We start from the raw sequence: 114,756 nt of genomic DNA, 5'->3' as shown, positions 1-114,756 counted from the left end.
GTGGCAATTAGAATATATAAAGGTCGGATTAGCGCAGTTGGCTAGAGCGTCCCGACACGGGTCTGGAAGGTCATCGGTTCGAATCCGTTATCCTCCACCAGATAAAAAAGTCTTTCACTGAAAGATCCCGACAGTTGTCGGAAATGTTATAGTGGCAAACAGACTATATAAAGGTCGGATTAGCCCAGTTGGCTAGAGCGTCCCGACACGGGTCGGGGAGGTCATCGGTTCGAATCCGTTATCTTCCACCAGATAAAAAAGTCTTAGACTGAAAGGTCGCGACAGTTGTCGGAAATGTTATAGTGGCAAACAGACTATATAACGGTCGGATTAGCCCAGTTGGCTAGAGCGTCCCGACACGGGTCGGGAAGGTCATTGGTTCGAATCTGTTATACTCCACTTTTTATAATTTTTTAGGAAAAAAGACATGTACACCGTCTACATCCTTTATTCGCCTAAAATCGACCGATTCTACATCGGATCCGCAGAGGATATGTCTAACCGACTCTCTCACCACAACTGCGGTGCAACACCCTTTACAAAAAGAGGGGCTCCCGAATGGAAAATCGTATATCTGGAACCCGCTGATTCAAAATCGGAAGCCAGAAAACGGGAACTTCAGATAAAAAGAATGAAATCCCGGAAATACTTGCTAAAACTCATTGATCAAAGTCAAATCCAGTAATAAATCCATCGGCCCTGGCGAATAAAACGGGATGAGTGATCCGTCTCTTTTTTTGACATTTGCCCCTATTCCCCCAACTTAAAATTCGCTAAACGCTTGACCAACTCTACCCGTTGGTACCAATCGTTAAACACAAACTCCAAATCCTCAAATACCTGCATACCAAAATCAAACGCACTAAAGTGCTGCATTACTTCCCAAAAAGCTGCCGGAGCCACTACCTCCTGCTGAAAGCGGACCACGGTACAATGCGCAGTCACTAGTTTATAGCGCTTGTCCAAAGACCGTTCCAAATTACTGCCCCCAAAAGCCACCCGCAGGTTGTTTCGTAGTTTTTCCAACTCGTTGTTTTGGGGATATCCCCGAATCATCAAACAGGAAGGCGACATAAACACGCCTGTAAATTGGATTGGAATGCTCCCCACTCCCGCGATGGCATCTTGGATGAGACTCCGATATGCATCCAAGTCTAATCCATCACAGGAAAACCCAGAATAGCAGGAAACAATCGGCATGACTGTCACATGAAAGTCTGACCGACTGTAGTAATAATGACCTGGTAATACGTCCTGAATAGCCGAGGTAAACCCGCCGAAAGAATTCGCTAGTGCCTCATCCGGCCTAAATAGGAGCGTCAAGCCCCTCCTGTCATCGTGAGGATCATTGATCTGTGTATCGAAATCGAAACCCGCAAGCTCGACCGCCCTCCTTGCCTCAAGGTTTAGCATATCATAATGCGCGCGCAGGTCCATTGTTTCAATTTCTGGCAGCAAATTTTCGAAAAACCAAAAAAAGCAGCTCTGTAAGTTCCTCTGACTGCAGTTCCCAGCCTAGCTGTGGCATATACGTACTGTTCAAGAGCTCAATAGCCTCGAAAAAACTGTCTGCTGCATCCAAGTCTGAAAGCGCTTTGTTCAAAGTCTCTGGATTCCCCAGAAACAGTTTACGGGTGAACATAAACCGTTGATTGATGCCAATATCTTCTGCCAAACTACGTACAGTCCCTTTAATCAGTCCGTACGACTCCCGCTCAAACCGGGCCCAGGCAAGTGCCGGGTCTATCTGCCCAGAACCAGCGGCACCAATGGCGGGCAGCTCCTCTTCATAGGATGGCTCGGGACTATCTTGGCTTTCAGAGCCAACTTTCAGTGCGGGCAATGGTTTGTAAGTATCCGTTACCTCGGCTGCGGGTAATTCCCCTAGCCCCAGTAATGCATCGATGTCCAATTCCAACACTTCCTGCAAAGGCTTAAGCAGGTCTACCGGATCCGCTAGGTCCGATGTATGATTGGCCAGAATCTCGTCGAATGCCATGGACAAGCTTTCGGGCAGACTGAATCGCTCGGTAGCCTCGACCAGTTCCATCCAAGGGACCGCGTGCCATTTGATGTACTTTTTGTTTTCCTTAAAATAGGTTTGCAATTTCCTACCCGCGCTGTATGCAAGTTCAATCTCCAAAAACGCCTTGGGATCCACTGCCAGAACAATCGTATCTTCTACAGCCTGGCGCAGCAAGGGCATAAAGTTAGACCGAGACACCCGGATAGCCTGGGAAAGGGTATTCATAAATGACTCCAGTGCTTCCTGCACCGCCTCGTCACCATAATCGAAAAAGGGATTCTTTTTCATCTTCTCCAGTTCCGACTGCCAAGCCACAAAAAGTGACTTAATTACCATCAGGTTAAGCTGTTTGCAAGGTGTAAGGGCAACGATCTCGGAGCCACCAATAAACTCCTTGGTGGCAAAAAACCCGGAACAAATCCGCTCGGTAAATTGCTGTGAATATTCTTTTAAGTAACTTTGGTCTAGTGATTGTGCCATGCTAATTCTACTTCAATATTTTTATCAGACATACTCATGCCTAAACAGCATCATTTGAATAACGACAAGCGTGCATATTTGAGGTAAAGTTATTGAATTTAATGACACAAAAACCAGCAAAAAATGATTAAGGGATAATACCATACCCATGTTTATAGAACCCTCTCCCGGAAAATCCAACCAACCAGAACGCAAAGGACAGATAGAGATCATTTGTGGTTCGATGTTTTCGGGCAAGACAGAGGAACTTATCCGAAGGCTAAACAGAGCACTCATCGCACGGCAACGGGTAGAGATTTTCAAACCCGTGATCGATCAGCGCTATCATGCAGTGGATGTGGTTTCCCACAATGCCAACGCCATTCGGTCCACCCCGGTCCATTTTGCAGATGACATCATGCTCCTTGCTGGAAACTGCGATGTAGTGGGCATCGACGAAGTGCAGTTTTTTGATGCGCAGATTGTCCCCGTAGCTGTAAAATTGGCTCGGGCGGGAAAACGTGTCATCCTGGCAGGACTGGATATGGACTTTGAGGGTAATCCTTTTGACCCCATGCCTCAACTGATGGCGGTGGCGGAATTTGTGACGAAGGTCCACGCCATCTGTATGAAGTGCGGCGAATTGGCTGCGTTCAGCTACCGGCTGACCACAGACAAGGAAAAGGTAGTTCTCGGTGAAAAGCAAAGTTATGAGGCAAGGTGTAGGAAATGTTTTTTTGAGGGTAAAAGATAGGCTACTCATTGCCTTCCTGATGGTCTCTTTGACTGCAATGCCAGCATGGGGCCAAGAAAACATTGCGGTGGGTACCTGGAGAACTCACGGAAATTATAGCCAAATCAGCCAACTTGTCGGAGCGGATGGTACCGTCTTTGCCCTTGGAGAAAGTAGCCTGTTCTTTGTCTCTAAGGCTACGCCAAACCCGAGCCCGCTTGGGAAAGCTGAAGGCTTGTATGCGCAATCCTTTCGCCGCATGGCCTACGATCCCCAATCTAAAACGTTGGTATTGGCCTATGCGGACGGCACATTGGAACTGATCAACGAAACACGTATTCAACGGATCAATGACCTAAAAAACAACCCGTTAATCCTCCAAAAACAGATTAACCGCCTCTTCCTAAAAGGGGATACAGCTTGGATTGCCGGTGATTTTGGGGTGGCCTCCATTTCTATTCAAGAGGGCTTTATTCGACAGGCCTTCTTTAACTTGGGCCCCTCAGGCTCGTCACTGCCGATCTTGGATATCGTCGTATTGGATCAGGAAATCTATATTCTTACAGAAAACGGCCTATACTACGGAAGCCTAGATGCGAACCTAAATGATTTCAGCCTTTGGCAACGCGTACCACTCCCAGGTTTACCAAGTATGGAGGAATTGCACGTGAGCGGCGGCATATGCTATCTAGTGGGCGCAGACCGGCAGCTGTATGAACTTAGCAACCAAGTAGCAGAATGGGTAGTGGGCACCTCTGAAATTACGGGGACCAAGCCTACTCCAGAAGGTCTCATTTTTCACATGGGTGGCCTGTTTTACAGACTCCACATAGATGGCAGTTTACAGCCTACCGGATTTGGCACGGAAGATCCATTCACCGATTACTTGCTCTTTGACGATGCGCTATACCTGGCCATTCCCGGGGAAGGCCTGGTAAAAATGCCCGAAACCAGCCGCTTAACCCCTTCCGGAATCCGGGGAAATCGGCCAACATTCTATTCAGCGGGAGGCCAAACCGTCGCCTTTGAGCGGTCGACTAATTTCCTAGACGTATTTGCTACAGGAAGCTGGCATCCCGTTGAGACTACGGAAACCCTGACAAGCCTGGCACATATAGTGGGAACTTGGTACGTTGGAACCCAACAAGGGCTTTACCAATGGACTGGGGAGACCCTGCGACCAGTCACCGATCCATTACTACCTCCGAATCAGCCCATCGAAGCATTGGCTTCGGATCGGAGGGGAAATCTCTATGCATTCGTACAGGGCCCCCAATCCAACCTAACCGTACTTGATCCAGATGGGCAGGCAATTGCGCTGCAAATTTCGGGCCTACAAGCACCTAAAAAAATCCTTGTAGACGGAAACGACAATCTTTGGATACTGGAGGATAGCAGACCGGGTAGAAATCTCCGAGTAGTACATCTACAAAATGGTCTGGACCGAACACTTGGAAATACACAGGACCAAGGAGGGCTTCCCTCCAATACGGTACAGGACATCTTTTTGGACAATGCAGATAATCTATGGGTGGCCACTACACAGGGACTTGGGTACTTTTTCAATGCCAGTTTGGTCACTCAAAACACCGCATTAAACGCCGTTCTCCCCATTTTCCAGAACCGGCAGGTTTTGGCCAATACGTCGGTCACCCAGGTCCTGACTGCTCCAGACCGAAGCATTTGGGCGGGTACTTCAAACCAGGGAATCTGGCAGTTTTCGCAAAATTTCACCGAGCTGCTGCAGCATTTCACTCCTGAAAACAGTCTCTTGCCGGACCTAGGAATTCGTTCGATGGCGCTAAACGAAGCTTCCGGTGAACTCTTTGTCGGGACAGACCGCGGTGCTGTTTCCTATAGATCAGGAGCCATTTTGGCATCCGAACGGCTGGAAAATTTAAAAATCTATCCAAATCCGGTGCGTGCGAACTTTGGCGGCGTGTTAAGCATCGAGGGCTTGACGGACTTTGCCACATTAAAAATCTCTCATAGTTCAGGAAGAGTAGTCGCTTCCATGCAGGTAGCCGGAGGCAAGGTAACGTGGAATCTACGCCGCAGCGACGGCACGCGGATAAGTCCCGGTATCTACCTTGTCTATGTACTTGATGAAGCTGGCAATGAGCGTTTGGCCGGTAAATTTCTTGTGATGTAATGCTAAAAAAAACCAAGGGAATCGTTATCGGATATTTGAAGTACCGAGACTCCTCCATTATTGTGCAGGTATTCACCCGCGAACTGGGGCTAAAATCCTATGTAGTCAATAGTGTCAGAAGCGCAAAGGCAAAATCGAAAATGGCCTTGTATCAGCCCTTGACCTTGCTAGACTTGGTGGTGTATGACAAGGAGAACCGCAATATCCACCGGATCTCAGAGGCACGCCTGGATCACACCTTTACCCGTCTGCCATTTGAGTTTCACCGTTCGGGAATCGCGCTGTTCATAGTCGAAACCTTGAACCGATCTATCGCAGAGCACTATCAAAACGAAGCCTTATTTGACTTTCTATATGAACTAATCTGTCACCTAGACAGAGAACAGGCCAATCTAGGGATTTTTCCACTAGCCTTTTTGGTACAACTGACAAGCTATTTGGGATTCGAACCGGAAGACGCCGAGCAGTTTTACGAACAACTTCCCATTAACCGGGCCGGAAGCAACCACCAGGCCAAAAGCGAATTACTAACCATGCTGATCAACCAGGGTTTACATGGGGAGAAATCCTTTCCCAGCTCCTTAAAACGGGAGTTGATGGACGACCTGCTGGTATTCTACCAGATCCACCTAGAGAACTTTGGTGAAGTCAAATCCTTGCCTGTGCTGCGAAGTCTTATGTAATATGGCTACTTTACCGATATACGCCGGGACACCGAAGAAAATGCATTTAAGAGTTCTTTTCCGTCTTTTCTCAACAAATGTAAGCGGATCACGTGATCACCTTTAGGGAGGTTTTTCAGTTCCAGCGTTTCCTGCTTTTGCGTTTGATATTCAAACCCGTCTAGGGTAACCCTCACTTCCAATCCATCAGCTACCATATCTCCCCACACGACCAAAAAATCTACGATCAGGCTTTCTCCCTGTACTATGGATGCTCCGTCGCGCGGCAGATTGACCACTAAATAGGGTTCATCCGCAGCAGGAAACGACCGGGAGTCTCCCACCATGAAGTCTCTATCCACGTAGTTACCAAAATCCTTTAGCATCAAGCCCTTTTCATCGGTCAGATAGGCCACTGCCCGGTAGGTTCCCTGGCTAAGGCTCTTCGAAAACACCGCATGGGGAATCTCCTCCGGATTAGAGCCATTGATCGCAAGCATGATGGGACGTTGGGATCCGAAGGGGTGGTTTTTGATGTTAAATTCAAACCCGACTTTTCCTTCGTTGAATTTCTCGTTGCCCAAGGGGCGGTACATCTCCAGCATGGCGTCCGGAAAAGAGGCCGTGGGCATGGGATCGGCCACAATCGGTACCAATTGTACTGTTTCAGGCTCGGCAATTCCTTCTTCAGTACGTTGCTCTTCGGATACCCGACCAGAGCAGGCGGCCATTCCATACGATAGTACCAATAGGCACAGAAAAAGTTTTCGGTTCATTGTATTCATCGGTATATTGGCGTAAAGGTATTTAAAATTAGGGTAAAAAAATTTACCTTGCAGGACAAAAAGTAAAACCCCATGAGTGAAATTTTATACCAAGAAGTACCCTCTTTGGATCTAGCTGACTTCACCTCTGGTGACCGTGCGAAGAAAACCGAATTTGTGAAACGCTTGGGAGACGCCTACCAAAACATTGGCTTCGTAGCCATCAAAAACCATGGCTTGAGTGACGAGTTACAGGATAAACTCTATCAAGTGATCCAGCGGTTCTTCGCATTGGAAGATGGTAAAAAATCAGCCTATGAGCACCCCGAAATTGGCTACCAACGAGGCTATACCGGCAAAGGAAAAGAACACGCCAAAGGTCGAAACACAGGAGACCTGAAGGAATTTTATCATGTGGGACAGGATCTACATGCGATTCCGGATGAGGACCCCGTGAAACAGGAATACCCTTCCAACGTGTGGCCATCGGAAATCCCTGAATTTGAGCAGATAGCCATCGACGTGTTTAAAGCCATCGAAGAAGCCGGTAAAAACATGCTTCGGGCCATTGCACTACATCTTGCATTGCCAGAGGATTACTTTGAGGAAAAAGTGCGCTTCGGGAATTCCATTTTGAGATGTATCCATTATTTTCCTATCACCAATCCGGAAGAGGTGCCGGAAGATGCGGTGAGGGCTGCGGAACACGGTGACATCAACTTGATCACGCTGTTGATGGGAGCTAGTGCGGACGGACTGGAAGTACTGAGGAGAGACGGCAAATGGATCCCCATCACGGCACTTCCTGAACAACTGGTAGTAAACGTGGGTGACATGCTGGAGCGGCTAACCAACAAGAAACTCAAGTCTACCATCCACCGGGTCGTAAACCCTCCAAGGGATAAGATGAATACAAGCCGATACTCCATTCCTTTTTTTATGCATCCAAGGTCAGAAATGGACCTTACCTGCCTGGAGGGCTGTGTGGATTCGGAAAACCCAAAAGCCTTTACAGACATGACTGCTGGTCAGTTCCTGGAGGAAAGGCTCCGCGAACTTGGGTTGAAAAAATAATCGACGATGCATACCTGGTCCGACGAACGATAGCGATATGGAAATCAAAAGAGTCCGATATTATATCTTCCTAAAGGATGTATTGGTACTCTCCCTAACGGCGTTTGGCGGTCCTCAGGTATTCCTAGCCATGGTGATAGACACCATGGTACACCGAAGAAGGTACATCACCGAAAAGGACCTGCTGGAATTAAACGCACTTTGCCAAGTTCTCCCTGGACCTACCTCCACGCAGACCATTTCGGCTATCGGTTACCGTATCGGTGGACCGGCATTGGCCTACCTTTCTCTGACCGTATGGGTGCTCCCTGCAACCATACTAATGACCGGCACGGCTTTTTTGATCGAACACCTGCAGGAAAATACACCCGGCTCGTTAAATTTCGCCAAATTTATCCAGCCAATGGCCATTGGGTACATCATTTATGCCGCCCAAGTGACCATCCGGAAAATGATCCACACGGTGGAGGCAGCCATCCTGATGATGATTGCTGCTTTCGTGGCCTTCTTTTACAATTCACCCTTTATATTTCCAGTCATGTTGTTCATTGGGGGACTGATCACCACCCACAATTACAAACGGCAACCGGTAATCGAAGAAGACTCTAAAATTCAAATCGAGTGGAGCAATTTTCTGCTTTGGGGAGGGGTTTTGGTAGTCGCTGCGGTTCTGGGGCATTATACGAGGTTCTTGCCGGTCCGTCTATTCGAAAACTTCTACCGTAACGGAAGCCTGATCTTTGGAGGTGGGCAGGTATTGGTGCCGTATCTCTTTACCGAATTTGTAGAGTTCAAGCAATACCTCAGCTCCGAGGAGTTCCTGACTGGCTATGCCATCTCCCAAAGCATCCCGGGCCCCACCTTTAGCATCAGTTCCTATATTGGCGCACTTTCCATGAGGGAGTGGGGGCTGATGGGATTTGCGATGGGTGGCCTGATCGCTGCTGCCGGTATCTTTCTGCCTGGAACGTTCCTAATCTTCTTTGTGATCCGGTTTTGGGATGCCCTCAAAAAATACCGCCCTGTCCGTGCGGCGTTGGAAGGTATCAACGCCGTCAGCTGCGGCATGCTGATGGCCGCTGCCTACCTACTGTTCGAACCCTTGGAAAACAACTTTTTCAACATTGCCGCCATTATCGGCACCTATGCGCTCCTGCAATTCAGCAAAGTACCCTCGCCACTCATCATTGTTATCGGTGTTGTCGCAGGCATCGTGTACAACTGGGCCATTCAGTGAATGTTTTCCTCAGGTATCTAACCGCTGAAGATAAACCCCCAACAGGTAGCTCCCAATGACCACAATGCCTGATATCCATGAAACCCCCGGTACGATTAACCAACCAAACAAGTAGGACAGATACACCAATGCAGCGATCAGCCCCACCAACGCCACGATTACACGTATTTGCTTAATTTGCATCATCCTTGCTACTAGTGAAGTCCGCAAATATAACCCCATCCGATTAAATCAAGCAGTATTTAATCGAATTCATCCTGTGGCACGCGCATGAAAATCCAAAACCATTTTGTAATTTCATGCCAAAGAAACATAAACCTAAAAAATATGAGAAAACACAGTTTGATCCTTCTTGGCCTATTCTTGTTATTTCTGGGGAGCGCTCCCCACTTGGCTGTAGCCCAGTTGCAGGCACCTGCCGCAAGTCCTGCGGCACACGTATCTCAAAATGTGGGATTTACCAAAATCAGTATGGACTACTCCTCTCCTGCTGTTAAAGGAAGAACGATTTTTGGAGGACTTCAAAAATACGGCGAAACCTGGAGAGCCGGTGCAAATGCCCCCACAACCATCGAATTTAGCACTGCGGTGAACATCGGTGGCAAAAATATCCCTGCCGGTAAGTATACGGTTTTCATCACTCCACAGGCTACCGGCGATTGGACCATCCATATCAATGGGAAAGGCAATGCCATCTATGCCTATATGGAAAATGACAAGATCAATGAAGACGCCTTGGCCAAAGACGATATTGTAGCAGTAAAAACTACGCCCGTTCGCACCTCCGAAACCCAAGAGAGACTTATTTACACCATTTCTGCCGAAGACAACCAAATGGCAAAAATCACCATGTCATGGGAAAAGGTTCAGCTGTCGTTCAAGGTAGACACGCAAGTCAACCAAAAAATGGAAGGTTTCAAAGGGATTCTTGCCCCCTAATTCAACAGGAAACCACTCAGGCACCTTGCCTATCCAATCAACGTAAAAAAAATCCCGGTAGATACAAACTACCGGGATTTCTTTTGATGCGCCTCCGACCATCTTGGATCAGGGACAATATGATTTGTTCAATTCAACGGGTTATGACTTTTTCTCGCCTCCTTTATTGCGCTCGCCTCCCTGATCGGTGTCTGATTTGGCGATAGAATCCCGCATACTGGTATCCGATTTCACATTTTCCATGCGATAGTAATCCATGATGCCCAAGTTGCCGGATTTGAAAGCCTCGGAGATTGCCTTTGGAATCTCGGCCTCGGCCTCGGTCACCTTGGCACGCATTTCCACATTTTTAGCCCGCATTTCCTGCTCCAATGCGACCGCCATCGCCCGTCTTTCTTCTGCCCTTGCCTCGGCCACTTTCAAGTCCGCGGAAGCTTGGTCTATTTGCAGTTTTGCGCCAATGTTGGTTCCCACGTCAATGTCTGCTATATCGATGGACAGAATCTCAAAAGCAGTACCTGCATCCAAGCCCCTTTCCAATACCAGCTTAGAAATATTATCGGGGTTTTCCAACACGTGCTTGTGGTTCTTTGCTGAACCTATAGACGTCACAATACCTTCACCTACACGCGCCAGGATTGTCTCCTCACCGGCACCACCTACCAACTGAGCGATATTTGCACGGACCGTCACCCGTGCCTTAGCAATGAGCTGTATCCCATCAGCGGCAACTGCCGCTACATTGGGGGTATTGATTACCTTGGGGTTTACCGAAATTTGAACGGCTTCAAACACGTCTCTTCCAGCTAGATCAATCGCCGTGGCCTGTTTGAAGGAAAGGCTAATGTTTGCCTTATCCGCCGAAATCAGCGCACGAATGACGTTTGGTACGTTTCCACCCGCTAGGTAATGGGTCTCAAGGTCGTTGGTGGTAAGGTTCAAACCCGCTTTGGTCGCCGTAATCAGTGAATTGACAACTACGCTGGGAGGCACCTTTCGGATACGCATACCGACAAGTTCGAGCAAACCTACCTTCACATTGGAAAATATGGCGGTGATCCATAAGTTTACGGGAACGAAATACAGGAAAATAAACAGTACGATGAGCCCCGCAAAAACGGACAGCAGAATAAAAGTCGAATTCGATAAATCCATAGCTTATTGTTTTATAATTATTTTATTGTTTTCCAATCTATATATGTAAACCGGAGTATTGGTCGCTAAAAAACCGCCTTCAGATTTCACTTCATAAATTTTATCTCCAAACTCTGCCTTTCCAAACGGTTTGCAGTCCGACTTTGTTCGACCTTCTTGGCCCACCTGAAGCCCCACAAAGCGATCATCAAAGGTCCTACTCGTATTCGTATCCTTTAGTGAAAAGCGGCTCCACATTCCTGACTTAAATCCAAAGATCAGGAGGCCCCCGTTGATCACGGCTGTTCCCGCAAATACGAGGGATGCCGAACTGGCTTCTAGTTCCTTGTAGGCATAGAAAACACCAACCGCAGTAAACACTAGCCCCAAAAGACCAATCAGCGTGGTGCCTGGTATGAAAATAATTTCTGCCAGAAGCAATATCGCTCCAAAAACAACCAAACTGATAATGATTAGTGCCGTCATAATGCCCCGTCCTATTCCAGGTTGAAAATAGGGCTTTTATTTGGCATTAGAAAGCATGCTCTGGTAAATCCTTAATCCATGCCTATGTGCCCTGAATTTCCAAACAAGCACTTCGCAAAAAAATAGCCCAGCATTCCAGCCGGGCCACCAATTTCTATCACCAAATTCCCCACTAATAGGACTTCGCAAACAATACCCTTCCCTTGGAGGGTTTCTTTGAGTAAATACACCATCCCTCTTCGGGCTGTTGGTCGAGCGGGATGCAGCGAATGGTCGCCTTGGTAAGCTCTTTGATCTTTTCCTCGGTCTCGGCTGTCCCATCCCAATGCGCCGATACGAATCCGCCTTTTCCTTCCAAAACTTCGATGAACTCCTCCCAAGTATCCGCAAGGGAGGTTTTCTCACTCCTAAAGGCAAAGGCCTTTTGATAAATTGACTGCTGAATCTCCTCCAGAAGGGCCTCCACTTTGGCCACAATGTCTACTTCGCTTAAGTTCACCGATTCCTTAGAAAGGGTGTCCCTACGAGCTAACTCCAAGGTATTGTTTTGCAGATCTCTGGGGCCTATACCCATTCGTAGCGGCACGCCCTTAAGTTCATATTCCGCAAACTTCCATCCAGGCTTATACGTGTCCCGGTTGTCATACTTGACCGAAATACCCCGTGCCCAAAGGCCCTGCATGATTTCGGTGGCTTTGACAGAAATTGCCGCCAACTCCTCCTGGCTTTTGAAAATCGGTACGATCACCACCTGAATAGGTGCGAGCTTAGGCGGTAGTACCAACCCTTGGTCATCCGAGTGGGCCATGATAAGTGCTCCCATCAAGCGAGTGCTTACTCCCCAAGAGGTGCCCCATACATGTTCCAGACCACCATCCCGTGTGGCAAACTTCACATCAAATGCTTTGGCAAAATTCTGCCCCAAAAAATGGGAAGTTCCTGCCTGCAAAGCTTTCCCGTCCTGCATCATGGCCTCTATACAATATGTATCCACCGCTCCGGCAAATTTCTCACTCTCGGATTTCTTTCCTTTGACTACGGGCATTGCCATGAAGTTTTCTGCAAAGTCTGCGTAAACCCCCAGCATTCGCTCGGTTTCCTGAATCGCTTCTTCCCTTGTTTCGTGAGCAGTATGGCCTTCCTGCCAGAGAAATTCCGCAGTACGGAGAAACAGCCGTGTCCGCATTTCCCAGCGAACCACATTTGCCCATTGATTTACGAGCAGTGGGAGGTCCCTATAGGATTGTATCCAATTCTTATAGGTACTCCAAATGACTGTTTCCGAAGTAGGTCTGACAATGAGCTCTTCTTCCAGTTTGGCATCAGGGTCCACCACCACGCCTTTACCGCTTTCATCGCCTTTCAGACGGTAGTGGGTTACTACTGCGCACTCCTTGGCAAAGCCTTCTACGTGGCTAGCTTCCTTGGAAAGAAACGACTTCGGAATAAACAATGGAAAATAGGCATTGGTATGTCCCGTCATTTTAAACATTCTGTCCAGCTCGGCCTGCATTTTTTCCCAAATAGAATATCCATAAGGTTTGATGACCATACAGCCCCGCACGGCAGAATTTTCAGCTAGATCAGCGCGTTTCACTAATTCATTGTACCACAGCGAATAGTCTTCGCTCCTTTTTGGCAATCCTTTGCTCATTTTTATTTTTGTTGTATTTAAAAAAACTCGTTATATTCGAAGTTAGAATTTCGGCAAAGATAATTTAAAAAATGATAACCCTCCTGCTATCCTGTCGTATATAGAAAAGAGAGTAATAAATTACATTCCTATGAACAACTTAAATCCAATCCGGTACGCTAGCGTTGTTGCCCTAATGGGCTTGGCTTCCTGTAGCACAGGCCAGCTAGCCATGCAAGGGGAAACGGACAACCTGTATTTCATGGCTTCTGATGCAAAGATAGCCACAGAATATGCGGTCAGAAACAATACAGCGGACAACTTCAGAAGTTTGGAACAAGCCCCAAGCGCAGATTTGCAATTGGAAAACTTTTCCAGCCGCAACGTAAATCCAGAATACATAGCCAAATACCAACGGTCCACTCAGCCGGAAGAGGAAGGGTCTGTGTATTTTGACGACTCTCAAACACAAAGCATGGCCCCTCAGGCAGGTAACATAGATGCTTACGATAATTTCCGTGGAGGATCTACTAATATTACCAACAATTTCTTCGGAGGTCCGCGATTTGGAATGGGCATGGGCATGGGTATGGGAATGTGGCCAATGGGTGGCATGGGAATGTGGCCGATGGGTGGATTCTACGATCCGTTTTGGGGCCCCGGATTTGGTGGCATGGGCATGTTCGATCCATTCTGGGGACCTGGATTTGGTTTCCGACCTGGGTTTAATGTAGGATTTGGAATGGGATTCGGAAATCCTTGGATGAGGACTAGCCTTGCCTTCGGTAACCCTTGGATGATGCGTCCTGGTTTCGGATTTTACGATCCTTGGATGATGGGCGGAATGTACCGACCAGGGTTCTTCAACCCGATCATTGTGATGCCTGGCGGCGAAGCTGGAGGAAGGCAGATTGTGAGAGGCGCAAGGCCTTCTATGGGTTCTTCTCTGGCAAATGCTACTCCTAGAAGTAGAGCGGCCGCACAACCGGGATCAACCAGAGCAAATGCAAGAAGGGAAGCAATCGGTGCAGGACCTAATGCGCGCCAAGCAACTTCTACTGCCGACAGAAATAGCTTTAGTCGATCTCAAAATGACTACTACAGAAACCCATCGGCTTCAGCAACACCTGCAAGAAGGAATGTAAGCTCACCGGTAGTGACCAGACCAACATCTTCTACAGCTACCCGAGGAGGTACTTACGCAGCTCCAAATGCGAGAGCTAACACGAATGCTCCAAGGACCGCTGCGCCGAGTAACTTTAACAATAGAAACGTAAACACTGGTAATACTAGATCCGGGTATACACCACCTACAAGGTCTACATCACCATCTTATAACAGGTCTGCTGCGCCAAGCAACAGAAGCACATCTTCGCCTAGCTATAATAGCCGAAGCACTGCACCAACATACAACAACCAACGCTCCACAGCACCGAGCCGAAGCACGTATTCCTCACCAGCACCATCACGGTCCACATTCAGTGCGCCTAGCGGTGGAGGCGGAGGAGTCTCCAGAGGCGGCGGTGGTAGCGTCGGAGGAGGAAGAAGAGGGAATTAATTCCCTCTTTTTTTTTCTGATTATTTTTAGAAGGAACAAGCAAATCAACCCCTTCCTTTTTCTCAGGCATATTATTTGCCTGAAAACTTCTATCTAGAAACGCTTAACTAATTCTATCAAATCGAGCCTATATAAGGCAGACGGGTATGACGCAAGCGAAACACGGGAGAATGATTAACCAACACGCCAAATTGTCCGGAATTTCCTCCCCTAATTCCTATTGCGTTGGGATAGGGGAAGACTTTACTTGGCTATTTGGCCACTTACATATAATTTATAGCATATGAACGTGATAAAAAACTTAGGGCCCTTTTTTGCGATGGTTTTTTTGCTGCCATCATGGGCTTCAGCCCAAAGCGGGTATGTAGAAGACGCGCTACGATATAGTTTACACAATGCAACAGGTACGGCACGAATAAGTGCCTTGGGCGGAACTCAAAACTCACTGGGAGGAGATATCAGTAATATTCATGGAAACCCGGCGGGATTGGGGTTCTTCCAACGGTCAGAGTTTAACATGTCCTTAGGATATATGGACTGGAATACTAATTCAACCTTTGAAGGGCAATCCTTAAACCAAAACTCCACCAACTTCATGATCCCGAACATTGGAGTCGTCTTTAGTAGGGCAAAAGCACCCTTGGAAGCCGGCGATTGGCGTGGTGGTTCATTTGGATTTAGCTACAACCGTCAATCTAACTTCAGAACGAATTACGGCTATTCGTCAAACAGGCTGGACCAAGAGTCAATTCTAGATTACTATTTGGATGTCTACAACGAAAGTGGCGTTCCAGGAGGTGTGGGAGGGCTATTTTTCGAGGCCTTTCTCATCAACCCAATTGGAAATAACCAATTCGATTTTTCGCCAAACGCTACTACCAGTCTAACCAAATCAGACTTTGTCGAAAGCGAAGGTAACCTGAATCACATTAGCCTAGCGTACGGAGGTAACTACAAAAACAAACTCTTCTTAGGCGCAAACTTGGGTATTCTTTCTGTGAACTATCGAAGGGTTCAAACCTATAACGAAGATTTTCTCGACGCGTCAAATAGAAGTACCTTATTCAGTTCCCTACAGGAAAACCTGTATCAGGAAGGATCCGGTATTAATTTGGGATTAGGCATAATCTACAAACCTATTGATCAGCTAAACCTAGGATTGAGTTTTCAATCCCCTACATGGAGCAACATCAACGAAGAATATGGAGCAGATATTTTCGCAGACTTCAATCCGCCTTATATCGATCCTGAATTCGGAAGCATTGCCGAATCGGACGCTGAGACTGAGCTGTTTATTAGTAACTATGGGCTTCGCACACCACTCCGGCTTGGGTCAGGGATCACCTATTTCTTCGGTAAGAAGGGATTTCTTACTGCTGACGTGGATTATGTTGATTATAGCACGGCCAATCTTCGCTCAAACGCCTTCAATACCGGAGAAGACAACCGGCAAATACGCCAACTTTACGGACAAACTATCAATTATAGACTCGGCGGAGAAGCTAGACTAGATGTGCTCCGGATTAGGGTTGGTTACGCTTATTACGGTGATCCCTTCCAAAACCCAGGCGGAACAGACCGAAGTATGACACAACTCTCCGGGGGACTCGGTGTACGTATGCCGAAATACAGTATTGACCTAGGGGTGGTTAGCAGTCATTTCAACAGTTATCACACCTCTTACCCAGGATCTCCCCTGTCTACCATTGATAATCAACGGCTGATGGGTACCCTATCTCTTGGATTCAATTTTTAGAAATCCCAACCATTCAGACACTAACTGCTCAGCGGATATATCTTGTCCGCTGAGTTTTATTTTTGCCTCTTCATAGAATGGACTGCGGAGGGCATGCATTTGTTGTAATTTTTGGTTGATTTGTTCCACGGTTAAACCCGCAAAAAGAGGTCGCTTACTTACCTGACCACCTACCAAGCGAGCCAACAGCGCACTCATCGGAACCTCCAGATAGATAGAAACGGCCTGATCGTTAATTAGGGACATGTTGTCATTAAAACAGGGGGCTCCTCCACCTGTAGACAGCACAAAAGAATCCGTTCTTCCCAAAAGTTCCGACAGCACCTTTGTTTCCACTTCTCGAAAGTAGTCTTCTCCTCCAGTTGAAAAAATCTCCGGGATCTTACGGCCTTCCTTTGATTCAATCTCATGGTCAAGATCAAAAAAGCTACACTGCAACAAGCGGGCGACCCGCCTTCCCAAGGTGGACTTCCCACTTCCCGGCATCCCAACCAATACCAATTTCCGGCCTGACATCATCTTAAAAGGAGCCTGACAACCTCTTCGATTTCCGGCGTATTATTGTGGTGATACTTGGCAACTACTGTTCCCTCATCCAATAACACCAAACCGGGATTCGCCCGGATAATGGTCTTGACAACGGTAGCATCTGCCAGGTAGTATCCGATATTCCAACTCTTCTCGCGCAGTAGTCGCTGAATCTCCTCCTCAGACGATGCGCAAACAAACTTTACCTCCAGTCCAACCCTACCAGCATCGTGAATCAATGCTGAAATTTCGTCTAAATTGGCTGATGACATCTTCTGCAAGTTACTGACTAAAATAAGTAATTTCTGTCCCTGCAAAATATCCTCCGTGAAATCTCCTTCCTCATTCCAGACAGCGAAATCCGTAATCTTTGGTAATGCCTCGGGATTCTTTAGGTTCATCTCAAGAAATTCGTAACCATCGTCGGCCGGGTACTGATCAAAGGTGACAATTTCCTCTCCCTTTTTCATTACATAGGCATATTCCAACTGGCCGGAAGGCTGCATAGCTTGAGGAATATTCACTCCGACCTTAAAGGCTCTAAAGTCTATAAAGGGTAGGTTTCGAATAGCCGTCACCGATAGCACCAATCCAGCCAAAAGAGACGCTAAAACCGATACCATCCCCCAAGTAGCGGTGTTTGCTACCAGATCCTTGCGGTTCAAAAATAACACGCCAATTAAAACCAGCAGAAAGATGTCTTTGTAAAAGGACTCCCAAGGTGTAAGCTTAATCGCATCTCCAAAACATCCGCAATCTGTCACCTTATTAAAGTAGGCAGAATAGAAAGTAAGAAATGTAAAGAAAACGATCATCACTAACAGCAGGTATACGGCAATCTTAATCCTCCAACCCACCAGAATCATCACCCCCAACACCACCTCGGCTACGACCAGAAAAACAGCTAGGGGCAATGCGATACCCTTCAATACTTCAAAAAACGGCGCAATGTCGTAAGAAAAAACATCGAAATATTCCTCTAATTTGATGGCCGTTCCAACGGGATCATTGATCTTTATCAATCCGGAGAATATGAACAGACCTCCCACGATGGCCCGGACTATTCCTAATACTAGCTGCTTAATCATCTTCCTCCTTAAGTTTGATCATACAAAACACCGAATAATTGATGATGTCTTGATAATTGGCCTGTATTCCTTCGGACACCAAGGTTAGTCCTTGATTGTCCTCGATTTGTTTAATTCGATACAGTTTCATCAGAATGATGTCCGTTATAGAAGAAACTCTCATCATCCGCCATGCCTCTCCGTAGTCGTGATTTTTGTTCTCCAGCAACTTCCGCGTTTCCTCCACCCAGTAGTCATACTTTGGCTCCAAGGCTGAATAGGGAATCTCCAAAGGATCTTTCTCTTCCAGTTCGGACTGAATAAGTGCGATCAAACAGTAATTGATGATACCGATAAACTCGTCCCGCACGGGATCGTTAACCATTTGAGTGCCTTTTTCTTGAATAGAACGGATTCGCTGCGCCTTGATAAATACCTGATCCGTGATGGAAGGAAGTCTTAAGATCCTCCAAGCTGTCCCATAATCGATCGTCTTGTTCTTAAAAAGTTCTTTACAAAGTTCAATTACTTCTTTATATTCGCTCAGGGTTTGCGTATTCAAAGCATTAATCAGTTAATGGTAGGACAACATCGATTTAAAACTAAGACCGAAGATACTTTATTTCCCCTAAAAAAAACACTTCAAATCAAAGGAAAGCTATATAGTTTGGATGAACCTTGGGTGATGGGAATCATCAATACCACGCCCGATTCTTTTTACAAAGGAAGCAGGGTATCCACAAACGAGGACAGGGTATTGGAAAAAGCCTTCCAAATGGTGGAGGAAGGTGCTAGGATTCTAGATATCGGTGGGTACAGCACCCGTCCAAATGCGGCGCATATTTCCGAGCAGGAAGAACTAAATCGCGTGATTTCCGTTATTGGTAGTATCCGAAAGGTGCTCCCTGAAGTTTTGATTTCCATCGATACTTTTAGGCATAAAGTAGCTAAAGAGGCTGTGTCGGCGGGTGCTGATCTGGTAAATGATATCTCTGGAGGGCAGCTTGACGAAGAGATGATCCCTACCGTTGGTTATCTGGGCGTGCCATACATCTGCATGCATATGAGGGGTAATCCTCACACTATGCAGCGACTTACCGAATACGAACACTTGGAGAGGGAGGTCATGGACTATTTTTCCAACAAGTTGGCGGAATGTAAAAAAGCTGGCATAAAAGATGTTATATTAGACTTAGGGTTTGGATTCGCTAAAACGACCGCACAAAATTACCGTCTTGCGCGTTCGCTGGATTATTTCCGCACAATCCCAGCACTGATGCTGGCGGGAGTTTCCAGAAAATCCATGGTGTATAAACTTTTGGAGTGTACTCCCGAGCAAGCGCTAAATGGTACAACGGCTTTAAACATGGCTTTGTTGATGGGTGGCGCTCAAATATTGCGCGTACATGATGTAAAAGAGGCAACAGAAACAATCACGATATATAAACAGCTTTACACTTGATCCTCCTATTTAAAATTGGCTTTTTAGACATCTCTATTGTCAACCTTATAGACATTGCGTTGGTCAGTGTTCTCATATATCAGGTATATAAGCTGATGCGCGGATCTGTGGCCATTAAGATATTTTTAGGATTTCTTTCTATTTACCTCCTGTATTTGGTAGTGAGTGCTGCTAAAATGGAACTTTTGACAATTATTCTGGGACAGTTTATGGGAGTAGGTGTGTTGGCTGCCATCATACTATTTCAACAGGAAATCCGTAAGTTTCTCCTTATTGTCGGTAAATCATCCATTTTTTCCAATGAAAACGTGCTTCAAGAGCTTTTTTTCTGGCGAAAGCGGGAAAGCGGTGCTTTCAACGTCACACCGATCATCGAAGCTTGCAAAGCTCTGTCGGGCAGCAGTACTGGCGCGCTCATCGTACTTTCAAGCAATTCGGAGCTAAAATTTTATGCTGAAAGCGGCGACCTGATAGATGCTATTGTATCCAAACGACTATTGATTTCCATTTTCAACAAGTTCAGCCCACTGCACGATGGCGGTGTCATCATTTATAATGGACGTGTCAAGGCCGCTCGTTGTATTCTGCCGGTGACCGAACGGGATGTTCCCGCCCAATTTGGGCTTCGCCACCGCGCAGCGATTGGGATGTCGGAAGCCACAGACACATTGGTCCTTGTAGTATCGGAAGAGACGGGTCAGGTATCCCTCGCTAAAAGCGGAAAAATCCTACACAACCTCTCCTTTCAGGAGGTCCGTGAGATGATCAATTCGTACCTGACGGGTGAAAATATTGAGGAAAAATTTATTGAAGTCACCGCTTTTGAAAGAATGCGAACCAAAAAGAAAATCACCGAATTATAGGTGATTTTCTTTTTTTGGCTTTATGAAATGACACCAAGTTCTTTACCAACCTCCGTAAATGCCTGTATAGCTTTGTCCAGATGAGCTGTATCGTGGGCGGCAGAAATCTGTACCCTAATACGTGCCTGTCCTTTTGGTACAACGGGATAATAAAACCCGATAACATAAATCCCCCTTTCCAACAAACGCTCCGCCATTTGCTGTGAAAGGGTGGCGTCATAGAGCATAATCGGTACAATGGGGTGGATACCTGGCTTGATATCGAAACCAGCCTCGGTCATTTTCTCCCGAAAGTACAGCGTGTTCTTTTCCAGCTTATCCCGTAATTCTGTAGAAGATGCCAACAGGTCAAACACCGCAATCGAAGCCCCAACAATGGCAGGCGCTAGTGTATTGGAAAACAGGTATGGACGGGAACGCTGCCTTAAGAGCTCAACGATCTCTTTTCTGCCAGAGGTAAACCCGCCGGATGCTCCCCCGAGGGCCTTACCGAGTGTACCGGTGATGATGTCCATCTTACCCATTACCCCCTTTAGCTCGTGTACCCCTCTACCGGTTTTACCTACAAACCCGCTGGAATGACATTCATCTGACATCACCAAGGCACCGTATTTCTCCCCCAACTCCACGATTCGGTCCAGCTGTGCAATGGTACCATCCATCGAAAAAACCCCGTCTGTCACGATGACTTTTTGCTTTGCTCCCTTTGCTTCGGCCGCTTGAAGCTGTCGCTCCAAATCCTCCATATCGTTGTGCTCGTAGCGAAACCGCATGGCTTTGCAGAGCCTGACGCCATCAATGATGGAAGCATGGTTCAATGCATCTGATATTATCGCATCCTCCGGACCTAACAGTGGCTCAAAAACGCCACCGTTGGCATCAAAAGCCGCAGCATATAAAATGGTATCCTCAGTACCCAAAAATTCAGATATCTTCCGTTCCAATTCTTTGTGGATATCCTGTGTCCCACAGATAAAACGTACCGAGGACAATCCGAACCCGTGGGAATCGATGGCTCGTTTTGCGGCATCTACTACCTCTGGATGACTGGAAAGACCCAGGTAATTATTCGCACAAAAATTAAGGACCATCTTGCCGCCCTCTACGGTAATTTCTGCACCCTGTGGTGATTCAATCACCCGTTCACGCTTATATAACCCTGCCTTCCGAATGCCGTCCAGCTCTTGAACCAAGACAGGTTTGATGTTTTCATACATGGCGAATTTTGTTTAGATTAACGGTAACTAATATCTTTGAACCAATACTTTTAGTACATTTGTCTGGCGCAAAAACCAAAGATACTAATTAAAGCCACACCAAACAGACTACTAAACCATATAAAAAAGTGTTTTTATGACCAAAATCCTTATTACTGGCGCGGGAGGACAATTAGGCTCGGAATTGACAGAGACTTTGGTCAATAGGTACGGAACCGAATCCGTTGTAGCCACAGATATCAATGAAGAGTCCAGATCACTTTTTTCAGAGATTGCCTTTGATACACTGGACGTAACGGACCATCGGGCATTGAAGGTCCTCACCGAAAAACACCAAATCACCCAAATTTACCACTTGGCCGCCATTCTTTCTGCTACCGGGGAAAAAAAACCGCGACTCGCTTGGCAGGTCAATATGGACAGCTTGTTATCCATTCTCGAATTGGCCAAAGAAAAAAAACTCGATAAGGTTTACTGGCCTTCATCCATTGCAGTATTTGGACCAAACTCACCCAGAACCCATACACCCCAACATTGCATCCAAGAACCCTTGACCGTGTACGGAATTTCCAAACAAGCGGGTGAGCGCTGGTGTAACTACTACTTTCAAAAACACGGAGTAGACGTTAGAAGCCTCCGATACCCGGGCCTGGTCGGCTACAAATCACTGCCTGGGGGAGGTACTACGGACTATGCCGTCGATATCTACCACCATGCCGTTAGGAAGACACCTTTTACCTGCTTTCTAAAAAAAGATACGGTGCTGCCAATGATGTACATGCCCGATGCCATCCGGGCTACAGTAGAACTAATGGAGGCCCCAAGGGAAGCAGTAAAAATCAGGTCCAGCTACAACATTTCCTCCCTGAGTTTTACGCCGGAAGAAATATTTCGTAGTATATTGGTACATTATCCCCAGTTTGAGATCAGCTATAGCCCTGATTTTAGGCAGGAAATTGCGGATGGATGGCCTCAAAGTATTGATGACTCCGAGGCAATAGGCGATTGGGGATGGAAGCCCGAGTATGATCTTGAACGAATGACCCAAGATATGTTAGCAAATCTACCCCATCTGTACTGACATGAATGCTAAACTCTATGCCTTGCTTTTCCTTGTGGCGGTGCTCGCCTGTGATAGCCCCACCGAGGAAACAGTCTACGAAGACGACAATCCCAAGACTAGCGACGAAGAAATTATCCTACACAAAGAAACCTCCTATTGGTTGGGGTACGAAGGAGTAATCCCCTGTGCAGACTGTCAGGGAATTCGGATGGAACTGAAACTGGAAAATAATCCAGACAAAACCGAGCAGGCATATGAACTCACAGAAACCTACTTGGAAACCCAGGATGGCGACCGGGTCTTTCATCAATCCGGACAAATAGAAATCAGCTACGGTATCGATGGCGAACCGAATGTATTTGTGATCAATCTCCTGGACGAAAACCTTCGACCAAACTACCGATTCATCCAAGATTCGGAAGGAAAGCTTCACTTACTGGATCAAAACGGTCAACGAATCCAGTCAGACCTGAACTATACCCTCGAAAAAAAATAAACCCACTATGCAACGAAGGACATTTATCAAATACGCCGGTACCCTGACGTCGGTGCTGGGACTCGGCCCTGGGCACTTGTTTGGAACGCAAGCTGAGCGAAAATTCAAAATCAGCCTCAATCCAGGAGCTATCGGCGTCAGCTGTACCCAAAAGGAACTGATAGATTGTGCCCGCAGGCATCAGTTTGAAGCCATCTCCCCCTTACCGGATCAGTTGATGTCCATGTCCTCTGGCGAACTCAATGAATTTAGGGCGCAAATGGAAGGCAACAAACTTACTTGGGACGCAGCCGGTCTGCCAGTAGACTTCAGAAAGGATCTAGAAACCTTTCGAGAGGGGCTGTCCAAATTACCAGAGGTTGCCAAAACCTGCCAATCTGCCGGTGTAACACGGATGAGCACTTGGATTATGCCATCCCACAACGAACTTACCTATACCGAAAATTTCAATCAACACCGCGATCGGCTAAGGCAAGTTGCAGATATATTGCAGGATCACGGCATACGCTTTGGGCTGGAATATGTGGGTACCAAACGGTTGAAAACCATCAATCGATATCCCTTTGCTGGAACCATGAAAGAAATGCTGGAACTGATTGCCGCAATCAACGTTCCAGGGATGGGATTGCAGCTCGATGCCTACCATTGGTACACTTCCACAGAGACCGTAGCCGACTTGTTGGCCTTAAAAAACGAGCAGGTCATTACCTGCGACCTAAACGATGCCAAGGCCGGAAGGACCATTGAGGAGCAGGTAGACGGTGAACGCGAGTTGCCGGGTGATAGTGGTCTGATTGATCTAAAGGGCTTCATGCAGGCGCTGGTCAAAATCGGTTACGACGGGGCGGTGCGCGCAGAACCCTTCAACGCCAAACTCAATGCCATGGAAAATGAAGAGGCTTTAGCCACAACCTCCAGGGCTATGTGGAGAACGGTTCGGCTCATTGACGCAGTATAAAAAAACAGGACCGGTGGTGGGTAAACACCGGTCCGTCTTCAGGCTATTTCTTCGCTAAGATAGCCTCCTCGTCAAATCCTGCAACGACATCTCCGTCCTCAAACACAATGATAGGCCGCTTGATCATGCTGCTCTTTTCGTTTAACAACGGGAGAGCGGTTGCTTGCTGCATGGTTTGTTCCTTCTCCTCATCCGACAATTTCTTATAGGTGGTTCCGCGGCGGTTAACCAGCTCTTCGAGCGGTGTTTTCGATAAAAATCCGGCTAACAAGTCCACGTCCGGAGCCTTCTTCTTATAGTCGATAAATTCATAATCCATCCCGTTTTCTTCAAAAAACTGGAAGGTCTTTTTCATGGTGTTACAATTCTTTATTCCGAATATTTTTGTCGCCATAGTGATATTTTAACTTCTCTTAACAGGTTAATTTCTGATTCTTGGAATAATTTTTGCAAATTCAACTTATCTAATAAAAGTTAAACATAAATCTATTCTAAAGATGTCTTATTCAAAATTAGTAAATGTTTTTTCATTCTCCATGATAATGACCTTAGTTGTGGCATTTTCGGCGTCTGCCCAGCAGCTACCCAATCCCCAGCAAGCGCCATTGAAGGAGGATTTCTCAGATGCTGAAATTGAAAAGTTTGTTGCGATAAATATGGAAATGATCCCGGTACAGCAAGCCGCAGAAGCAAAAATGGTTGCGGCTATAGAAGAACATGGACTGGAAATGCAGCGTTTTCAGCAACTATTCCAAGCACAACAGCAGGGTAATATAACGGATGTATCGGAGGACCCACAGGAAATTGCCAAATTCAACGAAGCAGGTCAGCAAATCATGAAAGTTCAGGAGGAAACCAACCTGGAAATTCAGGAAATGATCGTCCAATCGGAAATGGAGCTACAAACCTTTCAGGAAATTTCGATGGCTTACCAGCAAAGCCCAAAAATAAAGGAAAAAGTAGATCGGATCATTGAGAAGATGGAATAAAAAAAGAGGCGGTGTTTCCGCCTCTTTTTTTATTCCAATTCTTTCAGTACCGACTCGTTTGCACTTAGAATTCGGTCTAGGTGTTCGGACCGTAAAGCCGTAGACAAAAACAGACTTTCAAATTGGGAAGGTGCCAGGTAAATTCCTTTCTGCAGCATACCCTGAAAGTACTTCCCAAACATTCCTGTATCACACGTTTTGGCAGACTCAAAGTCGACGACGTCGTGTTCGGTAAAGAACAGGGTGTACATACTGCCGACGTGATTCGTCGTAAACGGCAAACCAAGCGATTTTAACGTGGCTTGAATACCCGTAACCAAAGTGGCACCAATTGTGTCCAATGCTGCATAAACCTCAGGATGAGTATTGAGATGCTCCAGCATTGTTAATCCGGCAGCCATGGCTATTGGGTTTCCCGATAGGGTACCTGCCTGATATACAGGTCCTTCAGGAGAAACAAATTCCATGATTTCTTTTTTCCCGCCATAGGCGCCCACGGGCATACCGCCTCCAATGATCTTTCCGAGTGTACACATGTCGGGAGTGACGCCGAAACGCTCCTGAGCCCCACCCTTGGAAAGTCGAAATCCCGTCATTACTTCGTCAAAGATTAACACGATCCCCTCCTCATCACAGATTTTTCTTAACCCCTCCAAAAACCCTGGATTGGGCAAGACACACCCCATATTGCCGGCCACCGGTTCCAATATGATCGCTGCTACCTCGTCTCTGTTTGCTTCGATAAGGCGATGCACAGCCTCCAAATCATTATAAGGCGCCAATAATGTATCCTTTGCGGTACCCTTTGTCACCCCCGGAGAATCGGGATTACCCATCGTCATGGCCCCTGACCCCGCAGCTATAAGAAAGGAATCACCATGCCCGTGGTAGTTTCCTTCAAATTTGATAAACTTATCCCTGCCGGTATACCCTCGGGCTACCCGTATGGCAGACATGGTGGCTTCTGTGCCACTATTAACCATCCTTATTTTATCCACGCAGGGAACCATCTCGGTGATTAACTCAGCTATACGTACCTCCCTTTCAGTAGGTGCTCCAAAGGACGTTCCATCTTCCATGGCCTTGATGACTGCCTCGCGTATCTGCGGGTGATTGTGACCCAAAATCATCGGGCCCCAACTGTTGATCAACTCGATATACGTATTGCCATCCTCGTCGATAAGGTAAGGACCCTCTGCTTTACGGATAAATAAGGGATTTCCCCCCACTGCTTTAAATGCCCTCACGGGAGAATTGACTCCGCCAGGTATAAACTTCTTTGCCTCGTTAAATAGGGCGGTACTCTTCTTACTTTCCATCCTGATTTTATTCTATTACGATCTCACCAGACTCCAATCTCAACATGGGAACATACGCGTTGTGGGAAGTACGCGAAAAGTCAAACCCAAACGTAATTTTTCCAGGCACATACCCACTGGACGCAAGATTTGCCTTAAATTCAAACCCCCTCTGCGTATTCAACACATTGGTTAGCCAACCGACCAGTTCATATCCCAAATAGGTATTCAAACCCGGATAGGCCTTGTATTTTTCAAAAAAACGATTCCTGAACGCATCTGTGTCCGGTGAACTTAAATTAACCGTATTGTTTCCGATAAAATGGAAGTCCTGCGACTCCATCATCTCGTAACTGGCAAAATTAAAATACAGCCAGCTATCCATGACAATCACGGGAACACTGGCACTTTGGGACTCCACCAAGGAAAAGGTAGGAGCGGCAATATTGGGATCATCCGAAAAAATCACCAGTACATCAGCACCTCCCTGAAATACCCTATCCAAATAATCCCGCATATCCCGTCCGGTTACCCGCTGACTATGAACAAGCTGAATCCCTGAGGAACGCACAGCCTCCGTAAAACGGCGAGCTAACAACTCATCCCGGTTGGTGCCCGCGTATGCCATCGCTACCCGTTTACCTTGAAACCTCGACAGGTAGCCGACCAAATTCTTAGCAATAGCCTCTGCCGAAGGCCTAAACAGAAAAGCTTCATTTACTTCCCTAAGCGACTCCTCGATATTGGACAGGGGATTGATAAAAGGGATCCCCAATCTGGAGGCTACCTCTCCCATCACTTGTACTTCTTCCGGATAGATGGGTCCAATGATTACATCTGCTTGCTCAAAGAACGGATCTGCCAAAATGCCGAGTAATCGGTCTGTATTTCTTTCGGTATCAAATGATTTAACGGTAATATTGTGTCCGGCCTCTCGCGCTTCCTCCACGGCAAACATAATCCCCCTATAAAGCTCAAACACAAAGTTATTTCCACCTAGGCTTCTTACTCCCGATCCCCCGTTATAGTTAAAAGGCAGGACAATGGCTATGTCAAGGGTTTGGTTCACAACACGCTGAATAGTAGCTTGATTATCTTCCTCTTGGTCGGGATGATTCACAGAACGAATACGCTGAAGGACTTCGTTTTCCTGGGTCGAGAGCGAGGGCTGCGCTAAAAGCTTTTCCCGAAGCGCAAACACCAACCCAAGATTTTCCTCATAGGCAGGAATCTGTAACATCAATACACTGGTAGGCACTTCCTTCAAATAGGAGTAAGAGGCACGAAATGCCTCCTGTTTCACTTCCTGATCTGAAATCTTCGAGATGGCAGCAAGTGCATCGGTAAACTTGTTCTGTCGAAAATGACTAAGTGCCGTGAGGTAGTAAGCATTGTCAATGTCCGCAAAGGAACCTGTATCCAGCAATGGGGCCAACGTGGTCTTTGCCAGTTCGTACTGACGATTTTCAAACGCTGCTTTTGCAAAGTGGTACCGGGCATAATAGGCTAGATTACCGTATTGCTGCACATCCATCACCTGCCGTAATTTGTCCATCGCCCCTTGGTAGTCGCCAGACTGTAACAGCAATCTCCCTTCCCGATACTCATCCGGAAGCTGTTGCGAAAACAACGAAAATGAGAGAGAAATGGCTAGTATGGGAATAACAAAAAAGGTCTTCATCGATAACATGCTAATGATTCGTAAGATGATTCCAGGCACTGACCGTCGTGCTGGACAATGCGAATTTACGTGATTTTGAGGCAAGAATATAAAAAAAAGCCTGATATCTTCATCAGGCTCCTAGTTGCTATTCCCACTCAATAGTCGCCGGTGGCTTGGAACTGATGTCGTACACCACACGGTTTACTCCTTTAACTTTATTGATGATATCGTTGGAAACTTTGCCCAAGAAATCGTAAGGTAAATGCACCCAATCGGCAGTCATCCCATCTACGGAGGATACAGCTCTTAACGCTACCACACGTTCGTAGGTGCGTTCATCTCCCATTACTCCAACCGATTGAATGGGCAGCAAAATGGCTCCGGCCTGCCACACTTCGTCATACAATCCATGGTCGCGTAGGCCCTGAATAAAAATGGCGTCTACTTCCTGTAATGTCAGCACCTTTTCTGGAGTGATATCTCCCAAGATTCGAATGGCCAATCCGGGCCCCGGGAACGGATGCCTTCCGATGATATTTTCCGGAATCTCCAGTGCGCGGCCCACCTCCCGGACACCGTCTTTAAATAACGTCTTGAGGGGTTCTACCACCTTCAACTTCATAAAATCCGGAAGGCCACCTACGTTGTGGTGGCTTTTGATCGTAGCCGAGGGCCCATTCACTGAGACAGATTCGATTACGTCCGGGTAGATGGTTCCTTGGCCCAGCCACTTGACTCCCGAAATCTTGGAGGCCTCCTCGTCAAAAACCTCAATAAACGTTCTACCAATGGCCTTTCGCTTCCCCTCGGGGTCAGAAATACCCGCCAGCGCATCGTAAAACTTCTGCTTTGCATCCACCCCGATCACATTGAGTCCAAGGCCTTTGTAGGATTCCAGTACTTCCTCAAATTCAGCCTTGCGGAGCAATCCATTGTCTACAAAAACACAGGTGAGATTCTCCCCTATCGCACGGTGTATCAGCGTAGCTGCCACAGAAGAATCCACACCACCAGACAGACCCATAACTACCTTGTCAGCGCCTATGGTTTCCTTTAATTCGGCAATGGTGATATCAATAAATACATCGGAAGTCCAGTCCTGGCTACAATCACAAATCTGAACCACAAAGTTTCTGAGTAGATTCTTTCCTTCTAAGGAATGTGTCACTTCGGGATGGAACTGTATACCATAGGTCTCCTCGCCTTCCACCTTGTAAGCAGCTATACGTACAGAAGGCGTGCTTGCAATAATATCAAAACCAGCAGGCAGCTCCTTGATAGTGTCTCCATGAGACATCCAAACCTGAGACCCATGCGTCATCTCTTTAAATAACGCGGCGTGCATATCCAAGTGACTGAGGTTTGCCCTCCCATATTCTCGGATTTCAGAGGGGGCCACGTTACCACCATATTTCTGGGCCATCAGCTGAGCGCCATAGCAAACTCCTAGCAGGGGTAACTTCCCCCTAAAAATATCCAAATCCAAATCCGGAGAACCTTCGTCTCTAACCGAACAAGGACTTCCTGACAGGATTACCCCTTTGATATCGTCGGTGATGGCGGGTATCTTATTGTATGGGTGAATTTCGCAATATACGTTCAACTCCCGGACCCTTCTAGCAATTAACTGGGTGTATTGAGAGCCAAAATCAAGAATGAGTATCTGTTCTGCCATGCGCAAAGGTAATCAGCCCATGCCAATTACTAAAAAAAATCGCCAACTTTCCTTTTTGCGCAGGTTTTTCGCTCTTCTTAAAAAATTCTGAAATTCCAATTCCTACACCCTATTGATCCATTGGTTCCGTCGCCTCTCCGACAAAGTGGGTCGCTAGCACCGAAGCATTTATCCCCTGTTCACATAAGTATCTCGCATACGAATCGGTAAACCCATGGGTGAGTAGCACTTCTTCGGCACCGGTTGCAGCTATAGCCTCGTTTAGCCCCCGCCAATCGGCATGGTCTGAAAGAACAAACCCCGCATCTGCTGCCCGCCGCCTTTTCGCTCCGCGTATATTCATCCACCCGGATCCAATGCCTGTACGAAAAGGTGCAAATCTCTTTAGCCAAGGGGTACCTAACGCGGAGGGTGGAGCTATGATCAACGCCTTTCGATACGCATCCTTAGGTGTTGAATCCGACACCTTCTCCACCACAGGAAGATCTAAACCATCTGCCCGCAATGCCTCGTTCGTGTTCCAGATGGCCCCATGCACCCAGGTGGGGCCTATGGAAGTATCCAGGTGGCGAATGATCCGCTGCGCCTTGCCCAGAGCATAGGCAAACAGTACCGAGCACCGTCCGTTGGCGGCATTCTCTGCCCACCACCCGTTGATTTTAGCAAAAACTGCTTGCTGATCTTCCCATTGGTAAATCGGAAGTCCAAACGTACATTCTGAAACAAAGCTATGACACCCCACTGGCTCAAACGCTTCAGACAATCCATCTTCAGCTAATTTATAGTCGCCACTCACCACTTCTACCCGACCCTTATATTCCAAACGAATCTGAGAGGATCCTGGAATATGCCCGGCTGGATGGAAGGAAACCCTCACTCCCTGTACAGAGATAACTTGCCCATAAGAAACCGTATCCAAGGAGATGTCTTTTCCCAGTCGGAGGTTCATCACCGATTTCGACTGTTCATGGGCAAGATAATGACTCATGCCCCAGCGGGAATGATCCGAATGAGCGTGGGTAATAACGGCCCGCTTCACAGGCTTCCAAGGATCTATGAAAAAATTTCCCAGTTCACAGAAAAGTCCGCTGTCGGTATTCTTAAGTAACTCCACCTTACATCTCGGTAACGGGAAGCCCCGGTTTTGCATAGTTCAAACGGGCAAGCCGGCTACCTACATGGTACTCATCGAGCCCGGATACGGACACCGTCCCTAACTCCGATAAGCTAATAAATCCATCTTGTCCAACAGCACTTTCCTGGACAAATACATGCTCTACGGATCCTACAACCAGCTCCGTACCGTTGCATTTCAGGGTTTGAATCTCCTGTAGCTCACAGGCAATCTTCAGAGGGCTACGCTTCACAAAAGGCGCAGGGAAACCCTCCAAATACTCCTCCTCTAAACCCACTGCCTGAAACTCAGAGCCCTCCCAGCGAGCACTGCAATGGTGGGCCTCCTTGTAAAACGAGGCCGTAACATGGTTTAAGGTAAAATAGGAAGTCTTTTGAATATTTTCTAACGTGTGTCTTTCGACAGTATGAGGGCGAAACAATATACCAATCAGTGGTGGACTCGCCCCTACGTGAATGATTTGAGAAAAAGGCGCCAGGTTAGATACTCCGACATCACTGATGGTGCCAATGAGGTTAAGACTTTTATAGCCCGTAAGGGAATTTACGAAGTCCCTGCGGAAGGACTTTTCCGCTGCCAATATAGCTGATTTGCTGAAGTGTTTCATTAAGATAATATTGCCTCCTCGATCGAATCACAGTATTTGATATCGAGCTTATCGATGATGTTCCCAGGGTTATTCTCCATTATCTGCAACTTGGCAATCATAACCATCTTTTCAAACCATTTTTCCGATGGAAGGATTTTCCTATGGACCTTTAGCCCAAAACCATACATTTCTTTTTTCCAGACAAGAAAGTACCACTCCATACTCGGTTGATGAAACGCTCGAAGGGCTCTTTTGTCAAAAATAAATTTGTTGTAGGTTCCACTCTTGACTATTTCAGAAATCTTCTCAAACGTTCGCTTAAAGTCCTCTATCGGAACATAGTCCGTCAACAACTCACAAATGATAATTCCGTCATCGTCATTGGTCAACACTTTGGCGTATCTTTCTTCAAAGGCCAGGTCGAAGGTTTCCATTATTGACTTATTTAACGTTTCTTTCATCTGGATTATACGTTTTGGGATTCGGGAAAGATTCAGGTAAGCCTAAATAATGACTTTCAGATTCCATTAGTGAAAGGTGCTTTTAGGATTTTTACGATGCTTTTCGACTTCTTCTTTCAGCTTGTCCAGATCTACCTCTAACCGCGTAGCATAGTCGATGGTCGTCTTCATAAGCTCCTGTTGGGCAAAAATCTGTTCCTTAAGCCGGCATAACTCACGGTTCATTTCCACGAGTTTCTCCTCATACGCTTTGCGTAATTTCTCCTTTTCCAACTGAGCCTTCTTAAGCTCAGCCCTGAATATCAAATATGCTTCTGGGGGAGTTCTCATACTCAAATTTCGTTAAATGAAACTGGGTTGGTCCATTTCATCGCCATATCTCCGATCGAATAAAGGTAAGCTACCTAGCTCCTAACGAATAGTAGACATGCCACCATCTACCTTCAATACCTGTCCGGTAACCCAACCCGATCGGTCGGATAGCAGATAAAACGCCGCTTCTGCTGAATCCGATGCGTGACCATACCTACCTAACGGATGACGCTTGCTCGCAGCTTCCTTTTTTTCGGGACTGCCCAACAATTGGCTGGCAAGCGGGGTATCGGTAAGCGAAGGGGCCACTGCATTTACGCGGATACCACTGGCAGCCCACTCGGCCGCCAAGCTACGCATCAAACCTTCCACGGCACCCTTTGCACTGGCAATGGAGGCGTGAAAACCTAGCCCAGTCTGTACTGCAACTGTGCTGAATAGTACTACTGAAGAACTCTTTGCAAGTTTTAGATTTTTAAAACAAGCCTGTAATACCTTGACAGCACCTAAAACATTGATCTCATAATCCTTCAAAAAATCCTCAGGACTAAGCCGATGGAAGGGCTTCAGTGTAATACTCCCCGGACAGTATGCCACACCGTGAATCACTTCGGGGATACCCGTTAAGTCAACTTCGGATTCGGTAACATCCAGCTTATTGGAACCAGTTTCGTTTCTGGAAAAAACGAATACATTTGCCGACGCCTCTCGTAACAACGCGACTAACTCCCCGCCGATCCCACTATTTCCCCCAATAACTAGAATATTTTTACCTTCCATCGTATCTATTGACTTTCATTAATAGTAATGAATCTGGCTTCAAATTGTTTGAAAATCGACCACAAAAAAACCGAAGCATCACTTCGGTTTCAAGCCCATACAACCCGTCATAGACTATCTGGAACGGGTGGTTTACAGCTGTATACGCTACATTATTTCTCCATGGAAAGGTATTTCAGAAATTCCTCCCTGCGTTTTTCATCTTGCTTGAATACCCCGCTGTAAAATGACGTAATCGTAGAACTGTTCACGTCCTTTACTCCTCTCGAAGAGACACACATGTGATATGCATCCAATACTACAGCCACATCTTCGGTACCCAATGCCTCTCGCAGCTCGTTACCGATCTGAACGGTCAAGCGCTCCTGCACCTGAGGTCGCTTGGAAAAATATTGAACAATTCGATTTATCTTAGACAGCCCGATCACCTTGCCGCTTGAAACATAGGCAACGTGTGCCTTGCCGTATATAGGCACAAAATGGTGCTCACAATGTGAGTAGAAAGTAATATCCTTCTCTACCAACATTTCGCTGTAGTTGTACTTGTTTTCAAAAAGCTTGGCTACCGGCTTATTTTTGGGATTCAACCCACTAAACACCTCTTGGACAAACATTTTCGCCACCCGCTTAGGAGTGCCCTTCAGGCTGTCATCTGTAAGATCTAATCCCAGGACATGCATGATCTCCTTAAAATGCTTTTCGATAAGCTCCATCTTGAGATCGTCGTCCATTTCAAACGCATCCTCCCGCAGGGGTGTCTCGTGGGAGGTGGCGGCGTGGGAATCTCCCAGTTCCTCGATGGCGTTCACCAAATCAATGTCCTTTGTATTCAACAAAATTCCTTTCTGTCTCATAAAGTCGAATCGTTAACTCAAATTTTGTGTCAATTTTTTCCCTTAGAATATTCCAAATAACCACAGCAATGTTTTCCGCAGTTGGGTTAAGATGCTTGAATTCATCGGTATCTACATTTAAATTTTTGTGATCAAACCTGTCCAGCACGTAAGTCTTTATCAGGTCCTTTAATAATTTCATATCGTATACATACCCTGTGCCAGGATCAATCGGACCCGTCAACTCTACAATTAGGTCATAATTATGTCCGTGATAATTCGGTAGATTACACTTTCCGAAGACCTCTTGGTTCACAGTGTCAGACCAAGACGGGTTATGGAGTCTGTGGGCTGCATTGAAATGTTCTTTTCTAAATACGGATGCTCTCATGCGCTTATGGAACAGTATTTATGATTTTTTTGTTTAAAATCCGTAATCCATTGTTCTATTTCTCCAACCAATAATTTGACGATCAATGGCTTATATTCCCTGTTGCTTTTAGGCCTTTCAATTGCCTTTAACTTGTCAGGAAATAGTATATACAACCATTATCTCTGTTCAACTAGTTCCATTCGGATTTTGTAGTAATCCGGAATAGATTTATTATTTTACACTCGAAATATTGTTCACCTGTGCAAACAGATTTCTGCCATATATGATTTCACTTCACTACTATCTTTGGCCAGTATTGTGGCTATTAAATTTTGGTTCATTAAATACTTTGACAGAAATCCCTGTCAAAGTACCCTCCCCCACCCATTCCACCTATGATATATTGCTGAATGCTGGCGCAGACGTCCCCTCAGAAGATGTGTTTGAGCTGGCCATGCAAGGCTGGAATAAACTACAGGACACCTTATCCTCCAATGTGCTTACCATCATCGACTTCACCCTACCCTCTACCGAAAAGCGCCTTTGGATCGTTGACCCGGTTCAGGGGGAGATATTGCTCCATTCTGTGGTAGCCCATGGCAGAAATTCGGGCGACTTAATGGCTGACAGATTCTCCAACCGACCGGAATCCTACCAAAGCAGCTTGGGATTTTACCGTACTGCCGAAACATACCAAGGCAAACACGGTTATTCGCTTCGCTTGGACGGCCTCGAGGAAGGATTCAACGATCAGGCACGCAACAGGGCCATTGTTATTCACGGCGCGGACTACGCCTCTGAAGAATTTGCCAAACAGGTGGGAAGACTCGGGAGAAGTCTGGGATGCCCGGCACTGCCAACCGAGCTAACAGACAGAGCCATAGACCTGATTAAGGACGGTTCACTACTCTTTATTTACGGAAGGGATCCGAACTACTTGAAATCCTCCCCCCTAATCCATCAGCATCGCTTGACTGCAAGCCTCTAATCAGCGTAAAAACTTGGTTTGTAATGGGGTACCTGTTGGATCAGACCTGCCCGGATTAGCAAATCCTGCATTTGTAGGCTCTATTCCTTTCCTTTCTACTCCATCAAAAGTTAGGCTCCGCTTTTCAGAACAATTGATTGGTTGAGCGCTCTATATAGCGCTTCATCCCGGTCATATAGGTCATGTCTAATTTTCGGATTTCCCAAGCTGTCTGTCCAGAAGGTTAGGTATAGGATTACTACCGGAATTTGGCGCTTAAGCATCACGGTTTGTTCTTTCCCTCCAAACATAGATGACCGAATTCGGTCGTCTGACCACAGAGGCTGATCGGCTAATAGGAGTCGCGCCAATTCCAAAGGCTTTTCAATGCGGATACATCCCGAACTGAGCGCCCGGTCATCTCTGCCAAACAGCTCACGGGAAGGGGTGTCGTGGATATAGACGTTGTGTTTATTGGGAAACATGAATTTCACCCAGCCCAGTGAATTGCTCGGTCCAGGGTCCTGTCGTACCATGTAGGGAAAATTATTGGCTGTTATCTTGCTCCAATCAATCGAATGTGGATCCACCTCCTGACCTGAATAGGTCAGAATGCGCATGTTTTTACTTTTCAAATAACCTACATTCTTTTTAACCGCTGGAAGTACGTCGTTTCTAAGGATCGTCGGCGGTACCGTCCACGTAGGACTAAATACCAAATAGGTCATCGGCGCATTAAAAACAGGGGTTTTTCGATACGCCTTACCGACGATCGCATTACTGTGCAGCAGGGTGTCTCTATCGCGAATATAGTCCATGGAAAAGTTGGCGATATTTACCAAAATCACCTCATTCAGTGTGGTGTCTGGAAGCCAACGCAAACGCTCTAGGTTAACCGAAACCTGCTTGATTAGATCCTCCGGGCGCTTGTTCAGTGCCCGCAAGGTGGCATTTCCAATGACACCATCGGGATTTAACCCCAATTGCTGCTGGTACTTTTCTACACGTTGTACGAGCAACGTATCGTACCACTCTGGATCATCCATTGGAATGGATGTGGTGCCCTCCCAGAAGTCCAGACGCTCCCGTACTTTGGTGACGATGCGGTGCTCCTCGTAAGGTTTTATCGATTTAATTACCGCTAGTTGTTCCCACGAACTAGGGGAATGTTTGGCTTTCTCGTAGAACTCCATCATACTGGAGCGCATACGCTTATACATAGGGAACGCCGGATACAGTGCCTCCAAACTCTTCCGAACTTCACACCCTTCCACGGCTCGTTTGAGCTTAGTAAGAACTTGCTTTTTGGGCTCCTTTTTTTTAAGTTCCCAGCCAAAATCACTGTGACTCGCATCGACTTTTCCGAGGTAAATATGCGAGCCCAGCTCTAAAAATGCGTCGGATAAAATCACGTCAAACCTGGCCTGTTCCATGGGAGTAACGGCGATCCCTGTCCTCCCGGCCTGCTCCATCTTTTCAAAGAACTCGTTTATAGATGCCAATTGATACTCCTCCGGCTTCAGCCCGTCGTACTTGCTTTGCTGAATGAGGTACCGGATTTCATACGCATTGCATGTCAATCGATCATCTGAAATCCAAGCTTCTCGAAAGCCTCTGTCGGAATAAAACTCAAGTGCCTGATCTAGATTAGACAATCTCATACCAGCCAATCCCGCCGATGAGTCATCTTGGAGTACCTCAAACAAATGCCGTATTTCAAAGGAAACACCTGTATCTATCCCGGAGGTCTGTGCGGTCAGGGGCGGTGAAATGACAAATAACATCAAAGCTACCTGCGAAACAAAAAAATTAAATCCTCCCTTTATACACGTATACAAACCGTCCATTTTGTCTATTTTAACCTAAAGTTGATCATCTCCGTACTTCTTCCCAATCTCCCAAGCATCCAGTAACATACGTAAAAAAGACTCCATGTGATGCAAAGGAATTAAATTAGGACCGTCACTCAGTGCCTTCTCGGGATTTGGGTGAGTTTCGATGAAGAACCCATCCACACCGGCTGCCGCGGCTGCCCTTGCCAGATACGGGGCGAACTGCCTTTGTCCTCCACTACTTCCTCCTTGCCCGCCAGGCTGCTGCACGCTATGCGTCACGTCAAAAACGACCGGGGCAAATTGCCGCATGATCGGCAGTGCGCGCATATCCACTACCAGGTTATGATACCCTAGTGAAAAACCCCGCTCGGTCAAACAAACATTCTCATTGCCCACTCCCCGTACTTTCTTCACTGCATATTGCATGTCTTCTGGAGCCATAAACTGCCCCCTTTTTATTTTTACCGCCTTCCCCGTATTGGCCGCAGCCACCAACAAGTCTGTTTGGCGGCACAAATAGGCAGGTATTTGAAGCACATCCACGACCTCCGCAACAGGCGCCGCCTGATAACTTTCGTGGATATCGGTTACCAAAGGAATGGCTAGTCTGCTACCCACTTCTGACAAAACCCCCAGCGCTTTTTCCATCCCTACACTGCGAAAGGAATCCGCAGACGTGCGGTTGGCCTTATCAAAGGAAGCCTTAAAAACGTACAAAAAGCCAAGCCGATCGGCAAGTTCCTTTACGGTGTGTCCTATTTCCATACATATTTCCAGGCTTTCTATTGCACAGGGTCCAGCAAACAATACTGGCTTGTCTCCTCCGAGTACAATTCCCTCCCTAATTTTCATGGTTGCCCCACTCTTATTCATTCCCGTATCATTGATTATACATGGTTCTTCTACTCAGGTTACATGAGCTACTCTAACCTACCCCTCGGCGATCGGCGTCTACGCGATCCGTCTCCACCCCCGTCGGCGAAAAGATCACATACCTAGTCGGTTGATTGAGGAAACTGACCGTGTTTTCTAGGCTATATCCAGCCGATGCAACGCTTCAGACAAGGTGCCCTGGACATGCAGAATAGTATCTGCCAACTCCCGAAACGCCCCCTTGCCGCCTCCCAAGGTACACACAAAATCAACCCGGTCAAGCACATAGGGAAGCGCATCCTTAGGCGCCGCGGAAAAACCTACCTTTCCCAAGACGTCCAGGTCAATGATATCGTCTCCAATATAGGCACATTGTTCCAGGGTTAGATTACGCTCAACGAGTACCCGATTGATGAGTTCTAGCTTATTCTTGACGCCATGGTAATGAAAATCCAGGTTCATCTGCTCGCAACGTCTCTTGACCACTGCCACGTCCCTACCGGTCACCGCTCCTACGGCTAGGCCAAATTTCTTCAGAAATGGGATGATCTGCCCATCTTTTACTTGAAAACGCTTGTATTCTACGCCGGCATCATCCAAAATAATACCCCCATCCGTCAGCACCCCGTCCACATCCGTGATGAGCAATTTAACCGCCTTAATTTTTGCGCGCAGCGTTTCGGATAGGGCTTGGGGCTTGTACATCTTACCGTTTTCTTTTCCATTGGATCGAATACAGGTCCAACCTTCGCTGTTCGAGGTTCCTGACACTGCCTGCCTTTCGGAGCTTGGTAAGCAAGTCTAGGTCAACATCCGCTACAATGGTAGTCTCCGTGTTCAAAGAGGCCTCTGCGATAGTTGCATCGTGGGGAAAGGAGAAATCGGAAGGTGAATAAATCGCCGCCTGCGAATGCTGAATATCCATATTTTCCACCTTTGGAAGATTGCCCACCGAACCGGTGATCGCCACATAACATTCGTTTTCGATTGCTCTGGCTTTCGCACAGGTGCTTACCCGCAGGTACGCATTTTTTGTATCGGTCCAAAATGGCACAAAAAGGATATCCATTTCCTTTTCTGCCAAAATCCTACCTAGCTCGGGAAACTCCACATCGTAGCATATAAGAATACCAATGCGACCGGCATCCGTATCAAATACCCGTATGCCATTTCCCCCTTGAAGACCCCAATAGGCTTGTTCATCGGGTGTAATGTGCAGCTTATATTGCTTCTCCATGGTTCCATCTCTTCGGCATAGGTAACTGACATTGCGCAATTTTTTACCGTCATATTCCGGCATGCTGCCCGCGATTATGTTCACATTATACGAAAGCGCAAGGTCCCTCATTCGGTCCAAAATCTCTTCTGTGTACTCCGCTAAATTCCGAATGGCTTCCGATGCCTCCATGTTGTTAAACCCTGCTAGCAAGGGTGCATTGAAGAATTCCGGAAAAAGGCAAAAATCGGATTTGTAGTTGGATATGGTATCCACAAAAAACTCCACTTGTTGCATCAGGTCATCTACATTGGCAAACCTCCGCATTTTCCACTGCACCAAACCTAACCGTACAATGGTCTTTTTGTTACCAATTAGCTTCTCTTCCTTTTCATAGTAGATATTTATCCATTCCAACAGCGTAGCGTAGGCCCTGGAATCCGTATCCTCCGGCAGATACTTCGTGATCACTTTTCTGACGTGAAATTCATTGGCAAGCTGAAAGGACAGCACAGGATCGAATATCTCCTTGTTTTTTACCAACTCGATGTATTTTCGGGGCGTCATCTGATCTGCGTACTTGCTGAATCCGGGAATTCGTCCTCCAGCAATGATCGAGCGCAGGTTGAGGTTTTCACACAGCTCCTTCCTGGCATCGTATAGCCTACGCCCTAACCTTAGGCCACGATACTCCTTGTCTACAAATACGTCTGTACCGTATAGGGTATCCCCGTTCTCATCGTGTGTATCGAACTTTCCAAAACCGGTAATTTGATCGTAGGTATGGTTATCTCCGTACTTGGAATAATCTACTATCAAGCTCATAGCCACTGCAACCACGGTCCCGTTATCCTCCAGACAGATTTGCCCTTCCGGAAAAGCCTTTACCTGATTTTGAAACTCCTCCTTGGTCCAAGCCATGGATTGGTTCTTGTATATACTGACCATGATCTTTCGTATATCCTCATAGTCAGAAAGCCGTACATTGCGTAACTTTAATCTATGCTCTATTTCTTCTTTTTGCTTGCTCATCGTACAAAAATACTCAATTTAAACTCATTACAATCGCCCCTAAGGCAACACCATAATTGTACCAAACCAAATCGTGGCGTAAAGACCCGTATAAAATATTCAACGTATGCGTTCTATTCTCTGAGGAAAACCCGCCTACAGACTATTCCAATAGGTCAGAAAGCCCAAACATCGTGTAAACATCCTGAATCCCCTTTTCGTTATCGGACAGTACCACCAGCGTATCTCCCGATTCGATCACGGTAGATCCGCTGGGTGTGATGAATTTATCACCCCGTTGGATCATCGCAATAATAGCCGATTTGGGGAAATTCAGGTCTACAATTCGCTGCCCAACCTTACCTGTACCCTCTTCTATCTTGATCTCCTTCATGATGGTGCGCGGATATTCCTCCATAAAGGCATCCGTGGGTTTTTTGGGTTTTGCCTTTTCAGGCAATGCCACATGAAGCCAGCCGGCCACTGCTGATAATGTAGTTCCCTGAAGCAAAATCGACGTCAGGGAAATAAAGAAGACAATGTTGAAAATCACATCGGCCTTTTCAATTCCAGCAAGTAACGGATACGTGGCAAACACAATGGGTACAGCTCCACGAAGCCCTACCCATGAGATATACAGCCTTCTACGTATCTTCATTTTGAAGAAAACCAAGCTGATGAGTACACCGATAGGTCTGGCCACAAATATGAGAAAGCCAGAAATCAGCAAACCTATTCCGATAAAAGGCACCACTTCGGAGGGAAAAACCAACAATCCCAGTGTAAGGAAGAGAACGATCTGCATTAGCCAGGCCAACCCATCAAACATCTTCATGATGGCCTTTTTGTGGATCAGGTCTTGATTACCTAGGTACACCGCACAGATATAAATCGCTAGGAAACCGTTTCCTCCTACAAAGTCAGTGGCAGAAAACGTTCCAAACATCAACCCAATCACCAATACTGGATACAATCCCTCAAAATCTAACCGGATTCGGTTGATTGCCAATCTGCTGACAATGCCAAACAGATATCCCAAAACCCCTCCCAAAACCATCTGGGTGAGGAATAGCGGCAAAATGGACCACAGCTCCTGATCCTGATTGACTACAAGGCCTAAAAAAGCGATGGTAAGTACATAAGCCATGGGATCGTTACTACCACTTTCCAACTCCAGAGTAGGCCGCAAATTGGTTTTCAATGCCAGGTTTTTAGCTCGTAGGATGGAAAAAACCGCCGCCGCATCGGTAGAGGAAACGATCGCTCCAAGAAGGAGCCCTTCGTATAGCGTGAAGTCCGTAACTAGCCAAACGAACACACCCAGCAGCACCGCTGTTAGTAACACCCCCAAGGTAGAAAGTGAAAACCCCTGCCAAAAAACCGGCTTTACGGTCTGCCAGTTGGTATCAAGCCCCCCGGAAAAAAGAATAAAATTTAGCGACACAACCCCAATAAATTGAGCGATTTTTGGGTCATCGAAGTGAATTCCGCCAAAGCCGTCTGAACCAGCCAACATCCCAATGGCCAAAAACAAAACCAAGGTAGGCACACCGAACTTATACGATGTCTTACCTGCAACAATGCTCAGAATCAACAAGGCGGATCCTATCAATAAAATATTCTCAATGGTTAAGTTCATCCGGCGCCTGGCATTTTTACAACTCCAAGGCACAAATATACAAAACCTTACCCAGCAAATATAAGCTGAAAGGCCAATACCTCCACCGGGTCGCACCTAACTGAACCGCCACCTTCCATGCCTAATTCTAAGTCCGGCTTTGGATTTTGCCAATTCGTCACTATTTTACTGGAAAATTAATCATATCCCCCGCGTCAAAATGGACGAACTATACCAAGACATAAAAGATGGAAATGTAGGAAGCTTTTTGGAACACCTAGAACAATTTCTTCAGATTAGCCTTATCGGAGTGGGTGAGTCCAAGCTCACCATCGGGTTGTTAATTTGGTTGATTATCTCCATTACCGCAGTTTTGATCCTCTCTGAATTGGTCCGAAAATTTACGGTAAATAAGGTGTTGGCCCGATATCCGTTAGATCTAGGAACCCGGAAAGCAATAGGCACGATCGTTAAATACGTTTTAATTATTATTGGTTTTTTCACCATACTTCAAAATTCAAACGTAGACCTCAGCGCATTAGGCATCTTAGCAGGAGCCATCGGTGTAGGTATTGGTTTTGGCCTCCAAAACATCACGAATAACTTCATCAGTGGCCTGATCATACTGTTCGAGCGACCGATTAAAGAAGGTGACCGCATAGAAGTAAATGGAATCAATGGAGACGTAATAAAGATCTCTGCCCGCTCCACCATGGTTGTCACAAACGACAACATTACCATCATCGTGCCCAATAGCCAGTTTATAGATAGCGCGGTAATCAACTGGTCGCACAACGACCGAAATATTCGATTTCATATTCCTGTGGGTGTTGCCTACAAAGAAGATCCCGAAAAAGTCCGACGTATACTGTTGGAAGCCGCTTCTGAAAATGCAGGAGTCTTAAAAGCACCGCCCTCCGACGTACTATTTCAGGGATATGGGGACAGCAGCATAGATTTCGATCTCCGAGTCTGGACCTCAGAATATATCAACAAGCCTCAGGTGTTAAAAAGCCAGCTTTATTACGATATCTTCAAGAAATTTAGGGAAGCAAACATTGAAATACCCTTTCCCCAGCATGACTTGCATATCCGCTCTGGATTTAAAAAAAACGATGAAACAGACCATTAAACCAGCACCTTACCTTATATTTATCGCAAAATTACAGAAAAATGAAGCGGAAGGTTTTTTGGGGATTTTTTTTAGGAATATTTTTCTATGTTACTGGCCAAGATGTTTATGGTCAAGCAATCTATAGATTTCGGTTCGAAGAGCCTTGGTCATTTGCTGTACACGCTGGACCCACCCAATATTTTGGTGATTTGTATTCGCTATGGAAGTATTACGAAGGCATACAGCCAGATTACAATGTAGCTCTTTCCGGAAGGTATACCTTCGGCACAAACCTAAAAGCCCGTGTAGACCTGACCTACTATCAGATCTCTGGAGAAGACACCAAAGCAGACCCCAGAAGCGGAAGAATACCCCGTGATTTAAATTTCCGAGCCAGAAATTACGAAGCCGCGTTTCTGTTTGAGTACTATTACAAGCCCGTAAAGGTATATAACATCACGCGCGAGTTCATTAACCCCTATATCTTCGCAGGTGTTGGCGTATCCACCAACGACCCCTATGCGAATTATCGGGGCAATTGGATTCCATTAAGACCCCTCAGAACCGAAAACGAAGCTTACCCTGGAGTGGTCATGGTTTTCCCTATGGGCTTAGGGCTAAAGTATAAGGTCAACGTTTACATGGATTTCTTCATCGAGGGGAACTACCGGTTCACCCTCACCGACCACCTGGATGATATCAGTTCCTTTAACATGTCCGGGTTTTACGAAGAATTGATCGCGGATTATGTATCTGGGGAAAACCCAGATCGCCTTCGATTATCAGTAAGACAAGCGCGGTATTTGTTGGAAAATGGGGAACCCAATGTGAACTTAATCCAATCCAGCCGAGGCGCACCGCGTAGAGGAAGCGGAGATCCCAGACTAAATGAACCAAATGCCCGATACGATGGTTATTTTTCGCTGAACTTTGGCGTTGAAATTTATTTTGCCCAAGACATATGGGACAACTGGATCTTTAGGCATCGTGGACGTGGCTGGAGGTTCTGGTAATTTGCTGATCTGTCTATTCCTCATGTACTCATCCCACCCATATACATTGTCATTTTAGAAATGAATACCGATTATTTTTTTTAATTTTGAAACCATTTTCCAAATACACTTACCAATATCAAACATGGCAGACTACAATTTTCGAGAAGTAGAACAAAAATGGCAAGCCTACTGGGAGTCATCCAAGCAGTTTGAAGCCAAGGTAGATGCTACTAAACCGAAGTTCTATTCCTTGGACATGTTCCCGTATCCCTCTGGCGCGGGGTTGCATGTCGGCCATCCCCTAGGATACATTGCCTCAGATATTGTTACCCGGTTTAAAAGGCTCAAAGGTTTCAATGTTCTTCATCCCATGGGTTATGACTCCTTCGGGCTTCCCGCAGAACAGTACGCCATCCAAACAGGACAGCACCCAGCCATAACTACCGAAGAAAATATCAACAGGTATACAGAACAGTTGAAACGTATTGGCTTTGCTTTTGATTGGAGCAAAGAAGTCCGCACCTCCGATCCTGCGTACTACAAGTGGACTCAATGGATCTTTATGCAACTCTTCGGCAGTTATTACGATCTTCAGGCGGATAAAGCACTTCCCATTGATTCATTAATACAGACATTTCAACAAACCGGCAATATGTCGGTGCAGGCGGTTTGCGACGAAGATACCGAGGAGTTTTCCGCTGCCGATTGGGAAGCCTACAGTGAAAGTAAAAAACAGGAAGTCCTCCTAAAATACCGGCTGACGTTCTTGGCCGAAACGACCGTCAACTGGTGTCCGGCATTGGGTACTGTGCTTTCCAACGACGAGGTGAAAGACGGCTTTTCGGAACGTGGCGGACACCCCGTAGAGCGGAAAAAAATGATGCAGTGGAGCATGCGAATCACTGCCTACGCAGATAGACTTCTTCGCGAACTTGAAATGGTTGATTGGCCGGAGCCAGTAAAGGAAATGCAGCGAAATTGGATAGGGAAATCTACTGGCGCAGAAATGGTTTTTCAGGTTGAAGGTCATGACCTTCAGATCAAGGTATTTACTACCCGCATAGATACCATCTATGGCGTAACCTACCTTGCCTTAGCTCCAGAGCATGAATACGTGAAACTGCTGACTACCGATTCCGAGAAGGAAACGGTGGAATCCTATGTGGAATCCGCCAAGAACCGGTCCGAGAGAGACCGGATGAGCGACGTAAAAACAATTTCCGGCGCATTTACCGGAAGCTACGCCATCAACCCGTTCAACGGTGAACGCATTCAAATCTGGATTGCAGACTATGTGCTGGCGGGATACGGCACCGGTGCGGTCATGGCGGTACCGGCGCACGATGAGAGAGACTACAACTTTGCGCGTCATTTTGACCTGGAAATTCGCCAGGTTATCGAAGGCAGCATGGAAAATGGAAGCTTTCCCGGCAAGGGAGGCATCATCATGAACTCCGATTTCCTCAATGGCCTGGAAATGCAGGATGCTATGAATAAGGCGATAGCATTTTTGGAGGAAAAGAAGATTGGTAAAGGCAAGATTCAATACCGGATGCGGGATGCCATTTTTACCCGGCAACGTTACTGGGGTGAACCGCTTCCTGTTTATTTTAAGGAGGGTTTGCCTTATTTGATTGCCGAAAAAGACCTACCGCTCATTTTGCCGGATGTGGATAAGTTTCTACCAACGGAGGATGGCGCTCCCCCATTAGGCAGGGCCAAGGATTGGACCTATCGCGTTGATGGTCAAGAATATCCCTTAGAATTGAGCACGATGCCGGGTTGGGCAGGATCCAGCTGGTACTTCTTCCGGTACATGGACCCCGCTAACGAACGCGTATTTGTCGGTGAGGATGCCGAAAAATACTGGGGTGCTGTGGATCTTTACATTGGTGGTGCGGAGCACGCGACTGGCCACTTGTTATATTCTAGGTTCTGGACGAAGTTTCTATACGATCGCGGTTTAGTTAGCATTAAGGAGCCTTTTCGCAAAATGATCAACCAAGGCATGATTCAGGGTAGGTCAAATTTTGTGTTTAGAAAGAAGGGAACCAACACCTTTGTAAGTGCCGGACTGCGACATGAGCACGATACGGTTCCCATGCACGTGGATGTCAACATCGTCTACAACGATCAATTGGACTTGGACGCTTTTAAAAATTGGAGACCTGACCTAGCGGATGCCACATTCATTTTGGAGGAGGGTAAGTATCACTGCACCGCAGAAGTTGAAAAGATGTCCAAGTCAAAATACAATGTAGTGAACCCCGACGACGTCATCGAACGATATGGCGCCGACACGCTGCGACTCTATGAGATGTTTTTGGGACCGTTGGAGCAATTCAAACCTTGGAACACAAACGGCATCGACGGAGTATACAAGTTTCTGCGTAAACTGTGGAAGCTATATTTTGACAATAACGGAAAACTATCCGTCACAGACAAAGCTCCCAGTAAGCAAGAATCAAAAGCACTTCACAAGGCCATCAAGAAAGTAGAGGAAGATATAGACCGTTATTCTTTCAATACCTCGGTGTCCACCTTTATGATTTGTGTGAACGAGCTATCCGCCCTGAAGTGCAATAAAAGGGCTATCTTGGAGCCACTATTGGTGATTCTTTCTCCCTATGCGCCACACATTGCCGAAGAACTCTGGCAGCAACTGGGGCATGGGACTTCCATCATCTACGCAAGCTATCCGGAGGCCAACGAAGAGTTTCTGGCAGAAGACACCCACGAGTACCCGGTTTCCATCAATGGGAAAATGAGGGTAAAAATCACCTTACCCCTCGACCTTTCGAAAGACGAGATCGAAAAACAAGCACTTGCTAGCGACGCATTGCAGAAATGGCTGGAAGGCAAAGTTCCGAAAAAAGTAATCGTTGTCCCCGGCAAAATCGTTAACATTGTAGTGTAATACCAAAAGGCTTGGATCCAACTCCAAGCCTTTTTTTAACCCTCATTACCATGGCAAACCGCTGGTTCATTGCATTTGCAGCACTCCTTACCAGTATCGTATTGGCGTATGCCCACCTGAAAGTGTACTTTGAATTTATTCAGGGTAAAGAACAACCCATTCCTGAGGGAATCATGCAGTTTCATGGAACCGAGCCGGTTCTTTCCCCCATGGCTACTTTGGCTTTTGGTTTGGTGTTTGCTATGTTGGCGGTAGGTGCTGCCTATTTCAGCCTCCTATCCAAGCATCGAGAGGTGTTTTTTGTTTTGGTTATTTGCTTGTTGATGATTTGGGTTCGCTTATTGGCTGGAGCAGTGTAGGGTCAACGAATTACTTTGAACACTTCACTTTTCCCTCCATATTGCACCTCAACAAAAAACAGCCCCTTGGGCATCTTGGAAAGAGAATTGCTTAAGTCAATTAGTCCAATTTCGCCCTCCAGTAGCAACAGGATTCCCGAGGAAGGAGAATAGACTTTAATCTTGGCTTTTCGATCGTCACCAAGCTGCCCTCCTCTATATAGCAGGTAAAGATTTGTTCCATTCACTGGATTGGGATAAAGATCCCAAGTTTCAGTTCCTATCTTCGAGGACACCTGCACCATTCGGATTTCACTGATATAAACAGGCTTGGTACCATCTACCGATACTACTTTGATTCGATAGTAATACCTGCCGTCCCTAGCATGCTGCGCGCTATCTACAAACTGATAAGATCCGTCAACACTTCCCCCCGAATTTGACGCTATGTGCCCAACTACGGAAAAATCGTGTATTCCCCCAAAAGAACGCTCTATTTGATACGTATACTCCCGGTTGCCATCCAACACGTTCCAGCCCATAGTGACCCCACCCGCGGATTCGTCATAGTTCAATTTCACGAAATCTATTGACAGGGGCAATGCTACAAAGGCTGGTAGCTGAAACTCGTAGACAAATGTACACTCGTATTCATCGGTTACTGTAACGGTATAGACACCGTCCTTTAGCCCATAAATTGCCGGTTCATCTGCAAAAAAATCATCCGGTCCGGACCATGCGTAGCTGAAGCTGCCAATGTTCTCCAGTACTAATTCAATCCCTCCATCCGGATTCTCTTCATTTGTCGAATTTATCACATTGGTAGATTCTGATATAATCAAGGCCTCCGGAATGGGTAGATCAACATAATATGTGTTCGTGGTACCATTCGCATCCTGTAAAGTCAGTTGTGCGGTGCCCCGTTGAAAAAAATCTACTATTGGATTTGGTTGGTTGGAGGTTACGATGCTAGCATTTGTAAAAGTCCAGCTATAAATAAATGGCTCTCTTCCGCCATTTGCCGTACTTACAAAACGTACGCTCGTTGCACCATCTAGGGGGCAATCATATTCATATTCAAACTGAACTGCTAAAGGCGCATCCACGACAATGGCTGATTGGAACTGGCACTGGGCGCTTGGATAATTGTTACATTCATAAGACGTCGATCTATCCGAACCACTTGTTGTCCAAGCCATCATTGGATTTAATAGACTTACCTCAACACCACAGGTCCAAGTCAAAGGAAAGCTAGCTAATGTGATAAACCTTGACACATCAGTCGCTACAGGAATAGGCCCAAAAAAATAATTTAGAAAAGAAGTCTGATCCCCGACCTTCAAGTCTGCAAACAGGCGAGCATTATTCACATTGCTATTAGTGCTCGTACGGTATTTAAATGTGATGTAGGTCACTTGCTCAACGCCCGGTTCACAAGTCAAGAGAGAGTTCGTGATTGGTGTGCCATTGATATCACTTAAAAATACCGCTTCAATGGTGTAGTTGCTAGATGAACAACTCCTATTTTCGCAGGATCTCAAATCACGCAAATGAGGTTGATTTTGACTAAAAGCTTCCTCTTTTATCGCAAACAGTAAAATTACAAACAACAATATTTTGACTGTACGATACATTTTTATCGGAATAAAATTTTATTCTAGGTGATATTGAATTTTATTTCTCGAATATTATAACAAATATAGAAATATTATTCTGAAACCAACCAATACACCTATAAACGTAGGCACCATCAACCTGTACCTCCTCGGTAAAACTGAAGACCTGTTATTACCGGAGAATCCCATTCTACAGCCCGATTTTTATTCTCTATCAAATCCCCTTACCTTTACAGCCGAAAAAAAAAATCAAAATGAAAATAGCAGAAAATACCGTGGTAGGCTTGACCTACGAACTAAAAGTCACCAACGAAGCAGAGGATTCCATCCCTTTCTCCGTAGAAGTGCGGGACCAAGAAGACCCTTTTTATTTTGTGTTTGGAAACAGTGGGCTTCCGGAGAAATTCGAACGGCTATTGGAAGACAAAGCAGAAGGCAATACATTCAATTTTACCTTATCGATCGAAGAGGCTTATGGATATGCAGACGAAGAGTTGATCCTTGCTGTACCAAAGGCGCAATTTACTGGTGAAAAAGGGTTTCAACCGGATATGCTGGAAGAAGGCAACTTCCTGCCGCTGATCGACGAAGACGGCTACCCCATGCAGGCAAAAATCATCAAAGACATGGGCGAGGAATTGCTGTTGGACTTCAACCATCCCTTAGTTGGAATGAACCTACACTTTGACGGAGAAGTCTACCGGGTGCGGGAAGCGACCGAAGAGGAAGCTCAAAATGGTTTCGTGGAGTAAACGAATTGAAAGCTATTTTGGCAAGGACATAACATCCTCTCCGCTAAATTTTAAATATACCTGATCTCCCTCGCGAAAACCCCTCCCGTTGTCAAAAACTGTCCAGTCCAGCGCAACATCCTCCAACGAAACGGTTAATTGATTGAAAAAAGGTAAAAAACGGCAGCTCTTAACCCTGCCCTTGATCCCTTCAGACGCCTGCGAGAAGTGAATGGCCATAGGCCTCAAAAAAAGGTCCTGACTTCCCGGAAGGGGGTTCAAGGGGCTGAAAAGCTCTGCTACATACCGGCTTTGGGGTTGTTTTAACAATTCTTCCGCTGCTCCGTACTGCACCAAGGTACCTGTATGCAACACGCCAACCTGCGAGGTGAGCATTAAGGCATCGTTGAGGTCGTGCGTAACCCAAATCCCAGTGATCTGCAACTCATTCAATGCATCCCTGACTTCCTCCAACAACTGCCGTTTTTGCAGCGGGTCCAAATGACTAAAAGGCTCGTCGAATAGCAATACCTCCGGTTCTACGCTCAATGCTTTGGCAATCGCCACCTTTTGTTGCTGTCCACCGGAGAGTTCTCTAGGCAAACGCTTGCGCATACTGCCAAGCGAAAATGCTTCCAAAAGGTATTCGGTGCGATCCTGAGCATACGACTTGTCATACAGGAGCAAGGGGCGTCGGATGTTTTCCTCCACCGTGGAGTGAGGATAAAGGTTGAATTGCTGATGAACGAGCTGTATCTGATCGTATCCGGCTACAAGTTTTTGCGAAGGATTCAAGATGGCCATATCTCCTAAAAACACCTCCCCGGTGTCTTGTGTTTCAAGCCCCGCAGCTACGCGAAGAAGGGTACTTTTACCGGATCCGCTTTCACCGATCAATCCCAACAATTGCCCCTTGGGTAACTCCAACGTGAGTCCATTTAGCGCCAACGTATCGCCATCAAAACGTTTGCTGATATTTCTTAGACGTAAAAAACTCATTTTGCTAGTGTGGCCTGAATTTTCTTCGGCAAACTACCGAATACCAACCCGTAGGAATGATCCACCCAAGTAAAAATATCGCTATCCTTTACAGTGCCATCAAAAGGCACCGTGTTCCAGTGTTTTTTGTTCATGTGGTACCCGGGCGAAACAGAAGGGTGCTCCGCCCTGATTTCTTCTGCCTGTTCGGGTAAACATTTGAGATTCACGCTTTGAAACTGCTCGATGTCAATGATCGCGAAAATCTTCCCCCCGACCCTAAAACACAGGGTGTCCTCATCAAAGGGGGTATCCTCCGTGGCACCTGGTTTTGCCAGGCAATAGCTACGAAACGCTTGAATGTCCACTTTCCCGGTGTTTTAGGCCAATCGCTTTACAATCCACACAATCAGCGCCGCCAGAAACATCAATATGGATATTTTGTTGATGCCGTGCATCATACGCAAATTGAAGTTTGGCCGGCTATCCGGGTCGGATTTCTTGAAGACACGAAAAAAATAATTCCCCACATCTCCTAACTGGAAAAACTCTTTTACTCGCTTGTTTGCCATATCGTTTCTGTTCTTGATGTATTTAGGAATCCACAGACTCAGGTTCTATCCATTGTCCGTCTTTCCGAATAATTTCTATCAGCTCATCCACTGCCTTTTTGGATGGAACCGACCGCTTCACTACTTCTTTGCCTTTGTACAGGGTGATTTTCCCCTTACCCGAGCCCACATAGCCATAGTCTGCATCTGCCATCTCTCCGGGACCATTTACAATGCAACCCATTATCCCTATTTTCACGCCCTTAAGGTGGTCTGTACGCTTTCGTATCATCGCAGTAGTTTCCTGCAAATCAAAAAGCGTACGCCCACAGGAGGGGCAGCTAATGTATTCTGTTTTGGACATGCGGGTCCTTGCGGCTTGTAGCACACCAAAGCTGATGGTATTATGCAGCTTCACTTGGTTTAGTCCAGATTCCCTATCCGACCATATCGAATGGTCCAATCCCATGAGTATTCCGTCACCCAGACCGTCAATCAGCAAACCTCCCACATCGGTAGCAGGGAATAGCATTTGTTGGTCTTGGTCTACGGCGCCGTAAGCCACTTTGACCACCACCGGCACAGATACCCCTTGCTGCATGAGAAGCACAAATGCTCTCCTCAAAGCTGCCATCTGATGTAGATTGTCCGTGCTCAATACCACTACCACCTCGCGGCAATCTTTCAAGTAAGGGATTGCCTTTTCTACCTGATTGTCCTGCAGCCAAAGAAAATTGAGTGTATCGTGCCGTCGGCTGGCGCCTACATACTCTTCCCATGTAAACGCCGGAAATTTATTCACCTTATCTTCCTGTTTTTCCCAAACTTCAACATCCTGAACTTCTTTGAGTCCGTTTGGCAGCATAAAGGATATGGGGTTTTTGCCCGTATACACATAGTCAGCCCCTTGATCGTTCATTTTCCACTTGTCCAGCTCGGGGAGGTAAAAATGACCCACTTGCTTCAGTTCCTTTGCGGTGATCGAAGGAATCCTGGAAAGATCTGTAATGACACGGGGCACGTTACCCCCGCCAAAATTTGCGACTTCGACGGTCTCCCGACGATTATGGACAAAGGGATCTATGGGATAATCCGCAATCGGCCCAATAGGGGCATGGGACTGCCTTTCCTCGTATCGAGCGATTAAGGTTTTTACTACCGGCGCCTCAAACTCTGGATCCTCGGTCAGGGAAACCCGAACCGTATCTCCGAGACCATCCTCAAGAAGGGTCCCAATACCTACGGCAGACTTAATCCGTCCATCCTCGGCTTCGCCAGCCTCCGTAACGCCCAAGTGAAGCGGGTACGGTTTAAACCCTCCTTCATCTAACTTCTGTACCAACAGCCGATAAGCCTGTACCATCACCTGCGTGTTGGAGGATTTCATCGAGATAACGATATCGTGGTAATTTTCATCCTCGCATATCCGTAAAAATTCCAATGCAGACTCCACCATGCCTAGAGGTGTATCGCCATAGCGACTCATGATACGATCGGAAAGCGAACCATGATTGGTTCCTATACGCATGGCTGTTCCGTATTCCTTGCAAATCTTCACCAAGGGAAGGAAGCGCTCACGAATGCGCTCAAGCTCCGCCTGATAGGATTCGTCGGTGTATGAAATAACCTCAAACTTCTTTTTATCCGCGTAATTTCCAGGGTTAATGCGCACCTTCTCCACAATACCTGCTGCAACTTCCGCAGCATTTGGCGTGAAGTGAATGTCCGCCACAAGCGGCGTGGTATACCCCCTCTCCCGGAGTCTATTTTTGATAGACCGGAGATTTTCTGCCTCCTTGATGCTTGGTGCGGTAATCCTCACCAATTGACACCCGCTCTCGATCATCCGAATAGCCTGCTGCACAGAACCTTCTGTGTCCATCGTATCCACCGTAGTCATAGACTGCACAACAATGGGATTGTCACCTCCCACCCAAACATCTCCAATTCTCACCGGAATGGTCTTTCGCCGGGAATATTCGGTAAGGCTATTGCAGTAATTGATTTTCTCTGATAGCGTCTTGATTTCCATATTCAAATATCTCCTAACTGGGGACGGATTACAATTTCTTCAACAACAGACTGAGGCGAAAGGTTATAAGCAGACCAAACCGTTTCAGCCACGTCCTCGGGTTTCATAAAGCGATCGGGCGGAAGATCTACCCCTTCCCAGCTTGCGGTCAGAGTTGCCCCTGGCAACACGGAGGTTACCCGAATACCATGAGGAAGCAGCTCCTGCCGCAGGCATTTGGTAAATCCCAACATCGCCCACTTGGATACGGCATAACTACCGCCGTTCGGATAGGCCGTTAATCCAGCGATAGAACCTATTGAAAAAATATGCCCCGCTTTTCGGCGAATAAATCCTTCGACAAACGCCCGGGTAATGTAATAGGCCGAAAATAGGTTGGTCTGAAGGGTTGTTTCAAAATGACCTTCCGGTTCATTGTGCAGCGCCCCGGGCAAAAACACTCCCGTATTGTTCACCAGTACATCAGGTACTATTTGAGAACTAACCGCTGCCGCAAACTGCTTGGCCTCTTCCTTATGACCCAAATCTGCTACATACGTACATACCTTGATACCGGGAAACCGAGATGTAAGTTGCTCGGACAACTCGTCCAGGTTCTTCTGACTTCGGGAGCAGGTGTACAGATCAAAGCCTTCCTGAGCAAACCTATACAAGATTGCTCTCCCAATGCCTTTGGTTCCACCAGTTACCAATATACTTTTTGACATTTGTTTGTAATTCAATTATTAGTATGACAACTAATTACAAAAAACAAAGTTACAGGATTTATTGGTTTATTTCGCATCAAAACAAGGCGCTAACCTGCATTCTACCGGTGTGAATTACGCGATTAAGACCCTCGGAATTTCTACCCTCATAAACCATCGTAAGTTGCAACCCCTCGCCGATTTTCTGAAGCCAGTTAATGTTCCATACATAGTTGCCCCCCACGGTGAGTGCCTGCAGCATTTCGTAGCCAGTGGGAGAGTTAGGAATGCCATTGTACACAATATGGGTATAACTTAATTGGGAGTTTAGCGTGGTTTTGATGGCTTTCGCATAGCGTACATTCAAGCCTACCTGGTGCAGCGTTGCCTGTTCATCGATCTCAGTATTTGCGTCATTTACCTTGTCGGTGACGCTATACTTCAGGGAAGACCTAAAAAACGAAGACGGCTGAATGGCCAACTCCGGCCCAATCGACCGCTGATAAATCCTATAGTTTCGATTGTCCAAAAAATCCGAAGTCGCTTGCCGCAGCCCACTGCTCACCAGAATCTGCAGGTTCACCTGCTTGTTAATGTTATACCGGGTGTTAATACGACTATCCCGCTGCTGTAGCTCCTCATATCCCCCGGAGAGCAGTTGCTTGTGCTGGCTGTTGAATATGGAATAATCTGCACCAAACTTGGCTGAGGAGCGATTAAAAAAGAAGGAAGATCGAAGATTCCCCCTCGCGGATACTAGATCAGCCGGAGGGATATTGCCCAAAAAGGGCGTAATCCTACTCCCTAAATCCGAGGACGTAATCTTCTTTTCTACCGCCCAGTTGGTAGTATTCGAGAACTTTTGAAGAAAGGACTTCCAGCCTTTTTCCGTTCTCCAGCTATCCGGAAATTTGGCGTTTAGCCGATAATTAAACAATGTAGTATACGCTTGGATATAATCATCGGTAGGAACAAATACCTTGATGAAGTTCTTTTCTTCCGGATTGATTGCAAGATAAAACTCATTCAATTGCTGAACTCCGTCCGCATTGTCGTCGCGCCAGGTATGCGTTCCATCTCCGGTAGGCACCGGCAAAAAAACAAACTCTCTTCGAAGCTCCCGTCCATTCCCCAAAGCGTAGCTAATTTCATTGCGAAGATTGCTATCAAACAGGCTGCCCAAGTAATCGAGCTTACCCATCACCGTGGATTCTTCCGGAAGCATGCGCATCAAATGCTCCAACCTACGGTAAGTAAAGGTAGATTTGAGGTCGTGACTCCCCATCCGCCGTTGAAACCCGTACTGATTGGTAAATGCCCGGGTTTCCGGCACCATCTCCCCGCCTAATGGAAACTGGTCTTCTCTCCAAGAAGCCTGGGCAAAGAAGGCATAATCCAGGGTATCGTTGGTTCGGACAAAAACCTGATGTTCCAGAAAGTTCATAGCCGTACTAACAACAGAATCGCGCTCAGCATGTAGCACACGGTTACGGTCTAGGTGAAGCTTGTACCCCGGTACCAAAATGGCTGACCGGTAGCTCAGCTCACCTTCGTAACGGTACCACTCATTCTGCAAAAGCCCCACCCTACTATCCAGCGCAAACCCGTCACTTTTTAAGGCCATTCGAGAACCCAAGCGTTGGTGAACACGTGCAGCCTGCTGAATTCCCGAGAGAATATCTCCCCGTTGACGAACGGACAGGGAGTATGAAATCAACTCGTCGCGGCTTTTCTCCAGCTTCGCTTCCAGCACTGCGATCCGTTCCTGTTGGGCCGCTTCCAATGCCTCTGGAGTCAGGCCCCAATCCCGGTCAAACTCTATGTACCGTAATCGGTCTATAAACGCAAAATTCGTACTGTTGTATTCCAGATCTAATTTGGAATCGAGCAGATAGCCTTTCAGCCATCCGACGGGCCGCTTTTCGGTGATCAACCCAGACTTCACCCCAAAGCCACGGTTGTCTTCGTTGTCCAGTTCGGAAAACAAATTATCATCCGTATCGGAAAATGCAACTTCCGCGTAGGCCCGTTCATACTTCCCCAATTTAACCTCGACGCCCGTAGTCATCATTTGCCGCTTGTTCGGTACCGGCAATGGGGACCTGATGGTAAAGTTACCCTGCGAGACACCATTCTGAGGTGGCACATACTCGTAGACCACCCCATTGGCCAATTGCTGCCGTCTCCGGTAATCCCCTTGACCTGGAGTCGTCTCCAAAAAACTAACGGCAAAAAACGCCTGCTCCGGGTCGGTGGAATACTCGTAATAAACCCTCAATTCACCTTCTTCACTATACTCCTCCACCTTTCGGTACAAAATCCTGTTCGGATCAAACGCTATGCTATCTATACGGGGAGTAGCTGCCAGTCCCAAATCGTCTCCTACAGAGGCCAGCAACCGCTTATCCGCATCCGATAGGTCAAAGAAAAGAGGACGGTTGCGATCATCCTTTTCCCGGTAGTAGTTCAAGTAGAAGGTAGTCTTGTCCGACTGCTGAATGTGGTTGGCGGTGAGTATTGAACGGGAGAAATTCCGCTCCGCATACTCAAAATCTACCCGCACCCGGCTGTACTGCGTGATGACCACACTGGGCGTGAAAGTGATCTCTCCCTGGTTGTAGTCGATAATGTAATCCTGGTTAAACCCCCGCTGAAGCTGCTTTCCGTCTAAAAACACCTTTTCCGAGTTGGCCATCACAATGACGAATCGTTCATTGCCTGGGCCTCGGATACGGTAAGGGCCCATCACTCCCTCCCGGATCTCTAACTGTACCGAAGCAAATTTTCCTTTGGCGATGGCCAGACTGGCTTGGGAGGATGCCTTCCATTTGTCATTGACCTGATAGTCGGTGGTAAACTGTAACCCCTGCACGTTTTTATAGTATCTAAGAAACTGGGATTTGCGCTGCTGCAATACCACATCCCCTCCGGATAGGTTGAAGTTATCGTTGTAAAGCTCGATAAGCACATTGTCAAAATCCTGAATTTGCTGGGTATTTCCCTCTGGCTGAAAGGGCACATTTTGGTCAGTGATGGAGGCTCTGATCTGCAAATTTTCGGCTAATTCCCCATCCATCTGAAGATTGAGCGAACTGTTTACAAACACATTTTGTGCGTTACCAAAGGATATCCCCCGGGTGAGGTTACCGGATTGATTTAGCTTATCCGAGGAAAACACTTCTTCTCTAAAATCGAACTCAGTGGATGCTTTTACGCGGTTATCCCTGAAATAGGCCATGGAGTCGTAATCTTCTGCCAAACTACGGTTGCGAAAAGTGTAATTCAGCGCATAGGGAAATGCTCGATAGCAGATATGTAGCGAATCTTTGATTATTCCTTCCTCCAAATCAACCCGTAAAAAGCCGGAATTGAGATCGTAGGTGAAATCATAGTTGTTCCCATCGGCATCGCTGATCAAAATAGACTTATCGTATACCGACAGCGAATCGATGGAAAAGGGCTCCGCGGAATTCACGGAATACACCCATCTACAGGTAGCTTCCTGTGCAATGGCAGCTATTCCACTCGCCCCCTGTACGACACAAAGAAAAAAAAAACACCGAACCCACCTCATGATAGACTGACTTACTGAGGGCTAAAGTAATAAAATAAGGTGGATTATCCTGATTTCAAGTCAGAAGTGGAAATGCCAAGAAAAAAGAAGTGCCTTCTCCTGCCTTGGTTTTAAACCAGACACGTCCTCCAGCAGTCTCCACTCCCCGTTTCGCAATTGCAAGACCCAGTCCGGATCCTTCGGATTTCGTACTGAAATTCGGAAGAAATATCTTATCTTTTAGTTCTTCCGGGACGCCCTTGCCATTGTCCCTAATTTCCACCATCACTTCTTGGCCTTGACGACTTAGGGCAACTTGGATTTCAGGCTGTCGGGGTTTCTCCACTGCCTGTATACCGTTTATGATCAGATTAGAAATAACCCTACCAAACAGCTTGGGATCACCCATAATGGTCAGGGGTACCTCCTTGGGTACCAAATCCACAAAGGTAAACCGCACATCTTCCCGATTCGCATATAGCTCGATGGCTTCACAAACGACCTTTCTAAAATCCATTTGCTCATTTTCCGGGAGCGGCATTTTGGCAAAAGTAGAAAAAGAAGTAGCTATATCACTTAACACATCCACTTGGTGAATGAGTGTGCTTATCGGCTTCTTTAGCTTGTCAGGGTCATCCAGGCGACCTTCCGCTTGTATCCTAAGAAGGTGCTGCAATGTAAGCTTCATCGGAGTGAGCGGGTTTTTGATTTCATGGGCTACCTGTTTGGCCATCTCCCTCCAAGCTGACTCTTTTTCATTGGAAGCCAACACCTTTTTACTGGCCTCCAGTTTGGACAACATGTTGTTATATTCATTTACCAAAAGTCCGATTTCATCCTTGGCCGGCCAATGCATGTATTCATTGCTCTCCAGGTTGGTGATCTTTAGCTTTTGGGTAAGCAGCTTAAAAGGAAACGTCAAGTGCTTTGAAATGAAATAGGATATCGTTAAAAACACAATAAACATGACCATGAAGATGATCAAAATATTGCTGACCACGTCCGCAATCAGCTCGTTGAGCTCCTCTTCCGATTCAAAAAATGGAATGGCTATCACACATTGTATCTGCTGACGCTCGGCATCCCGAAGGCCTAAGTAAACCGTCTTATAACTCAGATTACCAACAGTCTCCTGAAGCAGAATTTGATTGTTTTGGGATTCGATGATCTCATGGTAGGCTCTTGGATTAATGTAATCAGAAAGAATCATCTTCTCGAATATTCTTGGCTGATTACTGGCCATTAAGCGTCCCGTAGGCATATAAATATTGACGTCTATATTGGTGGCTGCCGCCAACGTATAAATCTCATCAATCAACCCATCCCGGTCAATGATGCCTGCAGGCTGCACCTCCATGAATTTGGCCAAATTATCCCGGATGATGAGTGCCTTGTCAAAATACTGGCGATGCAGGTCTTCGATGTAGGATCTGCTGAGAAAGCCTACCGCAATTACACTGATCACTACCATCGGGAAAAAAAAGGCGAAATTGAGGTAAAACTGGAGCTTGGTAGCGTAGTTGAATTTTAACCGGTCCAAGCCAAAAAACAAAGTATAGACAAGCACGGCTACCAAGGTCAACAATAAAAAGACGACAAAAAACATCGCCACATCTGCATAGGCGTAATGAGGCGAATATACCGGCGAGGAAACCATGACAATCTTATCTTCTCCTTGGATAGCCACATGATGGTACCCCTGAAAAACCACCCCGGTGGTATATAACTTGGGATCTAAAAGCAGGTTTTCGGTTTCCGCCAAGCGGTAGTTGAACACCCCGGAACTAAACTGAAGGATTTCCTCGTCAAAAACTGCATAATCCAACCACTGATCATTTACACTGGAAGCGTACTGTCTGTCCACAAGTAGCTTGGGAAACACGCTGTTGGCCATAATTCGCTGCTGCGTAAGCTCAAGCATGATCGTGCCGATAAAATTCGCGTCCCGGTACATACTGATAAAAGCAATAAACTTATTGGGACTTCCCGACTGTGCCCCTTTTACGTAGTAAAGGTTTCTGATCGGCGTAGAAAAATCACTATTCATGTATTGACTTCTATATTCATCCAGCGAAAGACTAGTTTCCCTATGGGTCAAGCTTTCACCCGAACGATTAAACACACGCACCGCTGACACAAAATTGTCCAGATAATTTGTCAGGTAAATCTTTTTGATTTTTTGCTCTACCGGATCTTTGGAAAGCAGCGGATCTGCCATTCGGTTTTTGATGAAAAGGTCGCCTCGAATATTTTCCATAACCTCCCCCAGTAGATAATTGCCCATTATATCGTCTTCCAACATCACGTAATCGGCAAAATTGCGCTTGGCTTGTACGGACTCCATGCGCGTGTGGTGATAAGAAGCTGCGCCAATAATAACCGCCCCAATCAGGCATCCAAAGAAAAAGGTAAGAAAAGCATCCAATCCTATTTGAAATATATTCTTATACAAATGAAGGCCGACGACAACCGCTACCAAAATAAAATGCCCTAAGAAAGCAATTAGAAACTCCCTATCTGCAAAAAAGAGGTAAGCCGCCACAGGGAGGGAAATATACAGCAGAATATTTAGCGCACGCTTCCTCTTCACCTTCCCCTTATACAGCACCATGTTAATGGAGATGACGGTAAATAAGAAATAAATCATACCGCCCATAAAAACAATCACTAGCCCAATTCCCTTTAGTACGTTAAAATTGGGGAGCGCCTGAATGTTGAGGTTCCACTGAGCGTTTTGGACAATGTTCAAATAAAGGCCAAAAAAAAGTGCCAAACATAGCTTACTTAAAAGAAGCGCTAGCACAAAAGTCCATGACTCGGATAGTCTCTGACGAAGCTGCCGAAAAGAAACCAATACCCGCTTGGTACCCCAATGTGTAAAAAGCATCATCAAAACGGTGGCTACGCAGACCATGTTTAGGAAAAGATCACCTAAGCTTGGATTAAGTGAAGAAGATGCGTACTGACTGGGACTAAATAGCTCTGTATCAAAAAAATCCCGTGGAAAACTAAAAAATATCATTAAAACCCGAATGGTCATCAAGATCAACGCTGTATAAAAGATGGCGGTAAGACGACTGCCCCTCATCCAAAGTGTACGGATAAAACTCCCCCCCAGCAAGACCACCAGCCCCAACAGCGAAAAGAAAAAGACCAAAAGGGTCGAGTTTCCCAGCTGTCCAGATGGCTCGTAACCAACTCGAAAAAAAACCGAGAACAAGTATTCCTTGCCATGATTTATCCTTGAATATCCCTCTAAGGTCTCTTGGGAAAGAGCGAATCGATCGTTTCCGAAAACCCGCCTATTGATCCCGGATGAAAGGTATTCATTTTCAATCTCGACATGATCAATCAGCGGGTAAACTTGGAGAACCCAGTATTCGACTGAGTTTCTAGTTATCTTCCGTAGCTTTGAAAAATATACCCCTTTCTTATTTTCAATTAGTTGGTATTTCCGGTTGGTAACAAAGTCTTCAAAGGCAGGTATCATGGTAATATCAGACCAATACACCAATGTTCCATTCGGCGAAAAGAGGTAAAAGGCATGCTCTGTGTCCGTATTGAGGGTAAGGAAACTAACCTGCTTATAAGGACGGTTTTTCATCAAAAGCTGAATATAATCCTCATCAAACCCACGGATTACTTCACTCATTTTATCCTCAAGCGCTCGGGAATATTCGGCATCACCGGTACTGCTTTTCCATAAAAAATTAATTGCCAGTACTGCCCCCAAAAGCAGAATCGAAACAATGATTACAATCCTTAGCCGTTTCAGCATACCCCTAAATCAAAAAGCAAAGCTCTATGTGGGCTTTGCTTTTATTTTATCGTTCAATCAATCATTTAATACGATATTTTTTTCTTCATTTTGGCATTTTTATACCAAAAATACCCGATAACCATCGCCAAGAGGTAGGGCGCTGCAAAGAGATACAGAATCCCCATATTCAACCCAGCCCCTACAGTGGTATCTCCATTGCTTACATTGTTTTCGATTGTAGCCCTACACATCGCACATTGTGCCAGCACATCCGGCAAATATGCTGCCATAAATACCAGTATCAAGGAAAAGGACCGTATTGCGAATTTCATAGTTATAATAACGTTTTAAATCAGCATTTGGTTTAGTGGGTGTAATACGGACTGATCATCAAATAGACGACCACGCCTGTCACCGTCACGTAAAACCAAATTGGAAACGCAAATTTGACGATTTTTCGGTGCTTATCCAATTTGTCTGCATAGCCATAGTAGTAGGCCAATAGAATTGGAAACAACGCTACGGCTGCAAAAACAATGTGTGTGATCAGCAGAAAGTAATAAACCGGCCTAATCCAACCTTCTCCTCCAAACGACGTGCTCTCCGCAGCGCCATGATAAACCACATAGGACACCAGAAATATTGCTCCAAGCACAAATGCAACTGTCATCGCTGCCTTGTGTAGGTGAATCTTACCCTGTTTGATGAACATGACCCCTGCCACCAAAGCTACTGTAGCGGCTGTATTAATAACAGCATTTAAATGAGGAAGAAAGTAAACCCAGTCAGCGCCAATTTCCACCCTGGAAGGCATGAATAACAACACGGCAACCACAATCGGCACAGCCACTGAAATAACGGTAATCCAACGAAGCATCGCCGACTCGTTGGCAGATGCAAAAGACACTCTACTGCTTTCCATATAATAATACCTTTGTTTCCAATATCAATTCATCTACTCCTTCCCTATTCGTCCCACTGTAATACCCTCTGATTCTACCAACTTCATCGATCAATACAAACTTGTCTGAATGAATAAAGTCATCCGGATTCTTGCCGCCGTCAATAGTTGGTAAAACAAACCCACAACGGGCAAGCTCATAGGTTTGTTCACGGGGACCGGTCAGAAAAAACCATTTACCCGCCTTTGCTCCATGAAGCTCCGCATACTTGGACAAAACCTCCGGAGAATCGTAGTCAGGATCGATGGAAATGGAATAGATCTGAACCATGGGCTCGTCCCGAAATGCATCCTGCACCCTTTCCATCTCTGTGGACATCACAGGACAGATGCTTGGACAACTGGTAAAGAAGAAATCAACGACAGTGATCTTCCCATCCATGCCATCCCTTCCCCTTACAAGGGAATCCTGATCCAAAAAACTAAAGTCGGGAATAAAATGTTGTCCTGCACTGCTATACTGACAATCATTGTAAGGATCTTCTACCCCATTTTCATACAGAATGGGTATTGAATACGTGTTGGTGGAGAACCCTTTCAAAAACAAAATAATCAATATTGGTATCATCAATATACACAACAATACCATCAATTGCAGAAACCTCAATCCTTTCATAACTACCTATAAACAAAAAAACAGGTTGAAGAGTCCCCCAACCTGTCAAATTATTTTCTCAATTCTGGGAATTGATTACCAACGCATATTCAGGATATCAGCACCCTCTTTCATCAATGCAATCACCAGCCATACCAAGAAGATCAAAGGGACGATAATGGAATAAAACAACGGTTTAGCTTCTTCTCCTAAGTGCATGAATTCCATCATGATGTAATAAGCCTTAACGATCGTCAGGACGATAAAGATGATGTAAAGAAGAATGCCCCTAGGCATAGTGAACGCAAACAAGAATTCCACCGCGGTGATGACAAATAGCAACAACGCCGTCATCCAGATCTTCTTAATCTTTGCCTTATCTTTGGGAATTACCTCCAGGGTTCTTTTATTCTCTTGTGAAGCCATAGTATAAATTCGTTAATCGTTAAATCAAATAGAAAAAGGTAAATACAAATACCCATACCAGATCTACAAAGTGCCAGTACAATCCGATTTTCTCTACCATCTCATAGTGCCCTCTTTGCTCGTATATACCTACCGCAGACTGATAAAATGCCAAGAACAATAGGAAAACACCCACTGTTACGTGGAACCCGTGGAAACCAGTAATAAAGAAAAACAACTGTGCAAAAGGTGCAGGACCGTATTCATTGACTACCAAATTAGCCCCATAGACAGTCTCAGAAACGACTCGTCCAAGTGAATTTACGTAGGTGATTAAGGTACCACCGTCGGTACCGTGGATAAAGTGACTCCACTCCCAAGCCTGACAGCTAAGGAAGGTAATACCACCCAACAAGGTCCACAACAACCATTTTGTCACGTCGTTTCGGTCATTTCGGTGACCAGCTTCTACAGCCAACACCATGGTGACGGAACTCAAAATCAAAATAAAAGTCATCAAACCAACAAAAACCAACGGAAAATGACCTCCGTGAACGAAGGGAATCGCATCAAAGATCATTTCAGGAATTGGCCAGTACTCGTTTGAACTGACAAAATCTGAAGCAGCACCCTCGTATGCGGGATAGCTCATTCGGATCGCACCATACGTAATCAGAAAAGCACCAAAAGTAAATATATCTGAAAGTAGGAAAAACCACATCATGAGTTTTCCATAACTCGCCTTCAATGGTTCGTTTCCACCTCCCCATACACCTCGTTTTGAGTTGATTTCTATAGCAGTCGATGACATAATATAACGTTTATTAAATAATTAATGATTCAGAAGAAGAAACATAAACAGGTACAACCAAAGTCCACCTAGAAAATGCCAATAGGTAACACACATTTCCATCTGTGCCATTTTCTTGGAATGAACTTCGTATCTAAGGGACGAAATTAATACAATAATTAGAAATATCACACCACTGATCAAATGTAATGCGTGCAAGCCGGTGAAAATATACAGGAATGAACCCGATGGATTGCCCACAAAATAGACATCCCGGTCCACTAAAGCCACCCAACTGTACCACTGCCCAACCAGGAATACGAGACCCAACGCCAAGGTTATCCCCAACGCTAACTTCAACTGATCGAGAGAGTCGCTTTTTGCGGACAAATAGGCCCAATGCAAGGTGATACTGCTTAAAACGATAACTCCGGAAGTATACCACAATATATCAGGAAGGTCAAATTCAAGCCAATTTCCCTCTGCCTGCCTTACGATATAGGCGGATGTCATGGAGGCAAAAATCATCACTACCGTGACAATAAACAGCCACAATGCAAACTTTTTTGGATGCATTGCAAGCGGCTGTTGCGCTTCCTCTACGAATGCTAGTCTTTCTTCCATCACCCTACTTTGTCTAACAAATACGCAATCTGCACAATAGGCAAATATAAAAAGGACCCAAACATGATCTTGAGCGCAGATTTCCTAGAGCAATCCCGCATCAACGAAAACGTTTGAGCTAAAAACAAAACACCGCAAATCGTTGCCACTATACCGGAATTCAATCCTGTTAGCCCGAAATAGGTTGGTAACAACCCAAGCGGCAAAAGGAAAAGGGTATAGATCATGATCTGTATCGCTGTATTCAAGTCTTTACCACCTCCAGAAGGCAGCAGTTTAAAACCAGCGCGCTTATAATCTTCGTCGCTTACCCAAGCTATCGCCCAAAAATGGGGAAACTGCCAAATAAATTGGATCCCGAAAATGATCAAAGCCTCATAGGTTACCGCACCTGTAGCGGCCGTCCACCCTAAAAGAGGCGGCATAGCACCCGGGATAGCACCGACTAAAACCGCAATAGGACCGACTCGCTTGAGAGGTGTATAAACAAATACATACAAAACCATACTTAGAATTCCCAAGTACGTAGTAAGGGGATTCGTAAACACCCAAAGTGTAAAAACCCCAACTACAGCGGTTACAATGGTAAACCACTGCGCCTCTAGCAGGGAAATAACATTCATCGGCAAGGGCCTAGATTGCGTCCGTTTCATCAACCTGTCCAAATCCCTCTCCAAAATTTCATTGGCTGAACCAGAGGCCCCACTAATCAAAAACCCACCGAGAATCAACCCAATAAGCCCGGACCACGAAAAGCCCGGAGTGGAGTGACCCAACACAAATCCGAAAACCGCAGAAAAAGTAACCAAGGCCGAAAGCCTAAATTTCAAGAGATCCGAATAAGCCCTAAGCCTTACGGCCAGCAAACTCCAAAATGTATTTTGAGAAATATTTACACTGTTCATGTTAATCTAAGCAGTTTAACAACTCCATGCTTTTCTAAATGAAAATGGATCAATACTGGTTAATTCCATACTACATGGATAGAAAGCACCCATCCCATCTAGTATTATAAGCAAACGACAAACCCGAAAATTTCGGCTAAACGACTGCTTCAAAATACTATACCCCTTGTATAATTAGTTGGGAGCTGGGCAAATCCTAAGGAATTACACAGCTCCCAATTAGTGTCTCAGCGCAGGCACCGTTCTAAAATCCTGTCAAAAACAAGCCTAAAACATACCCGATTACTGAAGTAATATCCTTTATGATTTAATGACCACCCTTAGTCTCATGGGCCACCAAAACATCTTGTTCCTCAGCGATGATTTCTTTTTCTAATTTCACCAGTCGTTCTTCGTGAGGAAGGTTGGATTCCGGCGTAGCAGATAGTGGAACAGTCTGAGGGATGAAATCATCCTTCGCACCGGGCTTAGAATAATCATAGGGCCAACGATAAACCGCTGGAATTTCTCCAGGCCAGTTTCCGTGACCAGGATGCAAAGGGGTAGTCCACTCCAAGGTGTTTGACTGCCATGGATTCAATGAGGCCCTTCTACCTCTGTACATACTGTAGAAGAAGTTGAACAAGAAGATAAATTGGGCTGCAAACGTTATAATCGCTGCGGCAGATACAAACATGTTTAGATCGGTATACATGTCTGAGAAAGAGAAGGTAGACCAGCTATAGTATCTTCTAGGAAAGCCTGCAATACCAATATAGTGCATGGGGAAGAATACCATATACACGCCTACAAAAGTTAGCCAGAAATGTACGGAACCCAGTTTTTCATCCATCATTCTACCAAACATCTTTGGGAACCAATGATATACGCCTGCCATCAACCCGAAGAAAGATGCTGATCCCATCACTAGGTGGAAGTGGGCAACTACGAAGTACGTATCGTGCAATTGAATATCAATCGCAGAGTTACCCAAAAATATACCCGTGAGTCCACCGGAAATAAAGAAAGAAACCAATCCAATAGAGAACATCATTGCCGTGGTGAAGCGAAGATTCCCTTTCCATAGCGTGGTAAGATAATTAAACACCTTCACCGCTGAAGGTACCGCAATGATCAGCGTCAGGAACATAAAGATAGATCCCAAGAACGGATTCATTCCAGATACGAACATATGGTGGGCCCACACGACGAAGGACAATATCGTAATACCAAGCATCGAGATAATCATCGCTTTGTATCCGAAAATCGGCTTCCTAGAATTTGTAGCGATCACCTCCGATGTAATACCAAGTGCAGGTAACAAAACGATATACACTTCAGGGTGACCTAAGAACCAGAATAGGTGCTGATACAGAACGGCACTTCCGCCGGTATTCGGCAATGCCTCCCCACCAATGTATATGTCAGATAGGTAAAAGCTAGTACCAAAACTACGGTCAAAAACCAATAACAAAGCAGCTGAGAATAACACAGGAAAAGACAGTAATCCAATCACGGCAGTCAAGAAAAACGCCCAAATGGTCAGGGGCAGTCTAGAAAATGACATTCCCTTCGTTCGTAAATTTATGACTGTAGTAATGTAATTGATTCCCCCTAAAAGCTGAGAAGCAATAAAGAAAACCATCGCTACCAGCCAAAGAGTCATCCCCAGTCCTGAACCAGGCATAGCCTGTTCGAGAGCTGAAAGCGGCGGATATACCACCCATCCTCCGGAAGCAGGACCTGTTTCAATGAAAAGAGAGATGAACATGATTACCCCTGAAAGAAAGAAGAACCAATAGGAAAGCATATTCATAAAACCGGACGCCATATCCCGCGCTCCAATCTGCAATGGGATCAGGAAATTGGAAAAGGTACCACTCAGTCCAGCAGTAAGTACAAAAAAAACCATGATGGTACCGTGCATTGTCACCAAGGCAAGGTAAAAATTAGGATCCAATTGACCTGTCTCAGTGATCCAGCCACCAAGCAAAGGCCGAAGGAATTCCAAATTCAAATCCGGAAAACCTAACTGAAGCCTAAACAAAATGGACAGGAACCCTCCAATCAACGCCCAAAATATCCCGGTAACCAAGAACTGCTTACCGATCATCTTATGGTCAGTGGTGAAGATGTATTTCGTTATAAAGCTGTCTGAGTGTTCGTGGTCATGATGATCGTCATGCGTGGAAACACCATGTGCTGATACGTTAGCTACCGCCATATTAGTTATAAATTAATGTTATTTACTTTCTACCGCCGATGTCTCGGCCAAGTTATCAGGACCCGCAGGTAAATCTAATACCAGACTCGGATTAGATTCCACGAAGGTCTTTTGCTCATTAAACCATTTCCTGTACTCATCTGGCTCTACCACTGTGATCACTCTCCTCATCGAAAAGTGTCCACTCCCGCAGACTTCAGTACATGCAATCTCGTATTCAAAATCCTCGTTACCAAGCTCAGCCCTCATTTCAGCTGTTGTCTTTGTAGGAACAAACCAAAATCGGGTGGGCATACCTGGTACAGCATCCATTTTCAAACGCATATGAGGCGCAAATACAGAATGTAATACGTCCCTAGCTCTTATCTTAAATAGAACCGGCTCGCCTTTTGGAATTACGACAGATTGTGCAGGAAAATCGTCTCTAGAATTTTGATCGGAGAAATCAACGCCACGGGAATTGGTTGCATTGATCAAACGATAGTCGTAATCTCCTAAGATTCCATCTTTACCAGGGTATCTGATCTCCCAAGCAAACTGATAACCCATCAGCTCCACTTCATGAGCTCCCTCAGGTGCCGGAGAAGTAATGTCAGTCCACGCTTTCCAACCGGAAATTACCAAAACCGTCAATACGACCGCAGGTACCAACGTCCAAATGATTTCAAGTTTGTTATTGTCAGGGTAGTAAGTCGCACGCTTCTTCTCATTATACTGATACTTATAGCTGAACCAGAAGAGAAGAATGTGGGTAAGGATAAAAATGAATCCGGTTACCGCCATAGTTATCCAGAAAAGCTGATCCGTCACCACTCCATGCTCCGAAGCAATCGGCAACTGATAATTATCAAATTCCTTTATGGAATACCAAAACATCAATATACCGGTACCTACTAAGAACACCATCATCAAAAAAGCATTGACTTTGTTGGTATTTCCTGTATGTTTACCTTCTGTACCTTTTGCGACAGAGATGAGTGTCTGCACTCTAAATACCATCCAAATAACGGACAGCAAAAGAACAACACCTATAGTTATAAGAAATCCGTACATAATAATCGTTTTTTCGGATAAAATTTAAATGTGATGATGAAGACTCTCCTCTAACATGGGGTGGTTTTTGGCAACAAGTCTTGATTTAGCCAAGTTGGTCAAAACAACCAATGTAAAGCCAGCAGCATATACCAGAAGCATTCCAATTTCCATAAAACCGAGCCCCCCGTTGTGACCCAAAGTCCCTGGCTGAACCATCAGAAAGAAATCCAGCCAATGTCCAAACAGAATCAACGTACAAACCAACTTAAGGAAAACAGAGTGCCTTTTCGAATCTCTTGTCATTAAAACCAAAAACGGGAGAACAAAGTTTATGATGATATTTACAAAAATGAACCCACCATACACATCGCTTGACAACCTCTCAATAAAGTAAACAGACTCCTCAGGAATGTTAGCGTAATAGATTAACAAGAACTGTGAAAACCAGATGTAGGTCCAGAAAATGGAAAATGCAAACACAAACTTACCTAGATCGTGGATGTGATTTTGATTGACCATAGGAAGATAGCCCAAATCCTTCAAAAACAAAGTAACCAACGTGATTGCGGATAGGCCGGCAACAAACCAAGAAGCAAACACATACCATCCAAACAACGTAGAAAACCAGTGCGTGTCAATTGACATCACCCAATCCCAGGCACTAACCGAAGAGGATACCGCAAAGAAAACCAAGAAGATGGCAGACCACTTTCGGATCTGAAACCAATACGAACTCCCACCTTGGATATCTTCTTGCTCGGAGAGAGACTTTAGCTTATTGAAGAAAAACACCCAGAAACCAAAGAATAGAACCATTCTCACGATGTAGAATATTGGGAACGATCCTTTTTCAAGAGGCCAATAAAAGAAACTGCCTTTTCCGTCAATGATTTTATCATAATGAGCTGCATCCGCCTTATCATACACGTAGCTATGAGTCCAGTGAAACAAGTCGTGGCTAGCAATGAAGAACGTAATGATCATCAATGCACCGGCGATAGGAAGCCAGTGACCGAAGGAAATCATAATCCTTATCAGAGGAGCGGACCAACCCGCCTGTGCAGCATATTGGATAGCAAAGAAGAACACGCCAATGATAGCGATACCAGTGAAATAGACATTGTTTATCCACAAGTTGGCCCACAGACGCTGCGTCCAGTGAAACGCATGGCCACCAGCCTCATCTCCGTGGGCATGTCCCCCAAAAATTCCGGCCAGGATACCGATCACTAATAATCCGGCTCCCGCCAAACCGACGGTAATAACGGTATTCCTGATCGCATCGGTAAAATCAAATTTCTGATCAAGATTGTAGTTTGTAACCTGTGCCATTATTATTTCTGAATTTCTTGTTTAACATAGTGCACGATCTTCCACCGTCTCTCGATGGACATCTGAGAACCATGGGCTCCCATCCTACCTTTTCCGTGAGTAATCACATGAAAAATATGTCCCTCGGGTAACTCTTTATAGGCACCGCCTTTCAAATTTGCAACACCACCAATGACTTCACCTACTTTACCATCACCCTCTCCTTGAGCGCCATGGCAAGCTGAACAATACTGGATATACAACTGACCACCCTCTGCCAACACCTCATCTGTAAGCTCAACCGGATTTTCCACTAACGCAGAACCCTCCAAGTCAGCTATTCGTAGCCTGTAAGGCAAAATACCGTTTTTATTTCTCGGAACGGTATTAGCAACGGGCTCCCGCATGTTCATGCCATGGGGATTATTGATGTTGCTGTTGAAAAATTCTCCTTTTCCATCTTCGCGATTCGAAAGCCATTGACCTTCGTCTTCGTTTTTAATTTGGGAAAGCGGCTCATAGGCAACAGAATGGTACATCTGTGGCGCATACTCGGTACCGGGATAGTCACCAGATGCACTGCAAGAAGCAAGGGCAAGTGAGGCTCCCGTTACGGCTATAACATATATGGACGTCGTAAATTTCATCTGTCTTATATTACCTATTCAAAATTTTTATTATTTACCTCGGTAGCACCGGCATTTTTCAGTACATCAACAATGGCATCTTGCTGAAGACCTCCGTTATTTGCCAAGTCAATGGCCATAACATGCTTATCATCCGTACTCCTTAAATCAAATATCCTAGGATTACCCCAAGGCTTCAGATTGCTAGTCACCATAAACACGCCAACCATACCAAAAGCCGCCAACAAAACTGTCATTTCAAAGGTAACAGGAATGAAGGTAGGAAGCGAAGCGTAGTTTTTACCGCCGATAATCATCGGCCAGTCAAATTTCATCATGTAAAACTGCATGGTGAGAGCCAAGGTAGTTCCTAGCATACCGAATAGAAAAGCTGCAATAGGCAGACGACTTCTTCTGTATCCCAGTTCCTCATCCAATCCATGAACCGGATAGGGCGAGTATACCTCGTGGATCTTCACACCACTACCTCGGACTTTTTTCACCGCATGGAGCAGTACGTCCTCATCGTCAAAGATTCCAAGTACAAAGTTTTTATCTCTTTCCATGATTATTTAGTTACTTTTTCTGATGAAGACTTCAATACCGACTTAACCTCCGCCATGTTGATAACAGGGAAGAACTTCGCAAACAATAAGAAACAGGTAAAGAACAATCCAAAGGTGAACATATAGACGCCCACATCTGTGATGGTAGGATAAAACATTACCCAAGACGAAGGAAGGAAGTCTCTGTGTAGGGAAGTCACGATAATCACAAACCGCTCAAACCACATTCCGATATTCACCACGATAGAAAGTATGAACGTCGCCGCAATAGAGGTCCGGATCTTCTTAAACCAGAAAAGCTGCGGGGATATCACGTTACAAGTCATCATAGACCAATAGGCCCACCAATACGGTCCAAACATCCTATTTACGAAAGCATATTGCTCCGCAGCTACACCGGAATACCATGCGATGAAAAACTCCGTGATGTACGCAATACCCACGATCGAACCAGTGATGATAATCACTATGTTCATCAATTCAATGTGCGTAATGGTGATATAGTCTTCCAACTTAAAGACTTTCCTAGTGACCAGCATGAGTGTCAATACCATCGCAAATCCAGAGAAAATCGCTCCTGCCACAAAGTAGGGCGGGAAAATCGTCGTGTGCCACCCAGGAATAACCGACGTAGCAAAGTCAAAGGATACAATCGTGTGTACAGAAAGTACCAAGGGTGTAGCTAGACCTGCAAGGATCAACGACACGGACTCGTACCGCATCCAAGTTTTTGCAGCTCCATCCCACCCGAAACTAAGTGCACCGTAGATGGTTCGGCGGATACCCGTCGCTCGATCTCGAATTGTGGCGAAATCGGGGATTAGACCGATGTACCAGAAAACCAAGGAAACGGAAAAATAGGTAGAGATCGCAAACACGTCCCAAAGTAGGGGAGAGTTGAAATTTACCCAAAGAGATCCATAGGTATTGGGAAGCGGCAATGCCCATATCGCACCGATCCAAGGCCTACCCATGTGAATCAAAGGGAAAAGGGCAGCACAAATTACCGCAAAAATCGTCATGGCTTCTGCCGCCCTGTTGATGGAGGTTCTCCACTTCTGACGGAACAACAACAATACTGCTGAAATAAGGGTACCCGCGTGACCAATACCTACCCACCACACGAAGTTGGTGATATCCCACGCCCAACCTACTGTCTTATTTAAGCCCCACATGCCAATCCCTTCCCAAAGGGTGGCCGCAAGGGCCAAGGAACCAAGCAGAAGCGTACCAACGGCAACAGCCAGACCTAAAAGCCAGCCGACTGTGGGTTTCCCCTCCACTTGCCTGGCAACGTCATTGGTAACGTCCTTGTAAGTCTTACCACCGGTAACCAGCGGCTCTCGTACGGATGAAGTAACCTGCATATCTTAATTATTAATGATTTAAGCTTCGTTTTTGTCCTTGTTTCTGATTTTGGTGAAGTACCAAACGTTAGGGCTAACGTTGATTTCCTCCAACACGTGATAAGCGCGCTCCTCATTGACCTCTTTGATCGCTGAATCTGTATTCTCTTCAATCTTAAGCAATTTGGAAACTCTTGATTGCGGATCATTCATATCACCAAATACCAAAGCTTCGGTAGGACAGGCAACGGCACATGCTACGTTTATCTCCCCATCCTGTATCTTTCGACGCTCCTTCTTAGCAGCCAATTTACCAGCTTGGATGCGCTGCACGCACATGGAACATTTCTCCATCACACCCCTAGCCCTTACCGTTACGTCCGGGTTCAGGACCATCTTACCCAAATCATCGTTTTGAGGCGTATTCACACCCGCAAAATCCTTGTTATCGTGGTACTTAAACCAGTTAAATCGACGTACTTTATACGGACAGTTGTTGGCACAGTACCGGGTACCGATACATCGGTTATAGGTCATTTGATTGAGTCCCTCTGAACTGTGTGTAGTAGCAACTACCGGGCAGACGGTCTCACAAGGCGCATTGTTACAATGCTGGCACATCATCGGCTGAAAGATAACCTCGGGATTATCCGCCGCTTGCTCCAATTCCTTATTTTCGGTAGCACCCTGTGGAGAGCTATAGTATCGGTCGATTCGGATCCAAGCCATCTCCCGACGGTTAAGAACCTCCTGCTTACCCACAACTGCTACGTTGTTTTCTACCTGACAGGCCACCGTACAGGCACCACAGCCGGTGCAGGAATTCATGTCGATCGCTAGACCCCAGTGGTGTTGGCTATATTTATGGCCCGACCAAAGTGAAATTTTAGAAGGCTTCACAAACTCGCCGTCCTTATAAATTTGGGGCTTGTAACGTCCTGCGCTAGCATCCTGCTGATACTCGCCAAGGGTCGCTTCCTGTACCACAAACTCCCTACCCATGTAGGTTTGGTGTGTTTGGGTCTGAGCAATCCGATAGCTCTCAGAGGTTAACTCTATGCTTACTCCCTCCGTGATGTCGTAATTCACAAATCCTTGAGCGGTACTTAAAAATGGATAGGCATTTATACCAACTCCGTCTGCAACTCTTCCAGCTACGGTACGGCCATAGCCCAAGGCCAAGCCAACCGTTCCGTCCGCTTGTCCAGGCTGAACCAACACAGGTACGGTTACGGTGATGCCGTTAGCGGTTAATTTAGCAGTCTTCGTGCCCCCTTCAAACATCTTCAGGCCATTCTCGTTGGCCCAGCGTTGGGAAACGGTCAGGTAGTTGTCCCACGTAGCTTTGGAGATAGGATCCGGCATTTCCTGGAGCCAAGGGTTATTTGCGAAGGTACCAGAACCAATACCAACTTTTGCATAGATCGTGAGTTCCAAGCCGGCATTATCTGCCTTGTAGGCCCTTCCAATTGCTGCAGCAGCACTTTCTACGCCACCTATCGGCGCCACAGTTTCCCCTGTCTCTCCGGGTACCTCGTAGACACCGTTGTGGAGACAAGTATCCCAAAATTGCTGAAAATCAGCGGTACCATCTTGACTGGCAAAAAATTGTTCGTTCCAAGTAGAACGGATAAAATCGTAGTAACTGGTATTACTTCCTGACCACTTCAGGAAACTCTCTTGAGCCTGTCGGGTATTGAAAAGTGGCGAAATAGTCGGCTGCGCCAAGCTAAACTCGCCAGCTTTGGGGCTGTAATCGTTCCAACTCTCCAAATAGTGGTGATCTGGTGCAACGTACTGTACCAACGACGAAGTTTCGTTTTTGGCCTCGCTGGTTGCTACCGAAACCTTCGCTTTACCAATAGCCTCAGCCAGTGCTGCACCTTGGGCAAAATCGTACACAGGGTTACAATTGTAGAATATCACTCCTCCAACCCTTCCCGCAGCGAGATCAGCAACAAATTTACTCATTTGCGCATCATCGCCTTTTCTGAAGTGGGCTGCTTTGCCAAAATTCACGGTGCTTCCGTTGTTACCCAGCAACTCGTTTATGGCATGTATAATAACTTGTACATTTGGATCGTTGGAACCGGAAACAACCAATGAACTTCCTCTATTAGCCCAAAGCTCGTCGGCTGCTTTGGCTAAATGGGCGATTTCAATTGCCCCACCGGACGCGGTGGAAGCACCTGCCTTACGGGCGATCAAGTTATACAGGGACAACACGGCAAGACCGCTTTGTGACGCCTTGATGGGCGTGCGGTAATCGGCGTTGGCACCTGTGAGGGAAAGATTCGATTCAAACTGGAAGTGACGGGACATGTTGGCATTGCCCTTAGATATCTTTCTTCCTTTGCTGTATTGTTTTGAAAACTCAATCGGTGAGATCCAGGTACCCAAAAAATCAGCACCAAAACTGACGATCACTTTGGCGTTGTCAAAATGGTAAGATGGTAGGGCCTTGATACCGTAGTAGGTTTCGCTTGCCTTGGTAATTCCATAGTTGGAAATAGGATCGTAGGTAATTACCTCTACATTGCCCATAGCTTCTGCAAATGCCGCTATAGCCTTTTCTGTGGAGGGCGAAAGGATGGTGTTGGTGACGATTTTTATAGCTCCGGCACCTTTCAACTTGCCTCCTAAATCGGCATCCAAGGTCGCCCAATCTGAGGGCTGTCCTCCGATTTGGGGAGCGGTATAACGTTGCTTGTCATACAGAGAAAGTACAGAAGCCTCCACGATGGCACTAGTACCTCCCTGTGTCACGGAGGAAAGCTCGTTTCCATCGACTTTAATTGGCCGACCTTCCCTAGTCTTAACTACTACCGAAGCATAATCTCCGCCAGAAGCGAAGGTAGTCGCATAAAAGTTAGGAACGGATGGATCAAGGTCAACTGGCTTATTTACGTAGGGGATGGCCTTTCTAACTGGTGCCTCACAGGCGGCCAAAGAAGCTGCTGCCACACTAAAACCCATGAGCTTTAAGAAATCTCTTCGGGATGGGGTACCGTCTTCGTTGGATTTGTGCAAAGGAAGATTTTCGGGAAACTCTCTATCCGCGTTTTTTACAAACTCGGGATCGTTGGTTAGTTGCTCCAACCCTTTCCAGTATGTCTTTTTATTATCTTTCATTTCTTTTAGAAAAGATTTTCGTAAAGATTAATTTTTAATAGTGACACTTAGCACATTCCAGTCCTCCGATGTCCTTTACCTTCAAAGCATCTTTGGAGTCGGCATGCAGTTGTACTAACTTATCGTAATACTGATTACCCTGGGTGGCTACTTCCGTATTTCTATGACAGTCTATACACCATCCCATGGTAAGCGCACTGTGCTGGTATACGACCTCCATCTCTTCGATGGGACCGTGGCAGGTCTGACACTCAATGCCTCCAACTTTCACGTGCTGGGAATGATTAAAATAAGCCAAATCTGGCAAATTGTGAATCCTAACCCACTCAATCGGACGGTTGTTATCGTACGCATCGTACAGCTTGGCAATCTCTGGAGATACACCCTCCTTACCATCCACATTCTGTATGTGCATGTGGCAGTTCATACAGATGTTAGCGGAGGGAATGTTGGCAGATTTTCCGATTTCTACGCCGGTATGGCAGTATTGGCACGGTATTTCGTATTTGCCAGCATGTAGTTCGTGAGAGTAGGCGATAGGCTGGGTAGGCGCATATCCTTGCTGAATACCGATTCCATACAGACCGTCAATCGCCGTTTTTACCACCAATGCCATCACGATAGTGGTCACTATCACAATCAACATATCACTGGTAAGCACCTTTTTAATGCTTCCCTTTTGGTTGATAAATGCCTTGTCTTCTTCTGAAATTTTATCGCTGGTATTCAGGTATTTGGTCAATACAGAAACGATCAATCCCAAGACAACCAGTATAAGAAGGAGCACGATAATCAACACGCCAAGTATAATGCTTAGGTATTCACTTGGAATACCTCCGCCCGCACCGCCTGATCCCTCGCCACCAGCTGTAGCTTGGGCCGATGCCTCCTCTTTGCCACCATACTCGATGTACGAAAGCAAATTCATCACGTCCATTTCGCTAAGGAAATCATGGGCAGGCATCACTATATTGTTGTATTCTCGGAAGAGTGCTACCGCCTGTGCATCACCACTCTGAATGAGTGCCTGTGAATTCAAAATAAAACCCTTGGCCCAGTCTAATGTCCTGCGCTCGGTCACGCCTCTCAAAGCCGGACCGGTGTACCGTTGGTCTAGTTTGTGACAGGTTTTACAATTGGCATTGAAAATAGCCTCTCCTGCCTTAATGGCATCTTCACTATCCGGAACATCGGGGTGAGCTGCGTGGCTTTCCGTCCCCGAAAACAAGAACAGAGCCAGCAGTAAAGTACCTAGATGAATAGGAACCCCTAAGAATGAGCGTTTGATAGACATAATTTTATTTTGTTTTTCCAATTTTTTTCAAGGACTTCAAAATTCCCCACAAATGTACTACCCAACTTCTATTTTTCAAACTTAACTATTTGAACTGCCGAATTTTGGACACTCTCAGAATTTTTCCGTTAAGATATTGTTTGTCAGCGAATTGTATCTTGATAAACAATACCTTCAATTATTTAGAATCGATATAAATAAATAGTTTTCGTCAAACAGGCTATACGTATCTTATAGTTTGACCAACCGGACCCAATCGCGCCTGCACCATACCCATGAACATTGCTTGCTATTTTTTATTTATTCAAAAAATCAAGGACCATAGTTGACATCAAAGTTCTTTCTCGCTACATTTGCGTTCCCTTTTACTAGGGTCGAGTGGCCGAGTGGCTAGGCAGAGGTCTGCAAAACCTTGTACAGCGGTTCGAATCCGCTCTCGACCTCTCAAAAAAAAGCATCCCGACGTGGATGCTTTTTTTGTTTTTAATTCAACCTTTTACGGCTCCGGTCGGGCCATGCTAGCCTTGGGGTCCCGTTTCCCTAGCAATAAATTGCTCCAAACGCTTTTGGTACTGAGACCTTCCATCTTCGTATATGGGGTTGAGTCCTTTCTTCTCAGGAAACGTCTCCATATGCAATGTCTGTGTTGGGAACGCAAAGCGTACGCCCAGCTCATTGGCCAATTTGATCGTTCCCAGCAACAAGTCTTCTCTAGCTTTGAGCTCTTCTGGCCACGAAGGGACCTCGAAAAATACATAAAACATGATATCCAAGCTGTAGGCGGACAGATTGTTTAGGTAGATATTGAAGTAGTCCTTACGAGTACTTGGATGGCGCCTGACCAGCTCTTTCAATCCCTCCACAAACACTTCTATCAACTCCGGCGGAGTGTCATAAGTAATGGTTATCTGCGTATAAAACCTCCGGTATTTTCTCAGTCCGTGATTATCAATGGTCGCGTCGGCAATCTTTCCGTTTGGAATATAAACCAGGGAATTCCGAAATGTTCGTATCCGCGTTGACCTAAAACCAACCTCTTCCACAGTACCGTCCACATCGCCACTGGTAATCCAATCCCCCACTTGAAATGGCTTATCGATGAAAATCATGACCGAACCAAAAAAGTTTTTGATGGTGTCTTGAGCAGCTAGGGCAAAAGCCAACCCCCCAATCGAAAGTCCCGTCAAAAAGGGGACAATGTCCAATTGAAGGCCATCCTTGAGGATAAACAGGGTTCCGATGACAATGATGAATGTCTTGAGCGTCTTTCTGACCAACGGCACCAATTGATCATCCAACGTAGACTCCGTCTTTGCTGCCATGCTCTCTAGATAGGAAGACAGCAGGTTGGCAAGTTTATAGAAAATGATGGTAACCAGCAATGGCTTCACCGCATTTAGCATAACAGTAACCCAGGACACCACTGCGATAGGCAACTGAAGCACCCGAATAAATACCGCCAATAACAATACGATCAGGTAAATACTTACAACGCGGGCAACAGGAAGAAGGTATTTCTGCGCAGTCTGCCCGTAGCCCGCCCGGATCAATAGGTAGTAAAACCCACGATCCACTACAATGGTAAATACCTTGTGGCTCACAAAGATCAGTAAGACCAACACAAACAAGCCAACCAACTGCCACAGGTGCAACCCAAAATACAATTCGGTACCGATCTTGGGAAGCAGGTTCAACAGTTTGGCAGTACCAAAAGGATAGGTCTCGGTGTGGAGATCCTTGATTTGACTGACTGTAAAACTGGAAAATAACCATTGATTACCGACTTTTTCCACGAATACTCCCGGCAATCGCTGTTCATCAAAAAAGTACCGCTGGCGATTGTTCCTAAGGGTATCGGTATAATTCTGGTCCAGTGGGACCTCACCCAGCCTCACATACACTCCCCTACCATCAAATACCTGCTTCAGCTTCACCGCCAAACTGGAAGGGTCCTCAGCCGCCGATCCCGTCATATCCAAGGTTTTACCTGCCAAATCAGGATCAAAGGACTCCTCCTGCAAATTGTAAAAAAACGTCAAAGTAGTGTGATAAGGACTACTCAAATTATTGTAATCCGTCGAATCAATGACCAAGGGAATGTGTGATTCGAAAACCTGTCCATGCACATTGAGTGGAACAACCTGCAACACCCAAATCAAAAATGAAAAAACCAATAGTTCCTTACGCATACCTATATTAATTTCAAAGGGCTAACACCAGATATTGGCTGCCCTCTTGGAATACCGTGAATGGCTATAAGGCCGCAAATATAACCATATTTAATACGGAAGACCAATGATTTACACTACAAGGGAAGCTTGTATTCCCTGAGTTGGTTGTTATATACGGAAGCGATGACGTATTCGCTCTTGGTGGCCGAATACGATACAGAGATCCGCCCCCTACCCTCTATCGGATTCTTGCTCAGCAAATTCCCTTTTAGATCGAATAAATAGACAAACTCCTGCACCCGGTCCACGATCACGAATACCTCTTTCTCGTAACCAAAGGAAAACCACTGAAAGAGCAGGTCATCCGATAAGATAGAGTAGTCAAACAACGGAGACTCGTTTGCATTCAGCACAGAAACCTTATTGAACTCATGTAGCACGATCAAAAAGTCGTCCCGGTTTTGGTTGTTGACCACATGAAAGCGGGTCTCCCTATCTGGCCTCAATAGCTGGCTCCGGTAGGTAAGCTCTCCATTAAAATTTACACTTACTACCTCTCCCGCATCGTTTACGGTTACCACCTGAGAGGCTGTTCCGCCCCGATCCGTTAGCCCATACGCAGTAGAAACCCCATCACCCAGTCTAATCGGCTGTCCCGCTCTGGATTCACCCCTCCTGGTAAATAGTTCCAAGTTGCCATTTTCATGCAATGAAATCATCACATCTCCCAGACCGGGCACCCGGTGGTGGGCGGGCATTTCGGCTAGGCGTCCCGTCGTGCGCTTGGGGTCCCAGCCTTCGAGCAGGTTCCCCTGTTTATCCAAGAGATACAAATCGCCCATTTCGTCTGCCACAAAGAACCGGTATTCCCTATTTCCATCGTAATCCACCAGATTAAGGTGTGCGATTCGGGCATTGCCCGGCAGTTGTATAGGATATTCTGGAAGCAGATTGCCTAACCGGTCAAAAGCATAGATACCGTCTACACAAGCGAAGACGAACTGAAGCTTCTCATTCTTAAAATAATCGATCTGAAACACTTCTCCGATAATCGGGTTTTCCAGCTCCCTAGAAAAGACCAGATTCCCTTCAGGGCCTATCAGGTAGATGGTACGCCGTTCATCCTGTACCAGGTACTCCAGGCTCCGGTCATTGAAATTGCGAAGTGCCCTTGGACCGAAGACCAAGGGAAAATTAACGTTGACTGACCTAGATAGGGTCAGGATGGGTTGTGGCGCGGTCGACTTAATGGTATTGCCATAATCTACATGTAATTGGACCGAACCCGAAGATGAAGCATTGTTCATCTCGAGGGTCACAATCGACAGCGTATTAAAATTTGGTGCGTATTTTTGGAAGAGAGAACTCCAGCCAGGCGTAGTTGCCCCAAGCAATCGCCCGTAAAACTTCGGTACATCTAGCCATTGCGTAAAAGGTACGTCCCCCTTAAATTTCTCGATGAAAGCGCGTTTGGATATGGACTTTCCCCAGGTGTTGTCATTGTATAGATCGTCCAAGTAGTTCTTCATGCCTCTGAGCGAGTTGGTCATGATCAGGAAACCGTCAGATTGAGCTATATAGGTCCGGGAGAAACCATCAAAGGCCCCGTTGTATAAGTGTAAAGGAAACTGCTCGGTATGAATAGTGTATATTTCGCGTCCCAGATGGGTATCCCGCTCCACCACACCGGCATCGCCCTGATCCACGTCATGAACAAAATCGGCTATGCTTGCCCAAGCCTGCTGGGCATCCACTGTGGGCACCAACAAAACCCGGTCTGGGTTTTCCGTCCCGCCGTGTTCCATTATCAAGTATATCAGCCACGGCGCTGTATCAGTAAAAAAACTGCTCTCTGAAAAAGCCCGCTGTACATCGGAAAAAACGGTACTCTTGACTCTATCCAAGCGGGTGGCGGGAAGCGAACGCTGTTGTAAATTTTCCCTCTCCAGTACCCTCACCACGGCAGATCGATTGCTCACAAAATGAAAAAACTCCGAACCAAGCGGTTGGGAAACCTGCTGCAAGCGAAGTCCTTCCGATCTGAAATCCACGAGCTTTCCGGAAAGCGAAAACCTGCCCTCCCCATAGCCGGGTTCCAAAATAGCGGCATAGGGCAGCCCCCCCAGATCTTGAGAAAACATGCTGCCCGCTTGGGAAGTAGTGCCCCCCAGCAGCGCACCCAACCCCTGTGATCCTATCCGTAATCGACCCCTTCCACCGGGTAGCGTCGGCTCCTCGAACAACCCCGGATATGCCGCCATAAAGTCTGCCCTGTCGCCCGACTTGGCCGTGCGTATCGCGTCCTCAACCAAAAAGGATGTAAAGCTCGCAACCAATACATCGCCATAAAACCCATACGTGAGCGTCCGTGTAGCCAATTCCGGTTGGTATTCCCACAAGGTTACGCCGCTATAATTGCGGGATTTAGGCCCCGTATCTCCTTCTATATGGCTCTCAAGCAAAGCGATTAATTCCGGCACCCGATCACCGTCGTAGGCGATGGCAAACAGAAAATCAAACTCCTCCCTACCAATGGGATGCAGGGACACCAAAAACTTTTGCCCCCTCCAGGTTCTTTCCAGCACCCCACTCCTTCCCGCCAAGCTATCCAGCCTCACCAGTTGGCTCTCCAGGTTTTTGAGCGCCGGAATTTCGACGAGATCCTGCCATAGTGGCTGAGAAACCAACTCGTTCCATGCCTGCACCGGCTCTGCTGTTTCAAAAACCAAGATGCTGTTGGCCGGGATCATCCGATAGGGGTCTACCTTGGAGGAAAAAAAATCCGTCCGGACCAGCAAATAGCCCGAAACTCCCAAAAGAATTACAAGGATTAGCGCAAAGAAGGTTTTTACGGTAGTCAAAGGAATGATCTGTTAGTTATTACTTACCCTAATAACGAAAAAAATCCCAATAGTGAATTGGGATTTTTTACTAGCGGATTCATTTTCAAAAGAAATCAGTTAGACCCGATTTTATCGAGCACATCCATGACCTCTTTCACATGCGAACGGGATACTTCAAGCAATTGCTTTTCTTCGGCGTTCAAATCCAACTCAATGACTTTCTCCACTCCGTTTTTACCGAGGATTACCGGCACGCCCAAGTAACAGTCGTCAATACCGTACTCGCCGTCCAACTTGATACATACCGGGAATACCCTACGCTGGTTTTTGATAATGGATTCTACCATCTGTGCTGCCGCAGACCCCGGGGCGTACCAAGCAGAAGTTCCCATCAACTTCACCAATTCACCTCCACCGAACTTGGTGCGCTCGATGATCGCGTCCAGTTTCTCGCTATCGATGAGTTCAGTCACAGGAATACCTGCCACAGTGGTGTATCTCGGAAGAGGAACCATCGTATCTCCATGGCCTCCCATCAGAATAGCCTGTATCTCTTTTGGAGACACGTCCAGCGCTTCGGCCAAAAACGCACGGTACCTCGCGGTATCGAGGATACCCGCCATACCGATTACTTTGGTTCTAGGCAGCTTGGAGGTGATGTGTGCTTGGTAGGTCATTACATCCAACGGATTGGAAACCACGATAATAATGGCGTCTGGAGAATGCTTGACCACGTTTTCTGTCACCGATTTTACGATACCAGCATTGGTTTCGATCAGGTCATCACGGGTCATCCCTGGCTTTCTTGGCAAGCCTGAGGTGATGACCACCACATCTGATCCCGCAGTTTTCGCATAATCATTGGTACTGCCTACTGTTCGGCTGTCGTATACGTTGATGGGGGCTTTTTGCCAAATATCCAGGGCCTTTCCTTCGGCCACTCCTTCTTTGATATCGATCAATACGATCTCTTCGGCGATTTCCCTGTAAGCCAACACGTCGGCACATGTAGCGCCCACGTTTCCTGCTCCAACTACGGTTACTTTAGTCATGATATATCGGTTTAGTTTAAATTTTTTAGGTTTTTTAAAAATTTCCGCTAAGATACCAAAGAAAAGCCTTTTTAGGAAGCAATGGTTTGAATTATTCAAACATCTGACCTAGGTTGAAGAAGCCGTAGGAGTTTTGGTAAGAGTTGAACAGACGGATGTTATTGTGGTTGTAAAACTCGGCTAAGGAAGTAATCATTTTTGCCTGTATTTTGGGGTTACTTTCAAATACCTCCAAAATGGCATAGTTGGGTATCACCCACAGGGATGCCTCCTCCGAATCCACAATGGCCGTATAAATCCGCTTGGATCCCTCGAGCAGCGCGTTCTCGCCAAAAGCCTCGCCGGAATTTATCCGGAGGATGGTTTCAAAGGAATCTTTGATATCTATGCTTAGGTGCACACGGCCCTTTTCCAGAATATACAATGCCTGACTGGGGTCATTTCGAAAAAAAACCACCTCGTTTTTCAGGTACTTCCGCTTGTGAATGGCGGGCAGCAACCGAACGAGTTCCGAATAACGCAGTCGCTCAAAAAATTTCACCTTTGCCAGAAACTCAAACTGACGGCGCTCCGACTCGGAATAACTCTTTTTAAACGGATTATACATGTTTGCCTATCGCTTTTACATACAATACTTCTCGGGTAAATGAACCTACTTTGAACCGATCATCCACCCTATACCCAATGACCCACGCTATGTCCTCTCCCGAGCACAACACCCTGACATGCTGCTTTCGAATCAAAGGCACTTTCAAATCTATCAAAAAATCGCTTACTTTCTTAAAATGTTTCATGCCCAAAGGCCTAAAACGGTCACCTTCCTGCCAGGGACGAATGGTGAGCGGAAAACTCAACGAGTCCCTATCCAGCATGGCATTGTGGGAGGACCGGTCTAAGACTACTCCCTCCGCGGGCAGCGCAAGCAGATCATAGGCCTGCCCATCCAACTCAAAGGCCACCTCGTGGCGAGAGAGCGCTATCGGCACAAACACCTCCCGCTTGGGTCCAAGGATCAACTGATTCCGATCTATATTCAAAAGGTAGTCGCCAGATACGAAATGAATCCCTACTGTCCCCTTATCCACCGCTTCCAAAACCTCTTCAATCTGCGCGATATTGAACCCGTAGCTTCGTAGCCAGTAATACAGCATCGAGCTACGCCCAGGAAGGTCCTGGATTTGGGAAACTTCGAGGAACTCCATTTCCTCCTCCTGAAGGACATGTTGCCTTTTCCAGGCCTCCCACAGATGAAAAAAGGCCTGCCCGGTATCTTTGATCCGCGCGAAACTACCCAGTAAGGCTTCAGAGGCCCCAGAGAAATGCAGCTCTAAAAGGGGCAGCACCTCGTTTCGGAGGTAATTTCGCTTGTAATCACTCTGCTCGTTGCTACTATCCTCCCGCCAGGTGATTCCCTCTTCACGAACATATTCCATAATTTCCTGCCGGTTAAAGGGCAAGAGGGGCCGGATAAAAACTCCCCGTCGTTCGGCCATGCCATAGGTGCCTTCGATGCCTGTCCCCCGCAGTAGATTTAACAGAACTGTCTCCACCTGATCCCCCGCGTGGTGTGCCAGGAGAATCCCATCTGCTTGGCCTGCTTTCAGCAAACCTTCAAACCAAGCATACCGTAAGTCTCTGGCAGCCATCTGTGTGGATACACCATTGGCATGTTTATAGGCTGCCACATCAAATTGCTTTACCTCTACCGGAATCCCAAAATCAGCCGCTAAGTCACGTACAAAGGCCTCATCCGAATCGCTGTCGGAGCCCCGAAGGCGAAAATTACAATGAATCAGACCAAAGGAGACCTTGCTACGTTTTAGGAGATGAGCGAGACAAACACTGTCCACACCCGCACTGATCGCCAGCAGGTAGTACTTGCTGAAATCCAACAGGCCAGATTCGTGTACGTGGCGTATAAATCGCTCCAACATAAACCAAAAATACCATTTTCTGCTAATTTTGCAGCTACTTTGAAAAATTTCGGATGAACAATCTCCTCGTACTGCCGCTTGTATTCGTCCTCCACCTCGGGGTTGGCATGGGCATAACCCATGCACAATCGGGCGCATCCGGCGACAATAGGCTGGAAATTCTGAAGACAGCCCGTCTATTGGGCGGACGGGGCTTTGACAGGCTGAAGGAAGATGTCATCCTCAAGCACAAAAACTCCCTAATCTACTGCGACTCGGCCCATTTTTATGGGCAGGAAAACCTCGCCAAATTGTTTGGAAGAGTCAAAATCGTAGACCAGGAGGATCCCATCGTGGTCACCAGCCTCTATGCGGAATATGACGGGAATACCCAATTGGCCAAATTACGGAACAAGGTAGTATTTACCAATGATGGAACCGTTCTGTACACCGATTTTCTGGACTATGACCGGAGTACGGGCGAAGCCAACTATTTCAACAAGGGAAAAGTCGTCGACAGCACCAATGTGCTCACCAGCGAAAAAGGACTCTACCAAACCCAACTCGCCAAAATTACCTTTACCGAAAATGTGGTGCTGGACAATCCAGACTACGACATGCGCTCCAACATTCTGTATTACTATACCGAAACCAAAATCGCTGAAACCGAAGGCATCACCAACGTAGAGTCTACCGAAGGCAATAAACTGAACGCCAAACGGGGGAGTTTCTACGATACTGAAAATAAGCTGTTCAAATTCTACGACGGCGATGTGGAAACCGAAACCAGCAAGGTATACGGCGAGATTCTCATGTACGACGAACTAAACCAGTATTACGAGGCCATCGAGAACGTCAGCATCTACAATAAAGAACGGGAAATCGAAGTGTTTGGCCACGAAGGCAAGTATTGGGAGGAATCCCAATACTCTAAAGTGTACGGCAACGCGTTGGTCCGCAAATACTTTGAGCAGGACACCCTTTTCATGATTGCGGACACCCTCATTTCCCAAGATAGTGAAGACCCGGATCAACGGTTTTTGCTGGCCTTCCCAAACATGCGCATGATCAAGTCCGAACTGGCAGGACGTTCGGATTCCATGTCATACCGATATGCCGACTCCACCATCTACCTATTCGGAGATCCGGTGATGTGGAACAATAGGAGCCAGATCACCGCAGACAGTATCCGAATCCTGATTGCCAATCAAGACATAGACAGGGCCCTCCTACGGGGCAATGCCTTTGCCATCACCAAAGACACCGTGACCAACTACAATCAGATCAAAGGGCGGAAGATGACTGGTTATTTTATAGATGGTGACATGAGCAAACTGGACGTGGAAGGGAACGGAGAATCTCTGTATTTTGCGCTGGAAAATGACACCACGCTGCGCGGCATCAACAAGCTGCTCTGCGGGAGAATCATCATGCATTTTGCCAACAACCAAGTTTCCAAGATCTCGCACACACTCAAGCCGGAAGCTTCGTTTACACCACCCCACATGATCAAAGACGATCAAAAAGCGCTAAAAGGGTTTTCATGGCGAGAGGACGAGCGCCCCTCTATGTCAATCATCAACGATTGGCGTACGCCAAAAATCCGCGAAGAAGACACCTTTAATTTCTTTGATCAGCCGGATGTGCAGCTTAGCTATCCGGACAATGACGAAATACAAAAATCACTGGACGACCCTATCCCCTGATTACATGATCGGCAATATTTTACTTTTTTCCTTAATTTTTAGGATGTTCAAACGAAGATGATCCCGAAAAATTTTAATAAAGTTAACAATTTTTAACCCAAAGGTATTCCATTATTGGAACCTATTCGGTATTTTTATCCGTATATAGTAATGTCATTAGAAAACTAAAAATCTGAAGGGCCTATAACTAAACTTTACATGAAATCCTTTTTGTTGTTTGTGATCACACTGTTGCTGTTTTGTCAGCCTTGGGCTGAAGCAAGACAGGTACGTGTACTCAGCGACAAGGTTGAATTCATCGGTAAAGTAAACACCAAACAGCGAAAATCCCTGATCCTGCAAAACGATTCCGACCAAGTGAAGGAATACTTCCTCAAGTTCACCCAAGGAAATATCGGTTCCTCCCAGTCCATGAAAGTTTGCTTGGACAATAGCTGCTACAACCCCATCAAAGAACCCCATAGGGTGAGGATCAAACTAAAGCCTGGAGAAATCTTCACAGACCTGTATATCGAATTCGATTTGGGAATTATAGCCACCCGAGGTACGTTCGACCTGCATTTTTTCAATACCGAAAATGCGAGGGACTCCTTCATCATAGAGGGAGTATACAACGTGGAGGCAGGTTCGGATGAATCCTTCATACACAAAGACTTCGAATTGGGTGGTGTATACCCAAACCCTACCAACCGGGTGGCCCAGTTAGATTATAAAATCAAAAACCCCTCTGTAAATGCCCGAGTGGTGGTGACCAGTTTTATTGGCAACCCCATCTATGACTTCCGATTAGATCCCATGCAGTACTCTTTGGAGATCAATGTGACCGACCTGAACCCAGGCGTCTATTTTTACACCATTATAGTGGACAACAAAAACATTGTCACCAAGAAACTCTTTGTAAACAAATAACCTGCCGTTACGATTGGATAATCGCCTTCCCATTTGATAACGAGTAAATAAACGCTTATATTTGCCGATTCATTATGAAAAATCGAATACACATCCTTCTTAGTACCGTTGCATTACTCGTCGTTTTGGGCTCCTGCGGGGAGTTTTACAAACTCGAGAAGAGCACCAACTGGGATGAACTGTACGATGCCGCCAACCGATACTACGATAAAAAGGAATTCAACAAAGCCATAATCCTCTACGACCGGGTATTGCCGGTAATCCGTGGCAGTGGCAAGGCAGAGATGGCAGAATTCAACTATGCCTACTCCCACTTCCGGACTAAGAGGTATATAGAGGCAGCGGGGTATTTCAAAACATTCTTTGACACGTACAATCGAAGCCCATTGGCTGAAGAGGCACTCTTTATGAACGCTTACTCACTGTATCTGGACTCCCCGGATTACAACTTGGATCAGCGGAGTAGCCGAGATGCCGTAAATGCCATACAGTTGTTTATGAATCGATTTCCCGAATCCGACTCCTACGAGCGCGCACTGGGCATGATAGACGATTTACAAAAACGGTTTGAAGAAAAGGCCTTTCAGGAATCCAAAATGTACTATAGGCTCACAGACGGCCTGTTCCCCGGAGAATTTTACCGGGCGTGCATCATCAACTTCCAGAATTTTGCCAAATCGTACCCCGACAGCAAGTACAACGAGGAACTCGGTTTTAAGCTGGTAGAGGTGTCTCTGGCATTTGCAGAACGTAGTGTATTTGGCAAAAAAGAAGAGCGGCTGAAGGACACCCTCACCTTTGGTGAGAATTTCCTAAAGAAATACCCGGACAGTTCCTATGGCAAACGGGTAACCAACCTCATGAGTAAAACCCAGACAGAACTGGAGTCTTACTACAAACTGAAGGATGATTACGAGCAACGCACTGCCGAGGCCCGCAGGCTGATCGAAGAAGAAGAGGCCCGAAACCGGGAAGCCGCAGACGCACTCAAAAATGCTGAAAATTAAACATTGATATAATCTATAAAAATGGCTGCTAATCAATCCATTATTACCAGAGACTTGGATAAAATCGCTGAAAAATCCGGCAACCTGTACAAGTCCATACATGTCATTTCGCAACGGGCGAAGCAAATTTCTTCCAACATGAAGGAAGAGCTGAACAACAAACTCTCTGAATTTGCCTCTACGGTAGATAATTTGGAAGAGGTATTCGAGAACAAAGAACAAATCGAGATTTCCAAGTTTTACGAGCGTATGCCCAAGCCTACCTCGTTGGCCATGGAAGAGTTTATGGAGGATAAAGTGTTTTTCCGCGACCCCGAAGAAGATACAGCATCGGAGGAATAAGGATGTCAGTCCAGCATAAAAAAATCCTGGTTGGTATCACGGGAGGAATCGCTGCCTACAAGGTGGCCACCCTTATCCGCTTACTGATCAAACAAGGAGCAGAAGTAAAAGTCGTGATGACTGCTTCTGCTCTTGACTTTATTACCCCCCTCACACTGGCCACGCTGGCAAAAGGCCCGGTTTACTGCGATTTTTACGATAAAAAAACGGGGGTGTGGCATAACCACGTGGAGCTTGGACTATGGGCTGATCTGATGCTTATTGCCCCCCTTACTGCCAATACGCTGGCCAAGATGGCCCACGGGCAAAGCGACAACCTGCTAACAGCCACCTACCTATCTGCCAGATGCCCCATCGTGGTGTCTCCCGCCATGGACCTGGACATGTACCTCCACCCCGCTGTCACTCAGAATCTCAACACGCTTAGAAGCCACGGCGTCACCGTATTGGATGCGGCCACTGGCGAGCTGGCAAGTGGTCTGTCCGGGCAAGGAAGGATGCGGGAACCCGAGGAGTTACTCGAAGTATTGAAAAATCTCCTGTCAACGCACGAATCTCTGGGTGGAAAACGGGTACTCGTCACCGCAGGGCCCACGCAAGAGGCCATAGACCCTGTCCGGTATATCAGCAACCACTCCAGCGGAAAAATGGGTATTGCCATCGCCCAACAGGCCGCCATCCAAGGAGCGGAAGTTGACCTGGTGCTAGGTCCTACTTCCTATATCCCGTCGCATCCCCGAATTCATGTTACCCATGTGAGATCAGCGGAGGAAATGTTTCAGACCGCAGCTGCCCTTCACGAAGCATGCGACATCGCCGTGTTCAGCGCCGCAGTAGCCGACTACAGCCCGGTAAAAGCTGCCGATCAGAAACTGAAAAAAGACGGGGATTCGCTGCTGATCGAACTAAAGAAAAACACCGACATTGCCCAAACCTTGGGCACGCGAAAGCGCCGAGGCCAACTGCACATCGGCTTTGCGCTGGAAACGGAAAATGAAACCGCCCATGCCCTAGAGAAGCTTCAGCGCAAGCATTTTGACATGGTGGTATTAAATTCCCTGCGCGACGAAGGCGCGGGCTTCCAAAAGGACACCAATAAAGTCACCTACTTGGTGGCAGGTCAAGCACCACAGGTATCAGAGGTGTTGCCCAAGACGGAAATTGCCAGGCAGATCCTAGAAATCGCTCAAAAACTGATGCCCCAACCAGACTAGCATTAAAAACGTATTATCGTTATCTTTACCTTTGTAACCCAGATCGGCCATTCGCTCCGTCGTCGCGGCGTGATTGAACGATGGCTTCCATCTGACTAGGTAAAAGAGGAAGGCATCTCGCCCAGGTTGGTTAACTATCAAGGATATGAACACACGTGCGATTACACGCTTTTTTATCACTTTGGGCCTCGTCGCTTCGTTGGGAGAGCTCACTGCGCAACAATTGAATTTCACGGTCACCATCAACAGCGAACGGGCCAGGACGCAGGACAGGGATATTTTCGACAACATGAAGACGGCCTTTGAGCAATTCCTCAATGGGCGGAGCTGGACCGACGACGAATTCAGGCCGGAGGAGCGCATCAAAGGCAACCTGCTGATAACCATCAATGACATGCCGCAGGTAGGTGTATTTGTGGCCACGGTGCAGATTCAAACCGTACGGCCCGTCTATGGGTCCAATTACGAAAGCCTGATGTTCAATTTTGCGGATAGAAACTGGACCTTTGAATACCAGGAATCCCAGCCCATGGAATTCAACCGCTATTCCTATTTGAACAACGTCACCTCGCTCTTGGCGTTTTATGCCTACGTTGCGCTTGGATTGGACTACGATTCCTTCGCCCCTCGAGGGGGGAATCCCTACTTTGAAATTGCCAGTAACATTGTAGCCAATGCCCAGCAGTCACCAAGGCCGGGGTGGAACCAAAGCCAATCCGATAGAAGAAACCGCTATTGGCTTTCCAATGACCTATTTACCTCCCAGGTGATGGTTCCCATACGTGACGCGTACTACTTGTATCATCGGAAAGGAATGGACATGCTCGTATCCAACCCCAATGAAGCGTTTAAGAACATCCTCGAGGCCATCAAAAAAGTGGGGGAAGCCAACCAAGTACAGCCAAACAGCATTCTTACCATCAGTTTCATGGATGCCAAATCGGACGAAATCAGTAAAGTCCTGAAGAGCGCCCCACTCGAAATCCGACAGCAAGCAGTAGAGGTCTTGCTGAGAGTGGACCCCAACAACGCCAGAAGGTACAATGATATCCTGAAAGGCTGACTTTTATCCTCCAAACCAAACCCAGACGCGACACATGCTCACGCAGTTAACTATTTCCAATTACGCCCTCATCCGCCAGCTGGAAATGATGCCCTCCAAAGGACTAAACATGATCACCGGTGAAACCGGCGCGGGAAAGTCCATTATGCTGGGGGCCATCGGGCTGCTGATGGGAAACCGGGCAGATACCAAGGTCCTGTATGACGAGGAGGCCAAATGCGTGATCGAGGGAACCTTCTTTGTGGCACCTTACGGACTCAAGTGGTTTTTTGAAGAAGAGGAACTCGATTATGACGAAACCTGTATCATCAGACGGGAAATCTCCCCTTCCGGAAAAAGCAGGGCTTTTGTGAACGACACGCCCGTTCGCCTGGAGACGCTCAAACAACTGGGCAAAACGCTGATGGACATCCACTCCCAACACGAAACCCTGCTGCTGGGCGCCGCAAGCTACCAGCTATCGCTGATCGACAACTACGCACAGACGAGCAAAGAGCAACTACAGTATACACAAGCCTACAAGACATTCCTATCTGCAAAAAGAGCCTACGAAAGACGCTCAAAAGAAGCGCTGGAAATGCGGAAAGAGGCAGACTACAATAAATTCCAATTGGAGGAATTGGATGCCCTCCAGCTCACCGAAGGAGAATTGGCCGAACTCGAAGAACAGCAGTCGCTGCTGGAGCATGCCGAAGAGATCAAAGCCAAGATCCATGAGGCCATCCAATTCCTGGACCACGAGGAATTCGGCGCCCTCAAGAGTTTGGCAACGGTAGCCCACGCCTTGCAGGATCTGGGCACGTTCGGCAAGCAGTTTAACGAGTTGCAGGAGCGGTTCCATTCTGCCCTGGTCGAAATCCAAGATATCCAATATAGCTTGGCCAAGGAAGACGACACGTTGGAAGTAGACTTCGAAAAGTTGGAACAAACCCGCGAACGGCTCACCTCGATCTACCAGTTACAGAAAAAACACGGATTGGACAGCGATTCGGAGCTGATCCAACTGGCCCGTGAGCTCGCCGAAAAGGTATTTCAACTGGATAACCTAGAGGAGGAGTTGGCCCAACTTAATCAGGAGATGGAGTTGGCCAGGGAAGCGATGATGCAGCAAGCCAATGCGCTCTCAGAAAAGCGAAAAGCCAGCTTGGCTCCCTTTGCAGAAGACCTGCGGCTGTTGCTGCAGCAATTGGGCATGGAAAATGCACAGGTGGCTATAGAACGTAGAGAGACCTACCCCGATACCAACGGGATCGATGCCGTGGAAATCTACTTTTCTGCCAACAAAGGCGTAAAGACGCAACCCCTGGGGCAGGTAGCATCCGGTGGTGAATTTGCGCGCTTCATGTTTGCCGTCAAGTACATCATGGCAGACAAGGTGGCTCTTCCCACACTAATCTTTGACGAGATTGACACCGGTATTTCAGGCGAAATTGCCCTGCAACTCGTTAAGATGATGCAGCAGATAGCCACCAAGCACCAAGTCATCTGCATCAGCCACCTCCCCCAAGTCGCCGCAAAAGGAGAAAACCATTATTTTGTATATAAAGACAATAGTCAAGAGAAGACCTTTTCCAAAATCAAACTGCTCAGCCCGGAGGAACGCCTCACCGAAATCGCCCAAATGATCGCCGGTGCCAATCCCTCTGCCAGTGCGCTGGAAAGCGCAAAAGAATTGCTGGAGGGTTAAGCATTTCGCTATTTTCACCTACTGCGCAGGAGAATAAGCGGAATTTGCTGAAAATTCCTTAGTTTTGTAGCTCCTACTACCAAAGCTCATCCAAACTGTAACTAGACATTATGCCTGAAAATTTATTATTGGGAAAAAAAGGCATCATCACCGGTGCACTGGACGAAAACTCCATTGCCTGGCAGACCGCCCTAAAAGCCAAGGAACAAGGAGCCACCTTTGTGCTTACCAATGCCCCTATCGCCATGAGAATGGGCGCCATCAACGACTTGGCAGCCACCTGTGACACCATTGTGGTACCAGCCGATGCCACCTCGGTGGAAGATATCGAAAGGCTATACGACGAATCCAAAGAGTTTTTGGGCGGCAACGTGGATTTCATCCTTCACTCGATCGGGATGTCCCCCAATGTCAGAAAGGGAAGGGCCTACGGAGATTTGAATTATGAATGGGCGCAAAAGTCCTATGACGTGTCGGCACTTTCGTTTCACAAGATGCTTCAAGTAGCCGAAAAAAAGGACTTCATCAATGAGTGGGGCTCCGTGGTGGCGCTTAGCTACATCGCCGCACAGCGGGCATTTCCATTTTACAGCGACATGTCAGAGGCCAAAGCGATCTTGGAAAGCATAGCGCGCAATTATGGACAGCGGTATGGACAATTGAAAAAAGTACGGGTAAACACTATCTCCCAGTCTCCCACCAAAACCACCGCCGGATCCGGTATCAATGGATTTGACGACTTCTTTGACTTTGCGGACATGATGTCGCCACTTGGCAATGCGTCTGCCGAGGCATGTGCAGAGTACATCATCACCTTGTTTTCGGATTACACCCGTATGGTGACCATGCAGAACCTCTTTCATGACGGCGGTTACTCCTTCTCGGGAATTACCCCTACGATTGTAGATAAGTTTCTGTCCAAATAAAATAAAAGCCGGACATCTAACCTGTCCGGCTTTTATTCTTCTTGTTGCACGTAACCTTCCTGAGTATTTTCTCACCCTTCTTTTGAACAAACCATTTTTTCTAGAATTGATTATGTAATGCGCTTTTTGTCCAATTTTGATACCCCAAAGGCAAAATACGTTTGTCAAATAATTTTGTGTATCTTTACTTTAAGCGTGTAAAATCAGCTCGTTTTGGAATAATGATTAAAACGATAACAATAGACATTATTAACGACAAGGCTTTGAAGCTTATCAAAGACTTGGAACTTCTACAACTTATCCGAGTCCGTAGTGAAGATACCCAGTATGGCCCTCACCAAATTCAGCGCTACAAAGGAGCCATGTCAAAACAACCAGTCGATGACATTGATCAGCAGCTAAATGATCTTAGAAACGGATGGGAATAAGGTATATCTGGGACACAAATACAGCTATTTATTATTTGCAACGACAGTTTCCCCCTGTCGCTGAGAAATTTATTGACAACTCCATAAAAGAATCGCCACCTTGTATCTCTGCCATCACAGAGATTGAATTACTTTGTTGGAAAACTTCTAATAAGCAGGACCTAGAGGTTCTCTTTAATTTTATCTCTGATGTTTTGGTGATTGAGCTTGACCAGGCTATCAAACTGCAAACTGCCGAAATTCGCAAAGCTAATAAGGTCAAGCTGCCTGATGCAATTATTGCTGCTACGGCAATCGTGAATGGACTTACTCTGGTAACTAGGAATATTTCAGACTTTAAACATATTTCCGAACTAAGAATTATTGATCCTTTCGAAATATAAATTTACGCTGGGAGTTATACCTTTCTTTGCAGTCATTACATAGACTATTGGATGATTTTTGTGTGTTAGAAGCAATTTACTTGTTTGTGCTCTTAAGCATTTCGGGATCCCGAGTTAAAAATTCAAAAAGATTCATAGGACTAACAAGCAAAGTCCCGAATACCGAGTAACAGAAGGCTGGCTTCCAAAGCAGCATATATTGGTTCCGTCCAAAAGATTATCAGCCATAGCCGAACAAAAAAGCAGGCCATTACAGCCTGCTTTTTTTGTATTTACTTATTTAGTGAAATGATCCATTTAGCAATCTTCAATGCCTCCTCACGCGGTACGTGCGGCATAGGTGGCATGGGAGTAGCATATTCGGGCCAGTTTTCCGGTCTAGGCGTATGGATCAGCTCCACGATTTGTTCAGGCGTATAATTCCGCTTGGCCACATCCACATAGGCTGGTCCCACTTGCTTGGTGTCTTTGTTATGACAAGCCACGCAGGTATTTTTAGCCAATAGCGGCTGCACCATCTCCAAAGTTACCGCTTCTTCCTGGACTGGTTTTGGAGTAGCAGCTGGGGGAGGAATCTTGGCCGAAGCGGCAGGCATAGCGGCCACTGGCTTCGGCTCCTCTTTTTTCACTCGGGAATCGAACGTAGTCACTTGCCCCGCTGCCAAAGAAGGTCCTTGGGGAATGTTATTCAACGTGTAGTACGCGGAAGGGTGTACCAGGGAATGAGAGGTATCCTCTTCCCGCACTCCCTCTAGGAACAAATGGTGTATGTAGTACTGCTTCAATCCGTCTACCACAATACGTACGGTCGTGTTGTCATCGGAAACCTTTACGCCAATAACTTTGGCCTCTGTATTGTCCACAGGGGGGCTGCCATATACCGGGTGATATTTGTAAATAAAGCTCGAAACGGAATAGGATGCCAGATCTTCCAACGACTTACGGTCAGCAGGCTTGGTAAATTCGATCTCGAAACCATCCGGCATGGCCTTGACGGTGCGGATCTCGAAAGGCAGCTCGCCTGTCCACACCAAGCGCTCCAATCCTTCATTTGCCTCTCCGGCAGAACCCCAACCCCGGTTGGTTTCCCCCACAAACAGCGACCCATCCGGCGCCCAGGCCATGCGCAATACGCCGGAACGGAACCCGCTACGAAAATCAATCGCCATACCTTGGAGTTCTCCGTTCACTTCCTCCATAAATACCCGCATGATCTTGCTTTGACCCTGATCACCTACGAGCACCTGACCGCCAAAGGGTCCCATATTTCCTTCTGGAATTTTGATGGGTTCGGAAGTAGAAATCCCGTGGATACCATAAGGAAACCATACCGCAGGTAATTTTAGATCCGGAAGTTGCTTCTTTGCTTCAAACATGGTAAGGTACTCCTCTTCTACCACGTTTTCCGGTTTGATCATTCTACCCTGCTCGTTACGTACCTGACGGGGATCTACCACTCGGTTAAACTCCTCTGTCGTGAGCTTAAGGGGAGAATTGGGCAAATTCGTCCATCTTAGGCCCGCCGGATGTCCGGTGAAAGTGCCTCGGGTGATATGCCAGATGCCGCCTGAGGCCATGTAATCTCCTTGGTTCTCGGTATAGAAAAGCTCGCCGTCCATTACACCCAAGCCGGCCGGTGAGCGCATGCCCGTAGCCCAAGGCAACAACGACCCGTCTTCCTTGATCTTCATGATCCAACCTCGGTAGGGTACGCGGCTTTCGCCCCTCCACCACTCTTCGTTTCCGAATGCCACGTTGCCCGAAACGATAAAATCTCCATCGGGAGCAAGTACCGGCCCAAAACTGTACTCGTGGTAGTGGCCGGATACGGGCCACGCGTGGATGGTCTCGTAGATGTCGGCCACGCCATCTTGGTTAGAGTCGATCAGCTTGGTGAGCTCACCGCGCTGCGCACAGTACAATGCTCCATCTTTGTATACCAGGCCTAGGATTTCGTGAAGACCACTGGCAAACTTTCGGAAATAAGGCCGGGGACTGGTAGGGTTCTCTACGATATAGACGTCGCCTCTTCGGGTAGCCACACCCAGGTTACCGTTTGGCAACATGGTAAGTCCTCCTACTTCGAGTAGTGTTCCTTCGGGGCTACTTACCCTGAAAATCTTGTAGAAATCCTCCTCCATGGGAGACTCCTGTGCAAATAGGTCTGCTGCGCTGGAGAATAGCAGGCAAAGACCCAATATAATGTTAAGTGAATATCTCATTTTCATAGGGATAACTAGTCAGACTAAAACAAAATGGAATAAGACACTTCCGAGCTGGCTGGCACCACCAGTTCGGTACCTTCGCCGACTTTCCGTAGCTGAGGACTGCCTCCATTCACTTGGATATAGTAAGCCTTGTCGCCCACCGTGTAGAGCCCCGTTCCGGATTGCTCGATGGTATCTGCAACTGCCAACCTTACGTACATATCCGACGCGCCGTTTTTGATCGCCATATTCCGTTGAATACCCTGCCCGTTTGCGAGTATTTCCAATTTATCCTCCACGTGTGCGCCCAAGACGTGGTATTGAAAGGCTAGGTGATTTGGCTTGTCCAATACTTTATATCCTTTAGGTCTAAAGGCCGTGCCCGTGGAGTCCGAAACCCATGCTGCCGCATGGTCAGCTAGTTTGCCGACGGCAAAAGAAGGAGCCCCCAAATGTACCACCGCGCCGGTAGGACGGGATGAACCATCTCCCCGGCTGTTCCACATGGGAGTAGCATTCAGAAAGTCTCCTCTCCAGACCTGCACCAGATTGCCGTGATCCATATCATAGGTGTAATGTACTGCTTCGGATGAGCCTACAGAGACAGCGTGGGTCACGCGTATTCTTCCGGGCACATCCATGAAGCTTCGAAGTACAGGTCTCTCTCTAGGATCCACCAATATGGGATCTGCCCCACCTCTACCAGTTGAAGCGCTTTGGCTATACTGCACTTCGCGCAGTCCTGGTCCGGCGACGGTTAACCCTAGGGCTGGGTTAACCCAGTCTTGGAACTTAGCATAATAAATTTCTAAATCATGCTCTCCTGCTGGCAATTCGACCTCGCCTCGGCCTCCGTTTTGCGTCAAGCCAACCACATCGCTTCCGTTGACCCGAAGTAATCCTCCACCTCCAGGGGTTTGCAGCCCCATATTGTAGGTGCCCGGTTCCGTTACGCGAATCTTTCCGGTATAGCGAAGGAGATATTGTTTGGCTTTGGAGCGAATATTGCCGGTAAGCACCGGCGCAGCTCCACGAGCAGCGGGCTGAATCGTCGCTAAATCAGGCATTTCCCTGAAGGTGCCCTCATAGAGTTCATAGTTGAGATCGAACAGCTCGGGCTTGGGGCTGTCATACGTGGTGATTTTTAGATTCCGAAAAGCCACCGCCCCATGGTCTCCCTGTATACGAATCGGTCCCTTGGCTACTTCCTTGGCGTACATCGCACCACGGGTGGGGCCCAAAAGCTCCACATTTTCGTGGATGAGAACACCGTTTAGTTCCACACGCAGCATTCGGGCATTGGCCACCTTGTTACCGGCGTCGTCAAAACGAGGCGCTTGGAACGATATTTTTAGATGCTGCCAAAGCCCAGGCGCTTTGCTCACGTTTTGGCGGGGTGCGTACCCTTGATAGCCCTTTTGTCCATCGGGCTTGGTTTCGTCCCAACGTTCGTAGATGCCGCCGTTGTCACCGGACCGGGCCACTGCACGGCCCCAGCTATCCAATAGCTGCACCTCATACATCCCCTGTAGGTAAATACCCGAGTTGGAACCTTTGGCCATAAGGTACTCCACCTCCAGATCCATATCGCCGAAGGTATCGTTGGTGTAGAGGTCTTCGCCTTTTTGGCGTTTGGTGGGAATATTGGCCAGTATGCCTGTCCCTTTGGTAGCGTTTAGTACGCCAGCTTCATTCAGGTCAGCACCGATGGATCCTACGATGGACCAAGTTTTTCCGGGGCTTTTAAAGAAATCGAGCTGTTGTAGGGCGATGTCCTGCGACTGGGCAAAGGCGCCAATCGAAATGAGGCAGGACACACCTAGTGCCTGCGCTGTACGCAGTACACTGATAGTAAATAGATTGCCTCTTAACATGAATTCATAAACTGATTAGAAATAAACAAACAGAAGCCAAATATAGCGCTTCCTAGTGGTATTCGACGCCAAAAAAAGCTGCCCCTTCCCAGTTTACCTCCCCACGTCCTTGGGTGCAAGGTTGCAGGAAAATGCGGAATGGAAAAGGACAGCTATTTGGGTTTTGTTAAAGCTGGGATCTATTAATTGTATCCCGGGTTCTGAACTAGATTAGGGTTAGATACTACCTGAATATCCGGAATTGGGAACAGTTCAAGATTAGGATCGTTGGTGGCCGTGTGGTCCCACCAGCTACCGGTGGTAAATTTGCCAAAACGGATCAGGTCTGTTCTACGCTTGCCTTCGAAAATAAACTCCCTGCCTCTCTCCTCGAGCAACTCGTCCAAGGTGAGGGTTGATGTAGTGTAGGCTACAGCGTCCCAATCTGCGGCATCAAAGGCTCTGCTCTTGCTTTCATTGATCAGGTCAACAGCTTCCTGGGTTGCCGCGCCTCCGTTTTGACGCATCAATGCTTCCGCTTTGTTGAAGTACATTTCGGTAAGGCGGTAGATAATGTAATCATTTTCCTGGTAATTAGGATCTGTGGCACGTCCTGAGCGGTATTTGTGGAATCGTGCACCACTGTTTTCCTCACCGCGTGTCATACCTCCCTCGCCGGTTTCTCCTTCACTATTTCTGCGTATGCTGTTTACGTAAACCAAAGGTTCACCATCATACTCTTCTGTTCCAAGAATGGGAGCCCCAGTATCTATATCGAATTGAGGACCGAAAAGAAACCATTCCTGCTTTCTCAGATCATTTTCCGCATACTTGTCAAATGCCGTAGGTATCACCACGAAGGCATTCCAACCCGTGTAGGTAACACCCAATGCTCGGGACATATTGCCGTACCCGAAATAGAAACCAGACCAATTGAACGTGAACCCTCCGATTCGGCTAAATGCAAACTGGAAAATGTTTTCCGGAGAAAGGTGGTTAGTATTGTTAAACGGCCCAAGAATATCGGGATCTAGCCTCATGGGCCCGTTTAGGCTACCTCCATCTCCATTGATTACCTTATCACTGTAAGTAATACACTGCTCCCACATGGGTATACCACTCCATTTTTCGGCGTTCAGATAGAGTTCCGATAGCATGGCGTACCCGGCTGCTTTTGATACCCTACCTACCAATGCCTGCGACAATGGCTCCAAAAGCTCGACGTTGTTTTCCAGTTCCTGACGAACGAATTCAAACACTTCAGCTCTTGGCGCAGTGTGTGGGTTAACCGGCGTACCTACGGCGGTAGCTATAGGCACATTCCCCCAAAGATCCATGATGCGCATATAGTGGTAGGCCCGCATTACACGCACTTCTGCGAGTAGCGATTGCTTATCCTGCTCGGTCATATTTGCCCGGGAAAAGTCCAGGTCTTCCAGATCCTCCAAGATGGCATTTACATATCCGACACCCTCCCACATCAGTGCCCAAGCACTACGCATCCGGGGTTCCTGAATGGTCCAGGTGTGGTGATGGAGCCGAATGTGGTCTCCTCCGTCAAAGCCATGTCGGCCTTTTTGAGGCCAAGCAACCTGGTCAGCAGCCATTTCACTATGGTAATAAAAGCCATTTTGACCGGTAGGTGCAAGCCACGCCTGCATATGGGTAAAGGGCCTCAAGACACCCTGCATGATTTCTACACGATTGTTGTAGAAATTGCTCTTGGTCAGTTGATCGTAGACAGTCTCATCGAGGTTGGTACAGCCTGCTGCTAATACCAAAAGAGAAGCGGCAGCTACGGAAATTTTCGTTTTTATATGCTTTATCATCTTTTCTTCCTTTTTAGAATCCAACATTCAATCCAACGGTTAACGAATTGGTTCTTGGATAAAAACCTCTGCTGTCTATGCCGGTAGTAAATCCTGTGTCCTGCAACTCTGGGTCAAGTCCGCTGTATCCAGTGAATGTGATCAGATTTCGTCCGGTTACATACACTCGGAGATTTCTAATATAGTCGCTTACAATGTTGAAGTTGTATCCCAAAGTGACGTTGTCCAGCTTTACAAAGTCGCCCCGCTCTAAGTAGTAGTCAGAGTACTGAGGGCTGTCGTTCAGATCAGCATGGGTGGTGATTGCCGAGCGCAGCAGGTTGTTTGGCAACCAAGCCTGGTTACCAAAATAAAGCTCCTGGGTATTTAGGATGTCAAACTTAAATTTACCCCTGAAGAACAAGGTGAGGTCAAAGTTCTTGTAACGGAAGTTGTTGGACCAAGAAGCCATATAGCGCGGCACACCGTTGCCGATGATAGCCAAATCCTGCTCAGAAAGCTCTGAAGCTGGACCTGTAGTGCCATCAGCTTTGTGAAACAACCACTTACCATCCTCAGTAAATCCGGCGAAGCGCTTTCCGAAGAAATTACCTACTGTACCGCCTTCAACCAGACGGATCGCGTTTCCTAGGTTACCCGGAGAAGGTAGTCCCCCAAACTCCAACCAAGAAACGGTATATACCTCATTGGAAAGAGAGGTAAGTTTGTTAAACTGAGAGTTGGCTGCTACGTCCATGCTCCAGGAGAAGTCTTCACGCTGCATCACCATGCCGCTCAGGAATAGTTCAACGCCACGGTTGTTGATACTCCCTACGTTGGTGTAGATTTGATTTCGGACGAAAGGTGGCTGCTGTGCCGTATAGTTGTGAAGCAGGTCAACTGTCTCACGGTTATACACGTCCAAGGAACCGGTAAGTCGGTTGTTGAAAAGACCAAAGTCAAGACCGAAGTTCCATTCCTGCTTCCTCTCCCACTTCAGGTCGGGGTTGGGGTTTCGGGCCGGACCATAGGTCTGATAGAACACACCTTCCTGAGGGTAGACTCCCCCGGTACTCAGAGTAATCAGTGACTGATAGTTTGGTATACCCTGGTTTCCGGTCACACCATATCCAGCTCTTAGTTTGAGGTTGTTTATTTCGGAGATACCTTGCATGAAGCCCTCATCGGATATGTTCCATCCAATCGAGAATGCAGGGAAGTTACCCCACTTGTTGTTGGCACCGAATCGCGAAGATCCTTCCCTTCTTAGTATGGCCTGAGCATAATACTTATCCTTGAAGGAATAGCTTGCCCTACCGAAGAATGCAATCAGGGTATTGTCCTGCTTACTGCTTCCCATGCCCGGACGTGGAAGTTGCGTGTTGTTGATCGCACTTCCTGCTCCCAAATTCCAATCCTGGAATGCATCGGTGGTAAAACCACTATTGTTAACGAAGAAATTCTCAACCGTGAAATACTGATAACTATACCCGCCAATTAAGTCAATGGTATGGTCACTGGCGATTATGCGCTTATAGTCCACTGTGGTTTCAAATATGTTGGTGTAGTCCAAGCGGTTGCTTTTGTACGCATAGCCCGTTCCCTGATACTGGGCATTGGGACGTTGATCAAAATCCAACATGGAGCGATACTGACGGTCATTCCAGGTGTTGCGTTGATGGGCACCAAAAGCTGAAACGTTAAGGCCTTCGATGACTTCGTAAGTAAGCTTTCCATCTACCGAAAATGCTTGCTGATTACGCTCGTTGAGTCGGTTGGCAAATCGCGATAGCGGATTGTAATTGTTGAATGCCTCAGTCTCTACGAATGATCCATCAGGGTGGAAAATCGGCGCTGTAGGGTTACGCTGTATGGCCTGCTCAAAATCGCCTCCACCTCCGCCGAGGAGATTAGCTTGGTTGAAGTTGGTAGCCACGTTGGTCTGTAACAAAAGTTTGTCGTTAAAGCCTCGATGGTTGATATTTACCCTACCTCCTATTTGACGACGGGTATTTTCCAAAGCAATGCCTTCGGCATCATTGATAAACAGGGAGACACGGTAATTCGTATTCGCACTACCACCTGAAGCTGCAAAATTGTGGTATTGGCTTACGTTATTACGGTTGATCAGCTCCTCGTAAAGATCGGTAGAACTTCCCAAATCGTTGCCCGCCCCAATTCTACCCTGGGCAATCAGCTCTCTGTATTCTGATGGAGACAGAAATTCGGGTTTCCGGTCAATTACTTCTCTCTGGAAATAGTTGGAGTATTCGAAGCGGGCAGCACCTGCTTTACCCTTCTTGGTAGTGATAAGGATAACTCCGTTATTACCCCGGGTACCGTAAATGGCGGCTGCAGAGCCGTCTTTCAAGACATCAAATGATTCAATATCGTCCTGCTGCAACAGATTAAGATCTCCGCCCGGAATACCGTCAATTACGATCAATGGCTCTAGGTTCCCTGTAAGAGACGTAACGCCACGCAATTGGATAGCGGCGTTGGAGTTTGGGTTATTTCCTTGAGTTCTTGTGATACTCAATCCGGCCACTTTTCCCTGAATCAGATCCAGTGGAGATCGCACACCACCTTGGTTGAAATCCTCAACAGATACCGTGGCAACGGAAGAGGTAATCTCCTTTCGGCGCTGCGTACCATATCCGATCACTACAAATTCGTCCAAAGACTTGGTATCACTTTCCAGACGAATATTCATCGTAGTCTGCCCTCCTACGCGACGCTCAAGCGTACGCATGCCGATAAAGCTGAATACGAGGACAGATTCATCCGAGCGTACCTGAATAGTGAAGTTTCCGTCCAAGTCGCTGACTGCTCCGTTATTCGTGCCTTTTTCCAAGACAGACACACCGGGAAGGAGCTCCCCGCTTTCGTCAGACACCACCCCGCTTACCGTAATATTTCCTTGAGCCAAGAGTTGGGCAGACAGCAAGGATGCGCAGACGAAGGTGAGTAAAGTAGTGAAAAGCAATCCAGATAAATTCTTTTCTTTTTTTGGTCTAAAGTTTCTCATAAATTCAATTGGGTAATGTGCTGTACAAAATCAATAGTCCCCTACCGGCAAACCTTTGGGGATGACCTAATTTTTTGGCGGTGTTACATAGGCAAGACGTTTAGTAGCTAATTTTCATTGGACCAGCTGATTAAAAATTTAGCTGCAATAAGCGGGGTCATTTCTAGAGAAAAACACACGGCATTAAGGGCTTACATTCTTAATCAACGCTCCAAAAAAATACTTCGTGGGTTAATTAATCCTAAATAATTGATAAACAAAGCGATTAAAAAACGATTAATTTGGCACTATTCCAGCTTTTTTTCGAACTCGTTTTCAACATCTTAACTGAAAAAATGTCTCTTGCCGTGTTAGTATTACCTTATTATAAGCGTAAATTTGTGCTAGCTAAACCAAAATCAACCGATCTTGATGAAAAATTACCTGTTGGGATTCTTTTTTGCCTGTATCAGCATGGGAATAGCACACGCGCAACTACCCGACGATGGTGGCCTGTATTTTTCTTCCCATGAGGTTAATCAGGATCTAAGGACTTCGCTAAACCTTACCCCCACACAACCTTTTCTGATTAGTGACGGATTTTCCTTAGCATTCAAAGCAAAATTCCGGCCAGGCGACGGGTACTTTGGTTACATATTTAGGATAATTGCTGACGGGGCAGATAATATAGATCTCGTTGCTAACCTCCTCTCAGACGATGCCAATTTCTGGCTCGTATTTGGGGACGATATATTAGTTCCTGTTAGGTGGAGTGATTTTGGCGGGATTAACTACGATTGGCTTGACTTTAATATTTCCGTAGATAACAAAAAAAATGAAATCCATCTAAACATCAACGGAAATGATGTAGTCGGGAAAATGGATAGACCTCCTGGCCACTACCGCTCCTTCGAGGTGGTGTTTGGAGCTCATAATTTTGCAGAGTTTGTCAGTACGGACGTAGCTCCGATGTCGATTCGAAACGTAAGCGTGCACGACGGTGCCCGGCAAATCGCGAACTGGAAAATGGACAAGCACCGGCAAACCACTGTGGTAGACGAACTACAGGGCCGAGTGGCGACCGTTTCCAATCCGAACTGGCTTATTGACCGCCATATCAGGTGGGAATTTATCCATCAGGCCGAGATCCCCGGCATAAGGGGAACCGTAGCAGACCTGGAGAATTCCATACTTTATCTGGTTGGAAAGCACTATTTGTTTACCTACGACCTCAGCTCCAAGCAGGTAAACCGTTTGACGTACAATAACGGTGGCCCTTTCGATTGTCAGTTTAGCCATCTTGTGTTTGATCCCGAGAGTGACCATATCGTGTCGTATTCCTTCGAAAGTTCCCTGCCCAATGTATTGGATTTGAATACCTTGAATTGGTCACAGTCCCCATCTCCCTGTGGGCTGCCCAACTATTGGCATCACAACACAATTCTTTACGGCAACAAATTGATGGCCTTCGGTGGTTACGGAAACTTTTCCTATAAAAATGTGCTCCAAACCCTTGATTTGGAAAACGGGGGCTGGACAAATCAACACCTAACGGAGTCCATAGAGCCCCGTTATCTTGCTGCATCGGGAATGCTGCCAAACACGGACTTCTGGTACATCTTTGGAGGGTATGGCAGCAAATCCGGTGCGCAGGAAGCTGCACCCCGCAACTTTTATGATCTGCAACGAATCAACCTTCAAACGGGAAAATCGGAGAAAGTCTGGGAACTGGAAAAAGACTTTCCAGGGCATTTCGTACCTGCAGACCGACTGGTACCTACACCTGAAGGCGATGGGTTCTACACGCTCCTTTACGACCACTCCCAATTCAACACCTCTCTGGTTCTGGCTAAGATAAGCACAGATGAGGCAACTATTGAATTCTATTCCGACAGCATCCCCTACTCTTTCCGGGATATTCGGTCCTGGGCTACGTTATATCATTTCCCAGAATTAGAACAGTTGATTGCAGTTACAAACCATCAGAACAGTTTGGGTATTTATGCACTAAACTCTCCTGCGCTGACTCCGCTTGAGGTAATACAACCACCCTTTGCACCCAATGAAAATCATCTTTGGAAGTTTGCACTTGCCATAGCGGCGGTACTCGCAGCGCTTGGCTTGAGATTTTTTAGCCAAAAGAAAGCAGCTAAAACAGTGACAAAAACAGGTACATCACTGGAAACAGAATTTTCAGTACCCCAACATATTCGCCCCTCGGTTTCAGCGATATACTTTCTTGGCGGTTTTCAGGCATTTGATAAGAATGGAATAAACATCACGGCTGAGTTTACCCCCACTTTAAAACAATTGTTCTTTTTAATCTATTTTAATTCGGCACTTGGGGAAAAAGGCATCACCTCTGTCAAACTCAAGGAATACATTTGGCCGGATAAATCGGAGGTAAGTGCTAAAAATAACCGTAATGTAAACATAAGTAAACTGCGGGTGCTATTAGAGCATATGGGAGATGTCCAGGTCAATAATCACAATGGGTATTGGAAGATAGAGGCTACCGGAATTTACGTTGATTTTGAGGAAGCCATGCATGCCTTAAATGCACTTCGGGAAAAAGATAATGAATCGCTGAGAAATCTTCCTGAATGGATAAAGATCTTCTCTTATGGAGAGCTATGCCCAAATGTACAGGCTGAATGGATCGACCCTATTAAAGTAAATTTTGCCAACGCTACGATAGATGCATTGCTTTATCTAATGGACAACGATCTTGTTGGCAAAGAAGACCCACAACTCCTACTTGAAATTGCGGATACCTTATTGATCCATGACATGCTAAACGAGGAGGCCTTAAGGCTTAAATGCTCTACGCTGATACGGCTAGGAAAAAAGGGGCTTGCTGTGCAGACCTATGAGCGCTTCGCCAAAGAATATGAAAAGATGATGGGTGTGCCCTATGATACCAGTATTGTCCAACTTTGTGAATAGGCTCCCTAGTTGTATTTACCTGTATACTTTCTACGCCAAAGTAAGTCTAAATACGACGTAATGATTTTATGGGTGTTAAAGTAGGTAAGATAGCAATGCCTACCGATTGGTGTTGCATGGCCTGGCTGCCGAAACGTTGCATGAAATTCTGGAAAAAATAAAACCTAGCAAGCGAAGTTACGGGATCATTACTCCCCACTAATCTGCGGTCTGAAAACGGCCCTCACCGAAATGCCTTGTTCGGAATAAATCAATGGTATAGTCAAGAAGCCCAGCATCACCGAAAGCCCCATGGCCCGGAACCACCACCTTGACCTCAGAAAATCGATTTCTGATCCGCTCCACGGTAGTAGACCATTCTTGCACATTGGCATCCCCCAAAAATCCTTTCTGTGCGCCCAGCTCCTTAATCAGGCAGCCCCCAAACAGGATGTCCTCACCGGGGAAATACACGATTACGTTATCTTCGGTATGACCTTCGCCAAAGTGCTTAGCCAAAATAATTTCCCCACCCACATCCAATAGAAGCGAATCCGCAAAACCATGTTGGGGCTGGACAAAATTGTTGTCGGCTGCAAGCTTAATCGTTTGGTGGGAAGCATAGGAAGGGATTCCCCGACTTTCAAACACTGGCAGCCCTCCCCAGCAATCCTTGTGAAAATGGGTAGGAAGTACTCCTTTTATTTTAAAATTAGCGCTTCCTTCCAGCCATTCGATGAGTGCGGCCGAGCTCATGTCGTCTGTTGGTGTATCGAAGACGAAAGCTTCCCTACCACCTGTAATCACGAGCCCGTTGCAGGCTACCTTTCCAAAATCAGTTGTCTGCAAATAAGAGGTGTGAATATAGGTATTTTCGGAAACCTGCGTAATCACCAATTCTTCAGACCGAAATAGTTCTTGGGGGTAAGCAGCCTGTTTTGATGGCTGACTACATGCGACAATAAACCATACAGCCGAAATGGAAAAAAGGAGAGACTTCATGAAGGAATGCTTGTGGTTAAGTGGTAAACTAAGTGAGCATTTAAACCGCCAAAACTACTCAGGTACTTCGAGCGAATAGTTCTTGGCAGCATTGGTTTGAAGTAAAAATACGTAATTAGCCGGATTTACAAGAAAGAAGACTCCATACTCCCAAAAAATAGTGCTTCGCATGGTAGCCGGGCAGTGTTCCTCCCTACTGATCTTCCAATGCGGAGGGGAGCCCCAGGCTATTGATTCCGCGCCTTTGGCGCTAGGGAACCATATTTTCATACTTCCTTGGGCGGTGCCCAAGGCTAATGATTTTGCACCTTTGGTGCTGGTAATTAAATAAGCACCAACCGTGCGGTAATCATTAAAATGGCCTGCCAGGGCTATGCAGACAGGTCATCCCAATCCAAAAAAGCACCAACCGTGCGACATGCGCCTGACGTATTCTCATCATTCCTTGGGCGGTGCTCAAGGCTAATGATTTTGCACCTTTGGTGCTGGTAATTAAATACGCTCCAACCGTGTGGTAATCATTAACATAGCCTGTCAGGGCTATGCAGACAGGTCATCCCAATCCAAGAAAGCACCGAAGGCAATGGAAAAGTGAGGTTTCCCAAATTTGCATAAAAATAGATTTAAGACGCGGATAGCTATAATTCTCCAAATACGTCATCCAAGTCCAACTCAAATCCGGGCAACGCTTGGGATTTTACACGATCTCCTAAGGTAAATAAACGGGAGGAGCTGTATTTTTCCCCCTCCAGTAAATAAATAAGCAACGTTTGCTCATCGGGATGGATTATCCAATATTCCTTCACTCCCGATGCCTCATATACCTCATATTTTGATTGCAGTTCCTTTTTGTTGTTCCCAGGTGACAGGATTTCCACGATCAAATCCGGCGCACCTACACAACCCAACTCATCGAGCTTATCCGGGTTACATACTACGCAAAGATCCGGCTGCACCACAGTGTCAATATCCTCATGCCGTCTTGAGGCTACCGGAAGCCGAACATCGAAGGGCGCAGTATATACTTTGCAGGATTTCCCTCTTAAAAATTCATAAAACCTGTTTGCCAATATCATCGTGATTTCCTGATGAATACGTCTTGGCGCGGCCGCCGCCTGCCTAAACACTTTACCCCGGATCAGTTCGACCATCTCATCCAACTGCCAGGTCAGATAGTCGGCATACGTGTAGGAACCATAGGCAAAGTTAGGTTCCTTGACCAAGTTTCTATCTTCATGCTTTTCCATGGTCTTATTCGGCGGACATCAGAAATTAAAGATAGGGAAAATGTTTCGATTTCATCTGTCTATAATAGTTTTTTAATGGTCAGATGGAATCCCTGCCTACCGGCAGGCAGGTCGCACGTAGCATAGTCATCCAACTGTGCGACGGGTACGTCATGCCTGCCTGTCCGGTAGGCAGGCTCGATTTGATGAGTGAAGACGGGTGAACAGCATGATGCATTGATGATTTTAGGTGTTTGTTTTGGAGGTTTCTATGAGCATCAAAAACTTCCTGTTTAACCCAATAAATCCAACCTCGATTGAATCCAACGGCCTATTTCCAAAATATCATCTGAGGATTAGCCGAAAGCGGAAACACCGTTATCTGACTGATTGCGTTGGGTAACTAAGCTTTTTAAGGCTGCCCATTTGGATCTGGAAACCTGTAGCCTATGACCATTCTGCATTATAACGCATTTCTCCTTTGGTTGAAGGGATTGGATTAATGCTACATTAACCAGACAGCTTCTGCCGATTTTAAAAAAGGTTTCCGGCAATTCGCCTTCCACCTTTTTAAGTGATGAGCAGCACGAATGGCTGCTGCCGTCTAGGAAGAAGACTGTGAGCAGGTAATCGTTTACTGCAAAGCAAGTGACCGTTTCCAGCTCGACTTTAAGGAGCTTCTGACTGCATTTTAGGATTAAAGAATCACCATTCATAAAAATAAATTTAGTAACACAACTATGTCGTTAAGTTAAAAAAAAAAAACATGATTTCAAACTAAATCGAAATTATTTTACAACAAATCACACGAAAAATAATTAAACTACCTTATAATATATATAATTATTGCTTATTATAATTTCAATTCGGGTTTTTTCCACCTTTTATTCAATATAGTTTAAGTATTTCACTGTAAATTAACTCCAATTTCTCACCTAAAACGACATTATCAAAATTGCGTAGCACGTATTCCCTGCCGTTTTTTCCCATGGTTTTCCGAACGTTCTCGTTATCGATAAGGTACTTCATCTTCGTTTTAAGGGCTTCAATATCTCTTTCGGGTACCAGGTATCCGGTGATTTCATCAATCACGCCCTCCGGTATCCCGTTGTGCAGGGTTGCGACCACCGGTAATTGCATGGCCTGGGCCTCTTGAAGCACAAGACCCTGTCCCTCTGAATTACCATCGCTTCCCGTAATGCTGGGAAGCACAAAAATATCGGCATTTCTATAAAATTCGATGATGTCAACTTTTGTTCTCGCGCCATGAAAAATAACCCTGTCTCTTAATTCCAAATCTGCTACCAATTCTTTCAAAGGCACCATCAATTCCCCTTCTCCTACGATGTCATAACGGATATTCGGATAAAGCTCCATAAGCAGGTGGAAGGCTGAAATGGCGTAATACAATCCCTTTTTTTCCACTAAGCGCGCCACGCTCAATAGCCGAATGTGCTGAATGCCTACTTTACGGCCGCTGGGTGTATATTCTTCGGTGTTGATACCAAGGGGCAGTACCACCATTTTGTCCCTTTCAAAACCTACCGAAGCCGCCTTTTCTACAATATAATTGGATATCACAATATACTTATCGCAATGGGCAATCAGGTCTTGATAATAATTTTTTCCCATCGCCTGATGGGTGATATCATATCCGTAAAAGGTCGTTAACATTTTACCTTCCAAAAGTCCCAAGGATCTGACGAAAACTGCCCTTAAGCCGGTAGGGCCAAAATGACAATGAATTATGTCGTATTTATTCTTTGATATGAATGGATAGAAAAGGGAAATCAAATAAAACCGACGGAGTATTTCCTGCTTATTGTAGAAATCCTGAGACTTAAGAAATTTTACCAATGTCCGAACAGTCGGTTTTACATTTACCATTAGGGTGAATTTGAGCCATGCCCCTATCTTGTTTTGGGGCACTATCGGGGGGTAATACGTACGGGTTAACAAGCGTAAACGGTTTATCTCATCATGTACCATCTTTTCTCCCGACCTGCCTGCCGGAAAAATATCCACCTCATGACCTGCCTTGACCAAATAAGTAAGTTGGTTGAGAATAAATGTTTCGGACAATTTGGGAAAACGCTCCACCAAAAACGCTATTTTTAATTTTTTAGAAATATCGCTCATGTTCCAATCCTTGTTTTTAGTGTGTGGATGGAATGAAAGTCAAGAAGGTACTTGATGTCCTTTTTTGATAATTGGTTATGGGCAGCATTTGAAAAGCAAACAAAATCACCCTCAAACTGATAAATTTGATAGTCATTGGTAAGAAATAGCCGTGTGGCTTTTAGTTCCTCTCGGTTCAGGTGTTTTATTTCCAATAGTATAAGAGAGGGTTTGAATTTAGATAAATTCAATTGACTAAGTATTTTCCAGTCGTGGCCCTCACAATCGATGCGCAATAGATCGATTTGTCGAATCCCGTGCTTTTGAAACAATTTTTCGAGGGTAATGCCCTGTATGCTTTTAGAAACTATAAAAGGATCCAAAATACCGTTTAGGTGCTTACTGATATGGCTTTTTTCAAAGGAACCCAATTGGTCATACCATTCCGGCAGGTTGCCCAGGATATATTTTGCCTTTTTGTCCACCCAGTAAAAATCCTGCCTCGTACCGTTATTGATAGCAGCGTTTTCAAAGAAAAACCTGGGAGAATCGGGATAATGGGCCTTTAATTTTTCAAACAGGTAAGGGACAGGCTCCACAAAGAGCACCTTCCATCTATCGTTTGTTAAAATGGAGGTATAAAGGGGATCTTTGGTTCTGCCGTCATTGGCCCCGATTTGTACTACCGTCCAGGTTTTCTTATCCCCGCATTTTTCAATCCAATAGCTAATAATGGATTTCTCTTTGGAGGAATTCCACCTCCGCATCAGTTTTTTGAATAGAAGGGCTAGGCAAGACCCCATTTTTGTATTTCTTGGATTAATTCCATTTTCCCGAAAGATTTGATACGAAGAATGTCATTCCACTTTTCCTGATCTTCCCGGTCATTATGAAAACTACTGTTCATACCCCGTGGATGGGAGAGGTGGAATAGCGGACCCTCAATACGACTGTGCTTATACCCCATACCTTTCCATCTGTGTAACCGTTCCCCGTCTTCCCTACCCCAACCATAAAAGTTGGGATTTTCCATTCCTATTGCTATATAATCCTTTCGATTGGCTAAAAATGCTCCCCCTATCGGATCAGGGGCATATAACGTTGTCATTTTGCCTTTTTGTGATAATAAGATTTCGATCTTCCTTTTTTTTATAAAAATCTCCCTTAATATAACCCCTGTATCCAGAAACTCCCTTTCATAAGGGAAGACAAAACTGGATCTCCCTTCTTTCAGCACCTGCACGGCTTCTTTTAGTTGGTTTGGCGGGATGATGACATCGCAATCCCACACAGCGACTAAGGATGTGGATGATAGTTCCACAAGTTTATTGATGTATTTTGTTCGGTGGAAAATGGTATCACCGTCTTCTTCGAAGGTGTAAGCTGCTTCTTTTCCGATTAAAGAAGACACCATGCCTGTGGAGTAACTACTTGCTTCATAAATCAAAATAGGGGAATCGAAGTGGCTTCGAAGGAATTGTACAACAACGAGCAAATTTTCCAAGCGCTGTACGGTATCCAATCTAATAGGGATAAGAAAGCTTAGGTCTTTCATAATTAGATCACTTATTAATTAAGGGTTTTCGTTGAGCAGATGGAGCAGTGAAAAGGAAATCCCTGAAATGCCATACAGGAAGCCCAGTTCATGATCTGGGTTTGTGGAAAGATAGGCCCAATAGTCAGATGACTCAAAATGAAGTAGAGCTGCTTGACGATTACCTGTATTTTCAAAAATACTCACATAATTATCAATCTCTCTTTTTATTTGGGCATCCAATAAAATCAATCCCGCAAGTCCATTTTCTACATATAGGGCTTTATTGCGAAGTTCGAAGCTGGATAAAGGAGCTTTAATAACGTGATTTACCAAAATGCTTGAATGGTGTTCCCATTCAGGTAAGGATAGGCGTCTCATCGACCAATAAAGATTAAGTCTGTTTCCTTGGTTTTGTGGGATTGTGGAAAGCACAATAGGCGTTATTTCCTTAATCATCCGATTGATTTTATTGGGAAGTAATCCGATCTTAACGGCCTCCGCCAATACGCAAAGATAATTGGGCAGATCCCAAAACACGCGAAATCCATTAGGTTCTGCAAATGAGGCTTTGCCGGATGCTACCATTAAATGCATTCGGTTGACAAGAAGAGTTGCCAGTGAGGAAAACAGTTCCCTCGTAACGTGAAATTCTCTTTTGTCAGATAGTTCTGCTAACCTGTCAAAAACATAAAGAAGGTAACCCAATAATCCCCGTTTCACCCCGAACTCAATTTCCTCCGCCTTTTCGCTGATCACTTTAAAAAGAATATTGTCAATCTGTTCCAACAAATCATCGGCGTCACCTTCCAATGACCCATTCTTAATTAATTGATGAATGCCCCAAGCTATTCCTGCCAGACCATTGTCAAAATAACTGGGGACAGGGTTTTGGTGTACAAAGGAGTACACCTCCTGAAGGGTGCTTTCTGCAGCCTTTCCGAACCTAAGATCGTTTTGATGGTGAAAGGCTTGAAAAAAATAAAGGCAGGCTCCCATCTTTCCTTTAAAGATCCCCGAGGTATTTAGTTGGTGGTAATGGGTAAGCAAATGATCGTCTAGTCTTTGCCGTATTTCAGCAGCCTTATTCATCTTTTAGTTTTACGGGATGGTAAAGTTTATTTTCCAAGCTGCCAGTTTTTTCGAAAACAGGTCTCCAGCGCATGGTTCCGTCCGACAGTATACCTTTGGGGTTGGGCGTATTCTCCAGGTAAAAACGGTTTTCAAATCCATCCGGAACAAATTCCCCCATACCGCCAAAGTCGCTGATGGAAAGCCCACTCTCGTAGAGTAAGGTAGGGATCAATACCTCATGGTGACCACACCATTTGCTTGACAGTACCTTGTGAAGTAGCTCCAAACCGGCTCTCGAAATCCGGTAGATAGGGTTAAAGGAGCGGATGCGTTGCTTCTGGGGAATCACGAAATACGGGTGGGCCAAAGCAGACCACCATGGCCACTCTGGCTCATCTTGGTAGCGACGAATGTGGCTACTGATAAAGTCAGCGTCTACTGAGGAAAACGCATCAAAAAACGCCCTCCAATCTCCCGAGAAATCAACGTCCTCTTCTATGCACCAGTAGTAATCGTAATTCGGGTGGGAGAGGTAGAACTTCAGCAGGGGAAAATGATTGCTCCCAGGGACCAGGGTAAAGCCAAGGGGGAAATAGTTCAAGGCTGTCAACACCTCATTGTTAAAAGCAAAGATCTCCAATTTTTGCTGGCTTGTGGAAGCATTATTCGGCAATAGATGGTAGAGTAAAAGTGTATCCCCCAATCCACTTGTAGCTTCGAATATCTCCCTGTATTTACGGATCAGATGGATAGAGGTGTTGTTGCTTAGGATTAAAAAGGCTTCTTTGCTTGATTCCATATAATTTTCCATTTGAATTTCAATTAAGAAATAACCAGGAGATTCAATATTGTTCTAATATGTTTTCGAGATACTCTTTGATGTAAATTGGATTTTGCCAATCAGGAAAATACAAATTGCTAATTTCCTTATTACTTAATAAAAAGAAGTAAGGGCTTTTTGTGACAATAGAATCTGTCACAATTTCTTCCATAACAATTAATGAAATATTTAATTCTTTTAACTCTTTTTCTAAATAATTATTTGGCACCTTATCCGTAATGAGGAATAAAGTCTTGTCTTTAATATTTAACATTTTAACAATTTCAAAAAATATATTAATGCACATATCACATTTGTTATAAAAATATCTTAATGCAACATTATTGGTTGCAGGCATGTCTATTTCTTTCGGTATAATTTCTTTGTTTAATCGATAGTTGTAAAATAAATTATTTCTAATATTAATATTTTCATTGCTTAATACTACTTTACGGAGTTAAAAATTTTGCCCAATAGGGCAAAATTAGCTATATTGTGGTAACATATATAGCGTCTTCAACCATTGCCGATTGAATTAGGCCCATGCTTCTTCAATCGGATAAAAAAAATTTTGATTTT

General features: G+C 46.2%; 101 protein-coding genes and 1 tRNA gene. 33 read left to right on the top strand and 69 right to left on the bottom strand.

Annotated elements, in window-relative coordinates; translation table 11 throughout:
- Window positions 1-427 precede the first annotated feature (427 nt).
- Complete coding sequence (locus JJU34_RS02040; RefSeq protein ID WP_228690651.1) at window positions 428-685, top strand: GIY-YIG nuclease family protein; 258 nt, start codon at window positions 428-430, stop codon at window positions 683-685.
- A gap of 65 nt (window positions 686-750) precedes the next feature.
- Here JJU34_RS02040 and JJU34_RS02035 read toward each other — a convergent pair whose 3' ends face one another.
- Window positions 751-1,437, bottom strand: coding sequence for a hypothetical protein (locus JJU34_RS02035; protein WP_228690650.1), 687 nt, complete (start codon window positions 1,435-1,437; stop codon window positions 751-753).
- A 4-nt stretch (window positions 1,438-1,441) separates the two neighbouring features.
- Complete coding sequence (locus JJU34_RS02030; RefSeq protein ID WP_228690649.1) at window positions 1,442-2,506, bottom strand: hypothetical protein; 1,065 nt, start codon at window positions 2,504-2,506, stop codon at window positions 1,442-1,444.
- Window positions 2,507-2,654: 148 nt separating this feature from the next.
- Between JJU34_RS02030 and JJU34_RS02025 the strand changes: the two genes are divergently transcribed.
- The 3 genes from JJU34_RS02025 to recO are packed head-to-tail and all read left to right on the top strand — an operon-like array spanning window position 2,655 to window position 6,053.
- Window positions 2,655-3,239, top strand: a complete 585-nt coding sequence (locus tag JJU34_RS02025; protein ID WP_228690648.1) for a thymidine kinase — start codon at window positions 2,655-2,657, stop codon at window positions 3,237-3,239.
- Window positions 3,196-5,370 (top strand): two-component regulator propeller domain-containing protein, encoded by a 2,175-nt coding sequence (locus tag JJU34_RS02020; RefSeq protein ID WP_228690647.1) that lies wholly within the window; start codon window positions 3,196-3,198, stop codon window positions 5,368-5,370. Before JJU34_RS02025 ends, JJU34_RS02020 begins: the two co-directional genes overlap by 44 nt.
- Window positions 5,370-6,053, top strand: coding sequence for a DNA repair protein RecO (gene recO / locus JJU34_RS02015; RefSeq protein ID WP_228690646.1), 684 nt, complete (start codon window positions 5,370-5,372; stop codon window positions 6,051-6,053). Before JJU34_RS02020 ends, recO begins: the two co-directional genes overlap by 1 nt.
- A 5-nt stretch (window positions 6,054-6,058) precedes the next feature.
- Here the strand turns inward: recO and JJU34_RS02010 are convergent, their stop codons facing one another.
- On the bottom strand, window positions 6,059-6,808 hold the full coding sequence (locus tag JJU34_RS02010; RefSeq protein WP_228690645.1) for a hypothetical protein: 750 nt from the start codon (window positions 6,806-6,808) through the stop codon (window positions 6,059-6,061).
- An 81-nt stretch (window positions 6,809-6,889) separates the two neighbouring features.
- Between JJU34_RS02010 and JJU34_RS02005 the strand changes: the two genes are divergently transcribed.
- A complete protein-coding gene (locus JJU34_RS02005; protein ID WP_228690644.1) occupies window positions 6,890-7,870 on the top strand; it encodes a 2-oxoglutarate and iron-dependent oxygenase domain-containing protein in 981 nt (326 codons plus the stop codon).
- Window positions 7,871-7,907: 37 nt separating this feature from the next.
- The gene (chrA, locus tag JJU34_RS02000) at window positions 7,908-9,107 is read left to right on the top strand and encodes a chromate efflux transporter (protein ID WP_228690643.1); all 1,200 of its coding nucleotides are present in this window, start codon (window positions 7,908-7,910) and stop codon (window positions 9,105-9,107) included.
- Between the two features lie 9 nt (window positions 9,108-9,116).
- Here chrA and JJU34_RS01995 read toward each other — a convergent pair whose 3' ends face one another.
- On the bottom strand, window positions 9,117-9,293 hold the full coding sequence (locus JJU34_RS01995; RefSeq protein WP_228690642.1) for a hypothetical protein: 177 nt from the start codon (window positions 9,291-9,293) through the stop codon (window positions 9,117-9,119).
- Between the two features lie 141 nt (window positions 9,294-9,434).
- Here JJU34_RS01995 and JJU34_RS01990 point away from each other — a divergent pair, with 141 nt between their 5' ends.
- Complete coding sequence (locus JJU34_RS01990) at window positions 9,435-10,046, top strand: DUF2911 domain-containing protein (protein WP_228690641.1); 612 nt, start codon at window positions 9,435-9,437, stop codon at window positions 10,044-10,046.
- Between the two features lie 141 nt (window positions 10,047-10,187).
- Here the strand turns inward: JJU34_RS01990 and floA are convergent, their stop codons facing one another.
- The 3 genes from floA to proS all read right to left on the bottom strand — a co-directional run bounded on the left by floA (window position 10,188) and on the right by proS (window position 13,320).
- Window positions 10,188-11,201, bottom strand: coding sequence for a flotillin-like protein FloA (gene floA, locus JJU34_RS01985; protein ID WP_209332652.1), 1,014 nt, complete (start codon window positions 11,199-11,201; stop codon window positions 10,188-10,190).
- A gap of 3 nt (window positions 11,202-11,204) precedes the next feature.
- Window positions 11,205-11,666, bottom strand: a complete 462-nt coding sequence (locus JJU34_RS01980) for an NfeD family protein (protein ID WP_228690640.1) — start codon at window positions 11,664-11,666, stop codon at window positions 11,205-11,207.
- A 172-nt stretch (window positions 11,667-11,838) separates the two neighbouring features.
- Window positions 11,839-13,320 carry a proline--tRNA ligase gene (gene proS, locus JJU34_RS01975; protein WP_228690639.1) on the bottom strand — a complete coding sequence of 494 codons (1,482 nt, stop codon included), beginning with the start codon at window positions 13,318-13,320 and terminating at the stop codon, window positions 11,839-11,841.
- A 130-nt stretch (window positions 13,321-13,450) separates the two neighbouring features.
- Between proS and JJU34_RS01970 the strand changes: the two genes are divergently transcribed.
- Both JJU34_RS01970 and JJU34_RS01965 read left to right on the top strand, forming a co-directional pair.
- Window positions 13,451-14,857 (top strand): hypothetical protein, encoded by a 1,407-nt coding sequence (locus tag JJU34_RS01970; protein ID WP_228690638.1) that lies wholly within the window; start codon window positions 13,451-13,453, stop codon window positions 14,855-14,857.
- Between the two features lie 283 nt (window positions 14,858-15,140).
- Window positions 15,141-16,613, top strand: a complete 1,473-nt coding sequence (locus tag JJU34_RS01965) for a long-chain fatty acid transporter (protein WP_228690637.1) — start codon at window positions 15,141-15,143, stop codon at window positions 16,611-16,613.
- Here the strand turns inward: JJU34_RS01965 and JJU34_RS01960 are convergent.
- From JJU34_RS01960 to JJU34_RS01950, 3 genes are read right to left on the bottom strand one after another with little or no spacing between them, the layout of a single operon-like run.
- Window positions 16,590-17,132 (bottom strand): shikimate kinase, encoded by a 543-nt coding sequence (locus JJU34_RS01960; RefSeq protein WP_228690636.1) that lies wholly within the window; start codon window positions 17,130-17,132, stop codon window positions 16,590-16,592. The genes JJU34_RS01965 and JJU34_RS01960 overlap by 24 nt on opposite strands.
- Complete coding sequence (locus JJU34_RS01955; protein ID WP_228690635.1) at window positions 17,129-18,229, bottom strand: BT_3928 family protein; 1,101 nt, start codon at window positions 18,227-18,229, stop codon at window positions 17,129-17,131. Before JJU34_RS01955 ends, JJU34_RS01960 begins: the two co-directional genes overlap by 4 nt.
- On the bottom strand, window positions 18,222-18,770 hold the full coding sequence (locus JJU34_RS01950; RefSeq protein ID WP_228690634.1) for a DUF1599 domain-containing protein: 549 nt from the start codon (window positions 18,768-18,770) through the stop codon (window positions 18,222-18,224). Before JJU34_RS01950 ends, JJU34_RS01955 begins: the two co-directional genes overlap by 8 nt.
- Window positions 18,771-18,785: 15 nt before the next feature.
- On the opposite strand from JJU34_RS01950, the gene folP reads away from it, so the two are divergent.
- Window positions 18,786-19,670 carry a dihydropteroate synthase gene (gene folP, locus JJU34_RS01945; RefSeq protein WP_228690633.1) on the top strand — a complete coding sequence of 295 codons (885 nt, stop codon included), beginning with the start codon at window positions 18,786-18,788 and terminating at the stop codon, window positions 19,668-19,670.
- Entirely contained in the window at window positions 19,667-20,533 is an 867-nt protein-coding gene (cdaA, locus tag JJU34_RS01940; RefSeq protein ID WP_228690632.1) for a diadenylate cyclase CdaA, read from the top strand. The genes folP and cdaA overlap by 4 nt, the downstream gene beginning before the upstream one ends.
- Before the next feature lie 20 nt (window positions 20,534-20,553).
- On the opposite strand, the gene kbl is transcribed toward cdaA, so the two are convergent.
- Entirely contained in the window at window positions 20,554-21,750 is a 1,197-nt protein-coding gene (gene kbl, locus JJU34_RS01935) for a glycine C-acetyltransferase (RefSeq protein WP_228690631.1), read from the bottom strand.
- 136 nt (window positions 21,751-21,886) lie between these two features.
- On the opposite strand from kbl, the gene JJU34_RS01930 reads away from it, so the two are divergent.
- From JJU34_RS01930 to JJU34_RS01920, 3 genes are read left to right on the top strand one after another with little or no spacing between them, the layout of a single operon-like run.
- Window positions 21,887-22,831, top strand: a complete 945-nt coding sequence (locus JJU34_RS01930; RefSeq protein ID WP_228690630.1) for an NAD-dependent epimerase/dehydratase family protein — start codon at window positions 21,887-21,889, stop codon at window positions 22,829-22,831.
- A 1-nt stretch (window position 22,832) separates the two neighbouring features.
- The gene (locus tag JJU34_RS01925; protein WP_228690629.1) at window positions 22,833-23,309 is read left to right on the top strand and encodes a copper resistance protein NlpE; all 477 of its coding nucleotides are present in this window, start codon (window positions 22,833-22,835) and stop codon (window positions 23,307-23,309) included.
- Window positions 23,310-23,316: 7 nt separating this feature from the next.
- Window positions 23,317-24,267: a sugar phosphate isomerase/epimerase family protein gene (locus JJU34_RS01920; protein WP_228690628.1), complete on the top strand. Its 951-nt coding sequence runs from the start codon at window positions 23,317-23,319 to the stop codon at window positions 24,265-24,267.
- 43 nt (window positions 24,268-24,310) lie between these two features.
- On the opposite strand, the gene JJU34_RS01915 is transcribed toward JJU34_RS01920, so the two are convergent.
- Window positions 24,311-24,661: a Spx/MgsR family RNA polymerase-binding regulatory protein gene (locus JJU34_RS01915; protein ID WP_228690627.1), complete on the bottom strand. Its 351-nt coding sequence runs from the start codon at window positions 24,659-24,661 to the stop codon at window positions 24,311-24,313.
- 142 nt (window positions 24,662-24,803) lie between these two features.
- On the opposite strand from JJU34_RS01915, the gene JJU34_RS01910 reads away from it, so the two are divergent.
- The gene (locus tag JJU34_RS01910) at window positions 24,804-25,256 is read left to right on the top strand and encodes a DUF4168 domain-containing protein (RefSeq protein ID WP_228690626.1); all 453 of its coding nucleotides are present in this window, start codon (window positions 24,804-24,806) and stop codon (window positions 25,254-25,256) included.
- A gap of 29 nt (window positions 25,257-25,285) precedes the next feature.
- Here the strand turns inward: JJU34_RS01910 and hemL are convergent, their stop codons facing one another.
- The 10 genes from hemL to JJU34_RS01860 all read right to left on the bottom strand — a co-directional run bounded on the left by hemL (window position 25,286) and on the right by JJU34_RS01860 (window position 34,393).
- Entirely contained in the window at window positions 25,286-26,575 is a 1,290-nt protein-coding gene (gene hemL / locus JJU34_RS01905) for a glutamate-1-semialdehyde 2,1-aminomutase (protein WP_228690625.1), read from the bottom strand.
- A gap of 7 nt (window positions 26,576-26,582) precedes the next feature.
- Window positions 26,583-28,235, bottom strand: a complete 1,653-nt coding sequence (locus tag JJU34_RS01900) for an ABC transporter substrate-binding protein (protein WP_228690624.1) — start codon at window positions 28,233-28,235, stop codon at window positions 26,583-26,585.
- Between the two features lie 127 nt (window positions 28,236-28,362).
- On the bottom strand, window positions 28,363-29,892 hold the full coding sequence (gene guaA, locus JJU34_RS01895; RefSeq protein WP_228690623.1) for a glutamine-hydrolyzing GMP synthase: 1,530 nt from the start codon (window positions 29,890-29,892) through the stop codon (window positions 28,363-28,365).
- 109 nt (window positions 29,893-30,001) lie between these two features.
- Window positions 30,002-31,006, bottom strand: coding sequence for a ligase-associated DNA damage response exonuclease (locus tag JJU34_RS01890; protein WP_228690622.1), 1,005 nt, complete (start codon window positions 31,004-31,006; stop codon window positions 30,002-30,004).
- Window position 31,007: 1 nt separating this feature from the next.
- Window positions 31,008-31,634, bottom strand: coding sequence for a flavin reductase (locus JJU34_RS01885; protein ID WP_228690621.1), 627 nt, complete (start codon window positions 31,632-31,634; stop codon window positions 31,008-31,010).
- Window positions 31,634-32,077: a hypothetical protein gene (locus JJU34_RS01880; RefSeq protein ID WP_228690620.1), complete on the bottom strand. Its 444-nt coding sequence runs from the start codon at window positions 32,075-32,077 to the stop codon at window positions 31,634-31,636. The genes JJU34_RS01885 and JJU34_RS01880 overlap by 1 nt, the downstream gene beginning before the upstream one ends.
- A gap of 66 nt (window positions 32,078-32,143) precedes the next feature.
- The gene (locus JJU34_RS01875; protein ID WP_228690619.1) at window positions 32,144-32,407 is read right to left on the bottom strand and encodes a guided entry of tail-anchored proteins factor 1; all 264 of its coding nucleotides are present in this window, start codon (window positions 32,405-32,407) and stop codon (window positions 32,144-32,146) included.
- A gap of 81 nt (window positions 32,408-32,488) precedes the next feature.
- Window positions 32,489-33,169 (bottom strand): SDR family oxidoreductase, encoded by a 681-nt coding sequence (locus JJU34_RS01870; protein ID WP_228690618.1) that lies wholly within the window; start codon window positions 33,167-33,169, stop codon window positions 32,489-32,491.
- Window positions 33,170-33,321: 152 nt separating this feature from the next.
- A complete protein-coding gene (folE, locus tag JJU34_RS01865; protein WP_228690617.1) occupies window positions 33,322-34,023 on the bottom strand; it encodes a GTP cyclohydrolase I FolE in 702 nt (233 codons plus the stop codon).
- On the bottom strand, window positions 33,983-34,393 hold the full coding sequence (locus tag JJU34_RS01860) for a 6-carboxytetrahydropterin synthase (protein ID WP_228690616.1): 411 nt from the start codon (window positions 34,391-34,393) through the stop codon (window positions 33,983-33,985). The genes folE and JJU34_RS01860 overlap by 41 nt, the downstream gene beginning before the upstream one ends.
- Window positions 34,394-34,658: 265 nt before the next feature.
- On the opposite strand from JJU34_RS01860, the gene JJU34_RS01855 reads away from it, so the two are divergent.
- Window positions 34,659-35,363 carry a murein L,D-transpeptidase catalytic domain family protein gene (locus JJU34_RS01855; protein ID WP_228690615.1) on the top strand — a complete coding sequence of 235 codons (705 nt, stop codon included), beginning with the start codon at window positions 34,659-34,661 and terminating at the stop codon, window positions 35,361-35,363.
- A 110-nt stretch (window positions 35,364-35,473) separates the two neighbouring features.
- Here the strand turns inward: JJU34_RS01855 and JJU34_RS01850 are convergent, their stop codons facing one another.
- The 5 genes from JJU34_RS01850 to JJU34_RS01830 form a co-directional block, all read right to left on the bottom strand.
- Complete coding sequence (locus tag JJU34_RS01850) at window positions 35,474-37,189, bottom strand: L,D-transpeptidase family protein (RefSeq protein ID WP_228690614.1); 1,716 nt, start codon at window positions 37,187-37,189, stop codon at window positions 35,474-35,476.
- Window positions 37,190-37,204: 15 nt separating this feature from the next.
- Window positions 37,205-38,050, bottom strand: a complete 846-nt coding sequence (gene kdsA, locus JJU34_RS01845; protein WP_228690613.1) for a 3-deoxy-8-phosphooctulonate synthase — start codon at window positions 38,048-38,050, stop codon at window positions 37,205-37,207.
- A 156-nt stretch (window positions 38,051-38,206) separates the two neighbouring features.
- On the bottom strand, window positions 38,207-38,755 hold the full coding sequence (locus JJU34_RS01840; RefSeq protein WP_228690612.1) for a 3-deoxy-manno-octulosonate-8-phosphatase: 549 nt from the start codon (window positions 38,753-38,755) through the stop codon (window positions 38,207-38,209).
- Window position 38,756: 1 nt separating this feature from the next.
- Window positions 38,757-40,298, bottom strand: coding sequence for a bifunctional GNAT family N-acetyltransferase/carbon-nitrogen hydrolase family protein (locus tag JJU34_RS01835; protein ID WP_228690611.1), 1,542 nt, complete (start codon window positions 40,296-40,298; stop codon window positions 38,757-38,759).
- Window positions 40,299-40,440: 142 nt separating this feature from the next.
- Window positions 40,441-41,916: a potassium/proton antiporter gene (locus JJU34_RS01830; protein WP_228690610.1), complete on the bottom strand. Its 1,476-nt coding sequence runs from the start codon at window positions 41,914-41,916 to the stop codon at window positions 40,441-40,443.
- Window positions 41,917-42,115: 199 nt separating this feature from the next.
- Here JJU34_RS01830 and JJU34_RS01825 point away from each other — a divergent pair, with 199 nt between their 5' ends.
- The 4 genes from JJU34_RS01825 (at window position 42,116) to JJU34_RS01810 (ending at window position 47,280) form a co-directional block, all read left to right on the top strand.
- The gene (locus JJU34_RS01825) at window positions 42,116-43,027 is read left to right on the top strand and encodes a mechanosensitive ion channel domain-containing protein (protein ID WP_228690609.1); all 912 of its coding nucleotides are present in this window, start codon (window positions 42,116-42,118) and stop codon (window positions 43,025-43,027) included.
- Window positions 43,028-43,068: 41 nt separating this feature from the next.
- Window positions 43,069-44,022, top strand: a complete 954-nt coding sequence (locus JJU34_RS01820; protein ID WP_228690608.1) for a DUF6089 family protein — start codon at window positions 43,069-43,071, stop codon at window positions 44,020-44,022.
- 124 nt (window positions 44,023-44,146) lie between these two features.
- Complete coding sequence (leuS, locus tag JJU34_RS01815; RefSeq protein ID WP_228690607.1) at window positions 44,147-46,921, top strand: leucine--tRNA ligase; 2,775 nt, start codon at window positions 44,147-44,149, stop codon at window positions 46,919-46,921.
- 50 nt (window positions 46,922-46,971) lie between these two features.
- On the top strand, window positions 46,972-47,280 hold the full coding sequence (locus tag JJU34_RS01810; RefSeq protein WP_228690606.1) for a hypothetical protein: 309 nt from the start codon (window positions 46,972-46,974) through the stop codon (window positions 47,278-47,280).
- 2 nt (window positions 47,281-47,282) lie between these two features.
- Here JJU34_RS01810 and JJU34_RS01805 read toward each other — a convergent pair whose 3' ends face one another.
- Complete coding sequence (locus JJU34_RS01805; protein WP_228690605.1) at window positions 47,283-48,365, bottom strand: hypothetical protein; 1,083 nt, start codon at window positions 48,363-48,365, stop codon at window positions 47,283-47,285.
- A gap of 764 nt (window positions 48,366-49,129) precedes the next feature.
- On the opposite strand from JJU34_RS01805, the gene JJU34_RS01800 reads away from it, so the two are divergent.
- Window positions 49,130-49,627, top strand: coding sequence for a peptidylprolyl isomerase (locus tag JJU34_RS01800; protein ID WP_228690604.1), 498 nt, complete (start codon window positions 49,130-49,132; stop codon window positions 49,625-49,627).
- A gap of 12 nt (window positions 49,628-49,639) precedes the next feature.
- Here JJU34_RS01800 and JJU34_RS01795 read toward each other — a convergent pair whose 3' ends face one another.
- The 22 genes from JJU34_RS01795 to JJU34_RS01690 all read right to left on the bottom strand — a co-directional run bounded on the left by JJU34_RS01795 (window position 49,640) and on the right by JJU34_RS01690 (window position 76,959).
- A complete protein-coding gene (locus JJU34_RS01795) occupies window positions 49,640-50,605 on the bottom strand; it encodes an ABC transporter ATP-binding protein (RefSeq protein WP_228690603.1) in 966 nt (321 codons plus the stop codon).
- Entirely contained in the window at window positions 50,602-50,952 is a 351-nt protein-coding gene (locus JJU34_RS01790; protein ID WP_228690602.1) for an MmcQ/YjbR family DNA-binding protein, read from the bottom strand. Before JJU34_RS01790 ends, JJU34_RS01795 begins: the two co-directional genes overlap by 4 nt.
- Window positions 50,953-50,964: 12 nt before the next feature.
- Complete coding sequence (locus JJU34_RS01785) at window positions 50,965-51,156, bottom strand: DUF6728 family protein (protein WP_228690601.1); 192 nt, start codon at window positions 51,154-51,156, stop codon at window positions 50,965-50,967.
- Window positions 51,157-51,178: 22 nt separating this feature from the next.
- The gene (gene ispG / locus JJU34_RS01780) at window positions 51,179-53,167 is read right to left on the bottom strand and encodes a (E)-4-hydroxy-3-methylbut-2-enyl-diphosphate synthase (protein ID WP_228690600.1); all 1,989 of its coding nucleotides are present in this window, start codon (window positions 53,165-53,167) and stop codon (window positions 51,179-51,181) included.
- Window positions 53,168-53,169: 2 nt separating this feature from the next.
- On the bottom strand, window positions 53,170-53,874 hold the full coding sequence (locus tag JJU34_RS01775) for an SDR family oxidoreductase (RefSeq protein WP_228690599.1): 705 nt from the start codon (window positions 53,872-53,874) through the stop codon (window positions 53,170-53,172).
- 76 nt (window positions 53,875-53,950) lie between these two features.
- Window positions 53,951-57,427 (bottom strand): hypothetical protein, encoded by a 3,477-nt coding sequence (locus tag JJU34_RS01770; protein ID WP_228690598.1) that lies wholly within the window; start codon window positions 57,425-57,427, stop codon window positions 53,951-53,953.
- Between the two features lie 55 nt (window positions 57,428-57,482).
- Window positions 57,483-61,184, bottom strand: a complete 3,702-nt coding sequence (locus JJU34_RS01765) for an ATP-binding protein (RefSeq protein ID WP_228690597.1) — start codon at window positions 61,182-61,184, stop codon at window positions 57,483-57,485.
- Between the two features lie 65 nt (window positions 61,185-61,249).
- Window positions 61,250-61,456 carry a hypothetical protein gene (locus JJU34_RS01760; protein ID WP_228690652.1) on the bottom strand — a complete coding sequence of 69 codons (207 nt, stop codon included), beginning with the start codon at window positions 61,454-61,456 and terminating at the stop codon, window positions 61,250-61,252.
- Between the two features lie 74 nt (window positions 61,457-61,530).
- On the bottom strand, window positions 61,531-62,088 hold the full coding sequence (locus JJU34_RS01755) for a DUF420 domain-containing protein (RefSeq protein ID WP_228690596.1): 558 nt from the start codon (window positions 62,086-62,088) through the stop codon (window positions 61,531-61,533).
- On the bottom strand, window positions 62,075-62,743 hold the full coding sequence (locus tag JJU34_RS01750) for an SCO family protein (protein WP_228690595.1): 669 nt from the start codon (window positions 62,741-62,743) through the stop codon (window positions 62,075-62,077). Before JJU34_RS01750 ends, JJU34_RS01755 begins: the two co-directional genes overlap by 14 nt.
- Before the next feature lie 75 nt (window positions 62,744-62,818).
- Window positions 62,819-63,148 carry a cytochrome C oxidase subunit IV family protein gene (locus tag JJU34_RS01745; RefSeq protein ID WP_228690594.1) on the bottom strand — a complete coding sequence of 110 codons (330 nt, stop codon included), beginning with the start codon at window positions 63,146-63,148 and terminating at the stop codon, window positions 62,819-62,821.
- A gap of 19 nt (window positions 63,149-63,167) precedes the next feature.
- On the bottom strand, window positions 63,168-63,938 hold the full coding sequence (locus JJU34_RS01740) for a cytochrome c oxidase subunit 3 (protein WP_228690593.1): 771 nt from the start codon (window positions 63,936-63,938) through the stop codon (window positions 63,168-63,170).
- A 21-nt stretch (window positions 63,939-63,959) separates the two neighbouring features.
- Window positions 63,960-64,541 (bottom strand): cytochrome c oxidase subunit 3, encoded by a 582-nt coding sequence (locus tag JJU34_RS01735; RefSeq protein ID WP_228690592.1) that lies wholly within the window; start codon window positions 64,539-64,541, stop codon window positions 63,960-63,962.
- Entirely contained in the window at window positions 64,541-65,446 is a 906-nt protein-coding gene (gene cyoE, locus JJU34_RS01730) for a heme o synthase (protein ID WP_228690591.1), read from the bottom strand. Before cyoE ends, JJU34_RS01735 begins: the two co-directional genes overlap by 1 nt.
- A 307-nt stretch (window positions 65,447-65,753) precedes the next feature.
- Window positions 65,754-67,649 carry a cbb3-type cytochrome c oxidase subunit I gene (locus JJU34_RS01725; RefSeq protein ID WP_228690590.1) on the bottom strand — a complete coding sequence of 632 codons (1,896 nt, stop codon included), beginning with the start codon at window positions 67,647-67,649 and terminating at the stop codon, window positions 65,754-65,756.
- Window positions 67,650-67,667: 18 nt separating this feature from the next.
- A complete protein-coding gene (locus JJU34_RS01720; RefSeq protein WP_228690589.1) occupies window positions 67,668-68,702 on the bottom strand; it encodes a cytochrome c oxidase subunit II in 1,035 nt (344 codons plus the stop codon).
- 24 nt (window positions 68,703-68,726) lie between these two features.
- Window positions 68,727-70,016, bottom strand: coding sequence for a quinol:cytochrome C oxidoreductase (locus JJU34_RS01715; protein WP_228690588.1), 1,290 nt, complete (start codon window positions 70,014-70,016; stop codon window positions 68,727-68,729).
- 2 nt (window positions 70,017-70,018) lie between these two features.
- Entirely contained in the window at window positions 70,019-70,642 is a 624-nt protein-coding gene (locus JJU34_RS01710) for a cytochrome c (protein ID WP_228690587.1), read from the bottom strand.
- Between the two features lie 14 nt (window positions 70,643-70,656).
- Window positions 70,657-71,187: a DUF3341 domain-containing protein gene (locus JJU34_RS01705; protein WP_228690586.1), complete on the bottom strand. Its 531-nt coding sequence runs from the start codon at window positions 71,185-71,187 to the stop codon at window positions 70,657-70,659.
- Window positions 71,188-71,189: 2 nt separating this feature from the next.
- Window positions 71,190-72,554 carry an NrfD/PsrC family molybdoenzyme membrane anchor subunit gene (gene nrfD / locus JJU34_RS01700; RefSeq protein WP_228690585.1) on the bottom strand — a complete coding sequence of 455 codons (1,365 nt, stop codon included), beginning with the start codon at window positions 72,552-72,554 and terminating at the stop codon, window positions 71,190-71,192.
- Between the two features lie 18 nt (window positions 72,555-72,572).
- Window positions 72,573-75,665: a TAT-variant-translocated molybdopterin oxidoreductase gene (locus JJU34_RS01695; protein WP_228690584.1), complete on the bottom strand. Its 3,093-nt coding sequence runs from the start codon at window positions 75,663-75,665 to the stop codon at window positions 72,573-72,575.
- Between the two features lie 34 nt (window positions 75,666-75,699).
- Window positions 75,700-76,959 carry a c-type cytochrome gene (locus JJU34_RS01690; protein WP_228690583.1) on the bottom strand — a complete coding sequence of 420 codons (1,260 nt, stop codon included), beginning with the start codon at window positions 76,957-76,959 and terminating at the stop codon, window positions 75,700-75,702.
- Window positions 76,960-77,331: 372 nt separating this feature from the next.
- On the opposite strand from JJU34_RS01690, the gene JJU34_RS01685 reads away from it, so the two are divergent.
- Window positions 77,332-77,402, top strand: a tRNA-Cys gene (locus JJU34_RS01685).
- 75 nt (window positions 77,403-77,477) lie between these two features.
- Here JJU34_RS01685 and JJU34_RS01680 read toward each other — a convergent pair.
- From JJU34_RS01680 to tilS, 5 genes are all read right to left on the bottom strand, one after another.
- On the bottom strand, window positions 77,478-79,148 hold the full coding sequence (locus JJU34_RS01680) for a mechanosensitive ion channel family protein (protein ID WP_228690582.1): 1,671 nt from the start codon (window positions 79,146-79,148) through the stop codon (window positions 77,478-77,480).
- 116 nt (window positions 79,149-79,264) lie between these two features.
- Window positions 79,265-81,991 carry a hypothetical protein gene (locus tag JJU34_RS01675; protein ID WP_228690581.1) on the bottom strand — a complete coding sequence of 909 codons (2,727 nt, stop codon included), beginning with the start codon at window positions 81,989-81,991 and terminating at the stop codon, window positions 79,265-79,267.
- Between the two features lie 95 nt (window positions 81,992-82,086).
- Window positions 82,087-83,025, bottom strand: a complete 939-nt coding sequence (gene mdh, locus JJU34_RS01670; RefSeq protein WP_228690580.1) for a malate dehydrogenase — start codon at window positions 83,023-83,025, stop codon at window positions 82,087-82,089.
- A 91-nt stretch (window positions 83,026-83,116) separates the two neighbouring features.
- Window positions 83,117-83,632 carry a cyclic nucleotide-binding domain-containing protein gene (locus JJU34_RS01665; protein WP_228690579.1) on the bottom strand — a complete coding sequence of 172 codons (516 nt, stop codon included), beginning with the start codon at window positions 83,630-83,632 and terminating at the stop codon, window positions 83,117-83,119.
- A complete protein-coding gene (tilS, locus tag JJU34_RS01660; RefSeq protein ID WP_228690578.1) occupies window positions 83,625-84,959 on the bottom strand; it encodes a tRNA lysidine(34) synthetase TilS in 1,335 nt (444 codons plus the stop codon). The genes JJU34_RS01665 and tilS overlap by 8 nt, the downstream gene beginning before the upstream one ends.
- A 53-nt stretch (window positions 84,960-85,012) precedes the next feature.
- Here tilS and JJU34_RS01655 point away from each other — a divergent pair, with 53 nt between their 5' ends.
- From JJU34_RS01655 to JJU34_RS01610, 10 genes are all read left to right on the top strand, one after another.
- Window positions 85,013-86,644 (top strand): OstA-like protein, encoded by a 1,632-nt coding sequence (locus JJU34_RS01655; RefSeq protein ID WP_228690577.1) that lies wholly within the window; start codon window positions 85,013-85,015, stop codon window positions 86,642-86,644.
- A gap of 198 nt (window positions 86,645-86,842) precedes the next feature.
- Complete coding sequence (locus JJU34_RS01650; protein WP_228690576.1) at window positions 86,843-87,553, top strand: T9SS type A sorting domain-containing protein; 711 nt, start codon at window positions 86,843-86,845, stop codon at window positions 87,551-87,553.
- A 74-nt stretch (window positions 87,554-87,627) separates the two neighbouring features.
- Window positions 87,628-88,560 (top strand): outer membrane protein assembly factor BamD, encoded by a 933-nt coding sequence (gene bamD, locus JJU34_RS01645; protein WP_228690575.1) that lies wholly within the window; start codon window positions 87,628-87,630, stop codon window positions 88,558-88,560.
- 21 nt (window positions 88,561-88,581) lie between these two features.
- Entirely contained in the window at window positions 88,582-88,902 is a 321-nt protein-coding gene (locus tag JJU34_RS01640; protein WP_228690574.1) for a DNA-directed RNA polymerase subunit omega, read from the top strand.
- A 2-nt stretch (window positions 88,903-88,904) separates the two neighbouring features.
- Window positions 88,905-90,116, top strand: a complete 1,212-nt coding sequence (gene coaBC / locus JJU34_RS01635; RefSeq protein ID WP_228690573.1) for a bifunctional phosphopantothenoylcysteine decarboxylase/phosphopantothenate--cysteine ligase CoaBC — start codon at window positions 88,905-88,907, stop codon at window positions 90,114-90,116.
- 145 nt (window positions 90,117-90,261) lie between these two features.
- Entirely contained in the window at window positions 90,262-91,179 is a 918-nt protein-coding gene (locus JJU34_RS01630; protein ID WP_228690572.1) for a DUF4835 family protein, read from the top strand.
- Window positions 91,180-91,213: 34 nt separating this feature from the next.
- Window positions 91,214-92,866 (top strand): DNA repair protein RecN, encoded by a 1,653-nt coding sequence (recN, locus tag JJU34_RS01625; protein ID WP_228690571.1) that lies wholly within the window; start codon window positions 91,214-91,216, stop codon window positions 92,864-92,866.
- Between the two features lie 110 nt (window positions 92,867-92,976).
- Entirely contained in the window at window positions 92,977-93,792 is an 816-nt protein-coding gene (locus JJU34_RS01620; RefSeq protein WP_228690570.1) for an SDR family oxidoreductase, read from the top strand.
- A gap of 221 nt (window positions 93,793-94,013) precedes the next feature.
- Window positions 94,014-94,220 (top strand): hypothetical protein, encoded by a 207-nt coding sequence (locus tag JJU34_RS01615; RefSeq protein WP_228690569.1) that lies wholly within the window; start codon window positions 94,014-94,016, stop codon window positions 94,218-94,220.
- A complete protein-coding gene (locus JJU34_RS01610) occupies window positions 94,211-94,603 on the top strand; it encodes a type II toxin-antitoxin system VapC family toxin (protein WP_228690568.1) in 393 nt (130 codons plus the stop codon). Before JJU34_RS01615 ends, JJU34_RS01610 begins: the two co-directional genes overlap by 10 nt.
- Before the next feature lie 272 nt (window positions 94,604-94,875).
- Here JJU34_RS01610 and JJU34_RS01605 read toward each other — a convergent pair whose 3' ends face one another.
- The 4 genes from JJU34_RS01605 to JJU34_RS01590 all read right to left on the bottom strand — a co-directional run bounded on the left by JJU34_RS01605 (window position 94,876) and on the right by JJU34_RS01590 (window position 103,499).
- Window positions 94,876-96,825, bottom strand: coding sequence for a hypothetical protein (locus tag JJU34_RS01605; protein ID WP_228690567.1), 1,950 nt, complete (start codon window positions 96,823-96,825; stop codon window positions 94,876-94,878).
- A gap of 23 nt (window positions 96,826-96,848) precedes the next feature.
- The gene (locus JJU34_RS01600) at window positions 96,849-98,684 is read right to left on the bottom strand and encodes a DUF1080 domain-containing protein (RefSeq protein ID WP_228690566.1); all 1,836 of its coding nucleotides are present in this window, start codon (window positions 98,682-98,684) and stop codon (window positions 96,849-96,851) included.
- Window positions 98,685-98,866: 182 nt separating this feature from the next.
- Window positions 98,867-100,492, bottom strand: a complete 1,626-nt coding sequence (locus JJU34_RS01595; RefSeq protein ID WP_228690565.1) for a RagB/SusD family nutrient uptake outer membrane protein — start codon at window positions 100,490-100,492, stop codon at window positions 98,867-98,869.
- A 13-nt stretch (window positions 100,493-100,505) separates the two neighbouring features.
- Entirely contained in the window at window positions 100,506-103,499 is a 2,994-nt protein-coding gene (locus tag JJU34_RS01590; RefSeq protein WP_228690564.1) for a TonB-dependent receptor, read from the bottom strand.
- Between the two features lie 411 nt (window positions 103,500-103,910).
- On the opposite strand from JJU34_RS01590, the gene JJU34_RS01585 reads away from it, so the two are divergent.
- Window positions 103,911-106,424: a hypothetical protein gene (locus JJU34_RS01585; protein ID WP_228690563.1), complete on the top strand. Its 2,514-nt coding sequence runs from the start codon at window positions 103,911-103,913 to the stop codon at window positions 106,422-106,424.
- 198 nt (window positions 106,425-106,622) lie between these two features.
- Here JJU34_RS01585 and bla read toward each other — a convergent pair whose 3' ends face one another.
- The 10 genes from bla to JJU34_RS01540 all read right to left on the bottom strand — a co-directional run bounded on the left by bla (window position 106,623) and on the right by JJU34_RS01540 (window position 114,535).
- Entirely contained in the window at window positions 106,623-107,405 is a 783-nt protein-coding gene (gene bla, locus JJU34_RS01580) for a subclass B1 metallo-beta-lactamase (protein WP_228690562.1), read from the bottom strand.
- Window positions 107,406-107,459: 54 nt separating this feature from the next.
- Complete coding sequence (locus JJU34_RS01575; RefSeq protein WP_228690561.1) at window positions 107,460-107,675, bottom strand: hypothetical protein; 216 nt, start codon at window positions 107,673-107,675, stop codon at window positions 107,460-107,462.
- 368 nt (window positions 107,676-108,043) lie between these two features.
- Window positions 108,044-108,652 carry a Uma2 family endonuclease gene (locus JJU34_RS01570; protein WP_228690560.1) on the bottom strand — a complete coding sequence of 203 codons (609 nt, stop codon included), beginning with the start codon at window positions 108,650-108,652 and terminating at the stop codon, window positions 108,044-108,046.
- A 335-nt stretch (window positions 108,653-108,987) separates the two neighbouring features.
- The gene (locus JJU34_RS21750) at window positions 108,988-109,347 is read right to left on the bottom strand and encodes a LytTR family DNA-binding domain-containing protein (RefSeq protein WP_366512659.1); all 360 of its coding nucleotides are present in this window, start codon (window positions 109,345-109,347) and stop codon (window positions 108,988-108,990) included.
- Between the two features lie 172 nt (window positions 109,348-109,519).
- Window positions 109,520-110,770, bottom strand: coding sequence for a glycosyltransferase (locus JJU34_RS01565; protein ID WP_228690559.1), 1,251 nt, complete (start codon window positions 110,768-110,770; stop codon window positions 109,520-109,522).
- Complete coding sequence (locus JJU34_RS01560) at window positions 110,767-111,516, bottom strand: FkbM family methyltransferase (RefSeq protein WP_228690558.1); 750 nt, start codon at window positions 111,514-111,516, stop codon at window positions 110,767-110,769. Before JJU34_RS01560 ends, JJU34_RS01565 begins: the two co-directional genes overlap by 4 nt.
- A 20-nt stretch (window positions 111,517-111,536) precedes the next feature.
- Entirely contained in the window at window positions 111,537-112,253 is a 717-nt protein-coding gene (locus tag JJU34_RS01555) for a galactosyltransferase-related protein (protein WP_228690557.1), read from the bottom strand.
- A gap of 69 nt (window positions 112,254-112,322) precedes the next feature.
- Window positions 112,323-113,375, bottom strand: a complete 1,053-nt coding sequence (locus JJU34_RS01550) for a hypothetical protein (RefSeq protein WP_228690556.1) — start codon at window positions 113,373-113,375, stop codon at window positions 112,323-112,325.
- Window positions 113,368-114,156: a DUF3405 domain-containing protein gene (locus JJU34_RS01545; RefSeq protein WP_228690555.1), complete on the bottom strand. Its 789-nt coding sequence runs from the start codon at window positions 114,154-114,156 to the stop codon at window positions 113,368-113,370. The genes JJU34_RS01550 and JJU34_RS01545 overlap by 8 nt, the downstream gene beginning before the upstream one ends.
- 43 nt (window positions 114,157-114,199) lie before the next feature.
- A complete protein-coding gene (locus JJU34_RS01540) occupies window positions 114,200-114,535 on the bottom strand; it encodes a hypothetical protein (RefSeq protein ID WP_228690554.1) in 336 nt (111 codons plus the stop codon).
- Window positions 114,536-114,756: the final 221 nt, after the last annotated feature.

The sequence above is a fragment of the Lunatimonas sp. genome, from assembly GCF_020832325.1.
Lineage (GTDB): Bacteria > Bacteroidota > Bacteroidia > Cytophagales > Cyclobacteriaceae > Lunatimonas.
This window is presented reverse-complemented; position numbering and strand designations above follow the sequence as displayed.

Bases quoted from the DNA above. Each gene is read 5' to 3' on its own strand.
- JJU34_RS01875 (WP_228690619.1), bottom strand. From the start codon at position 32,407: ATGAGAACTCCCCCAGAAGCATATTTGATATTCAGGGCTGAGCTTAAG.
- JJU34_RS21750 (WP_366512659.1), bottom strand. From the start codon at position 109,347: ATGAATGGTGATTCTTTAATCCTAAAATGCAGTCAGAAGCTCCTTAAA.
- recN (WP_228690571.1), top strand. From the start codon at position 91,214: ATGCTCACGCAGTTAACTATTTCCAATTACGCCCTCATCCGCCAGCTG.
- JJU34_RS01920 (WP_228690628.1), top strand. From the start codon at position 23,317: ATGCAACGAAGGACATTTATCAAATACGCCGGTACCCTGACGTCGGTG.
- JJU34_RS01680 (WP_228690582.1), bottom strand. From the start codon at position 79,148: ATGCGTAAGGAACTATTGGTTTTTTCATTTTTGATTTGGGTGTTGCAG.
- recO (WP_228690646.1), top strand. From the start codon at position 5,370: ATGCTAAAAAAAACCAAGGGAATCGTTATCGGATATTTGAAGTACCGA.
- JJU34_RS01980 (WP_228690640.1), bottom strand. From the start codon at position 11,666: ATGACGGCACTAATCATTATCAGTTTGGTTGTTTTTGGAGCGATATTG.
- mdh (WP_228690580.1), bottom strand. From the start codon at position 83,025: ATGACTAAAGTAACCGTAGTTGGAGCAGGAAACGTGGGCGCTACATGT.
- JJU34_RS01570 (WP_228690560.1), bottom strand. From the start codon at position 108,652: ATGGAAAAGCATGAAGATAGAAACTTGGTCAAGGAACCTAACTTTGCC.
- JJU34_RS02025 (WP_228690648.1), top strand. From the start codon at position 2,655: ATGTTTATAGAACCCTCTCCCGGAAAATCCAACCAACCAGAACGCAAA.
- JJU34_RS01665 (WP_228690579.1), bottom strand. From the start codon at position 83,632: ATGTATAATCCGTTTAAAAAGAGTTATTCCGAGTCGGAGCGCCGTCAG.
- JJU34_RS01600 (WP_228690566.1), bottom strand. From the start codon at position 98,684: ATGTTAAGAGGCAATCTATTTACTATCAGTGTACTGCGTACAGCGCAG.
- coaBC (WP_228690573.1), top strand. From the start codon at position 88,905: ATGTCAGTCCAGCATAAAAAAATCCTGGTTGGTATCACGGGAGGAATC.
- JJU34_RS01560 (WP_228690558.1), bottom strand. From the start codon at position 111,516: ATGCGGAGGTGGAATTCCTCCAAAGAGAAATCCATTATTAGCTATTGG.
- JJU34_RS01590 (WP_228690564.1), bottom strand. From the start codon at position 103,499: ATGAGAAACTTTAGACCAAAAAAAGAAAAGAATTTATCTGGATTGCTT.
- folP (WP_228690633.1), top strand. From the start codon at position 18,786: ATGGTAGGACAACATCGATTTAAAACTAAGACCGAAGATACTTTATTT.
- JJU34_RS01775 (WP_228690599.1), bottom strand. From the start codon at position 53,874: ATGTCAAAAAGTATATTGGTAACTGGTGGAACCAAAGGCATTGGGAGA.
- JJU34_RS01545 (WP_228690555.1), bottom strand. From the start codon at position 114,156: ATGGAATCAAGCAAAGAAGCCTTTTTAATCCTAAGCAACAACACCTCT.
- kbl (WP_228690631.1), bottom strand. From the start codon at position 21,750: ATGTATGAAAACATCAAACCTGTCTTGGTTCAAGAGCTGGACGGCATT.
- tilS (WP_228690578.1), bottom strand. From the start codon at position 84,959: ATGTTGGAGCGATTTATACGCCACGTACACGAATCTGGCCTGTTGGAT.
- JJU34_RS01650 (WP_228690576.1), top strand. From the start codon at position 86,843: ATGAAATCCTTTTTGTTGTTTGTGATCACACTGTTGCTGTTTTGTCAG.
- JJU34_RS01725 (WP_228690590.1), bottom strand. From the start codon at position 67,649: ATGGCGGTAGCTAACGTATCAGCACATGGTGTTTCCACGCATGACGAT.
- JJU34_RS01855 (WP_228690615.1), top strand. From the start codon at position 34,659: ATGATTTCACTTCACTACTATCTTTGGCCAGTATTGTGGCTATTAAAT.
- proS (WP_228690639.1), bottom strand. From the start codon at position 13,320: ATGAGCAAAGGATTGCCAAAAAGGAGCGAAGACTATTCGCTGTGGTAC.
- floA (WP_209332652.1), bottom strand. From the start codon at position 11,201: ATGGATTTATCGAATTCGACTTTTATTCTGCTGTCCGTTTTTGCGGGG.
- JJU34_RS01755 (WP_228690596.1), bottom strand. From the start codon at position 62,088: ATGGAAAGCAGTAGAGTGTCTTTTGCATCTGCCAACGAGTCGGCGATG.
- JJU34_RS01715 (WP_228690588.1), bottom strand. From the start codon at position 70,016: ATGGCACAGGTTACAAACTACAATCTTGATCAGAAATTTGATTTTACC.
- JJU34_RS02020 (WP_228690647.1), top strand. From the start codon at position 3,196: ATGAGGCAAGGTGTAGGAAATGTTTTTTTGAGGGTAAAAGATAGGCTA.
- folE (WP_228690617.1), bottom strand. From the start codon at position 34,023: ATGAGACAGAAAGGAATTTTGTTGAATACAAAGGACATTGATTTGGTG.
- JJU34_RS01610 (WP_228690568.1), top strand. From the start codon at position 94,211: ATGGGAATAAGGTATATCTGGGACACAAATACAGCTATTTATTATTTG.
- JJU34_RS01825 (WP_228690609.1), top strand. From the start codon at position 42,116: ATGGACGAACTATACCAAGACATAAAAGATGGAAATGTAGGAAGCTTT.
- guaA (WP_228690623.1), bottom strand. From the start codon at position 29,892: ATGGCAGAACAGATACTCATTCTTGATTTTGGCTCTCAATACACCCAG.
- JJU34_RS01900 (WP_228690624.1), bottom strand. From the start codon at position 28,235: ATGAAGACCTTTTTTGTTATTCCCATACTAGCCATTTCTCTCTCATTT.
- JJU34_RS01960 (WP_228690636.1), bottom strand. From the start codon at position 17,132: ATGATGTCAGGCCGGAAATTGGTATTGGTTGGGATGCCGGGAAGTGGG.
- JJU34_RS01690 (WP_228690583.1), bottom strand. From the start codon at position 76,959: ATGTCTATCAAACGCTCATTCTTAGGGGTTCCTATTCATCTAGGTACT.
- JJU34_RS01770 (WP_228690598.1), bottom strand. From the start codon at position 57,427: ATGAGGTGGGTTCGGTGTTTTTTTTTTCTTTGTGTCGTACAGGGGGCG.
- JJU34_RS01885 (WP_228690621.1), bottom strand. From the start codon at position 31,634: ATGAAACACTTCAGCAAATCAGCTATATTGGCAGCGGAAAAGTCCTTC.
- JJU34_RS01695 (WP_228690584.1), bottom strand. From the start codon at position 75,665: ATGAAAGATAATAAAAAGACATACTGGAAAGGGTTGGAGCAACTAACC.
- JJU34_RS01550 (WP_228690556.1), bottom strand. From the start codon at position 113,375: ATGAATAAGGCTGCTGAAATACGGCAAAGACTAGACGATCATTTGCTT.
- JJU34_RS01970 (WP_228690638.1), top strand. From the start codon at position 13,451: ATGAACAACTTAAATCCAATCCGGTACGCTAGCGTTGTTGCCCTAATG.
- JJU34_RS01955 (WP_228690635.1), bottom strand. From the start codon at position 18,229: ATGATTAAGCAGCTAGTATTAGGAATAGTCCGGGCCATCGTGGGAGGT.
- JJU34_RS01585 (WP_228690563.1), top strand. From the start codon at position 103,911: ATGAAAAATTACCTGTTGGGATTCTTTTTTGCCTGTATCAGCATGGGA.
- bamD (WP_228690575.1), top strand. From the start codon at position 87,628: ATGAAAAATCGAATACACATCCTTCTTAGTACCGTTGCATTACTCGTC.
- JJU34_RS01835 (WP_228690611.1), bottom strand. From the start codon at position 40,298: ATGAGCAAGCAAAAAGAAGAAATAGAGCATAGATTAAAGTTACGCAAT.
- JJU34_RS02005 (WP_228690644.1), top strand. From the start codon at position 6,890: ATGAGTGAAATTTTATACCAAGAAGTACCCTCTTTGGATCTAGCTGAC.
- JJU34_RS01860 (WP_228690616.1), bottom strand. From the start codon at position 34,393: ATGAGAGCATCCGTATTTAGAAAAGAACATTTCAATGCAGCCCACAGA.
- JJU34_RS01615 (WP_228690569.1), top strand. From the start codon at position 94,014: ATGATTAAAACGATAACAATAGACATTATTAACGACAAGGCTTTGAAG.
- JJU34_RS01795 (WP_228690603.1), bottom strand. From the start codon at position 50,605: ATGAGTTTTTTACGTCTAAGAAATATCAGCAAACGTTTTGATGGCGAT.
- JJU34_RS01995 (WP_228690642.1), bottom strand. From the start codon at position 9,293: ATGATGCAAATTAAGCAAATACGTGTAATCGTGGCGTTGGTGGGGCTG.
- JJU34_RS01830 (WP_228690610.1), bottom strand. From the start codon at position 41,916: ATGAACTTAACCATTGAGAATATTTTATTGATAGGATCCGCCTTGTTG.
- JJU34_RS02040 (WP_228690651.1), top strand. From the start codon at position 428: ATGTACACCGTCTACATCCTTTATTCGCCTAAAATCGACCGATTCTAC.
- kdsA (WP_228690613.1), bottom strand. From the start codon at position 38,050: ATGAATAAGAGTGGGGCAACCATGAAAATTAGGGAGGGAATTGTACTC.
- JJU34_RS01735 (WP_228690592.1), bottom strand. From the start codon at position 64,541: ATGGAAGAAAGACTAGCATTCGTAGAGGAAGCGCAACAGCCGCTTGCA.
- JJU34_RS01910 (WP_228690626.1), top strand. From the start codon at position 24,804: ATGATAATGACCTTAGTTGTGGCATTTTCGGCGTCTGCCCAGCAGCTA.
- JJU34_RS02035 (WP_228690650.1), bottom strand. From the start codon at position 1,437: ATGGACCTGCGCGCGCATTATGATATGCTAAACCTTGAGGCAAGGAGG.
- JJU34_RS01870 (WP_228690618.1), bottom strand. From the start codon at position 33,169: ATGGAAGGTAAAAATATTCTAGTTATTGGGGGAAATAGTGGGATCGGC.
- JJU34_RS01640 (WP_228690574.1), top strand. From the start codon at position 88,582: ATGGCTGCTAATCAATCCATTATTACCAGAGACTTGGATAAAATCGCT.
- JJU34_RS01925 (WP_228690629.1), top strand. From the start codon at position 22,833: ATGAATGCTAAACTCTATGCCTTGCTTTTCCTTGTGGCGGTGCTCGCC.
- JJU34_RS01595 (WP_228690565.1), bottom strand. From the start codon at position 100,492: ATGATAAAGCATATAAAAACGAAAATTTCCGTAGCTGCCGCTTCTCTT.
- JJU34_RS01705 (WP_228690586.1), bottom strand. From the start codon at position 71,187: ATGGAAAGAGATAAAAACTTTGTACTTGGAATCTTTGACGATGAGGAC.
- JJU34_RS01850 (WP_228690614.1), bottom strand. From the start codon at position 37,189: ATGGACGGTTTGTATACGTGTATAAAGGGAGGATTTAATTTTTTTGTT.
- JJU34_RS01760 (WP_228690652.1), bottom strand. From the start codon at position 61,456: ATGGCAGCATATTTGCCGGATGTGCTGGCACAATGTGCGATGTGTAGG.
- JJU34_RS01990 (WP_228690641.1), top strand. From the start codon at position 9,435: ATGAGAAAACACAGTTTGATCCTTCTTGGCCTATTCTTGTTATTTCTG.
- JJU34_RS01880 (WP_228690620.1), bottom strand. From the start codon at position 32,077: ATGAAAGAAACGTTAAATAAGTCAATAATGGAAACCTTCGACCTGGCC.
- chrA (WP_228690643.1), top strand. From the start codon at position 7,908: ATGGAAATCAAAAGAGTCCGATATTATATCTTCCTAAAGGATGTATTG.
- JJU34_RS01630 (WP_228690572.1), top strand. From the start codon at position 90,262: ATGAACACACGTGCGATTACACGCTTTTTTATCACTTTGGGCCTCGTC.
- JJU34_RS01740 (WP_228690593.1), bottom strand. From the start codon at position 63,938: ATGTCATCGACTGCTATAGAAATCAACTCAAAACGAGGTGTATGGGGA.
- JJU34_RS01540 (WP_228690554.1), bottom strand. From the start codon at position 114,535: ATGCCTGCAACCAATAATGTTGCATTAAGATATTTTTATAACAAATGT.
- JJU34_RS02010 (WP_228690645.1), bottom strand. From the start codon at position 6,808: ATGAACCGAAAACTTTTTCTGTGCCTATTGGTACTATCGTATGGAATG.
- JJU34_RS01840 (WP_228690612.1), bottom strand. From the start codon at position 38,755: ATGTACAAGCCCCAAGCCCTATCCGAAACGCTGCGCGCAAAAATTAAG.
- nrfD (WP_228690585.1), bottom strand. From the start codon at position 72,554: ATGCAGGTTACTTCATCCGTACGAGAGCCGCTGGTTACCGGTGGTAAG.
- cyoE (WP_228690591.1), bottom strand. From the start codon at position 65,446: ATGAACAGTGTAAATATTTCTCAAAATACATTTTGGAGTTTGCTGGCC.
- JJU34_RS01710 (WP_228690587.1), bottom strand. From the start codon at position 70,642: ATGAAATTTACGACGTCCATATATGTTATAGCCGTAACGGGAGCCTCA.
- JJU34_RS01765 (WP_228690597.1), bottom strand. From the start codon at position 61,184: ATGCTGAAACGGCTAAGGATTGTAATCATTGTTTCGATTCTGCTTTTG.
- JJU34_RS01810 (WP_228690606.1), top strand. From the start codon at position 46,972: ATGGCAAACCGCTGGTTCATTGCATTTGCAGCACTCCTTACCAGTATC.
- JJU34_RS02030 (WP_228690649.1), bottom strand. From the start codon at position 2,506: ATGGCACAATCACTAGACCAAAGTTACTTAAAAGAATATTCACAGCAA.
- JJU34_RS01720 (WP_228690589.1), bottom strand. From the start codon at position 68,702: ATGTACGGATTTCTTATAACTATAGGTGTTGTTCTTTTGCTGTCCGTT.
- JJU34_RS01915 (WP_228690627.1), bottom strand. From the start codon at position 24,661: ATGGCGACAAAAATATTCGGAATAAAGAATTGTAACACCATGAAAAAG.
- JJU34_RS01565 (WP_228690559.1), bottom strand. From the start codon at position 110,770: ATGAGCGATATTTCTAAAAAATTAAAAATAGCGTTTTTGGTGGAGCGT.
- leuS (WP_228690607.1), top strand. From the start codon at position 44,147: ATGGCAGACTACAATTTTCGAGAAGTAGAACAAAAATGGCAAGCCTAC.
- bla (WP_228690562.1), bottom strand. From the start codon at position 107,405: ATGAAGTCTCTCCTTTTTTCCATTTCGGCTGTATGGTTTATTGTCGCA.
- JJU34_RS01575 (WP_228690561.1), bottom strand. From the start codon at position 107,675: ATGAAAATATGGTTCCCTAGCGCCAAAGGCGCGGAATCAATAGCCTGG.
- hemL (WP_228690625.1), bottom strand. From the start codon at position 26,575: ATGGAAAGTAAGAAGAGTACCGCCCTATTTAACGAGGCAAAGAAGTTT.
- JJU34_RS01820 (WP_228690608.1), top strand. From the start codon at position 43,069: ATGAAGCGGAAGGTTTTTTGGGGATTTTTTTTAGGAATATTTTTCTAT.
- JJU34_RS01750 (WP_228690595.1), bottom strand. From the start codon at position 62,743: ATGAAAGGATTGAGGTTTCTGCAATTGATGGTATTGTTGTGTATATTG.
- JJU34_RS01965 (WP_228690637.1), top strand. From the start codon at position 15,141: ATGAACGTGATAAAAAACTTAGGGCCCTTTTTTGCGATGGTTTTTTTG.
- JJU34_RS01930 (WP_228690630.1), top strand. From the start codon at position 21,887: ATGACCAAAATCCTTATTACTGGCGCGGGAGGACAATTAGGCTCGGAA.
- JJU34_RS01655 (WP_228690577.1), top strand. From the start codon at position 85,013: ATGAACAATCTCCTCGTACTGCCGCTTGTATTCGTCCTCCACCTCGGG.
- ispG (WP_228690600.1), bottom strand. From the start codon at position 53,167: ATGGAAATCAAGACGCTATCAGAGAAAATCAATTACTGCAATAGCCTT.
- JJU34_RS01620 (WP_228690570.1), top strand. From the start codon at position 92,977: ATGCCTGAAAATTTATTATTGGGAAAAAAAGGCATCATCACCGGTGCA.
- JJU34_RS01745 (WP_228690594.1), bottom strand. From the start codon at position 63,148: ATGGCTTCACAAGAGAATAAAAGAACCCTGGAGGTAATTCCCAAAGAT.
- JJU34_RS01605 (WP_228690567.1), bottom strand. From the start codon at position 96,825: ATGAGATATTCACTTAACATTATATTGGGTCTTTGCCTGCTATTCTCC.
- JJU34_RS01800 (WP_228690604.1), top strand. From the start codon at position 49,130: ATGAAAATAGCAGAAAATACCGTGGTAGGCTTGACCTACGAACTAAAA.
- JJU34_RS01785 (WP_228690601.1), bottom strand. From the start codon at position 51,156: ATGGCAAACAAGCGAGTAAAAGAGTTTTTCCAGTTAGGAGATGTGGGG.